Raw genomic sequence first — 113679 nt, 5'->3', positions numbered from 1 at the left:
TTTCAATTATAAGAGCTATAGAGATAGCTTCTTCAACTGTAGGTAACGTTCTTATAGAAGAATCTTTGCAAAAAACAAAAACAGATGTAGAAAAAGGTAAACCTTTTAGTCAGTCGTTAGATAAAAATTACTTCCCACTTATGTTTACAGCTATGGCAGCTGTTGGAGAAAATACAGGTAGATTAGATGAGATGCTTGATACAATAGCATCTTTTTACGAAGATGAAGTAGACAGAGAAGTAGACGCATTAATATCTACTTTAGAACCTTTAATGATGGTTGTGATAGGTGGAATTGTAGGATTTATACTTATAGCTCTCTACCTACCAATATTCAAAATTGGAGAACTTGTTAAGTAGTTTATTTAAAGGAATTTTAGCATATATTATCATCATAAAAATATCTAAACTGGTGGTTTCTTGAAAAAGGTTGTAGTAGGACTAAGTGGTGGAGTAGACAGCTCCACTGCTGCATTTATTTTAAAACAACAAGGATACCAAGTAATAGGTATAACATTAAAACTGTCAGAAGTTGACCAATGTAGTCTTGATAAACAAGTATGTTGTTCTACAAAAGATATTTTAGATGCAAAAAAAGTAGCTTCTTTTCTTGGTATCCCTCATTATGTAATAGACTGGCAGGATATATTTAAAGAAAAAGTTATAGATTACTTCATAAGAGAGTATCAATCTGGATATACACCCAATCCATGTAGTATATGTAATAGAGAAGTAAAAACCGGACTTTTAGCAAAGTATGCAAAAAAAGTATTGAAAGCCGACTTTTTTGCAACAGGACATTATATAAAAACTGACTTTTTAGACGGTGAAAAAGTTATAAAAAGAGGTGTAGATACATCTAAAGACCAGTCTTACTTCATGGCACTTGTAGAAAAAGAAGTGATAGATATGCTTATTTTTCCACTTGGAGACTTTACTAAAGAAGAAGTTAGAAAAATTGCATATGAAAATAAAATTCCTGTAAGTCAAAAGTCAGAAAGTTTTGAGATATGTTTTACAGCTGGAAAAACACCAGAAGAGTACTTTAAAAGTTTAGGAATTCCGTTAAAGATTGGTGATATAGTTCATGTATCAGGTAAAGTACTTGGAAAACATAAAGGATTAGAAGCCTACACTATTGGACAAAGAAAAGGTTTAGGAATTAGATGGAAAGAACCTCTCTATGTTATAGATAAAGACCCTATCAAAAATACTATAATAGTTGGAGAAAAAGAGCATCTATTAACAGACACAGTTGTAGCAAAAAACTTTAACTTTTTAGTTCCTATAGAGAAGTGGAAAAACATTCAAGTACAAGGAAGATACAGACAAAAACCAATAGAAGTTAGAGATTTTCATTACGATGGAGAACTTTTAAAAATAACATTTAAAGAAAAACAACAAAAGATGGCTCCAGGTCAGATACTTGCTGTTTATCAAGATGATACTCTCTTAGGTGGTGGAGTTATTATTTAAAAACCCTCCCCTCTTTAAAGGAGAGGGAATTTTATCTTAACAATTTTCTTCCTTCTTATCAACTGGTACAGCTGGACATAGATGAAGTTTTCTTTCCTCTCCTACTATCATGTAGTAAAGAACTGGTACAACAACTAACGTTAAGAGAGTTGAAGCTACTGTTCCAAATATCAACGCTATTGCAAGACCGTTAAAGATAGGGTCAAATATGATAACAAACGCACCAACTACTATTGCAGCTGCTGTAAGTAGAATTGGTCTTGTTCTTACTATTCCTGCTTCTAAAAGAGCTTCTTCTAAAGAGTAGCCTTCTTTTAACTTTTGCTCTGTAAACTCAACAAGGAGTATAGAGTTTCTTAATATTATTCCGGCTAAAGCTATAAATCCTATCATTGATGTTGCCGTGAAGAAAGCTCCCATTAATAAATGGCCTGGTATTATACCTACCAATGTAAAAGGTATAGGAGACATTATTACAGCTGGCATTTTGAAAGATTTAAACCATCCAACAAGAAGGATGTATAGAACAACTATAGCGACTGCGAAAGCTATACCCATATCTCTAAATGTTTCGTAGGTAACCTGCCATTCTCCGTCCCATTTAACGTAGTATTTATCTGTAAGCTCTGGCTGGTGAGTAAGTAACTCTTCTACAGGTTTTCTGTCAGGAGTTTTTATGTTTTTAATTTTATCCCATAGGTCTAGTATTGGATAAACAGGGCTACCTAACGTATCATTAACGTTTGCTATAACATAGACAACAGGTTGTAAATTCTTCCTATAGATATCACTTTCTGTAGAAGAAGGTTTAACAGTTACTAAAGACCCTATTGGAATACCACCCATTGGTGAAGGTATCTTCATAGATAAGATATCATCAAGACTTTGTCTGTACCTTTCATCAAGTCTTACAACGATATGAACTTGGTTTAAATCGTCTGAGGAGTGAACTAACCCTACTTTATGTCCTGCTAAAGCCACTCTTAAAGTCTTTACAATAACATCCTCAGATAGGCCGTATCTTTTAACTTTTTCTCTATCTACATCAATTTGGTACTCTCTTTGTAGATAGTTTGTATATATTCCAACGTCTATAACACCTTTGGTATTTTCAAAAATCTTCTTAATTTCATTTGCAACTTGAAGTTGTCCTTTATAATCTGGACCATAGACTTCAGCAACTATTGGAGATAAAACAGGCGGTCCTGGTGGAGGTTCTACTACAGCTACATACTTAGCTCCGTTTTCTTTGGCTATTTGGGCTACTTTATCTCTTATTCTTTCTGCTATTTCGTGGGATTGCTCTTTTCTATCGTATTTTCCTATAAGGTTAATATGAATCTGAGCTAAGTTAGGAGCTTCTCTTAAGTAATAGTGTCTTACCAATCCGTTAAAGTCAAAAGGAGCTGGTTGTCCTACGTATATTACATAGTTTTTAACTTCGTTTGTATTTTTAATATAGTCTGCAATCTGTTTTGCCACTCTATATGTCTCTTGAAGTGGAGTTCCTTCTGGCATATCTAAAACAACTTGTAATTCGCTTTTGTTATCATAAGGAAGCATTTTAACTAAAACAGCACGACTTACTATAAGCATTGCCGATATAACTAAAAGCATACCTGCAAAGCCTAAAAATAGCCATCTTTTTGCTCTACTTTGGAATAAAGGCATATATACAGCATTAAAGAATCGTACCAAAAATCCAGCTCTTGCTTCATCTTCTTTTCCAAGGGACTCTGGAGACTCATGGTGCTCGTCATGTTTAAGCCATCTTATAGCTAAGTAAGGTGTAAGGATAAATGCAAGAAGCATAGAGAAGAACATAGCAACGGAAGAGTTTATAGGTATTGGTCTCATATACGGACCCATAAGACCAGTAACAAAAGCCATAGGAAGTAATGCTACTATAACAGCAAATGTTGCAAGTATGGTAGGGTTTCCAACTTCATCAGTTGCAATAACAGCAGCTTCTTCCTGTGGTACTTTTCTCATAGAGAACCATCTATGGATATTTTCTAAAACAACGATAGAGTTGTCTACAAGTATACCTATTGAGAATATTAAAGCAAACAGTGTAACCCTGTTTAGAGAATAACCGTACATCTCACTAAGGAATAATGCTATAGCTAATGTAACAGGTATTGTTACCGCAACAATTAAAGATTCTCTGAATCCAAGGGTAACAGCTATAAGTAGTACAATTGAGAAAGTAGCTATAAGTAAGTGTTCTATAAGTTCGTTTGCTTTTTCAGAAGCTGTTTCACCGTAGTTTCTTGTTATTGTAAAGTTTATATCAGATGGGATTACTTTACCTTTCATTTCGTTTAGTTTTTCTATTATGTTTTCTGCAACTACTACTGCGTTACTACCTGTTTTTTTAGCAACAGCTATAGTTACAGCATTTTCCAGAGGTTTATCTTTGTTTCCAGAAGCCTGTCCATATCCAAACTGGACGTAGTTTTCTATTTCTCCTTCACCTTCTTCAACTTTTGCTATGTCCTTTATCTTAATAGGAGCGTTGTTGTAAACAGTTACTACTACATTTTCAACATCTTCTTTTGTCTTTAAAAACTGCCCTGTTCTTACTTTGTACCTGTAATTATCTTTGTCAAATTCTCCAGAAGGTAAAGAGAAGTTTGCATTTTCTAAAGCTTGAACGACTTGTGGAAGCATAATGTTGTAAGCATTTAATTTAACTGGGTCAAATAAAACATCTATCTCTTTTGGCTTTGAACCTATGATGGTAGTTTCTGATACGTTATGGAGCTGTTTTATCTCATCTTCTACTACTTCTGCTATTCTTCTTAAGTCGTATGAAGAGTATTTATCACTGTGTAGTGTTATAGAGAGTATAGGAACATCATCAATAGATTTTGGTTTTATGATAGGGTCCATAGCCCCTTTTGGCATTTTATAGTAGTTTGACATAACTTTACTGTAAAGTTTTACAAGGGAGTCCTCTGGATTTGCACCAACTTTAAATCTAACTGTAACTATTCCAAAACCATCTCCAGCGTAAGAGTATACATATTCTACGTCTGGAATTTCCCACATTAATTTTTCAAGAGGCTTTACAGCTAGACTGTTTACCTCTTGAGATTTTGCTCCCGGATATGGAATCATAATATCTATCATAGGAACAACAATTTGAGGTTCTTCATCTCTTGAGGTAGTAAATACAGCAAAAAATCCAAGTAACAAAGATGCAACAACTAAAAGAGGTGTAAGTTTAGAGTTAAGAAAGTACTTTGCTATCCTTCCTGCCAGTCCGAGGTTCTCCATTTTAACCTCCTAACCTGCATCCATCACAAGCTTTTTCTGTTTGTGATGCAATAATCTTATCTCCCGGTTTTATTCCTGATAACACCTCTACACTGTCTCCATAATCTTCACCTAACTTTACATAAGTTAAACGAATTACGTTATCCTGTCCTACCACGTATACAGCTGTAAGCTGTCCCCACTTAAATACGGCAGATTTAGGTATTACAATCTTTTTAGATGTTGAGATTGGTATCAAAATTTTTCCGTACATTCCGGAAGTTATAGATTCAGAGTAAGGTATATCAAGTTTAATCTTAAAAGTCCTATTCATTGGGTCTATATTTGGATTTTTCTCTACAATCTTTCCTTCTACTTCCCTATCTCCAAGTTTAACTTTCAAAGTGTCTCCAACTTTTACCTTATCTAATAAAGACTCGTCTAAATTAGCAACAAATTGGAGTTTTTTCTCCCCTATTATAAATATAGGCATTCCCGGAGCTGCCATATCTCCTTCGTCATTCATTTTCTTTATGACATATCCATCAAAAGGAGCTTTTATAACGGCGTATCCTGCCATTATATCTACTTGGTTAATTTTAGCCTTTACTTGGGATTCTTTTGCTTTTAGTTGAGCTAATTTTGCATCTACCTGTTCAACCATGGATTTAGCAGCGACCATTTTAGTTTCTATTTCTTCAAGTTGTTGTTTTGATACTGCATTTTCTTGGTAAAGGTTTTTAAATCTTTCATAGGTTCTTTTAGCAAACTCGTAATTTTCTAAAGCTGCTTTCCTTGCTGCCAATGCTTCATCTCTTGCCTTTGAAAGTTCCTCCAAACCTGCCAAAGCTTCATTCTTTTGTTGTCTTATCTCGGAGTCATCAAGAACAGCGAGAGTTTGACCTGCTTTTACATAATCTCCTTCGTTTACATAAATCTTTAGTATTCTACCCATCCATTTTGTTGATACTTTTGCGTTATTTTCTGCTGTAATCATACCGTCAGCTTTGTAGACGTTAGGTACTTCCTTTTCCTCAACAGTTAAAACCGGCAACCCACTTACAACTTTACCCTTGTCTTTTGCTTCTCCGGGTTCTACCCTATGGGATAAAAATCCACCAAGCCAAAGTATAAAAATGGCAATAGGTAATACAAAAAAGAGTATAAACTTAACTGTTTTGTTCATAGCTACTCTCCTCTCTTTTGATTTTCTTGAATTAGTAATCCTGATTGATATTTAAGTTCTAAAACTAATAATTGACAGTTATACTCTGCCTGAGCCTTATCAAACTTTATTTTATCATACATAGTTTGTGTATCTAAAAGGTCTATCATAGAAGCAAGTTGGTTTTTATACCTTGTCTCTGTAACCTTTAAAATCTCTTCAGCATACCTTACGTTGTCCATCTCTGTTTTAAGTTTGTCTTTACTTGTTAGATAATCTTTGTAAGCTTTGTACACGTTAAACTTTATAAATTCTTCAAATCCTTTCTCTTGTTGTTTATAGTGGTCGTACATCTCTTTTGCGCTTTTATACTTGTTAAAAGATTGAAAACCATCAAATACTTTCCAGTTTAAAGCAACTCCAGCCATCCACCACTTTCCTTCATTACCTAACATCCATTTTCCGTCATTAAGTTCGTAAGATGCAAAAGCTCCTACAGTAGGCAGTAAGTCTGATTTGTTAAAATCTACATACTTTTGAGCCATTTTTATTTTCTCCCTTACAGCTAAAAGGTCTGACCTGTGGGATAAAGCGTAATCTTGATACTCTCCAACAGGTTTTTCTACATTTTCACAAACAAGGTTTCCTACAACATCTATCTCTGTAGGGTCTACTTTATCCAGTCCCATAGCTAAAAGTAATCCTCTTTTTGCTACTAAGTAGTTGTTTTCAGCTTCTTTTATCTTTGCTGACATTTCTGACATATAAACTTTAGCTCTAAGTTCATCTGCAGGAATAGCAAGACCGTTTTTTACCATTGACTGAGCTGTTTGGTAGTGTTTTTCAGCATCTTTGTAAGCTTGATTTGCAAGCTTTATAGCTTCTTTGGCAAGGAGAGCTCCATAGTAAGCTTTTGATATATCGTATATAGCTTTTTCTTTAGATCTTGTGTATTCGTGTTTAGAAGATTCGTAATCTCTTTTAGCCATCTCTATACCAGAAGATATCTTCCCACCTGTGTAGATTGGAAGCTGTAGTTCAATTTTTGTTCTCCAGCTGTTTACCTCTGGATAGGAAGGTTTAGCAAACATGTTACCAAACATAGGGTTTAAAGCTGTCATATCTACAAACTTTGAAGAAGTCATAAAGTCAAGTTTTTTCTGGCTCATAGTGTTCCACATTGCATAGCCCGGCTCGTTTGTCCTCATAAACATCTCACTAAAGTTTAAAGAAGGATACATATAACCCTTTGCTGATTGGTAAGCGTACTCTTTTGATTTTAACATCTTCTCTGATGCCTTTACTTCGTAGTTGTTTTGTAATCCTGTTTGGATAGCCTCTTCAAGGGATACCTCTTTAGCAAAAGATGAGGCAGTTAAAAAAGATACAATCAATAAACTTAAACTTTTATTTTTCTTCATTCTCTTAACCTCTTTATTAGAATATTAGAATATTAGAATATTATTATACCACTACGAAATAGAACTTTTCTGATTTTTGACATATTTTCAGCTGACTAAATCTTGCAGGTAATCTATGTCAAATATCTCTATTTTTCCTCTTTCCGTGTCTAATATACCCTCCTTTTTCCATCGGCTTATAACCCTTATGGCTGTTTCTACAGTTGTCCCAGCCATTTCTGCTATATCTTGTCTTGTTATAGGAGCGTTTATTACAACATTATCTCCTTCTTTTTTTCCTATTTTTTCTACCAACTCTAAAAGTAATGTAGCTATTCTTCCTTCTACTTTCTCTACAGCAAGACTTTTTAGTCTGTCGTAAGCTTCAAGGGTTTTCTTTGTAGAATCACAAGTTATCCTTATAGCTAAAGCAGGATACATTAAAAGTAATTTTAAAAAGTCTTGGTTTGATATGTATAAAACTTTTGAATCTATCAATGTTTGAGCTGAGTAAGTACTTGTAGGTGTAGAGTCTTTCATAACAAGCCAACCAAAACTTTCCCCTTTCGTTGCTAATCTTAAAATAACAGTTTTACCATCAGACGTCTCTTTGATAAGTTTTATTATTCCATCAACAACAAAGTATATCCCGGGCTCCCTATCTCCCTCGTAAAAGATGTACTCGCCTTTTTTATATTCTTTATAGATGAAAAACTTTTCTATACTTTTAAGCTCTTCTTCTTTTAAACCAGAAAAAAGTGGAATCTCTTTTAAAACACTTAATTTATCTATATTTTTAATCTCTCTCATTTTCTCACCTCTTTTATCTTACTTTAGGTAAAGAACCTAAAAGATACTTTAAGTAGTTGTCTGTAAATACAAATCCTCCACCTATATAAAAGCCTCTAACAGAGCTGTTTAAAAGGTCTGAGCCACCTAACTTTACAAAGACAGGATATTTAGAAAATCTATACTCTAAACCAAAATCAAACTGTGGATTGTTAGGCTGGTTTACTAAATCTTTTCTGTTGAATCTATAAACATCAGCTACAAATTTTAAATTAGGACTTAAAACAAAATCTCCACCTAAGTCAGCTGATGAGTCTTTTATACCAAACCTTGCCCAAAGTTGGGACTCTCCAAGGTTTAAAATCTTCCTTGCATACTGTAAATCAAAGAGTATTCCATATTTTTTAGTAACGTATGTTGTGGTAGTTCCGTTTGCTGTTATCTCCTCTTTTTTATCTACATATCCTTGAGAGTTAGACAAAATACCAACATAGTAGTATCTATCATCACTTGGTGGTACAAACCTAAATGCAGCTCCTGCTTTAGAGTCTTTGTTCCCTGTATGTTTTTCCCCTTGCATTATGACTTCAAGGTTAGACTCTTTAACAACTTTAAATGGCTCTGCAAAGGATTTTACTCCTTCATTAACATTGTTATAAAAACTGTCTTCATTTACAAGTTTTCCTAAAGTTCCTTTTCCTTCGTTAACTTTTGCAAGGATTTGGTTTAGGTTGTCTGAAGCTTTCTTTATGTTTTCTATACTTAATCTTAAATCCTGTCTGTTTTCACTTACGGCTTTCTCTATTTCTGTTGCTGCTTTATCAACAGAATCTAAAGTCTTTGGTGCTTTTTCTTTTAACGCTACAGATAAATCTTTTAGGTTTGCTATTAACTTCCTTATGTCTTCTCTGTTTTCATCTGTTATATTTTTCGTGTTTTCCAATGTTTTATCAAGATTTTCAGTTATACTTGGCAGTTTCTGTCTTAACTCTGCAGTTATAGCCCTTATATTTGCTATAGCTTGTCTAACATCTTCTTTGTTTTGTACTACAACTTCGTTAGTATTGTATGCAAATTTATCAAAGTCTTCTATTAGTTTTTTTAGTCTTTCATCTCCTAATGCTTTGTTTAGATTATCCATCAACTCTCCAAATTTCTTAGCCGACAACCGAACTTGGTCTATCATTTCTTCTGTAGATGCTATCTTGGTAGTATTCTCAATAACTCCTCCTGATACCAACTCTCCAGAAGATGGGTTACCAGGTTCTACATACAGATATTTATCTCCCATTAAACCGTATGTCCTTATTACAACCTTCGCATCTTTATAGATAGGTATTTCTTGCCTTACTTTAAACTTTACCTTTACTTTCCCCTGCTCAAATTTTATCTCTTCTACTTTTCCAGATTTTACACCTTGAACTTGAACGTCAGCTCCTTGAGACAGTCCTTGAGCATCTGTAAAGTAAACAAAATATTCTTTGTAGTTTTGACCAAACTCTTTACCACTGAATTTTATTATTAAAAATCCTAACAAACCAGATATTACTAATACAAATATTCCTACTTTTACAGAATTATTCATCTTACTTCTCCATAATTGTTTCTTCTACTTTCATTCCAAAGTGTCTTCCAGCTTCTTCTACGTACCCTACTATTTCATCACCAACTTTTAAGTCTACTACTGATACAGGTGTTCCATCTGGTTTTACAACTCTTATAGTTTCTGCATTCTGTAGAATAGCAGAGAGTTTTTTCCCTTCGTACTCAGCTTCTATTAAGAGCATAGGTCTTCTTTCTACTTTTGCCCTTCCTACGTACACAACTCTTCCGTTTCCATTAAAGTCATATACCATAACTTCTTTTCCAGATGAAAGCTCACTTAGATATGTAGTTTTACCGTTTGGTACACGGGTATACATATGGACAGCTCCAGCATTTACTCTAAAAGGTCGTGATGCTACATACTCTGACTCTTCTGTCTCAGCATGTACTAAAATCATGCCAGCTGAAGAGTTACCTACAAGCATCCCTTCTCCTTTTTTAAGTAAGGACGTTGTATCCACAGCTACTCTATCCCCCATACCTACGGGTTTTATACTTGTCACCTTTGCTTTTACCATGTTTAACTTTTCTGTATCCTCTTTTATAATTTTCGCTACTTTTTTTATTTCGTTCAAGTTGTCTGTTTTAAGAACTACTCCTCTTACACCTTTTTCAAGGATTCCTATAGATGTTTTTGCTTCCTCTGCATCCTTTACTATAGAGTATATGTTAGGTGATTGGGCTATAAGGTTTTCTAAAGGAATTATAGTCCAGTCTGTAGTTTGAACTATAACTTTTTTACCGCTTTTTGCCAAGTTTGCTGCTTTTTCTTCATCTTGTTTATTTTCTATCTTTACTATAACGAAGTCTTCTGTAAGATTTCCTTCTTTGTCTTGAAGTATGAGTTTTACTCTACCTAACTTTTTTATTTCGTTTGCCTTTTCTTCTTCAATAAGTATGTAATCTACTCCGGACTCTATAGCAGTAGTTATTGCAGTTTTTGGTAGTCCTCTTGCATCAAGAATAAACTCTTTCATATACTCTCCTCATTGAGATTGTTTTTCTCTAATTTTACCATAAATTTAGATGTATTAAATGATTTTTTAAGGTTATTAAAATGGACGATTTAAACATTGATAAAGTTTTTGAAATAAAACCGGTTTCAGAAGACCAATCAAAGAGAGAGTTTTTAAAAAAGAAAAAAAGTAAAGTTAAAAAAGAAACTCTAAAAGAGGAAAGTAAAGAAGAGAAAGAAAATAAAATAAAAGAAGGTCATGTAGATTTGTTTGCTTGATTTTACAATACTGTTGCTAATTTTTTTAACTTTTCTAACTTATCCCTCACTTGGGCTGCCTTTTCAAACTCCCAGTTTTTAGCATACTCCCACATCTGTTTTTCTAACTTTTCTATCTCTTTAAGTAAATCTTCTTCTGTTGATATGTCCTCCGGTATCTCTTGGTAAAGTTCTAATATTCCAAGTTCTTCTAAAGATATTAAATCTTTTATTTCTTTTTTTACTGTTTTTGGTGTAATACCGTGTTTTTCGTTATACTCTTGTTGTAGTTTTCTTCTTCTGTTTGTCTCTTCTATAGTTTCTACCATAGCAGGTGTTAGTTTATCTGCGTAGAGTATTGCTTTTCCGTTTTCGTTCCTTGCAGCTCTTCCTATCGTTTGGATTAGTGCTGTCTTTGACCTTAAAAATCCTTGTTTATCTGCATCTAAAACTGCCACTAAAGAGACTTCTGGCATATCAAGACCTTCTCTAAGTAAGTTTACACCTACTATTACGTCGTACTTTCCTTCTCTAAACTCTTTTATTATCTTTGCTCTTTCTATAGTGTCTATCTCTGAGTGAAGGTACACAGCCTTTATATCTCTTTCTTGTAAGTAGTCTGCCAAATTTTCTGCCATCTTTTTGGTAAGAGTTATTACTAACGCTCTTTCATTTCTCTCTTTTACTTTCCATATTTCGTTTATTAGGTCATCTATCTGTCCTTCTGTTTTCTTTACTTCTATAACAGGGTCTAAAAGTCCTGTTGGTCTTATTATCTGTTCTACTATTACACCTTTTGACCTTTCTATCTCCCACTGGGCAGGTGTTGCAGATACGTAGATAGCCTTTTGGATTTTACTGACAAACTCTTCAAACTTTAAAGGTCTGTTATCGTAAGCCGACTTCATTCTCCAACCGTACTTTACAAGATTTTCTTTTCTTGCTAAATCTCCGTTGTACATAGCTTTTATTTGTGGAATTGTAACGTGGGATTCATCTATAATAAGTAAAAAGTCTTCTGGAAAGTAATCTATAAGTGTGTAAGGAGGTTCTCCCGGTTTTCTACCATCAAAGTATCTTGAGTAGTTTTCTATTCCTTTACATGTTCCAAGTTCTAACATCATCTCTATATCGTAGTTTGTCCTTTGCCAGAGCCTATTTGCTTCTATCTCTTTTCCTTGCTTTCTAAACTCTTCTACTTCTATTTCTAAATCTTTCTGTATTTGTTTTATAGCTTCTATCATATCAGGTCTTGGTATTACATAGTGGCTTGCAGGGAATATTACCGTTCTTTCTAACTTTCTTTTTACATCTCTGTTGAATATATCTATCTCAGTTATGTTTTCTATCTCATCTCCAAAAAACTCAATTCGGATAATAACATCTTCTGTGTAAGCTGGAAGTATCTCTACCGTATCGCCTTTCACTTTAAATGTTCCTCTTTTTAGAGAAAAGTCATCTCTCTGGTATTGAAGTTCTACAAGTTTTCTAAGAAGGGTTTGACGGTCTATTTCCATTCCTACGTAAAGTTGAAGTCTTAACTTTTCATAAAATTCAGGAGTCCCAAGTCCGTATATACAAGATACAGATGCAACGACTATTGTGTCTGGTCTTTCTATCAAACTTCTTGTTGCTGAGTGTCTCAATCTGTCTATGGAGTCGTTAATAGCACTGTCTTTTTCTATGTAAAGGTCTTTTTGGGGAATATAGGCCTCAGGTTGGTAGTAGTCATAGTAAGAGACAAAGTATTCTACAGCGTTATCAGGAAAGAGTTCTTTTATCTCTCTGTACAACTGAGCTGCCAGAGTTTTGTTGTGGGACAGGATAAGTGTAGGTCTTCCGTACTTTTCTATAAGGTTTGCTATGGTAAATGTTTTTCCTGTTCCTGTAGCTCCCAGTAAGACCTGCTCATTAATACCTGACTTTAAGTTTTCATACAGCTGCTTTATAGCCTTTGGCTGGTCTCCTGTTGGCTCAAAAGGTGCTTTTAGTTTAAAGATAGACTTACTCATAGTTTTAACTTCTCTAAAAAGTTCTCAAAAAATGGAATTTCATCGTAAATTTTGTTAAGAGTTTTTGAAACTTTATCTTTTTCATCTTCGTACTCATGGACAAGAATATTTCTTAACTCTCTCAACTCAAACCATTTTTCTTTAGTTATAGTTCCCCATTTTATAGACGTTTATTCTCTACTACTGCAGGGTTTAGGAAATCGTCAAGGTAATCTTTAAAATATGGATTACTCCTGACAATATCCAAGGGAGCACTATTACACCCTTTCAGTCTCTCCAGATACCTTTTTATCAGTATCTGAAGGATTTGCTTTTTCGAGTAGTAGATTTTTACATCCTTACAAGAACGTCTTGCAAGGATATTTCTTGCACCATTAACTTGAGCGTTAATTTTCTTCCCACAAGCTTTACATTCAAACTCTTGAGTATTTTTCCTGTTTTTAATATCAACATATCCACAGGAAGAACAGGTTTGAGATGTGTAAGCAGGGTTTATTTCTACTATCTGTATCCCATATATTTCTTTCAATCTATTTAGTTTTTCGTTTATAAATCTTTTTCCAAAATTGCTTAATAACCTGTTCATTCTTTTAGATAAATCTGGACTTCTAAAGTCTAATTTTTCTATTACAATCTCTCTTGGTTTGTAGAGTTCTACTATCCTATTTATATATCTGTTTATTTCATTCTGTAAAAAATTACTCAATCTTTTAACCAGTTTTACATATTTCATATCTTGAGATGGTTTTATGCCTTTCTTTTGAAGCGAAGATATTCTTTTTGTTATTTTCTCATCAAGTTTCTTAAGATAATCAATAAAATTTCTGCCAAAAAGGTCTCCAGTATTTACAGCAAACAACGGGTTTAATCCTACATCCAAAGCTATTTTCTCGGTTTTGGGAATATATTCTTTCTTTTTATCCTTTAGTTTTTTAATTAGCTTTACTATAAGGGTATCTTTTTCTACCGATATTTGACAAAAATTCAAAAGTTCACCTTCAAGTTGTTCGGCATATGTATTATTTTGCAAAGGTAAGAATATAGGTTTTCCTTTTTCAAGAGTGGATAATTTAATCCATCTGTCAAAAGCTCTGCTTTTTTCGTTTTCTTCTACTACTGCAACTTTGCTATCAAGATGTAAATTTATGTGTTTAAAGGATGGAAGGTTCCATCTTGAAAGAATATGCTTGAAAATTTTCCTTGCAAGTTTTTTAATTTCATTATCATACTTAATATCAGAGTTAAACCAGTCTTTGTTTTTGTTTATAGCTAAAAGATATTGTTTTGTTTCCTCGTTTAAATTTGAGTTTAACACGATTTCTTTAAATTTGTTCTGAATATTACCGATAAACGATTCTAACACAGATACAACTTGCCATTGACAGGTTTGTTTCCATCTTTCTGAAAGATTTGAATGGATTGATTTAAGCTTTAAATATTTATTAAATTTTCCAGTTTTGAAAAAGGCTTCCCATTGAAGATTAGATATGATTTTAGCAAGTTTTCTATACTCTTTTAAAACTTCAATAACTCTCAAGATTTTTCCTTTATTTGCAAAACAACGATATTCGTAAGCGCCTACTATCATGTCTTTACTCATCTGAAGTTATTTCTATCACATTTGCTCAATTTCATAGTCATAGATATAACACAATAGTTTTTATTCGTCAAGGTTTATCTATATATTCAGTAACTAGTTCCTATACCAAGGTCTAACTTTTCTAATTTATGTAAGATATCTATCATTGTCAAATTTTCAACATTTTCTCCTTTCATGTATAAATAACTTTTAATAAGTTTTGATAGAGAGTCTTGTAGTTTTGAAAATCTGTAAACTATCTGATCTAAAATGGCTAATGTAAAATCATCTTCTAAAATGCTATTAATCTTTTCTTCATCTAAGGGTAAGAAACCTCTAGTTTTTAAAGCGTTAAATCCACTTTTTAACCTGTTTAGATGCTTCTGACTTTCTTGGTAAGTTTGCTTGTATATTAACTCTGGCTTCATATTAATCTAACTCCCGTATTTTTTGCTTCTACACATATAATTTCTTTACAATCGTATGGTTTAACAATCAAATCTATTTTTTGATCTCCTATCTTTAGTTTTAATCTTGAAAGGTATTTTAGTTGTTTTTCAAGTATGTTTTCTACGTCTTGAACTTCTATATAAATATCTATATCTCCACCTCTCCTCCTTGGGTCAGCTCTACTTCCAAAAATCCACAGCCTTACATCGCTACCAAAAACATCTAATGCAGTATCTTTTATTGCTTGAATCTCTTCCTTTGAAAGTCTTAGTTTATACTCCATTTTGAATAATTTCTTCAATTTTGTTGATTATAGTTTTAAAAGCTTTTAGAAATTTATCTTGTTCTATTTTTGAATAAATCTCTTTTGCCATTTCTTCATCGTAAACGTGAACGAGATTATTTCTAAGAACTATCATATCAAAAATCACTTCTTCATACTCTGTAGTAATTAAGCCTTCTTTAAAAGCTTCTTTAAAGCAAGATTTTGGTGAATTACACTCTAATCCTCTTAATCTTAGAAATTCCTTGATAGTTTTCCAGAGAGCTTCGTAGGTATATTCAAATCTTTTTGTAGTAATTTCTATTAAAAACTCGTCTTTAAATATATCAGGTAAAAATGGGTTGTTGACTACTTCTTCAAATTTTCTATATGCTTTTTTAAATCTTTCAAAAGATCTGGCGAACTTTTCCATACTTTACCTTTCATTATGTTGTTTAAAAATTCTAAATTTTTAACCGACCTTATATCTACTAAATTTATATCTCTTAAAACTGGTATATCTTCTAATCTTTCTTGTAAGTTAATCAAATCTTTTGAACTTAACTCTTGATTACAAAAGATAGCAACATCTATATCTGATGTTTTGTTAAACCTCTCATCTAAAATAGAACCAAAAAAAATTATTACACAATCTCGGTTTAAAGCTTTCTCTATAGCTTGACCTATCAAGTCAATGTACTTTTCCTTTATCATAACTGTTGTAGATAAGATAAAAGTAGTCCGTGTCTGACGCCCCATTCACTTATTCTTATGGTGTCCTTCTGGAATATCTCCATTGCAACTTTAAATATAGCTATCCCGGATATTATACTCTCAGCCCTTTTATCTTCTATCATAGGTATTGATTTTCTTTGAGCTAAAGTCATTGATGAGAGTTTCTCAAACCATTTTTTCACGCTATCATAGGTTAAGGTTGAGCCGTGAACCTTTTTTGAGTCGTAAGGGTAAAGATTTTTTTCAAGAGCTACAACTGTTGTTATAGTCCCTCCAAGACCTACCAGTTGATTTGCGTCTTTCATCTCTTTGTAAGCAGTCTCTATCTGAGGTTTTAAAAATTCTTGTAGTGATTCTAACTCTTGTTTAGTTGGTGGGTCTGATTTTATAAACCTCTCTGTAAGGTTAACTATTCCAAAAGGGAAAGATATTGCTTTTATTAATTTATCTTTTTCTCCGTAAGAAAACTCTGTACTTCCTCCACCTTGGTCTATCACTACAAATTTATCTTGAATGTTTAACGCTTTTGATGTTGCCAAAAAGGAGAGGGAAGCTTCTTCTTCCCCTGTTATCACTCTTACATCTATTCCAAGCTGTTTTACTTTTTCTAAAAATTCTTGTGCGTTTTTTGCTTCTCTACAGGCTTGAGTTGCAACTGCCACTATCTTATCCGGATGGTACTCTTTTGCTATTAAAACATACTCTCTTAAAACTGCTAACGTTTCTTCCATTGCTTCTTTTTGTAGGTAGCCAGTCTCTTTTAATTTTCTACCCAGAGCTGTAATTCTCCCCACAGAAAAGATTTCATTAAAACTACCATCATTATGGACAGCTATTATCAGCATACGAGTTGAGTATGTGCCAATGTCAATGAGTACTAATATCTTTGGCTTCATTTTTTCTCAATAACTTTCTTTTGAAAATACATTTTCATTACTCTATAAATACTTGACCTTCTATAGGTAGTACTTCTACATTGTTATCCACTAAAAATTGGATAGCTTTTTCTATCTCTTCTTCACTCCCTATAAATTCAAGTTCAAGCCATCCTATTTTTTCTTGTACATTTGCCTTTCTTATATTTATGTCAACATTAAAATTTTTACAAACTTTACTGAGTAAAGGTTCTTTAATTTTTTCTTCTGGATATATTAACTTCAGCTTCATAGAAGTCATGATTTTTTACCTCTTTATTTATTTCCACCTGCTATAGCTGGAATAATTGCAACGACATCTCCATCTTTTAAAGGTGTATCTTTACCTTGTAGAAATCTTATATCTTCATCATTAACAAAAAAGTTTACAAACTTTCTAATTTCTCCGTTTTCGTCAACTAACCTCTCTTTTATTCCAGGAAACTCTTTTTCTAAAGCATCTATAAGCTCGGCTATGTTAGATGCTTCTACTGAAACTTCTCCTTGTCCTTGGGTAATTCTTCTTAAAGCTGTTGGTATTCTTACAGTTATTGCCATACTAACCTCCTTACTGATTTTTATTTATAACTTTCTCTTTAAACTCTACTAATGATGGTTTTATGTGAATAGGTTTTTCTAACTTTCCTTCTAAAACTTCCATAGTTTTATAACCGTTTCCTGTAATGTAAGCAACTACAACCTCATCTTTATCAAAAACTCCTGCCTCAGCAAACTTTTTAAGAACTGCTATCGTTGTTCCTCCTGCTGTTTCTGTGAATATTCCTTCTGTTTTTGCAAGTAATTTGATTCCTTCTATAATCTCTTGGTCTGTAGCTATCTGTATGTCACCTCCACTTTCTTTTGCAACTTTGACAGCGTAAGGACCGTCAGCTGGGTTTCCTATAGCTATAGATTTTGCTATTGTGTTTGGTTTTACTGGCTTTATAAAGTCTCTTCCTTCTTTTAGTGCTTGGTATATTGGACTACAACCTTCCGCTTGAGCTCCAAGCATCCTTGGTGGTTTTCCTTCTACTAAGCCAACTTCTATAAGTTCATTAAATCCTTTCCATATTTTAGTGTATAAAGAACCAGATGCTAAAGGTGCTACTACAGTATCAGGTATCTTCCAACCAAGCTGCTCTGCAACTTCAAAGGCAAGAGTTTTTGAACCTTCAGAGTAAAAAGGTCTTACGTTTATATTGACAAATGCCCAACCAAACTCGTTGGCAATCTCAGAAGAAAGTCTGTTTACATCGTCATAGTTACCATCAACTGCAACAACAACAGGATTAAAAACAAGACTTCCTATTATTTTATTTGTTTCAAGGTTAGAAGGAATGAAGACATAACATTTCATTCCAGCAGAAGCTGCATGGGCTGCAACAGAGTTTGCAAGGTTTCCTGTAGATGCACAAGCTGCAGTATCAAAACCAAATTCTTTTGCTTTAGACAAAGCAACTGCCACAACTCTATCTTTAAAAGATAAAGTAGGATGGTTTACAGAGTCATCCTTTATATAAAGATTGTTTAAACCTAAGGCTTTTCCGAGGTTCTCTGCTTTTATTAAAGGTGTAAATCCAGCAGATAGACCTACTGTAGGATTGTCTACAGGAAGAAGGTCTACATACCTCCATAAACTTTTTGGACCTTTTTCTATTTTCTCTTTTGATATATTTTTCTTTATTTCTTGATAGTCGTAAACTATCTCTAAAGGACCAAAACAAAACTCACAAACGTGAATAGGCTCAACTGGGTATTCTGTTCCACACTCTTTACATTTAAGCCCCTTTACTTTTGCCAATTACATTGCCTCCATCTTGAAATATAGATTAAAAATTTTAGCATAAATATGTTAAAATATAAATAATTTTTATCAACAGGAGGTTAAAAACAGTCAACAGAAACTATTAAAAACTGTATAATAGTAATTATTATGAAACCAAAACTCTTAACTATAAAAAACTTAAAAGGTGTTTATGAGAAAGTAAAATGATAACACTACACTGCAAACTAACTTTTGAAAACGAAAAAGACAAACAAACGTTGATAAACCTAATGAGAAAATTCTCTTCCTGCTTTAAATACTCATACAACAGACTACTTGAAGGACACTCAAGAAAAGACCTTAAAAAAGATTTACAAAAAATGTTTAACATAAACTCAAGATACGTAGACGATGCAATATTCAAAGCAAAGTGGCTAATAAACAACTGTATAGAAAGAGAACAAAATCCTAAAAAAGTTATATTTGGAGGTAAAAGACTATTTCAACTCCTTAAAAACAAACACATAAACGGAAAATACAGAGAAAAACTAAAACAAAAATGGCAAGATAGAAGAAAGCACTGCCTATACTCAAGAGGAGATAAATCTAAAAAAGGAAACCTAAATACAAGAATAGAATTTGAGAAAGATAAAATAATATTAAGAATAAACACAGGAGAAAGAAACTGGATAAAAGCAAACATAAAAAGAGCAGTAAACAGACAAAACGATAAATGGACTAACTTCATAGCAGACCTAATACAAGCAAACCAAACAAACCAGTATTTCCCATACTCAGTAGAGATAAGAAAGATAAACAACGATTTCTACGCATTTATAAACTACGAAGAAATAAAGACAGAAGAACCAATAATAACAAAAGACAACGGAGTAATAGGGATAGACATAAACGCAAATCCATTTCACATAGCAATGGCTTTTGTAAAGAAAGATGGCAATTTAGAAAATATAGAGAAATTATATTTACACAATCTTTTAAACAAGACAAAAAACCAAAGAGAATACATATCTTGGCAAATAGCACACCAAATAACAGACATTGCTAAAGAAAGAAATAAGGCAATAGCAATAGAAAACTTAAAAGACATACCAAAAGGCAGTAAAGGAGATGGGAGTAAGAAACTGAGAAAAATAAAACAACAATGGATATACAAAGGCTTGTTAGACAAGATAAAAATACTTGCCAAAAGAAAGAGAATACAAGTAATACAAGTAAATCCAGCATACACATCTATTGTAGGGTCATTAAAGTATGCACCACAGTATAATTTAGACAAAGACATAGCAGGAGCATTTGTAATAGGAAGAAAAGCATTAGGATTTAAAGAAAAACTACCTAAGAATTACGAAAAACTAATAACAGACAGAGAGTATTTAAACTTTGCACAAGATAGACTACAAGAAGAAAAACAAAAAACACAAGAGAAGTTAAAAACAGAAAACAATCAGTATAAAAGAAAACCAATAATAAAAAATATAAACGATTTAAGTAAACAGATAAGGATAATCCAAAGCCTTTACAGTGAGCCACAGACCCAAGAGGCTGTAAACCAGAGGAAGGAACAGATGAGGGGCTTGTATTGGACAAGCTATAAACTGTGGCAAGTTGTAAAGGTAGCCCTTACTATCCCTATTCTGGGTAAGTCTTTAAGTAGAGACTTATCACCCTTAAAGCCAATACTGGTAGAAGGGGATTGGGATAGGGTAGTAAATAAATCGTGTTTCAAAACCAAAGAGGCAATAGAAGATTTGAAACACGATTTAGGGATAGTTCCTACTTCTTGGGGTAGGGGCTATGATGCAAGCAAAATACCGCCAGCTGGGGGTTGCTTGCATCTGAATAAGGCGGAATACAAATACCCCAGCCCAGAGTGTATGAATCTATAATACACTTTGGTTTACCAGGTTTTTAGTCTTGCTTACATTCCCAGTAGAAGAAGCACTAACTTTTGACGATGTTTTACTATTACCGCAAAAATCAGATGTATTGCCCCATGAAACAGATGTTAGCTCATACTTAACTCCAAATATAAAAGTAAACATTCCCCTTGTATCAGCTGCAATGGACACAGTTACAGAACACAGACTTGCAATAGCTCTTGCAAGGGAAGGTGGTATAGGTATAATCCACAGGAATATGTCTATTGAAGACCAAATGTACGAGGTTGAAAAGGTAAAGAAAGCAGAAAGTGGTATGATAACAGACCCAGTAACTATAAAACCAAATCAAACTGTTCAAGAAGCTCTAAACATCATGTCTATCTATAAAATATCGGGTGTTCCTGTAGTAGACGATGAAAACAAGCTTGTAGGAATACTTACTAACAGAGACTTAAGATTTATACACAAAAAAGACTACAACAAACCAGTTTACGAGTTTATGACAAAAGCTCCTCTTATAACTGCAAAAGAAGGAATATCCCTTGATGATGCAATAGAGATACTTCAAAAACACAAAGTAGAAAAACTACCTGTAGTAGATGATAACGGTGTTTTAAAAGGTTTAATTACTATAAAAGACATAGTAAAAAGAAAGAAGTATCCTAACGCTTGTAAAGACGCAGCTGGAAGGTTGAGAGTAGGAGCTGCAGTAGGAGTTGGTCCTGATGTTATGGAAAGGGTTAAAGCCTTAGTTTCTGTAAAGGTTGACGTCATAGTTGTAGATACAGCCCATGGTCATTCAGTAAGGGTTTTAGAGACAGTAGAAAGAATAAAGTCTGAGTTTCCTAACCTCGATGTCATAGGTGGAAATATAGCTACAGCAGAAGCTGCAGAAGATTTAATAAAAGCAGGAGCTGACGGTGTAAAAGTAGGAATAGGACCTGGTTCTATCTGTACAACAAGGGTTGTAGCTGGAATAGGTGTTCCTCAGATTACAGCCATTGCAAAATGTGCCCAAGTAACTAAAAAATACGGTAAAACTTTAATTGCTGACGGTGGTATTAGATACTCTGGAGATATAGTAAAAGCTATAGCAGCAGGAGCTGATACAGTAATGCTTGGAAGTCTTTTTGCTGGAACAGAAGAAGCTCCGGGAGACAGAATATTTTACCAAGGAAGGTCTTACAAAGTTTATAGAGGAATGGGATCTCTTGGTGCAATGAAAGCAAGATTTAGTAGTGATAGATACTCTCAAGAGAATGTTGAAAAGTTTGTTCCAGAAGGAATAGAAGGGAGAATACCTTTCAAAGGACCACTGTCTGACGTTGTTTACCAACTTGTTGGCGGATTGAGAGCAGGTATGGGATACACAGGATGTAGAAATATAAAAGAACTTCAAGAAAAAACTAAATTTATCAAGATAACAAACGCTGGATTAAGAGAGTCCCATGCCCACGACATATACATAACACAAGAAGCACCTAACTATTGGATAGATTAGGAGGATTTATAAATGAAAAAAGTTAAAAATTTCAATGATTTTGATTTACTTTTAGCTCAAGAGATAACAAACTTAGACAGATTTATAGTAAAAAGTCCTCTTGGAACGAACGAGTTTTGGAGTGAGTGGCAAAAAAAAGCTGGAGAAATAGTTATAACAAAAGCTGCTATAAAAAAAGCTATAAGAGTTTATGAAAAAAAATTACCACCTAGCCAGATAGTTAAACTTTCTGCAATGCTTGAGTCTTTTAAAGAAATAGCTTCTTACTTAGAACTTCTCAGAGAAACTGCTTTAAAGCTAAAAGGTATAGATTCAGATGGATTTAACCTTTTTGACACAATAGAAGGAGAAAATGAAGAAGAAAGCTAAAAAGGGGGTGCGCATCTATGTTTGATGGTTATCTAACATTAAAGGACGTAGATGTATCTGGAAAGAGAGTTTTTGTAAGGGTTGATTACAACGTACCATTAGATGAATATGGTAATATTGTTGATGATGTAAGAATAAGAGAAACTATACCTACTATAAACTACCTTTTAGATAGAAATGCAAAAATAATTCTCGCTTCCCATCTTGGAAGACCAAAAGGAAAACCTGACCCTAAATACTCCTTATATCCCGTTGCAAAAAGGTTAGAAAGGTTGTTAGGTAAAGAGGTTAAATTTTTACCAGACTGTATAGGTAAAGAAGTTGAAGAAGTAGTTTTTAATATGAAAGAAGGAGATATAATCCTATTAGAAAACTTAAGATTTCACAAAGAGGAAGAAACTAACGACCCAGATTTTGCTAAAAAACTCGCTTCTTTAGCAGAAATCTATGTAATAGATGCATTTGGGACTTGTCATAGAAAACATTCTTCTGTTTACGGAATAAAAGACTTTATTCAACCTGTTGTTATGGGATTTTTACTTGAAAGAGAGCTTGAGTACTTTAGAAAAGCTCTTTTAAACCCACAAAGACCCGTAGTAGCTTTCTTAGGAGGGTCTAAAGTATCATCTAAGTTAGGTGTGATAGAGTTTTTAATAGATAAAGTTGACAAGATTTTTATTGGTGGAGCTATGGCTTTTACTTTTATAAAAGCTATGGGATACAACGTAGGTTCGTCATTAGTTGAAGATGATATGCTTGAAAAAGCATTAGAAATTATAGAAAAAGCAAAACAAAAAGATGTAAAGTTTTACCTTCCAGTAGACTTTGTCTGTGGTCAAGCAGTTTCAGACCAAACACCTGTTATAGAAGTACCATGGCAAGAAATACCAAAAGGCTGGCTTGGTCTTGATATAGGCCATGCTTCTATAGTCCTTATAAAAGAGATATTAAAAGATGTTCAAACGATAGTATGGAACGGACCTATGGGAGTATTTGAGATAGAAAAGTTTAAAATGGGTACATTTGAACTTGCCCATGCAATAGCAGAATCTCCTGCTTTATCTATAGCAGGTGGTGGAGATACAGACTACGCTATTCATAAGGCAGGAGTAGTAGACAAAATCAGTTATCTTTCTACAGGAGGAGGAGCTTTCTTAGAACTTCTTGAAGGTAAACAGCTACCTTGTTTACAAGCTATAACAAAAAAGGAGACGTAGTTGAACGATTTTGTACAGGTAGCAAAAGAGGCAGCTTTAATAGGAGGAGGAATCCTTAAAGAAAACTTTAGAAAAGTTAAAAAATCTGATGTAGAAAGTAAAGGAATAAAAGATTTTGTTACCTACGTAGACAAGCTTTCTGAAGAGAGGATAAGAAGTTACATACTTTCAAAGTATCCCGACCACTCTTTTTTAGGAGAAGAAGACGGAAAGTTTGGAAATAGTGATTATGTATGGGTAGTAGACCCTTTAGATGGCACAAAGAATTATATCTGTGGATTTGAGATTTTTGCTGTATCTGTTGCCTTAATTCACAAGGGCGACATTATAGCAGGAAGTATCTACGTACCTATTTTAGACAAACTTTACTGGGCAGGAAAAGGAGAAGGTGCTTACCTAAACGGAGAAAAGATTAAAGTATCAGATAGACCTGTAGAGGCAGCTGTCGTATCAACAGGTTTTCCTTTTAGAGAGATAAAAGAGTTAGATAGTTATCTTTCTATGTTAAAGGATGCAATGATTACCTTCTCAGGTGTTAGAAGACCGGGAGCTGCTGCCGTAGATTTGGCGTTAGTAGCAGAGGGGGTTTTTGACGGATTTTTCGAGATGAAGTTATCAATATGGGATATAGCAGCAGGAATACTCCTAATAAAAGAAGCAGGAGGAATGTGTACTAACTTTGAAGGAGGAGAGGACTTTTCATCGGGAGACATAATAGCAGGAGGAGAAAAGATTTATAAGATTCTTTTTGATATTGTTAATAAAAGAGGATAACAATGGAGTATCAAGAAGAGTTAAAAAATCTTCGAAAAGAGATAGACGATATAGACCAAACCATACTGCAACTTTTAAACAAAAGGGCTTTACTTGCAAAACAAGTAGGAGAAATAAAGAAAAAAAACAATCTTCCGATATTTGTTCCAAGTAGAGAAAAAGAAATTTTTGAAAGATTAGAAAAATTAAACACAGGACCCCTTTCAAACGATGTAATAAAACATATTTTTAGAGAAATAATATCCGCATGTAGAAGTGTTGAAGAGAATATAAAAGTTGCCTACCTTGGACCAAAGGCTACATTTACCCATCAGGCAAGTTTAAAATACTTTGGAAGTGCAGTTGACCACATTCCTGTCTCAACTATCAAAGATGTGTTTGAAGAGATTGCCAAAAAGAAAGTAAACTACGGCGTTGTTCCCGTTGAAAACACTATAGAAGGCGTTGTTAACTACACTCTTGATATGTTTTTGGATTACGATTTAAAAATTATTGGAGAAGTTATACTAGAGATATCCCTTCATCTAATGAGTATAAACCCAAATATAAACGAAATCCAAAGGATATACAGTCATAAGTTTGCAATAGCTGAGTGTAGAGATTGGCTTCAAAAAAATATGCCAAATGCCCAGATAATAGAAGTAGAAAGTACAGCAAAAGCAGCAGAGATGGCAAGGGACGATTACGAAGCTGCAGCTATAGCAAGTGAATCAGCTGCAATAGTCTATGGGCTTCATATACTAGAAAGGAAAATTGATAAACACCTTTATAACTACACAAGATTTTTGATAATAGGAAATGAGATACCACAGCCCACAGGAAAAGACAAAACAACGTTTATCTTTTCAGTAAAAAATGAAGTAGGAGCTCTCTACAAAGCTTTAGAGCCTTTCTACAAAAACCAGATAAATATGACAAAAATTGAGTCAAGACCTTCTAAAAAAGAAGCTTGGGACTACATATTTTTCACAGACATAGAAGGACACATCCATGAAGAAAAAGTATCTAAAACATTAGAAGAGCTAAAAAGCAGTGTACCTTTTTTTAAAATTTTAGGGTCTTACCCTAAAGCTCAGGATGTTTAGTTTTAAACATTAGATAAAATCCTATACTTAAGAACAAAACATCAAAAGAAAATATAAAGTAGTAAGGGATATTTCCAACTGAAGCTATAGCAGAGACTATCGAAGTCCCATACCAGTAAAGCACAGTAGACAAAAAGCCAGCTAACGTTATAAACTTGTTTTTTCTCCATATAAAACCAACTGCAAAAACAGTTAAAATAAAAGGAGATATCACAGTTGCTAACTTTTGATAAAATTTACTCCAAAAGTAAGATGCATCGTATCCGTAGTTTTGAGCTATTTTTGCAACTTTGTAAAGTTGAGTAATAGATACTGGCTTTTTCTCTTTAATAAGTTTTTTTATCTTTTCCGGGTCAACACTTACATACACTTTTTTTTCATCAAATTTACTTACTTTTACATCTTCTATAGACTTTACAGTAATCTCTTTCCCTCTCAAAAGGGTTAAACTGTTTGACTCTACTTTAAAACTTTCAGCTTCCCACCTGTTTGTAGGTAAAAAGTTTTCATCCATACTTATAAGAACTATCTCTTTACCAACTTTCTTCTCTAAATCAAAAAAATCAAAGTATATAAAATTTTTTTCATCTAACCTAAGCCAGAGGTTGTAAGCTATGGCTTTTTCATCTTCCAGAGGCTGATTTTTTAGTTTCTGGTAAGTCTCTACATACACTTTGTTAGACTTTGGCATTAAAACCTCAAGATTTAGAACCTGTAAAAAAGAAATAAAAATAGAAAAAATTACTATTCTTGTAGATATGTAGTTGATAGATATACCATTTAACAGTATAGGGTAAATCTCTCTTGATTTTACAATCTCATTTGCTACAACAAAAGCAGATATAATCAAAGAGATTGGAACAATGTAGTAAAAATTTTCTGGAAGTTTTGCCAGAATGTAAATCAATATTAAATTAAAGTCCTGAACCTTTGATTTTCTAAGAATCTCTATAAGCTCAACAAAAACCGACACTAAAGAAAAAGCAGGAAATACTATTAAAAAGTAAACTGTTAGTTTTTCGTATATGTATCTATCTAGTATTTTCATCAGTAAATGAGAGCTGTTAAGAAGTAGTCAAGTATGAGTATTAAAACGGAAGCCACTACCACAGCTGTTGTTGTAGACCTTCCAACTCCTTCTGCTCCTCCTTTTGTGATATAACCAAAGTATGATGTTACAATAGTCAAAACAGCTCCAAAAACAGCTGCTTTATAAAGTCCACCAAAGATGTCTTTTAACTCTGTAAAATCCTTTAACTTTTCCCAGTACATATACTCGTTTATTCCGTATATGTAAACAGAGGTAAAATAACCACCTATAACACCACTTACATAAGACAAAACAGTTAATGCAGGAACCATTACTACAGCTGCAATCAGTCTTGGAGAAACAAGATAACTGTATGGATTTACAGCCATAACTTCAAGGGCATCTATTTGTTCTGTTATTCTCATTGTACCGATGTTTGCAGCAATTGCAGAACCGGACCTTGCAGTTACAAGAAGAGCGACTAAAACCGGAGAAAGCTCCCTTGCCAAAGAGAGAGATACTAAAGCACCCATCAAATACTCTGCGTTAAACTTATGGAAAGTTGGATAGGTCTCAACAACCAAAACACCACCGGTAAAAAATCCTGTTAAAATTATAAGTAAGGCGGCATTTACACCAATATCTTCCATATACTTTAAAATATGCTTTAATTTTGGGAATCTCTTAAAAGTGGCAATCAATGTTTTTATAAAGAATAAAGTTATCTCTCCTGTGTGTTCCACAAACTTTGTAAAAAACATTAGAAATCTACCCCATCTTCTTCGTATTGATTTATTTCTTCAAACTCTTCTTCTACTATATTATCACTTGTTTTTGCTAAATTTTCAAATTTTGTTATTTCTTTTATAAAGGCTAAGTTTATAACGCCTGTAGGACCGTTTCTCTGTTTAGCAATTATTATCTCTGCAAGACCTTCCTCTTGAGGAGACGGATTTTTCTTGTAATACTCAGGTCTATGTATGAACAAAACAAGATCTGCATCTTGCTCTATAGAACCACTTTCTCTTAAATCTGCAAGCTGGGGTCTTTTATCTGCTCTCATCTCAGCCTGACGAGAAAGTTGAGCTAAAGCTACAACAGGTATTCCAAGCTCCTTTGCTAAACCTTTTAATCCCCTTGATATTTCTGCTACCTCTTGTTGTCTATTTTCTACTCTCCTATGGGACCTTAAAAGCTGGAGATAGTCTACAACTATTATCTTTATATCTTTCTCTTTTTTCAGTCTTCTTGCTTTTGCTTTTAAATCTAAAATAGACAAAGATGCCGTATCATCTATGTACAACGGAGTTTTCATCATTTTTAGTGCTGCATTCGTAATTGCTTCTATCTCTTTATCATTCAAAAATCCAGACCTAATTTTTTTTAAAGGTATCTTTGTCTCTTCTCCTAGTAATCTCATAGCAATCTGTTCTTTAGACATCTCCAGTGAGAAAAAAGCAGAGGGTACATTTTCTACAATAGAAAGATGATGAAGTATTGATAATGCAAAACTTGTTTTACCCATTCCCGGTCTTGCAGCTATTATTACCAAATCTCCGGGATGAAAGCCGGTTGTAAGCCTATCTAATTCGTAAAATCCTGTCGGAATACCGGTTACTACAGTTTCTTTTTTTGCAAGCTCATTTATTATTCTTAGAGTTTCTTTTAACACTTCTCCAAGACTGTAGTAGTAGATAGTCTCTTTAGATTCAGTTACTTGAAATATAATACTTTCAGCTTCTTCTAAGAGAGTATTTATGTCCGTACTTGGAGATTTTGCTTTTGTTATTATTTTTTGAGCTGATTCTATTAAAGATCTTAAAGTAGATTTTTCTTTTAAAATATCAATAAGTTGATAAACTGTCTCTGGAGGGACTGCTTCTAAAGCAAGCTCAGTAAGAAAATGTAATCCACCTACTAAATCTAAAGTACCTTTTTTTTCTAAGTACTCTTTTACTAGTATAGGTTCTATAGGTTTACTATCGTTAAATAAAGCTACTATAGCGTTAAATACTTCTCTGTGTCTTTGATTAAAAAAATCGTAAGGTTTTAACTTTGTTACAACTATATCTACAATTTCTGGATAGACAAGTAAACTACCAAGGACAGCCCTTTCTGTAACCTCATCGTAAGGCAAGACAGGGCTGTCATTATTGGTAGCCATAATTATTCAGGCTGAACGTGAACTCTTATAGTGGCGGAAACTTCAGGATGAAGTTTAATTTGAACATTATAACTTCCAAGATTTCTTATTGGGCTTCTAAGCATTATCTTTTTCCTGTCTATCTCTATACCCTTTTCTGCTAACTTTTCAGCTATATCGTTTGTTCCAACTGACCCGTACATCTTTCCAGTAACACCGATAGGTCTTTTTATCTCTATCTCTACTCCATCTAACTTCTTAGCAAGTTCCAAAGCTTTTTCTTTTTCTCTTTGGAGCTTCCTTGCTTTATGATTTAGTATTTCTTGAACATATTTTACATACTGGTCATTTGCAGGATAAGCTAACCCTCTTGGTATAAGGTAGTTTCTTGCAAATCCATCTTTTACTTCTATAATATCTCCAAGAGTTCCCCAACCTTCTACATCTTTAGTTAAGATAACTTTCATCTTCTAACCTCCTTACACTATTACATAAGGTATTAAAGCAAGTTGTCTTGCTTTTTTGATTTCCACAGATAACTTTCTTTGGTGTTTTGCACATGTTCCTGATATTCTTCTTGGAATTATCCTACCTCTTTCTGATATAAACTCTTTCAACATTTCAACATCTTTATAGTTGGGTTCTTTTTTCTCTGCACAGAACTTACAGTACTTTTTTCTCTTTTGGAAAAATGGTTTGTTTTGTTGCATATCTAAATACCTCCTTTTTCAAAAATTAAAATGGTACATCTTCATCAGAGTTTAAATCTGTAGGCTCTACAAACTCACTACCTTCGTAAGAAGGTTTTTGATTTGAATCAGGTTGGGTAGGTTTTGAAAGTAATGCCACCCTTTCAGCAACTATCTTAACTCTAGACCTTTTTTCTCCTGCTTGATTTTCCCACTTGTCTTGTCTTAAAGATCCTTCAAGTAGGATTTGGTTTCCCTTTGATAGCTGTCTTCCGAGTCTTTCAGCTAATCCTCCAAAACTTTCAATATCAAAAAAGTAAGTCTCCTCTTGCCAATTGCCCCCTTTATCTTTAAATCTTCTATTAACGGCTAGTGAAAAGGTAGTTACTTGCATTCCACTTGGAAGGTATCTGACCTCGGGATCTCTCGTAAGTCTACCAATAAGTAAAACTTTATTAAGCATAATTATGCTACCTCTTTTTTGTCCTCTTTAACATGGATCTTCATGTTTAAGAATCTTATAACATCTTCTGTTATCCTGAGGTTGTACTCTAAAATACCTGCAAGTTTGTTGTTATCTGTTTTGTAGTTGATTAGATAGTAATAGCCTGAGTTGAACTTTTGAATAGGGTAAGCAAGATTTCTTCTTCCCCACTTTTCTAAGTTGTAAATCTCTCCTTGATTCTCTTTAATCAGGTTTTGGATTGCTTCTACCCTACTGTTTAACTCTTCTTCAGAAAGAGTTGGTTTCAAAACGAACACAAGCTCGTAATGTCTCATACATATACCTCCTTTTGGATGATTTTTATAAAATCAGCCTTCCTGCATTTACAGGAAAGCAAGGCTTAAATTACACTTTTATTACAACTACCCATAGACTTTTCTATCCCATATTTTAACACATTTAATATACACTCAGTAGAAGCAGCTATAACTTTATCTAATACAAACTTTTCTTCTTTCGTAAAAGGAGAAAGTACATAATCCGATACTTCTTCTTTTCTCGCAGGTCTTCCTATTCCTATCTTTAATCTTGGAAACTCTTCCGTTTTTATCATACCTATTATAGATTTTAAACCATTATGCCCACCACTTGAACCTTTTGTCCTAAGTCTTATGGTACCTAAGTTCAGGTCTAAGTCATCATGTACCACAAGTATCTCACTAGGCTTTAAATTGTAATCTTCCAGTAGATTTAAAACTGCATTCCCACTTAAATTCATATATGTTTGAGGCTTTGCAATTATAACATCATAATCTGGACATTCGTATATGTGAGAAAAGTCTTTTTCTTTATATTTATTATCACATTTTATAGCTTTTGCCACAGCGTCGGCAACCATAAAACCGACGTTATGGCGTGTATCTTTATACTTTTGACCTGGATTTCCAAGTCCTATTATAGCTTTAATCAATTAAGCAGAAGCTCCTTCTGTAGTTTCTTCAGCTACCTCTTCTTCAGGTTCAGCTACTACAGCTAAAACTTCATCTCCGTGGGTCATTATCTTAACACCTTCTGGAGGAGTAATATCTCTAACGTGTAAAACATCTCCTATATCAAGGTTAGATACATCTACAACTATCTTTTCTGGAATGTTCTTAGGCTCTGTTCTAACAATAATTGAGTGTAAATGGGCTTCAAATATTCCACCTTTTTCTACACCTTTAGCTTTACCTACAAACTCTACAGGTACTTCTATATCAAACTCAACTCCTGAAGTAACTTCGTAAAGGTCAACATGGATAGGCTCATCTCCTAAGTAATTGTACTGAATATCTTTTAAAATACATAGTTTAGGCTCTGGGTCTCCCTCTACTAAAAGGTTAATAAGGAAGTTTCCGTGAGGTCTGCTTAAAAGAGCTTTTTTCTGTATATACACAGACACGTTAGGATGTCCTTTTCCGTAAACTTCTGCTGGTATTAATCCTTTCATTCTGTTTTGCTTAACTTCTGATTTTGTTCCTTTTTTTCTTGGTAATGCTTTCCACTCTATCGTTTGAATCATTTAAACATCCTCCTTCATTTAAATTTAAATGAAAAAACATTATAACATATTTTAATTTTTTTTGGAAAGTATGTTATAATTATCTCTTACAAATTTTTGAAGGAGGATAACAGTGGCAAAAGTTAAAATGAAAACAAATAGAACTGCTGCAAAAAGATTAAAAATTACAGCAAAAGGAAAAGTAAAGTACACAAAAGGTGGTGTTTCTCACTACAACACTAAAAAATCATCTAAAAGGAAAAGACAAGGAAGAAGACCACAGTATGCTCCAAAATGTATAGAGCACAAACTTAAAGCACTTTTACCAAACGAATAAAAGGAGGTAATAAAAATGAGAGTAAAAGGACCGTCTTCAAAGAAACATAAAAAGAGAATCTTAAAGTTAGCGAAAGGTTATTACGGACAAAAACATAGGTCTTACAGAAGAGCAAAAGAACAGGTAATGCACTCTCTGGCTTACGCTTACAGAGATAGAAGACAGAAGAAAAGACAGTTTAGATCTCTATGGATAACAAGAATAAACGCAGCTGCAAGATTAAACGGTATTAATTATAGCCAGTTTATCAACGGTTTAAAGAAAGCAGGGATAGAACTTGACAGAAAAATCCTTGCAGATATGGCTGTAAACGATATGCAAGCTTTTGCAAAATTGGTAGAAACTGCAAAATCTGCTTTAGCGGCTTAAATTTATGGATGTAAAAGCTCAGCTTCTTAATCTTAAGGAAGAAGTTTTAAAGGAGATAGAAGGGGTTAAAGACCCCTCATCTTTAAATGAAATTAGAGTAAAGTACCTAGGAAAAAAAGGAGTAATAACATCTATCCTAAAAACCTTAGGTACCTTGCCACCTGAAGAAAGAAAAGAAATTGGACAACTTGCAAACTCTATAAAAGAGTTTTTAGAAGAAAAGATAAGAGAGTATGAAGAAAACTTTAAAAAGAAAGAGTTAGAAGATGCCTTAAAAAGAGAAAAGATAGACGTATCCTTACCTCCAAACTGGTTTGATGTTGGAAGTCCTCACCCTGTTTTACAGACATTAAAAGAGATTACAGATATATTCCTGTATATGGGATTTTCTGTTGAATCGGGACCAGAGGTTGAGTATGAGGACTATAACTTTACGATGTTAAACATCCCAGAAAACCATCCTGCAAGGGATATGCAGGACACTTTTTATTTAAACAACGGTATGCTTCTTAGAACCCACACATCTCCAGTTCAAATAAGAACTATGCTAAAAAAGAAACCACCAATTGCTATAGTAGCTCCAGGTAGAGTTTATAGAAAAGACTTAGACCCTACCCACTCTCCCATGTTTCACCAGATAGAAGGGCTTGTAGTTGACCAAGATATAACATTTAGACACTTAAAAGGTATTTTAAAGATATTTTTAGAGTCAGTGTTTGGTAAAAACATTCCTATAAGGTTTAGACCAAGCTACTTCCCATTTACAGAGCCTTCAGCTGAGGTTGATATTGGTTGTACCGTTTGTGGCGGAAAGGGATGTAAAGTTTGTAAAAACACTGGATGGCTTGAGATACTTGGTTGTGGTATGGTAGATCCAAACGTATTTACTGCTTGTGGTATAGATCCTACAGTTTACTCGGGTTTTGCATTTGGACTTGGAATAGAGAGAATCACTATGTTAAAGTACCAGATAACAGATATTAGACTACTTTTTACTAACGATATGAGGTTTAACTCTCAGTTTAAGGGGATAGTATGAAAGTTCCTTACTCGTGGGTTAAAGAGTTTGTTGATATTGATATCCCTGCTAGTGAAGTTGCAGAGAAATTAAACCTTATAGGTATAGAAACAACCGTTTACAAATTTGGTAATTACATTCCTAATATAACTACAGTAAAAATCTTATCTGTAGAAAAGCATCCAGAAAAAGATAAACTTTTCGTTTGTAAGGTAAGTGATGGAGAAAGAGAGTATCAAGTTATCACCGGAGCTGACAATGTAAAGGCAGGAAGTGTTGTAATACTTGCACAGCCTGGAGCTGTTATATTAGGAAAAGAGATTAAACCTGTTAAGTTTGGATCTATTTCTTCTGAAGGTATGCTTTTATCCCTACAAGAACTTGGTTTAGAAGAAAAGTCTGATGGTATTTTCTTGTTAGACGAAGACACACCCATTGGAGTAGACGCAAACAAAGTTTTAGACATAGGCAGTGATGATATTTTTGAAATAGAGATAACTCCAAATAGAGGAGATGTTTTAAGTGTTAAAGGTCTAAGTAGAGAGATAGCAGCTGCCTTTGGTTTAAAGAGAAAAGATTACTATCCTCAGCTTCCTAGCGTAGAAAATTCTATAGAGATAAACATTCAAACGGATAAAGTATTAAGGTATAAAGCTACAGTTATAAAAGGTATAAAAGTAAAACAGTCTCCTCTATCTGTAAGGTTAAAACTTATAAAATCTGGATTGTCTGTTATAAACAACATTGTAGATATAACAAACTACATACTCCTTCAGGAAGGTCAACCACTTCACGCTTTTGATTTAGATAAGATTGAAGGTAAAATTACAGTTAGAAACGCCTTTGAAGGAGAAAAGATCTTAACCTTAGACGGTCAGGAGAGGGTTTTAACCAACCAAGATATAGTTATTGCTGACGATAAAAAGCCTTTAGCCATCGCCGGAGTAATAGGTGGAGAAAACAGTAAGATAGACCAAAATACACAGAATATTCTTTTAGAATCTGCTGTCTTTGACCCTACCAGTGTAAGAAAAACTGCTAAAAGGCTCTCTATCCTTACAGATTCATCCTACAGGTTTGAAAGGGGTGTAGATATAGAAAACTGTTCTACAGCTTCTGACAAGGCAGTTTCTTTAATACTTTCCTTAGCAGGAGGAGAGGTTAAAACCGTAAAAGACCTATACCTAAAACCATACCAGCCTAAAACTGTAGTACTTAGACCTTCTTTTATAGAAAAAATCTTAGGTAGTAAGATAGAAGATGAAACTACTATAAAAATACTTACAGGACTGGAAATTCCAGTAGAAAAAGAGGGAGAAGAGTTTAAGGTCCACATTCCTTCATTTAGGTCTTACGATTTAGAAAGGGAGATAGACTTAGTTGAAGAGGTTGCAAGAGTTTACGGGTATGATAAATTTGAAGAAGACTACCCTAAAATACCTACAAAAATTTTTAGCAAACCTAAAGATTACGAGTTTGACACTAAGGTACGCCAGTTTTTCTTAAATAGTGGTTTTACAGAAGTTTTAAACTACACCTTTACATCACCTGATTTTTATAACACCTTATCTTTACCACTTCCTAAAATCCATATACAAAACTACATTTTAAAATCTCAAAGTGTTATGAGAGACACTGTTGTAGTAAGTCTTATTCAAAATCAAGTTGAAAACTTAAGGTTTGGTAGAAAAGACTTATCTATTTTTGAACTTTCATCAACTTTTTTTGATGACCACGAGTCAATAAACGTAGCAGGACTTGTAAGTGGTAAACTGGTAGATGGGTACAACTACACCTCACCTATAAGAAGCTTCAGTACAAACAGGGATTGGGATTTCTTGTCATTAAAAGGTGTTATAGACAACTTTCTAACCTTCCTTGGTTTAGATTACTTGGTTTCAGATGAAAATTTACCTGTATTCTTACATCCTTACGAATCAGCTAATATAATAGTAATGGGCTATACAGTAGGTTATGTTGGAAAGATTCATCCTAAAGTTGCAGCAGAGTTTGAAATTCCTAAAAATACTTTTGTTTTTGAGTTAAAGTTAAAGTACGTTCCAAGGGATATTAATGAAAATCCGTTAAAAGAAGGATACATTTACACATACTACCTAAATAAAAGGCCTATTATTTACAAAGAGATTCCAAAGTATCCACCAGTAAAAAGAGACCTTGCCTTTGTTATCGATGTAAACTTGAAAGTTGGTAATTTAATAGAGGATTTAAAGAAAGCTTCAAACCTTGTTAAAAATATCAAACTTTTTGATGTTTACTTCTTATCTAACAGTCGTAAAAGTGTAGCAGTCTCAGTTGAGTTTTTACACCCTGATAAAAACTTATCAGATGAAGAGGTAAATTTAGAAGTTGAAGAAATTTTAAACAAACTTAAATTAATTTATCCTGATATTGAATTAAGGAAGTAGTCAGGAGCTGAAAAAGTGATAAATAGATTTTATATAGATTTAGAAAAGATTAAGGCTAACCTGCGGGGTTCGATAGGGATGGTATAAGCTATTTCTGGGCTATATACATCAGAAAGGGAGCTCGACATCCTGTAGATCCCGTGGGACTACAGTGGGAGCACCCACCTATTGGGTAAGCGCCCAAGAACAAGGCTACCAATCCCGTCGGCCTTCGTGGGGGCCTTGACCACTTTTTTAGCCCTGACCTTCCAACTTTTGGGAGGTCATGTTGAAAGAAGAACTTAGGAAGAAGATTTTAGCAAAAAGAGAAATTTATCCCAACTGGCAGGAAGACTCTCATAAGATAATAAACAATTTTCTACTTAAACTTGACCTCTCAAATTTTAAAACATTTATGCTTTACTATCCCCATAAAAAAGAAGTAGATACTACAGTATTGATAAAAAAATTACTTCAAGAAAGAAAAACAGTAGTATTACCAAAAGTATCAGGGCAAGACATTAAACCAACTATTATTAAGGAATTAGACAATCTAATCGTAGGTTATGCTGGCATTAAGGAGCCTGTAGGATTCCAAATAAACCCTAAAGAAATAGATTTAATAGTTGTCCCTGCAGTTGCTTACGATAAAGAAGGATACAGAATTGGTTATGGGAAAGGCTACTATGATAGATTTTTACCAAAACTAAGAAAAGATTCGTTAAAAATAGGATTTTGCTACGATTTTCAACTTTTAGAAAAAGTACCCCACGAACCCCACGATTTTAGAGTTGATTTAATTATTACACCAACACAAATTTTAAAAACAAAAAAGGAGGAAGTAAAATGAACGAAGTAATAGTAGGATTATTATCTGCAGTTTTTGCTGGTGGAGCAGGATTTACTGCTTGTAAAGTAATGGTAGAAAAGAAACTGAAAGAAAAAGAAGAAGAGTATAACAAAGTATTAAGTAGAAAAGAAGAGATAGAAAAACTTGCAAAAGAGGAAGCAGAAAGGATAAAAAAGGAAGCCGAGAAAGAAGTAGAAAGGATATTAAAAGAAGCTGAAAGAGAAGCTAAGATAAGGGCATCAGAGATAGAGAAAGAAGCACTAAAATTGAAAGAACAGCAAGAGTTTATTATAGAGAAAGAACTATTGAAAAGAAAACAAGAACTTGAAAATGAAATAAGACAAAAAAGAGAGGAACTTCAAAACTTAGAAAAACAACTTTTAATGAGAGAGTCCCAGTTAGAGAAAAGACTTGCAAGGTTAGAACACAGAGAAGAAGAGATAGAGAAAAGAGCTGCTGAAATTGCTAAGTTAGAATCAGAAATAAAAGCTTTAGAGAAACAGTTAAAAGAAAAAGAAGAAAAACTAAAATCTGCTGAAGAACATTACATACTAGAGCTTCAAAGGATTGCAAGTATGACAAAAGAAGAAGCAAAAGCAGAACTTATGAGAAAAGTAGAGGAAGAAGCAAAATTAGAAGCTGCTAAGCTTATGAGAGAGATTGAAGAGGAAGCAAAGAAAAACGCAGAAAAAGAGGCTAAATGGACCCTTGTTACAGCGATTCAAAGACTTGCACCAGAAGCAACTACTACCTACACAGTTTCAGTTGTTGACCTTCCAAGTAACGATATAAAAGGTAGAATAATAGGAAGGGAAGGAAGAAATATAAGAGCCTTTGAGATGGCAACAGGAGTAGATTTAATAATAGACGATACACCAGATATAGTTACAATATCTTCTTTTGACCCTTTAAGGAGAGAGATTGCAAAAATAGCTTTAGAAAGACTTATAGCTGATGGTAGAATACATCCGGGAAGGATAGAAGAGGTTGTTGAAAAAGTAAAAGAAGAAATGGACCAGCACATTAGGAAGTTAGGAGAAGAAACATGCCTTGAACTTGGTTTCACAGACGTCCATCCTGAACTTTACTACTACATAGGAAAGTTAAACTACAGAACATCTTATACCCAAAACGTTTTACTACACACTAAAGAAGTAGCATACCTTGCAGGAATGATGGCTGCAATGCTTGGTTTAGATGAAAAGATGGCAAGAAGGGGAGGACTTATGCACGATATAGGTAAAGCAATCTCCCACGAAGTTGGAGGAGCTCACTCCAAAGTTGGAGCTGAGATTGCAAAGAGATACGGAGAACCTGACTACGTCATAAACGCAATCCTCTACCACCATGGAGATGAACCTGCAAGGTACCCTGAAGCTGTTTTAGTTGCAGCAGCTGACGCACTATCGGCGGCAAGACCCGGAGCAAGAAGAGAAGTACTCCAATCTTATATAAATAGACTTGAAAAGATAGAAGCAATTGTTAACTCTTTTGAAAATGTAGAAAAGTCCTTTGCAATACAGGCAGGTAGAGAAGTAAGGGTAATTGTAAACGCAGAAAAACTCTCTGACGAAGAAGCTTACCTCTTAACAAAAGAGATAGCAAAAAGAATAGAAAAAGAAGTAGAGTTCCCAGGACAGATAAAAGTTGTTACAATAAGAGAGTCAAGATTTGTAGAAGTAGCCAAGTAGGTTAAAGATGAGATTTTTAGTTATTGGAGATGTAATCGGAAGAACGGGAAGGAGAGCTGTTAAAGAGGTTCTTCCTTCCCTTAAAGAAAAGTTAAGTATAGACTTTGTAGTTTTAAACGGAGAAAATTTAGCCCACGGAAACGGTATTACAAAACCTACTTTTGAAGAAGTGATTACTGCAGGAGTAGACGTTATAACCTCTGGAAACCATACATTTGATAAAAAAGAAGTGTATACAATCATAGACGATGAAAGACTACTTAGACCTGCAAACCTTCCTCCCCTTGCAAAAGGTAAAGGATTTAACACTTATGAAAAAAACAATAAAAGAATAACAGTTATAAATCTTATGGGAAGAGTCTTTATTGGAATTCCCTTAGACTGCCCCTTTAGAACCTTTGACGAAATCTACAACAAAGTAAAAGATACATCAGACTATATAATAGTAGATTTTCACGGAGAAGCTACATCAGAAAAACAAGCCTTTGGCTATTACGTAGATTCACGGGCAACCTTAGTCTTTGGAACTCACACCCATGTACAAACTTCAGATGAAAGATTTTTACCAAAAGGTACAGCTTACATATCAGATGTAGGATTGACAGGTGCTTACGACTCGGTGATAGGAATTAAAGCTCCACAGATTATAGAAAAATTCATAACAGGAATGCCTGTAAAATACGAACCAGAAGAAGGAAGATACATATTTCAAGCTTTATTTTTAGACACAGAAGAAAAAAAATTAAAAAGAATACAAATAAAAGAAGGTGAAAGTTATGAACTATAAAAACTTTTTAGATTTAAAATTATCCGAGATAGGTATTGGAACTTACTTAGGCAGTCCCGATGAAAACACAAATAAAAACTACGAAGAGACTATAAAAAAAGCAGTGGAGTTAGGTATTAACGTAGTAGATACAGCTATAAACTACAGGGATATGGAAAGTGAAAGGGTTATAGGTAGAGTATTAAAAAATATAGATAGGAAAAGTTTAATAATCTCCACAAAAGGAGGATACTTTCCAAGGGACAGTAGACTTAAAGTAGAAAACATAACACAATATTTGAAGGAAAACTTTATAGATAAGGGTATCGTAAGTAAAGAAGATATTACACCTTACGGAAACATGCTAACTCCAAAATACATAGACTGGTCTTTTGAAAAAAGTTTAGAAAACTTAGATACAGATTACATTGATATATACTTTCTACACAACCCAGAAGACCAACTTCAAATAGTAGATAAACAGACATTTTACAAAAAACTATGGACCGTTTTTAGACTCTTAGAAGGAAAAGTAAATCAAGGAAAGTTAAGATACTATGGACTTGCAACATGGAACGGCTTTAGAGTCCCCCCTGACCACATTCAACACCTAAACTTGTTTGAGATTTTTGATATTGCTAAGGATGTAGGAGGGGAAAACCATCACTTTAGATTTATTCAACTACCTTATAATTTAGCGATGACAGAAAGCTACACACTTAAAAATCAATATTATAATGGTAAGCTCTACTCCACTTTAGAAGCAACTCAAATTCTTGGTATATATACATACATAAGCGCACCATTATTCCAAGGAAGAATAGTTAGAAGATTTGATGAAAATGCTAAAAAATTATTCAAAGTAGAAAAAGATGTCCATATCCCTATACAGTTTGTAAGAAGTACTCCGGGAGTAGGAACAGTGCTTATAGGTATGAGTAAAGTAAACCATCTTTTAGAAAACATAGAGATAGAGAACTATCCCAAACTTGAAAAAGAAGAAATTGATTTTATATTTTCAAGCAGTAGATAGAAAATAAGTTTATGATATACTAAATTTTAGATAAAAACTTATTAAGGAGATAAGATGAAAAGCAGAATCTCAATGGTTGTAGGTGTGATTTTAATATTTGTTGCCGGAATGAGCTTTGGACTTAACGCAAAAACTCCAAAAACAGATTACAGTGAAGATATTCAAATAATTAGAACCTATACAGATGTTTTAAAACTAGTAGAGGATAACTACGTTGAACCAACAGACCCTAAAAAATTACTTTATGGCTCACTAAGAGGTTTACTATCATCTCTTGACCCTTACTCAACTTTCTTTACACCCGAAGAGTTTAAAGAGTTTACATCAGAAACACAGGGAGAGTTTGGTGGACTTGGAATGGAAGTAACTATGGAAAACAACAAACTTTTAGTCGTATCACCAATAGAAGATACTCCTGCATTTAAAGCAGGAATAAAACCTGGAGACTGGATAGTAGAGATAGACGGAGAACCTACAGACAAAATGACCCTTTTCCAAGCAGTTAAAAAGATGAGAGGAAAACCCGGAACAAAAGTTACATTAACTATATTTAGAAAAGGTGTAGAAAAACCATTTAAAGTAGAGTTAGTAAGAGACTTAATAAAAGTAAAAAGTGTTAAAACAAAAGAATTAGAAAATGGAAAAATTGGGTATATAAGGTTAACCCAGTTTCAAGAAAACTCAGCTGAAGAGTTTGAAAAAGCTTTAAAATCATTCAAAAACAAAGAAGGTATTATCATAGACCTTAGAAACAATCCGGGAGGATTACTTACCTCTGCAGTTTCAATAGCTGATATGCTACTACCAAAAGGTAAATTAATCGTTTACACACAAGGTAGAGACCCAAAAAACAAAGAAGAGTTCTACTCCCAATCAGAACCAGTAGTGGATAAAAAAATTCCAATAGCGGTTATCGTTAATAAAGGCTCTGCATCAGCTTCTGAGATTTTAACAGGAGCTTTAAAAGATAATAACAGAGCGATTATAGTCGGTGATACAACCTTTGGTAAAGCTTCTGTACAAACTCTCATACCTTTACCTGATGGTTCTGGTGTAAAATTAACAGTGGCACACTATTACACTCCAAATGGAAATCTTATAATGAATAAAGGCATAACTCCGGATATAATCGTAAAAGTAAGTGAAGAAGAAGAAGCAGAAAGAGCAAAAGCAGAAAGAGAAGCAAAAATGAACGGAAAAGAAGTTGAGATAAAAGACCCTCAACTTGAAGCTGCCATAAATGCAATAAAAATTTTAAACTTTGCAAAGAAGTTGAATTAGGATGATAGTCTTAGGGATAGAAAGTTCTTGTGATGATACCTCTGTAGCTGTTTATGACAGTGAAAGGGGTATTCTTTCCAATGTAGTATCGTCTCAGTTTATACATTTAGAGTTTGGAGGAGTTTACCCAGAACTTGCTGCCAGAGAACACACAAAAAACTTTTTACCTGTTTTAGACAAAGCATTAAAAGATGCAAAAATCAGCTTAAACGATGTTGACGTAGTAACTGCAACATTTATGCCGGGATTAATTATATCGTTAGTAGTAGGTGTATCAGCTGCAAAATCTTTATCATTTTCCATAAACAAACCAATTGTACCTGTACATCATATAGAAGCACACATCTTTGCCAACTTTTTAGTTAAAGAAATTGAGTATCCATTTATAGCTCTTGTAGTATCCGGAGGACATACAGAACTAATCTTGGTTAAAGACTTTGAAGATTACCTATACATAGGAGGAACTTTAGACGATGCAGTGGGAGAAGTTTTCGATAAAGTAGCAAGGGCTATGGACTTGGGTTTCCCGGGAGGTCCTGTGATAGACAGACTAGCTCAAAACGGAAAAGAAGTGATAAAATTTCCAAGACCAATGATAAACGAAAAAGGAGAAAACAGGTTTAACTTTTCATTCAGTGGTTTAAAAACAGCTGTGATAAAAGAAATCAGAAAAGGCATACATACAAAAGAAGATATAGCAGCTTCTTTCCAAGGAGCCATCATAGAAACACTTTTAAAAAAGACGTTAGATGCTTGTAATGAGTTTAACGTAAAAAGAGTTGTAATAGCAGGTGGTGTATCAGCTAACTCAAAGCTAAGAGAAGAGGTTTCAAAAATAAAAGGTATAGAGTTTTACTACCCTCCTCTAAATCTTTGTACAGACAATGGAGCTATGGTTGCTTTTACAGGATTTAAAAGATTTTCAAAATACAAGAAAGGATTTAAATTAGATTTTGAAGCTAAAGCCAAGTGTAGAATAGATAGATTCCCTCAACTACTTAGAGATTTTCATACCTAATATTCCAGCAAACAAAACCACTAAGAAAAACAAGCCCATAACGATTAAAACTAGCTCCATATTCAAATCCTCTTAAAAATAAAAAGGGAGGGATTAACCTCCCGTTAATGTTAAACTTTAACGCCTAACTTTTCTGCTTTTTCTTTAGCTTCTTCTATTCCACCAACCATGTAGAATGCTTGCTCTGGTAAATGATCCCATTTACCTTCAACAACTTCTTTGAAAGACTGTATAGTTTCTTCTTTCTTAACGTAAGAACCCGGTTGACCTGTAAACTGTTCAGCAACGTGGAATCTTTGAGCAAGGAATCTCTGTAATCTTCTTGCTCTTCCAACTATAGCCTTATCTTCATCAGAAAGCTCTTCCATACCTAAGATAGCTATAATCTCTTGAAGCTCTTTGTATCTTTGTAATATTCTTTGTGTTTCCCTTGCTACGTAGTAATGCTCTTCACCTACATACTCTGGTGCTAAAGCCCTTGAAGTTGACTCTAATGGGTCAATAGCTGGGTATATACCTAACTCTGTTAATCTTCTTTGGAGAACGATAGTTGCATCAAGGTGTGCGAATATAGAAGCTGGAGCTGGGTCTGTAATATCGTCTGCAGGAACATAAACAGCCTGAATAGATGTAATAGAACCATTCTTAGTAGATGCAATTCTCTCTTGAACTTCACCAACGTCAGTTCCAAGTGTTGGCTGATAACCAACTGCAGAAGGAAGTCTTCCAAGAAGTGTGGAAACTTCAGCACCTGCCTGAACAAATCTAAATATGTTATCTATAAAGATAAGAACGTCTTGTTTTTCCACATCTCTAAAGTATTCTGCTATAGTAAGTCCAGTATGAGCAACCCTAAATCTAACTCCCGGAGGCTCGTTCATCTGACCGTAAACCATTGCTGTGTAAGGTAAAACTCCAGACTCCTTCATCTCCATCCAAAGGTCGTTTCCTTCCCTTGTTCTTTCACCAACACCAACAACAACTGAGTATCCAGAATGGAACTTAGCTATGTTGTGGATAAGCTCCTGCATCAAAACAGTTTTACCAACTCCAGCACCACCAAACAGTCCTACTTTACCACCTTTTATCAAGGGCACTAATAAGTCAATAACTTTGATACCTGTCTCAAACTGCTCTACTTTTGTAGACTGTTCTTCAAAAGAAGGAGCTTCTCTAAAGATTGGCCAGTACTCTTCTGCGTTTACAGGTCCTGCTTCATCTATTGGTTGTCCTACAACGTTGAATATTCTACCAAGAGCTGCCTTCCCTACAGGAACTTTTACTGGAGAACCTAAGTCCTCAGCTTCAACTCCTCTAACAAGTCCATCAGTAGGACCATAAGCTACCGTCCTAACTCTTGAATCTCCAAGATGTTGAGCAACTTCAAGGTAAAGGTCTTCAACGTACTCTTTCCCAGTATCATCAATAGCCGTTCTTTGCACTTTTATAGCGTTTCTTATTGCCGGTAGTTGTCCCTCTGGAAACTCAACATCCACTACCGGACCTATAATCTGAACTACTTTTCCTTTTGCCATCTATAATCCTCCTTGATTTTTACTTAATTGCTTCAGCAGCGTTAATAATGTCTATAAGCTCTGTTGTAATAGCTTCTTGTCTTGCTTTATTAAATATGATAGTCCATTTTCTAATTGCTTCTCCTGCGTTTTTAGTTGCGTTATCCATTGCTATCATTCTTGCAGAATGTTCTGCAGCTGAAGATTCAACTAAAGCTCTATAAAGCTGAAAGTTAATGTACCTTTGGAGTAGAGAATCCAAAACCTCTTCTTTAGAAGGTTCAATGTTATATATACTCATTTCATCGTACTTTTTAGGAGAACTTGCTTTAGGCTCTAACGGTAGAAGTTCTCTAATTTTTGTTTCATAAGTAGAAGATGTTATAAGCTCGTTGTTAATTAAGTAAATAGCATCTGTTTTTTCTTCTATAAATCTTGAAGATACGATACCTCCAAGCATAGAGGTAAATGAAAGGTTCATTTGGTTTCTATATATATCTTCGTAAGATGCAACAATATTTAAACCTTTGTTTTTAAAGAAGTTTACTCCTTTTCTACCTATTAAAATCAAATTTACAGTTTTTCCTTGTGATTGAAGGTTTTGTATCTCTCTCCAAGCCGTTTTTAAAACGTTTGAGTTAAAAGCTCCTGCAAGTCCTCTATCAGCTGTTATAACGATGAGGTCTACATTTTTAACTTCTCTTTTTGCTAATAGTGGATGGGATTCCCTGTCTATATAGATAGATAAATCTGATATAAGTTCATACAACTTTTCTGAATAAGGTCTTGTAGCATAAAGAAGGTTCTGGGCCTTTCTTAACTTGGCCGCAGAAACCATCTTCATAGCCGAAGTTATTCTTCTTGTGTTCTTTATACCGTTTATTTTTCTTTTTATATCCCTTGGAGATAACTTAGCCATTTTTCATCTCCTAAAATGCGACTTTTTTCTTAAACTCTTTAACAGCCGCATCAAGTTTTGCTTTTATATCGTCTGTTAAAGCTTTTTCCCTTCTTATAGCTTCAAGGATATCTGGTTTTTCTGTATCTAAGAATGTGTAAAACTCTTTTTCAAATTTTTGAATAGCGTTTACAGGTACATCGTCTAAGTACCCTTGTCCTGCTATGTATATAATTGCAACTTGTTTTTCTACTGGAACAGGCTGGTTAGGTGGTTGCTTTAAAAGTTCAACCATTCTTTGACCTCTTGCAATCTGAGCCTGAGTTGCTTTATCAAGGTCTGATGCAAACTGAACGAATGCCTCAAGCTCTCTAAACTGAGCTAGGTCAAGTCTTAAAGTACCTGCAACTTGTTTCATAGCTTTTATTTGAGCAGCACCACCTACCCTTGAAACAGAGATACCAACGTTAATAGCAGGTCTTATACCTTTATAGAACAAGTCTGCCTCAAGGAATATCTGACCGTCAGTAATAGATATAACGTTAGTTGGAATGTATGCAGCAACGTCACCTGCTTGAGTTTCTATAATAGGTAAAGCAGTTAAAGAACCTGCTCCAAGTTCATCGTTTAACTTAGCAGCTCTCTCTAACAATCTTGAGTGAAGGTAGAAAACGTCTCCAGGGTATGCTTCCCTTCCTGGTGGTCTTCTCAAGAGAAGTGATAACTGTCTGTAAGCGTAAGCGTGTTTTGTAAGGTCATCGTATATAACTAAAGCGTGCATTCCGTTGTCTCTAAAGTACTCACCTATTGTACATCCAACAAATGGAGCTATATATTGCATAGTTGCAGGGTCTGAAGCTGTAGCAGCAACGACAGTTGTATACTCCATTGCACCATGTTTCTGCAACGTTTCAACTATGTGAACAACGTTTGCTCTCTTTTGTCCTATTGCTACATAGATACAGTAAACACCTTGACCTTTTTGGTTAAGTATAGTATCTATAGCAATTGTAGTTTTACCTGTTGCCCTATCTCCGATTATTAACTCTCTTTGTCCTCTACCTATTGGAATCATTGCATCAATTGCTTTTATACCTGTTTGAAGTGGTTCGTGTACTGATTTTCTCTTGACTACACCCGGAGCAATTTTTTCAACTGGAGAGTAGTAAGCTATATCTGTTATAGGACCTTTTCCGTCTATCGGATTTCCAAGTCCATCAACTACTCTTCCAAGAAGTCCTTTTCCTACTGGAATAGACAAAATTTTCCCAGTTCTTTTTACTACACTACCTTCTCTTACGTTTACGTCAGATCCAAGTAAAACTGCACCTACATTATCTTCTTCAAGGTTAAATACAACACCAACTACACCATTTTCAAACTCAAGCATCTCACCCATCATTGCCTTTTCAAGACCGTAAATACGAGCAACACCATCTCCCACCTGAATAACAGTTCCAATCTCCTCAAGGTTTGCAGAAACTTCAAACTCTTGAATTTGCTTGTTTAACTGCTCTAAAACTTCATCAGCTCTTATAACAGACATCTATTCAACCTCCTGGTATATTAAAATCTTGTTAATGACCTTTCTAACTGTTTTAAGTAATTTCTTACAGACGTATCAAGTATATAACTTCCAGCTTTTATAACAGCTCCACCAATTAAACTTTTATCTTCTTTAACTGTAAACTCAATCTTTTTACCTATTTTAGACTCAAGTACAGTTTTTATTTGGTTTAAAAGGTCTTCATCAATAGGATGAGCTGTAATAACTTCTCCTTGAACTGTTGCAAAGAACTTTTCTACTTCAAATCTAAAAGCTTTGTTTAATTCTTTAATAATGTTTCCTTTGTTTTCTTTTACAGCCAAAAAAATAAAAGGTTTTACTTCTTGAGGTAGATTTAAAACATCTAAAATTTTTGAAACAGCTTTCTCTTTTTCTTCTAAAGAAACTGTTGGACTTAAAATTATATTTCTAAAGTTTGAGTTAGATTTGTAAAGTAAAGAAAGAATATCTAAAGCTTTTGATGTGTTAGAAAGCTTTTCCTCATCATTTCCAAGAACTTTTATCATCCCTTTAACAACTTTCTTCAAAAACTTTTTATCTACTTTCAACTTAAGCCTCCAGTTGTTTTATTGTTTTATTTACTATAGCTTTTGTTGTTTCTGGATCTACTTTTTGATTTAAAAGGTTTTGAGCTAACTCTAAGGCTTTTGATGTGGCATACTTTTTAATTTTTAACTCTGCTCTTTTAATTTCTATATTTATAGTTTCTTTTGCTTGAGCCTTTATTCTTTCTGCTATCTCGTTGGCTTGGGCAATTGCGTGTTTCCTCTCGTTTTCAGCTGTCTCTTTAGCAAGTTTTATACCTTCCTCAAGTTTATAGTTTGCTTCCTCTAACTTTTTCTTTGCTTCTTCTAAAGCTTTAATACTATCTTCTTTAGCTTTTTGGGCTTGCAAAACCATATCTGCAACCGACTGTCTTCTATTTTCTAGAAATCTTTTAATATGTTTTCCACCAAAGTAGGCTATCACAGCCAAAAGAATAACCGTGTTAACAGCTTTCCAGATTAAAACACCTGACTCCTCAGAACCTTCAGATGCAAAAGAGATTCCTACTATAAACAAACCCATTAAAATAGCTTTTTTCATGCCGCTTTCTCCTTAAGAGTTAGTTTATCTACTATCTTCTCTGCTATTTTTTCTATAGTTGTATCTAACGCTTTTATCTCTATTTCAGCTACTCTGTCTATATCCTTTTTAGCTTCTTCTATCTCTTTTTCAGCTTCTTCTTGAGCCTTTCTTATAATATCTGCAACAATTTGGTTTGTCTCCTTTGAAGATTCATCTAAGATTTTTTTACTCTCTTCTTTGACTTTTGATAAAATTGCATCAACTTCTTTTAAAATCTCTTGAGCTTGTCTGTTGTTTACTTCAGCTTCTTCCAGTAGTTTCTTAACTGTCGTTTCTCTTTCCTCAAATGCCTGTAAGTATGGATCAAAGTAGACTTTTTTCATTACGAACATAAAAACTAAAAATAAACCTAATTGGATAAAAAGGGTGTAATCAAGACTTATCCCTACGTGCATAAACTCCTCCTTGTTGTAAATATCATACATTATAATATCAGAAAATTAGAATAAATTCAAAATTTTTGTTATAATGCTTTTAAAGTCTAAGAGATGGAGTTAAAACCTATGGAAAAAGTAAACATAAAAATAGATGGTATAGAGATACAAGTTGACAAGGGTACAACTGTTTTAGAAGCTGCAAAAAAATTAAATAAACTAATACCTACCTTCTGTTATCACGAAAAACTACCTATCTTTGGTGGTTGTAGAATGTGTCTTGTTTACGATGTAAAAGCAAGAAGAAGTATAATTGCCTGTGGTAGTTATGTTTACGATGGAATGGAAATAGAAACAGAAAACGAAAAGGTAAAAGAAGACAGAAAGTTTATTTTAGAGATGCTTTTTACAAGGCATCCACTTGACTGTCCTATATGTGATAAAGCTGGAGAGTGTGACCTTCAAAACTGGGGAACCTACTGGGGACCTCAAAATCCAGTCCTGCCCATAACACCCTTTGAAAAAATAAGGGAAGAAGTTGACTGGGAAAGTGATTACCTTGAGTATGTATCAAATAGATGTGTTTTATGTATGAAATGTGTAAGTGTTTGTGATAACATAAATCAGTCTCATTCTCTTTACCCACTTGAAAGAGCCTTTGAAACTTTAATAGACCCGGTTAAAAAACCTATGGATACAAGTAGCTGTGAGATGTGTGGGCTGTGTGTTGATATATGTCCTGTTGGTGCAATACTATTTAAACCTTTTAAGTACAATGCACGTCCTTGGCTTTTAAATGAGACTTTTACCCACTGTAGCATATGTAGTTTAGGCTGTCCAGTTGTAATAGACCACGATGGAAAAAAGATTTACAGAATAAGAAGCACAGCAGAACTTGAAGTATGTGCAAAACCTTACTTAGGTTATGATTCATTTAATACAAACAGATTAAAAACTCCAAAGATTAACGGAGAAAATACATCTTTAGATAACGCTTTAAAACAAATAGCTGAGACAGTAAACAAAAACCCTTCAAAAACAGCTGTTATTGTATCTCCTTACCTATCAAACGAAGTTTTAGAAAGTATAAACAGTTTTGGACTACTTACAACCTCAATTATAACGTTAGACGTTGTTCCACTACTTGAAGGTTTTGGGGATTATAAACCTCCTACCCAAGAGGAGATTAAAAACGCAAGCCACTATATAGTTATAGGAGATGATATTACCTTAACTAACCCTGTTTTAACTTACTATATGAAGAAAAAAGTTGTGTACATAGGAGAAAGTTTAGGAAGAATAAAGAAGCTGTATCCTTACTTTATACAGGCTAAAGGCAGAGAGATAATAGAAAAACTAAAGGAAGTGGCACAAGAAGGAAGTGTAATAGTATACTCATCTTATTTTTATGGAGAAGATGCAAGGTACTTAGGAGAGGTTCTTAAAAACCTTGAAGTTGAAAAAGGCTGTAAAATTATAATATCTCCTCCATACTCAAACGCTTTTGGAGTTGTAAATTACATTAAAAATATCTATCCAATAACACAAATCTTTGAAAAAGTTATATCAGGTGAGATAGAAAACATTGTAATGTTTGGAGAGGAGATATCTTTAGTAGTAGAAGAAGAAAAGCTTAAAGAGATATTAAACAAACTAAAAACAAAAATTTTATTTACACCTTTTGAAGATGGACTGGCTTTAATAAGTGATGTAGTAATTCCCTTAAATACTTGGATAGAAGAGGATGGACATTACGACTTTTTAACAGGCCAAAGAAAGTCAAAGGCTTCAATAAAACCTATTTATAAAAACAGTGATGTTTTAAATAAATTAAAATCAATGCTACAGTTAAATAACCTTAAGATAGACATAAAACCTTTCGATTACTCAATTCCAGATTGGATATTAAAATATCAACAAGATATATGGGACTGTTCTTACTTTTCTTTAAGGTCTGAAAATCTTACAAACTGGAAATTAAAAAACTTAGGGGTGTTAGATGAATATTAAAATGGGTGTTGCAAAAGCTGGAATAAAACCATCAGGGGATTACGATATCCTTGTTGTTAAATTTCCCCTTTCTGTTTACAGCGCAGTGTTTACTCAAAACTCACTGGCAGCAGCTCCAGTTTTATACGATAGATTGGTTTGTGAGATTCAAGATAGAATATTAGCTTTGGTTATAAACAGTGGAAATGCAAACGCAGCTACAGGTCAAAAAGGTTTTGAGAATGCAGAAAAGATGGTGGAAATTACTGCAGAGTGTTTAGGTTTAGATAAATCAGAGGTTATGGTGTTTTCAACAGGTGTGATAGGCGTTCAGCTTCCTATGGATAAAGTAGAAAATGGTATAAAACAAGCCTGTCAAAACCTTCAAGATTTAGATTTAGAATTGGCAGCAAGAGCTATATCTACAACAGATACTTTTTATAAGTACTATGAAACAACTGGAATGATAGATGGAGAAGTATTTACTGTAAAAGGTATAGCAAAAGGTGCTGGAATGATACATCCAAACATGGCAACTATGCTTGCTTATATATTTACAGACGTTAAAATAGACAAAGACCTTTTAGACAAAGCTACAAAACTTGTTGTAGATAGGACTTTTAACTCAATATCAGTAGATGGATGTGAAAGTACAAATGATAGTTTTGTAGTAGTCGCAACAGGAGAGTCAAAGGTTGAAATAAATGACTCAAACAGGGTGTACTTTACAAAAAAACTTTACGAAGTGGCTTTAGAACTTGCAAAGATGATTGTTAAAGATGGAGAAGGTGCAACGAAACTGATAGAGATAAATGTATTTCAAGCATCATCTAAAGAAGAAGCCAAAAAAGTTGGAGAAGCTATAGCAACATCAAACCTCTTTAAAACAGCAATGTTTGGAAACGACCCAAACTGGGGAAGAATACTTTCAGCAGTAGGACAACTTCATTTAGATATAGACTTTTCAAAAGTTAAACTTTACTTAGGAGATTTTCTACTCTATAACGGAGAACCAATAGAATTTGATAGGTCAGCTGCTATAGAGTATTTAAAAAATAATAAAGAAATTGTTATAAACCTTTACCTTAGTAGAGGAGAGCAAGAGTGGACTTTCTACACCTGTGATTTAGGCTACAAGTACGTAGAGATAAATGCAGAGTATACAACCTAAATCTTTCTAAACTCCTTTTTTGAGTAATTACAAACAGGACACCTCCACTTATCAGGAAGGTCTACAAATTCTACACCAGGAGATATTAGATTTATCTCATCTCCTTTTTCTGGGTCGTACACGTATCCACATACTCTACATCTGTACTTTACATTACTTTCTTTCTTCACTAACACTTTCATCTTCTAACCTCTCTGCCAAGTACTCCGCAAGGTGCATAACTTTTACATTTTTATAGTCTCCATGTTTGTACATTCCATCAGCAAGGTTTAAAACACATCCGGGACAATCACTTAAAACATACGTTGCCTGAGTTTTTTTCAGGTCCTCTATCTTCCTTTTTTGGAGTTCAGATGCTACTTCGTAGTTTGCAACAGAGAAGTACCCTGCAAAACCGCAACACATCATTGCCTCTTCACCTTCTACATAATTTGCATCTTTAACGTTTTTTAAAACATTTCTAAAGACATTAGGGTCTGTCTTCATAGCAGTGTAAGAGTGGCATGGGAAATGGAAGGTTACTTTTTCACCTTTACCTCTAAATGTAAAGAATCCTTCTTCTTCTAATATTTCCGCAAAGTCTTTAACAGGGTACTTATACTCTTCTTTTAGAGCTCCACCACACGTTGGACATGCAACCACTATGTAATCAAACTGGTACTTATCTATCTCCTGTTTGTTGTGTTTCATAAGTTTATTAAAAGAGTCTATCTCTCCGCTGTAAAGGTGAGGAGCTCCACAGCATCTTATATCTTTTGGAACAACTACGTCGTATCCGGCCTTTTCCATAAGTTTTAAAACACTCTCTCCAACCTTTCCTTGAAATGCATCTATCATACATCCAGTAAAAAATAAAAGTCTACCTTTTGATTTTTCTGATTTTACCTCTTTACCTCTAAGGCCAAAAGGTTTTGCAGAAGGCTTTGGCATAAGTTTAGCATACTTAGGGATACCTACATCTATATAAACTGCGTTATATTCAGGTACCTCTTTTCCAAGCATTTTTCCGTAAGCTTCCATTAAAGCAGGAGCAAATTTCATACCTATTTTTGTAAGAGGATTACCCATCATAGCAAGACCTTTAAAAACAACATTTTTAAAGTAATCCTTTTTACTTTTTTCTTTTGCCATATTTCTGGCTCTAAACATTATCTCTTTGTACTCTACTTCGTTAGGACATATCCACTCACATCTTCTACACATAGCACACTGGTTCCACTGAGCTGCTATATCTTCCGTTAAAGGAAGTATTCCGTCAACTACTGCTTCAGCCAAAGCTAACCTTCCTCGTGGAGAAGACCTTTCCTCTTTTACAACAGAGTAAGTTGGACAAACCTGACGACAAGCTGAACATTTAACACACTGATGGGCAAGCTCTATAGTAAGTTTAGGTTCTATATAATGGCTCATTAAACGCTCTCCTAAAAACAATTTGTACTAAAAATCTATATTAGTTAATAAATATTCACAATAACTTATATCATGTTTCTACCTTGAAAAATCCAAGGCAAAAATTTTAATTTGCACAAAAAATATGCAAAAGTATATTTACTTTTAAAAATTTTTAATATATCTTTTATACCACAAATTTAATTTTAAAGGAGGATAACCAGAGTTGATAGGATTTGGACCCCATTTAATGGTTGATGGTTATGAAGGGTCGTTTGAGGCGTTAGCAAGTGTGGAAGCTGTAACGAACTTCTTAGACACCCTTCCAGCAGAGATAGGCATGACAAAGATAATGCCACCATACGTATTTAAGTATGATGGTGGAGAGAAACCAGAAGACTGGGGAGTATCTGGGTTTGTTATTATAGCTGAGAGCCATATAAGTATCCACACTTTTCCGGAGAAAGGATACTTTTCAATAGATATCTTCTCATGTAAAGAATTTAATATTCCAGCTGCATTGGAAATCATTAAGTCTTTCTTTGGAACGGATAAACTTGAAATTCAAACAACTTCAAGAGGAACTGAGTTTCCAAGGGATATATCTTTAGCAACAACTATAACATCTTCACAAAGAAATAGATTAATGTAACAAACAAGCCGGCTTTCAGCCGGCTTCACAGTTTATAAAAAGGCTACTCTATTTTTCCCATTTCTTTTAGCAATATAAAGTGCTTCATCTACTCTCTTATATATTGATTCTTTTGTATCTTCTTTTTTACTTTCTGTTACGCCAAAACTGGCAGTAAATTTTATTATTCTATCTTCAAATTTTACTTCTCTATTTTCAATAATACTTCTTATTCTTTCAGCTACTTTTATTCCATTTTCTAAAGACACTCCAGGTAAGATTATTCCAAACTCTTCTCCTCCTATCCTTCCAATTATTGTATTAGCCCTTAAAAAGATTCTTAAAACAGTAGAAATCTCTTTCAAAACTAAATCACCAGCCAAATGTCCATAAGTATCGTTAACAGATTTAAAATTATCAATATCTAATAAGATTAACGTAAAGATATAATCCTTTTCCCTTACTTCTTTTAACAAATTCCCCAATGTTCTGTCAAAACTTCTACGATTTACAACACCTGTTAAGAAATCAATAGTTGCGTCTTGTTTTGCAATTTTTAGTTCCATGTTCAGATTTTGAATTTCTTTATGGTAATTTTCTAACTTCTTTGTTAAACTTTCATTCTGATTTTTTATAAATTCAAGTTCTTGTAGAATCTTAGAAAATTTTTCGTCATCTGACTTTTTGGTAATCTCCTCATGCTTCTGTATGTTTTCCTTATGTAAGTAAGCAACGTTTAATATATCAAGGAGTTTTTCTTCTATGCTGTCTGCTATTTTTTCCAATTTATCTGATGTTTCTCTTATGTTTATTTCAAAAAATTTTTCTTCTTTGCCAATATTAAAATTTTTTTTCATACAATCGCCCATAGAGATTAAATATTTCTTTATCCGTTAAGGACTCTTTACTTTCTACTAAATGACAAAAAACTAAAAACCATCTTTCATAATTTTTAGGCGTCATTAGAATGTTATACTTTAACATAAATTTTATTTGACGACGAATTATTTCAAGAAGTGTTTCTAATTCCTCCTCTTTTAGATGACCCCCTAAAGATTCTATTTTGTTTAAAATTTCACATCCCTTCATAATATAAAACCTGATTCTTTATTCTTATTTCTTTTTCGCAGTTTCTTGAGCAAACTTTAATATATCTTCTTCAGGTATATCAAGCCCGTGTTCTTTTATATATTCTTTGAGGTTTTCTACTATGTTTTCTACTTTAGATAGAGACCTTCCTTTATCTGGAGTTGGGTCTTTAACTAAGCCATATATCTGTCTTCCTTCATGCCATTCTGGTAAGTATTCAGTTATAGGTAAACCTTCTGGTGTTGTAAACAGTAAACAATGACAGTATTTAAATATTTGCATCTCATCACAAGCACATATCCATCTTCTTTTTTTAACTTCTTCTTTTTTATCAGGATAAAAGTTGCATGGGCATAGAGGTTTTCCTAATTCTTGGACATGAGCTGCAAGTCCTTGTATGACAGCCATCCTTACTTCTTCATTAGGATTTGGTACAGTGCCAGATTTTTCCGCAAATGTATTTACAAAGTTTTTCATCTTTTCTAGTATTTCTGGTTTTATATTTTCCATCTAAATCCTCCAAATTTAATATTCAAAAAATTGTCCAATTTTAATCAAAAAATAGATATGACAAATCTCATTTGCTTTGCAAAATCCAAAAAATACGATTATTATTATTATAACAAATCAAAGATTGGGAGGTTTATTATGAAAAAGTATCTAACTGCTATAGCCTTATGTGTATCTATTTCTTACGCTGGAGATTTAACGTTAAAAGAACCACCAAAGACTCTTTCAAAGTACTATCCTCCAAACTCAAATAAAATGGAGTTTTTAAACAGTATGTACGCAATGTCAACAGCTTTTACAGGAATGTTTACAAACATACAGGAAAATGATTGGAAAAATGCAGAAAAATGGGCAAACATTTTAAGAGAGAACTATTTAAACATAGGTAAAATGGTTCCTGAGTTTGATAAAGGGTTAAAGAAGAATGAAGTAAATGCCCTTGTTGAAGCTGTAAAGTCAAAAGATATGGAAAAAGTAAAATTTAACGCTGACGCTGTAGGTAAATCCTGTATGCAGTGCCACCAAAACTACAAAGTATCAACAAAAATCCTTTACCATTACCCATCTTTTGAAGTTATAAATATAGAAGACCCTGTAAGCAGGTCTAATGTAGAGTTTCACGATTATATGAAAAAAGTTTCTGACTCTATGAAAAAAATGAGAGTTTACTTAGAAGATGGAAAGTTTGATAAAGCAGTAGCAGAAGGAAACAACTTCATAAAAAGAGTTAAGGGTATATCTCAAAGTTGTAATGAGTGTCATAACAACAAACTATCCATTGAAATATATCAAGGCAAAGAGTTAGAAGAAAAGTTAAACCTTTTATCAAAGGCTTTACAATCCAAAAACAAGGAAGAGATTTACAAATCTGTAGGATGGATATCTATGAATAACTGTTCAAAGTGTCATAATACTCACCAAACAGTAGCAGAGTTAAAAGAAAAGTTTAATAAATAATATTTTATGTTATAATCAATTTTATGAACATTTTAGAGTTTTTTAATAAAAGAAAAAATGAAGAAGAAAAATACATAGATAAAACAACAGGTGCATACAATAGGGATTATATTGACATTATAGAAAAAGATTTCTTAAAGAAAAGGTATGCTTTCTTATTGATAGATGTGGACAACTTATCAAATTTATTAAATATCTACGGTAAAGAATTCTTAGAACTAATCCTTAGAGACCTTGTAAGTCTTATAAAAAGAAATATTAGGGAAAACGACAAAATTATCAGAGTAGGTCATGATGAATTCTTAATACTTTTAGAAAAAGATGGGAACGATACTAACTATTTAGGCATAGCTGAAAAGATTGTAAGTAAAGTTGCAATCAACCCATTCTTTATAATAAAAGACAAAGTTAAAATAACCGTTTCTGCAGGTTTATACATCAATGCTGATAAAGAAAAGAGTTTTGAGGATGCATTTAAAAAGGCAGACAAAGCTCTACTACTGGCTAAAGAAAAAGGTAAAAACAGAGTTGAACTTTACAGCGATAGAAGTATTAACCTTATTGATAGAAGACTTTCCGATATAAAAGAGGCTATATTAGAAAATAGAGTGATATGCTTTTACCAACCAATATTTAATGTACAGACGTTTAAAACATTTAAATATGAAAGTTTAGTAAGGATATTAACGAAAGAAAGAAAAATTATCTTACCGGGAATGTTTCTAAATTCTATTAAAGGGAGTCATGTTTATAAAGAGTTAACAAGAAAGATGTTAGAGTTTAATTTTTCAATTTTAAATAGAAAAAACAGTTAAACCTTTTATCAAAGGCTTTACAATCCAAAAACAAGGAAGAGATTTACAAATCTGTAGGATGGATATCTATGAATAACTGTTCAAAGTGTCATAATACTCACCAAACAGTAGCAGAGTTAAAAGAAAAGTTTAATAAATAATATTTTATGTTATAATCAATTTTATGAACATTTTAGAGTTTTTTAATAAAAGAAAAAATGAAGAAGAAAAATACATAGATAAAACAACAGGTGCATACAATAGGGATTATATTGACATTATAGAAAAAGATTTCTTAAAGAAAAGGTATGCTTTCTTATTGATAGATGTGGACAACTTATCAAATTTATTAAATATCTACGGTAAAGAATTCTTAGAACTAATCCTTAGAGACCTTGTAAGTCTTATAAAAAGAAATATTAGGGAAAACGACAAAATTATCAGAGTAGGTCATGATGAATTCTTAATACTTTTAGAAAAAGATGGGAACGATACTAACTATTTAGGCATAGCTGAAAAGATTGTAAGTAAAGTTGCAATCAACCCATTCTTTATAATAAAAGACAAAGTTAAAATAACCGTTTCTGCAGGTTTATACATCAATGCTGATAAAGAAAAGAGTTTTGAGGATGCATTTAAAAAGGCAGACAAAGCTCTACTACTGGCTAAAGAAAAAGGTAAAAACAGAGTTGAACTTTACAGCGATAGAAGTATTAACCTTATTGATAGAAGACTTTCCGATATAAAAGAGGCTATATTAGAAAATAGAGTGATATGCTTTTACCAACCAATATTTAATGTACAGACGTTTAAAACATTTAAATATGAAAGTTTAGTAAGGATATTAACGAAAGAAAGAAAAATTATCTTACCGGGAATGTTTCTAAATTCTATTAAAGGGAGTCATGTTTATAAAGAGTTAACAAGAAAGATGTTAGAGTTTAATTTTTCAATTTTAAATAGAAAAAACATAAATATAAGCGTAAATCTGCTACCTTCAGATATACTGGATGAAGATATATTGAAAATTTTACTATCATTAGGAAAAAACCTTAGAGAAAAAGTCACTATTGAACTTTTAGAATCTGAAAGTGTAAGTGAGTATTCAAAACTGAGAGATAAGATAAATACACTAAAAGATGCTGGATACAAGATTGCCTTAGATGATTTTGGTAGTGGTTATTCTAATATATTGCATATAGTAGAACTTAGTTTTGATTACATTAAAATAGACGGTCAAATCATTAGGAAAATAGACAAAGACTCAATTTCCTATAGTGCAGTAAAAGCTATTAGAGGACTTACAAAAGAGCTTAACATACCTACAGTTGCTGAATTTATATCTTCACAAGAAATATTTGATAAAGTGAAAGAGTTAGGAATAGACTATGGTCAAGGTTACTTCTTTAAAGAACCTATCAATCTCTCTGAGATTCAATAGTTTCAAGTAGTATTTTTCTATTTACTGTAGCAGTTCCAATCTCCCCTACCACATAGCCAGCTGCATAATTGGATATAGTAGCACTCTCTTCCCATGATCCACTTGCTAACCTTGATAAAGCTAAAACAGAAATTACCGTATCGCCAGCTCCTGTAACATCAAAAACTTTCCTTGCTTTAGCCGGAATTTTTAAAACTTTACCTCTCTCAAAGAGAACCATCCCTTCACTGCCAAGGGTTATAAGAAGTTGGTTTATCCTTAGACTTTCCATTATCCTTTTTCCTACTTCTTCTATACTTTCTGATTTATCAGCTTTTATACTTTCGTAGGCCTCTTTTTTATTTGGAGTCATTATTGTAATTTCTTCGTATAAGTGAAAGTTAGAAGGTTTTGGGTCTACAAAAACAGGTTTGTTAGTGGATTTTATATAACTCATTATTTTTTCAGTGACAACTCCTTTACCATAATCAGATACAATAAAGCCATCTACTTTACTTTCAATACTTTTTAGAGATTCTAATAACTTTTCTTCTATTTCTCTATCTAATGGCTTTCTTTCTTCTCTATCTATTCTTAAAAGTTGTTGACTGACTGCTATAACCCTTGTTTTTTCTATTGTTGGTCTTGAACTGTCTTTGATTAAAACAGAGTGTATACCTTTTTCTTTAATAAGTTTTTCTATAAGTCTACCGTTTTCATCATCTCCTACAATTCCAACCATATAGGCAGTTGCATCTAAAGCTACTATGTTGTTAGCGACGTTTGAAGCTCCACCTAAAGATAACGTTTCTCTTTTTACATCAACTATTGGAACCGGAGCTTCAGGAGATATTCTCTCTACTTCTCCCCATAGATACTTATCAAGGATAACATCACCTACAACAGCTATCTTTATATTACTAAATTTTGAGATAAGCTCTTCTGCTCGTTGTACACTTATCATGGGAATAAAGGTAAATTCTCTAAACAGTAGTTTTCTGGTTTATTTAAGATTATATTTAAATTTTGAACAGCCTGAGAAGAAGCGCCTTTTGATAGGTTATCTATGGCAGAAGTAATGACTGCGATTTTATTTTTTTCATCGTAATCTACATAAATATCACAAAAGTTTGTGCCGATTACTTCTTTTACCCTTGATGGTCTATCTTGAAGTCTTATAAAGTATTCATTTTTATAAGTATCGTAGTAAAGCTCTTTTAAATCTTTCTTAGATATCTCTATAAAAACATTTATAGTAGATAGCATCCCTCTTGATATAGGAATAATGTGTGGAGTAAATCTTATTGAAATCTTTTTCTTAGATACATTTTCTATAACATCTTCCATTTCTGGAGTGTGTCTGTGTTTTGTAATATTATAGGCGTAAACATTTGAATAACTTTCTGGGTACATAAAGTCTTCTTTTAAATGTCTTCCAGCTCCAGATATTCCTGATAGAGCGTTTACAATAACAGAGTTGTTTTGATTGAGTAAATTATTCTTTATAAGAGGATACAAACCCAGTAAGGTAGCTGTAGGATAACACCCCGGATTTGCTACAATTTTTGCAGTTTTTATTTTATCTCTATAAATCTCTGGAAGTCCATAAACAGCTTCTTCTAACAAATGAGGATAGTTATGTTCAAAACCGTAATATTCTTTATAAACTTCAGATTTTTTTATCCTATAGGCAGCTGACAGATCTATTATGATTTTACCGTTATCGTAAAGCTGTTTTACTAATTCTAAAGATGCTTCATGAGGCAGACAGAGAAAGTAAATATCTGATATACTTAAATCTAAATTTTCTTTAAATGTAAGATTTTCATACTTTGATTTTGTAAAAACAGGGAAAACATCTTTTAGCGTTTTCCCTGTATACTGTCTTGAAGTTATCTGATTTATTTCTATATCTTTGTATCTTGACAGTATTCTTAAAAGCTCAGCACCAGTGTATCCTGATGCTCCTGCTATAGCAACATACATTTATATTAACGTTTAGACCATCTGTATTTCGCTCTTGCACCCATTTGGTTGTACTTCTTACGTTCTTTAACTCTAGCATCTCTTGTCATCAATCCTGCAGACTTTAGAGCTGGTCTTAGAGATGGATTGTAAGACTCTAAAGCTTTTGCTATTCCATACATAACAGCTTCTGCTTGAGCTGGTTTTCCACTTCCTTTAACAGTTGCATAAACATCAAATTTACCAAGTGTTTCTGTAACTACAAATGGATGGTTTATTTTAGCCATTAAGATATCTCTTTCAAAGTAATCTTTCGCGTCCCATTCTTTTCCAGAAGAGCTTCTAACCTTTATTTTACCTTCACCTGGAAATATCCAAACTCTTGCAATTGCTTCTTTTCTTCTTCCTGTTCCATAGAATGAGTTTTTAGGGTCTATTTTTACTGTTTTTTCCATAATACCTCCTTAAAATACTTTCCAGAGTTTTGCTAACTCTTCTAAAGATTTTGGATTTTGAGCTGTATGATTATGCTCTTCTCCTGTGTAAAGTTTTAACCTTTTCATGTATCTTTTTTGGAGTTTGTTTTTAGGAAGCATTCTTTCTACAGCCAATTCTAAAGCTCTTGTTGGTCTGTTTTCTATCATCCATTGGAGGCTTCTAACTTTTAATCCACCGGGAGTGTTTGTGTGGAATTTGTACTCTTTATCAGTTAACTTTTTACCAGTTACGGTAAATTTGTCTGCGTTTAACACAATTACGTAATCTCCACAGTCTACATCTGGTTGAAAGTAAGGCTTATGTTTTCCTCTTAAAACGTTTGCTATCAAAGACGCAAGTCTTCCTAAATTTTTTCCTTTAGCGTCTATTATGTACCAGTCTCTTTTAACATCTTCTTTACGAAGATAGAATGTCTTCATTCTTCCACTCCTCTCTTTAAAAAATTCAAAACAGTATTATATCAAAAATTTATATCTGTGTAAAGTTAAACGTTAGGAGCAATTAAACCGTAATTCCCTGCTTTTTTTCTGTATATAACATTAACCTGTCCTGTCTCAGAGTTTATAAACGGTAAGAAAAACGCCCCTGTCTCTTCCAACAATAACCTTGCATCTTCTACACTCATAGGCTTTTCGGATGGTAAAGGCTCAAGGGTTATTAACGGTCTTTCTATTGAAGGAGTGGTTACTGAATGTTCTTTTAAAGATTCTAACTTTGCCTGTCTTCTTTTTTCTTCTATCCTTCTACTTTTTAACCTAATAAGTTGTCTCTCAACTTCATCTATAACAAAGTCAATAGCAGAGTAAAGGTCGTTACTTTCTTCCCAAGCGTGTATTACACCACCACCTGGAGTGTTAAAGTAAATGTCAATATCTACTCTGTTTCTATGTCTGCGTTTTTCAAAATCGTAAACAACCCTAACTCTAACAGAGTCTTCTGAAGTGTCTAAATCTTTTAAATAGTTTTTTAACCTCTCAAGCTTATGTTCTGTATAAGCTTTAATAAAATCTGTTAGCTCAATGTTTTTTCCCACGTGTTCTACTTGCATGTTTTCCTCCTTAATTTTTTTTTCTTTTTCTTGAGTCAGGTATATTCATCTCTTCTCTATACTTTGTTACAGTCCTTCTTGCAACTCTATCTGTGTTTGTAAAATGTCGTATAAAGAAGGTTTATAGGTTAGTTTATAAAAAGGGTCTTTCTCCTCATCTTCTTCGTAGTAGGAGCCGAATTCTACCTTTTCTAAATTTAAATCAGGTTGGATGTGAGATATCTCTTCCAAAAAAGGGTTTTCCTCTAACTCTCTATTTATCTCTTGGATTAACTCACTTTTTGGTAGGGTTATAATATTCAGCTGCTGTTTTAAAGATAGAGTTAACTTTAACTTATTTTGAAGCTTAAGACTAAGCCCTTGCTTCATCTATCATTTCCTTGATTTTTTTTATTGTTTGATTTTTATCTTGAGACTGTAAGATAGGTCTTCCTATTACTAAAATGTCAGCTCCATTTAAGACAGCTTCTTTTGGAGTGGCTATCCTTGTTTGATCATCAGTTTTCTCCGTTGTTAATCTTATACCAGGGACTACTGCTAAAAACGGTTTATCTATGTTTAATTTTAAGTATTTTACTTCATGGGAAGAGCAAACTATACCATCTAAGCCGTTTAAAATCCCTTCCTTTGCAAGGTTTAAAGCTAAATCTTGTAGTGAGTACTGACTTTTTATGTAGTTTACATAATCTTGAGAATGGCTTGTTAGAATAGTTACTCCTAAGAGTTTTAGATTTGAACCATCTTTTCCCTCTACAGCTTTTTCAATCATATCTCTACCACCTAAGGTATGGATGGTTAGATAGTCAGCTCCTACTTCTACAGCTGCTTTTACACCGTTGTAAACTGTGTTTGGTATATCATGGAGCTTTAGGTCTAAAAAAAGCTCAAAACCTCTATATTTTATGTTTTTAACTAACTCTTTACCGTACCTTATAAAAAGTGCATAACCTACTTTTACTATTATCTTCTCTTGAATTTCGTCAAGTATTTTGTAAGCTTGCTTATCGTGTTCTACGTCTAAGGCTAAAGCTATATTCACTTTCTACCTACCGCTTTTTTTATTTCATCTATAGATATTTTATAATAAATCGGTCTTCCGTGGGGGCAAACATTTGGATTTTCTGTCTTTATCCAGTTTTTTATAAGTTCCTGAGCTTTTTCTAATGTAAGTCTATCTCCAGCTGTAATTGACATTCTACAGGACAGTGAAGAGGCTACTTTTTCATGGGTAATATCAGGATAACTTTCTACTATTTCATACAGTGTTTCTACTGCTTTTGAAATCTGCATATTGTAAGGTATTGATATTAAGTAGTTATTTTCCACTTTAAAGCCTAAGGTCTCTAATGTATCATTAATCTCTTTTAGTATAAACTCCTGTTTAGGAGATAAATCTAACTTAAAAGGAGATAGTAATCTTTGAGATGGGATTTTCTTACTTTCTTTAAGCTGTGAAAGTATAATTTCATACATAACTCTCTCGTTTGCTACATGCTGGTCAATAAAGTAAACGTAAGAATCACTGTAAGCCACTATAAATGTGTCTTCAATCTGGCCGATTATCTCAAACTTTCCTTCTTTTGTTTGGTATGTTGACTTTGGCTGTTTTAACTCTTGGTATGAAACGGTAAAAGCTTTAAACTCATTTAGGTTATCTTTTAGTAAAGACTCAATCATATCAACTATCACTTTCTCTTTTTGGAACTTAACTTCTATCTTTGCAGGATGAACATTTACATCTACAAAGTAAGGTGGTAGGTCAAAAAATAAGATAAAAAAGTTATCTCCAATTTTCTTCTTCATTATAGAACTAATAAAAGGACTTTTGACAGGTCTTTTGTTGATAAATATATGGCTTTTTTTATTTTTAACTGAATCTAAACTGACAAATCCATAAACTTTACCTAAATAGTTTTCATACTCTACATACTTTAAATTTTCAACAAAATCTTTACCGTAGATAAGCGTTAACCTTTCTTTTAAAGAGGAAGGATAGAGATTGTAAACCTGTTTTGAGTCTATAGATAGTTTAAAGTGTTTATCAGGGTTTGCAATGGCGTAGTTTAAAAAGACAGAGACATTATGGATGTTTTCTGTGTTTTCAGATTTTAAAAATTTTTCCCTTGCAAGAACGTTAAAGAAAAGGTCTTTAACTTCTACTTTTGTCCCTACAGGACAACCAACTTCTGAGAAAGACAGAATTTTACCACCTTCTAAAGATAATTGACTGCCGTGTAAGTCGTTTTTAGTCCTTGAAGTTATTGTAAGCCTACTTACAGAAGATATACTTGATAGAGCCTCTCCCCTAAAACCGTAAGTGATAATACTGTATAAGTCTTCTAAAGCTTTTATCTTACTTGTGTAATGTCTTTTTACTGCGTTGATAAGGTCTTGTTTTTCAATACCTTCCCCGTTGTCAAACACAGATATAAGTCTTTTACCAGCTTTTTCTATAGAAACTTCTATCAAAGATGCAGATGTATCAAGGGAGTTTTCTATAAGTTCTTTTAATACGGAAGACGGTCTTTCTACAACTTCACCAGCTGCTATTTTATTTACAACTTCATCAGGTAGTGGTCTTATCTTCACTCTTTAACTTCCTCTACTTTTAACTTTAATCCATTAACTTCAACTATCTTAACTTTACTACCTGCTGGTATAAACTTATCCGAGTAAGCGTTCCAAAGTTCTCCGTGATACATCACTTTACCACCTTTCTTATCAATATCACTTACAACTTCAGCTATATCTCCTACCATGGCTTCTATACCTGTTTTAGGCTTTTCTTTGTGAACTTTTAAGGATAGATAACTAACAATAAAGAAGAATACAGCACTAAATAAAACAACAGGTATTATAACAGATAAAGAAAGGTCACCGTAAGGCGAATCAGAAGGAAGTAAGATTATGGACCCAAGAAGTATTGAGATAGTTCCGGCTAAAGCAAGTCCACCAAACAACGGTGTTATAGCCTCTAAAATAAAGAATAGTATACCTAAACCTATAAGCACAACTCCAAGCCAGTTTACAGACAAGATGTTTAAGGAGTACAAAGCCAAAGCCAGAGATATTAAACCAACCGTTCAACGTTAAAGAAAAGGTCTTTAACTTCTACTTTTGTCCCTACAGGACAACCAACTTCTGAGAAAGACAGAATTTTACCACCTTCTAAAGATAATTGACTGCCGTGTAAGTCGTTTTTAGTCCTTGAAGTTATTGTAAGCCTACTTACAGAAGATATACTTGATAGAGCCTCTCCCCTAAAACCGTAAGTGATAATACTGTATAAGTCTTCTAAAGCTTTTATCTTACTTGTGTAATGTCTTTTTACTGCGTTGATAAGGTCTTGTTTTTCAATACCTTCCCCGTTGTCAAACACAGATATAAGTCTTTTACCAGCTTTTTCTATAGAAACTTCTATCAAAGATGCAGATGTATCAAGGGAGTTTTCTATAAGTTCTTTTAATACGGAAGACGGTCTTTCTACAACTTCACCAGCTGCTATTTTATTTACAACTTCATCAGGTAGTGGTCTTATCTTCACTCTTTAACTTCCTCTACTTTTAACTTTAATCCATTAACTTCAACTATCTTAACTTTACTACCTGCTGGTATAAACTTATCCGAGTAAGCGTTCCAAAGTTCTCCGTGATACATCACTTTACCACCTTTCTTATCAATATCACTTACAACTTCAGCTATATCTCCTACCATGGCTTCTATACCTGTTTTAGGCTTTTCTTTGTGAACTTTTAAGGATAGATAACTAACAATAAAGAAGAATACAGCACTAAATAAAACAACAGGTATTATAACAGATAAAGAAAGGTCACCGTAAGGCGAATCAGAAGGAAGTAAGATTATGGACCCAAGAAGTATTGAGATAGTTCCGGCTAAAGCAAGTCCACCAAACAACGGTGTTATAGCCTCTAAAATAAAGAATAGTATACCTAAACCTATAAGCACAACTCCAAGCCAGTTTACAGACAAGATGTTTAAGGAGTACAAAGCCAAAGCCAGAGATATTAAACCAACCGTTCCGGGGATTATACTTCCCGGATTGTAAAGTTCAAAAAATATTCCGTAAAATCCAATCATCAAAAGAAAGTAAGCAACCGTTGGGTTAGATAGAAAAGATAAAAGCTCTTCTTTAAAACTTTTTTCTACAAATACAATCTTATCACCTTTTAGGTTTAAAATTATCTCTCTATTGTTTTTAACAATCTTTTTACCATTTATCTTATCTATCAAATCGTTTAAATCTTTTGCCACTAAATCAACAACCTTTTTATTAACAGCTTCGTCGGATGGAAGGTTTACACTTTCTGTTATCATCTTTTGTATTATTTCACTGTTTCTACCTTTTTCCTTTGCAATGGCACTCACAAACGCAACCATATCGTTTACTACTTTTTTCTTCATCGTCTCTTCAATATCTCTACCTTCCATAGAAACAGGAGAAGCAGAGCCTATGTTAGTAGAAGGAGCCATAGCTGCAATATCAGCTGATACTGTGATTATAGCACCTGCTGACGCAGCTCTTGACCCTGGTGGATATACAAAAACAACAAAAGGTATTGACGTGTTTTGTATTATCTTTATTATCTCTCTCATTGAAGTGTCTAAACCACCCGGTGTATCAAGCATAAGTATAACTGCTTTTCCATTTTCTCTTTCTGCCTTCTCCACTAACCTTTTTACATAATCAACTGTGGTAGGAGTTATAGCATCGTTCCACTTACCAACAAAGACTTCAGCAAATGAGAATTTAAAAATAAATAGTAAAAGTAAAACTAAAAATTTTTTCATTTCAACTACCTATCGGTATTATCTTTGAATTATTATATTCTAAAACTGATTTTTTGAAAGATTTTAATAAAGCACATATGATAAAAGAAAATTTACCTCAATTGAAGCCAAAGCTTCAAATGATTTACAAGATACTGCTGAAAGAAGAAAATTGAAAAAACTACAAGGAAAAAAATTAAGGGAGCTTTGGAAGCTCCCTTGTATATTCTTTACAACTTAACTACGTTAGCAGCTCTTGGACCTTTTTCTTCTTGAACTATTTCAAACTCTACTTTTTGACCTTCTTCAAGGTTTTTAAACCCTCTACCTTGAATAGCTGAGAAGTGAACGAATATATCCTGCCCGTTATCATCTCTTGTGATAAAACCAAATCCTTTTTTAGAATCAAACCATTTCACTGTTCCTGTAACTTTCATACCTTCTTCCTCCTAAACTCTAACTACGTTTGCTGCTTTAGGACCTTTCTCGTCCTGAGCGATTTCAAACTCTACTTTTTGACCTTCTTCAAGAGTTTTGAAACCTCTTGACTGAATTGCTGAAAAATGAACAAAAACATCTCCTTGGCCATCATCTCTTGTGATGAAGCCAAATCCTTTCTTTGAGTTGAACCACTTAACTGTACCTGTGATACGCACGACAAAAAACCTCCAAAAATTAATTTAAAATTACCTCTAACAGAAGAGGTTTAAAGAAATACTTTTGATTTTGGGACTTTTGAAGACTTTTTGATTGTGTGTCTTACTCCCCTTGGTACTTCTTTAAACATCTTCTATTATCTATGTACACATATTATGAGATAGATAAATTAAAAAGTCAACTATATACTGCACTTTTTTTATGCAATATTTTCGTTATTCCATACTTGTCAAATCGCCAAAAAAGGTATATCCTTTATATCTAGGAATTACACTTGAGGGTAGAAATATGGAAATCTCATATTTAAGAATATCTGTAACAGATAAATGTAATTTAAAATGTTTTTACTGCAGACCAGATAATATGGAGTTTATTCCTCACGATGAGATATTAAGATATGAAGAAATTGCAAAGTTAGTCAAAGCGATGACAAAGTATGGACTAAAAAAAGTCAGAATAACAGGCGGAGAACCTTTAGTCAGACCACAAATAGAAAATTTAGTATCACTACTTAAAAGCATTCCTCAGATAGAAGATATAGGAATGACAACAAATGGAATAACACTATCTTATCATGCGGAAAAATTAAGAAAAGCTGGGTTAAATAGATTAAACATAAGTATAGATAGCCTAAAACCAGATTTATTCTACAAAATAACCAAAGGAAGATTAGAAGATGTTTTAGAAGGTATAAGAGTAAGTAAAAAGTTAGGGTTTGACCCTATAAAGATAAATGCGGTGGTAATAAAAGGTTTAAATGAAGATGAAGCTCTTGATTTTGTAGAGTTTGCCATAGATTACGGCGTAGAGGTTAGATTTATAGAAATGATGCCACTTGGACAAGGGTCTATAAAATGGGAAAAAGATATGGTTCAACCTCTTGAAGAGATAAAAAGAAAAATAGAGGAAAAATATGGGACACTAATTCCGTCGTTTTCAATCGGTAGTGGTGCTGCTAGAGTCTATGAGATACCAAAGTATAAGGCAAAAATTGGATTTATTACCCCTATATCAAATCCATTCTGCGATGGTTGTTCTAAATTAAGACTCACTGCTGAAGGTAGTATTAAATTATGTCTTAGAACAGATGAAGAGATTCCTGTAAAAGAAGTTTTGAGATACGGAAGTGAGGAAGATTTAGACAGATTTTTACAGCAAGTATTAGTAGCAAAAGAAATATCAAATCTAAAGATTAAAAATAGTAGCTATGCTTTTTCAGACTGTGTCAGGGTAATGACAAGTATAGGTGGGTAAATTAATTTAATTTGAATTTTTTAGTGTATAATTTTTCTAAAAAATTTTAGGTGATTTGCCATGGCAGAGATTAAAGGTCAGATTGACAAAGAAGTTATTGATACACTTGTATCTTTAACAAGGAATATCTTGGGGGATAAAGCGGTTGACGAAATACTAAGAGTTTTACCTGAAAAACTAAAAGGCTCTCCTACAGGGAAAGATATAGTTTTTGCATTTGCTGATGAAGTGCAAAATATTTACGGTAAAAAAGGTGGTTATGCTATTATAAGACAGCTTGGTAGAGAAGTTGCTAAAGTTTTGATGGATAACCATCCAAAAGAAGAATGGGAAGAATTACTTGAAAAAAGTTTGAACACGTTTGGTTTTGCATACAAGATAGAAAGAAACAAAAACGAAGCGTATATATGTAACTGTGTATTTTACGAAGGCGTTTTAAAACCAAGAAACTTAGCACCTATTGAACACTGTGTTTGTTGGTGTGGATGGGGATTTATAGAGGCTTTTGTAAGGAAGTTAGAAGAGGGTGTAAAGGGCATTCAATGGGTTGAAAGGGATTACGAAAATCAAAAATGTAAATTTATATTTTTGAGGTAAGAAAATGGATAAAGCTTTAATAGGAGTACTAACCATATCAGACAGGGCAAGTAGAGGAATATACGAAGATATAAGTGGAAAAGCAATTATAGATTATTTAAACGATGTTTTAATCACACCTTTTGAAGTAGACTACAGAGTTATACCTGACGAGTTTGAAGTTATAAAAGAAACTATGATAGATATGGTAGATAATAAAGGCTGTTGTCTTATTCTTACTACTGGAGGAACTGGACCAGCTAAAAGAGATGTTACACCTGAGGCAACGGAATCAGTCTGTGAAAAGATGATGCCCGGATTTGGAGAACTGATGAGACAAGTTTCTCTGCAGCAGGTACCTACTGCTATTTTATCAAGACAAACAGCTGGAATAAGAGGTAGCTGTCTAATAGTAAACCTTCCAGGTAAGCCTCAGTCTATAAAACTGTGTCTTGATGCAGTTTTTCCAGCTATACCTTACTGTATTGAGCTTATAGATGGACCGTTTATTGACACAGACCCATCTAAAGTAAAAGCTTTTCGTCCTAAGAAATAACGTTATTTTTATAAGCCTGAAAAGTGTTATAAAGTAGCATAGCAACAGTCATAGGACCAACACCACCGGGAACAGGTGTTATGGCTGATACTTTTTTACTTACATTTTCAAAGTCTACGTCTCCAACTATTTTACCATCAACCCTGTTTATACCTACATCTATGACAACTGCTCCTTCTTTAACCATATCTGCAGTTATAAGTTTAGGTTTACCTACAGCAACCACAAGAATATCTGCTTTTAATGTGTGGGATTTTAAATCTTTCGTATTTTTATGACATATAGTAACAGTAGATTTTTCATCTTTTAAAAACAGCAAGGACATAGGCTTTCCTACTATATTACTTGCCCCTACTACTACAACATCCTTTCCAAAAGTGTCTATATTGTAGTACTCAAGGAGTTTCATTATACCGTAAGGAGTGCAAGGGATTATACCATCATTTCTTCCAGTTGCAAGTTTTCCTACATTAAGAGGATGAAAACCATCAACGTCTTTTTTTGGATTTATAGCTTCTATTATCTCTAAAGTGTTTATATGAGAAGGAAGAGGGAGCTGAACTAAAATTCCGTCAACTTCCTCATCTCCGTTAAGCTGTCCTATAAGGTCTAAAAGTTCTATCTGAGTTATGTTCTCTGGCAAGAAGAAGGGTTTAGAGTTTATTCCAACAGACTGACAGTCTTTAATCTTTTTATTAACGTATATCTGACTTGCAGGATTTTCTCCCACAAGTATAACAGCTAAAGTAGGTCTTCTGTAGCCTTTATTTAAAAACTCTTGTAATTCTTGCTTTATCTGGTTTTTAATCTTTTCAGCTAACTCCTTTCCATTTAAAAGAATCATCAAAACTCCCTTAGTGTTTAAAGTGTCTCATTTTTGTAAAAATCATAGCAATTGAGTACTCATTACAAGCTTGAATAACTTCGTTGTCCCTTATAGAACCTCCGGGCTGAATTACAGCCTTTATCCCATACTTAGCGGCAAAATCTATACTATCTCTAAACGGGAAGAATGCTTCCGATGCAAGAACACTTCCTTCTAACTCAAGTCCAAACTCTTGAGCTTTCTTAACAGCTGTTTCTAAACTGTCAACCCTTGAAGTTTGACCTACCCCTATACCTATAGACCTTTTGTCTTTAGCTATTACAACTGCGTTTGATTTAACATGTTTTACTACTTTTAATGCAAATATTAAGTCTTCTAACTCTTTTTCTGTTGGTTTTCTTTCTGTTACCACTTCTAAAGTCTCATAAACCTTCCGTCCAATATTTCGGGAAAGCCTGTGACTTGAGATACTTCTATTACATTTATACCATTTTCTTTTAAGTATTTAGCAGTCCCTGAAGAAGACACTATCTCATAACCAAGGTTTACAAGTTCTCTTGCAAAATCTATAACTCCTGTTTTGTTTGATACAGATATTAAAGCTCTTTTCAACTACTCCTCCTTACTTTCACTTTTTTGTTCTTCTTGGAGAGATTGTTTTATTATATCTTCCATTATGTTTGCAAGCATTTCTCCTCTTTGGTAAATAGTGTGTTCCCTTAAAACTTTATCTCTTCCAGCTTTTGATATTTCAGCCATCTCGTCAGCAGCTTCTTCAAGGTAGTAAGCAACTTTTCCTTCTATCTCAATGAAATCTATAGGATGGTATGTAATTATCTCTTTTTCTGGAGTAAAGAATGATTTTGATAAAAGTCTTTCTTCTACAAAGGTTAAACTTCCAGTAGCAACACTGTCAAAAACTGTAAATCCAAGTCCTGTAGGTATAAAAGGTGGTTGACTTAGAAGGGATATTTTTGTTCTTGATAGAAAGTCTATAACATCTTTTTGAGTAACAATATCTTCATGAACTACAACGTTTTCTTTTGGCTCTCCTATAACAGGTCCTAAAACGTTCACCTCATAGTTTTCTATAGCATCTAATATAGACCATCTTCTTAAGTACATTGCATACAAACCTATCTCTGTCAGTAGTGCCATGAAATCTGCTTCGTTTTCTTGCTGGAACTGGTATAGAGCTGCTTGAAAATCAGGATTTAACTGGGATATTAAGTATCCAGATGCAAATCTAATAGGCATATCAGGGTTTCTGTATATAAGCCTTCCAAGTTCTACTGCAAATCCAAACAAGTTAGGGTCAAACCTTTCTTGCCACTGACTTTCTATCATATTCGGGTCTGTAATTGGACCTACAAATGCAACTTCAAACTCTTTTTCTCTAAGTGGTGGTATTTTTGAAGGGTTTACTCCGGGTGGAATAAATGCAACGTTTTTACCTGCAGACCTTAACCACTGGGCGTGTTCTATATCTATATTTACGTAAAGTATCTGGTTTGATTGTAAAACAGGCTTGAGTTTTGTAAAATGTATCATAGGGTCATCTATAAACCATGTTATATGAATGTTCCCAAGCAAATCACAGAAAGGTTGCTGCTGACCTTCCCTTTCTGCGTATATCATTCCATCAAGGTTTAAATCAACAGTAAAAAGAGGTTTATACTCTATTATTTCATTTATAACATCTTGAACGTTTTCAGCTGTAAGGTCTATCACCTTAACTTCAAAGTTTCTTGCAGAAATTGATTTAGCCAATCCATCTATTATAGACTCTGACATCTGTTTTGGGTCAGGTGTCTTTAAAAAAACTACCCTCGGTTTTAAAACTTTGTTTTCTTCCATTGGAAAACTCCTTTTAAATACTTTTATTTTTCAAAAATTTCTACTGTTGCACCTTGGGTATCAACTTCTAACACTTTATACTCAGCATTTATTGAAACTTCTTTAAAGGCTTCTACCATAGAAAGTCCTATTTTGTCAAAGTTTTCTGTAGCTAAAGCCAATATTGTACTTCCAGCTCCACTTAAACAAGCACCAAGAGCTCCATTTTCATAGGCACTTTGGATGACTTTATCAAAGTTTGGAATAAGATTTTTTCTATAGGGTTGATGTAGTCTGTCTTCCATAACTACCTTAAGAAGGTCATACCTTCTTTCTTCCAATGCCCTAATAAACAAAGCAGACCTTTGAAGGTTAAATATAGCATCTTTTAAAGGTACTTGAGATGGTAAAACTAACCTTGCTTTTTCTGTAGAGAGTTCAAAGTCTGGGATAACTACAACAGCTTTTATCTCCTTTGGAAAGTCCATTTTACTGTAGTAAGTTTTATCTTCTGTTTTTAAAGCAGTTATAAAGCCACCTTTCCAAGCTGGAAGAAGGTTATCCGGATGAGGTTCAAACAAGTAAGCCACTTTGAAAAACTCTTCATCTGTTAAAGGTTTTTTGTGAACTGCAAAACCTGTAAGTATTCCTGCCACTATAGCAGTAGCACTACTTCCTAGTCCCCTTGCAACAGGAATGTTTACAGTCTGTTTTAACCTTGCACCATGGAAAGTCTTTCCTTCAGCTTCACAAAGGTACTTAATTACCTTTATAAAAAGGTTATTTTCAGGGTTTTCTATAAACTCATTTTTAGGGTAGGACTCTATATATACCCCGTCTTCTTCTTCTACTTCAAACTCGTTATACAAAGTTAAAGCAAGTCCAAATGTATCAAAGCCAGGACCTAAGTTGGCAGTAGTTGCTGGAACTCTTACCTTTACGACCTTTTTACTCATTTATTCTACCTTCTAATATATCAACATACTCTTTAATTCCTCTTTGAATTGAGTATCTTGGAACAAATCCAAGCTCTTCTTTTATCTTTGTCATATCTGCTTGGGTGTACTCTTGGTAAAAGTCGTACGGACAGTCAAAGTACTCAGGCTCAAAATCTGTTCCAAGAGCTTGATTTAGGTATTTAATAACATCGTTAAACGATGTAGCCTCTCCACTACCTACATTGTAAACAGTTGACCTTGGAGCTTTTGCTGCAAGTATAGTAGCATCTACTGCATCTTTAACATAAACAAAGTCTCTTTTTTGCTCTCCCCATTTAAATATCCTTGGTCTTTGTCCTGATTTCATCTGTAAGTAAAGCTGGTAAATCATACTTGCAAACTTTCCTTTATGGGCTTCTCTTGGACCGTAAACGTTAAAGTACCTAACTCCAACTATCTTAAGACTTGTTTTTTCTGCAAACTCTTGAGCAAGGTTATCCATTATATACTTAGAAAAAGCGTAAACATTCTCTGGAGATTTCTCCCTATCTTCTTTTAAAGGGACTTTTTCTCTAACATTTCCATAAACAGAAGCTGAAGAAGCATACACTACTATACTTTCATTATCGTAGGCAAGTTCAAGAACGTTTTTAAATCCATCTACGTTTCTTCTCATCATATACTCTTGGTCTGTTACAGTCGTGTCTGTTATTGAGGCAAGGTGAAAGATAACGTCAGGTTTAAAATCTTCTATCTTGAAGAAAACTTCGTCTGTTGAAACATCACATGAGTAAACTATACCTTTAAAACCTTTTAAGTTTTTAAAGTTTGCACTTGAAAAGTCATCTAATATAAGTATTTTACTATTAGGGTACTCTTTTTGTAGTTTCAGCGCAAGGTTAGACCCTATAAATCCAGCTCCACCAGTAATCAGTATGTTATGAAACATTCATTACACCTCTATGTAAAATAGTTCTTGGCCGTACTCTACAGGCTGTCCGTTTTCAACTAAGATTTTAGCAACTCTACCATCAACATCGGACTCTATCTCGTTCATAACTTTTAGAGCTTCTATAATACAAAGCACCTGCCCTTTTGAAACCATATCTCCTTCTTCTACAAAGGGTGGAGCTCCGGGAGATGGAGCTCTGTAAAACGTTCCTACTAAAGGTGATTTTATAACATGATACTTTTTGTTAGACTCTTCCTTTACTAAAGGCTCTGAAGATGTTTTTATCTCTTCTTTTATCTCTACAACTGGCTGAGGAATATACTGAATTTGTGGAGCTGTAGGTTGGGACATAACTACTTCCTTTGGTCCCAAATACTGTTTTATATGTATCTTCCCTTCTTCTGTTGATATTTCTATCTCTTCTATTTTTGTGTCTTTTATCTTTTCAATAAGTTCAAACACAAAACTCTTATCCATAACTCCTCCAACTTTCCCTGTATCAGGAAAGATTTACTTGTTAACTCTCTCTATGTAAGTTCCCTTTTCCGTGTCTACTTTTATCTTATCTCCTACGTTAATAAAAAGAGGTACCTGTATAACAGCACCTGTTTCTATTTTTGCAGGTTTTGTAGTTCCTGTTGCTGTATCTCCTTTAAATCCCGGTTCTGTTTCAATAACTTCGTAGACTTCATGTTTTGGAAGTTCTATACCTATAGGGTTTCCTCTATCTAAGAAAACAACCACCTGCATACCTTCTTTTAAAAACTGAGCTTCATACTCCATATTTTCAGCAGGAACAGCAAATGTTTCATAAGTGTTTGTATCTAAAAAGTAATAGTAAGACCCATCAGTGTAGGAGTAGTTCATAAACCTCTGTTCAAAGTCCGCAAGTTCAATAGAGTCAGATGATTTAAATGTAAATTCTGTTACGTTTCCTGTTCTCATATTTTTTGCTCTAACTCTAACAAATGCCTGTCCCTTTCCGGGTTTTACGTGCTCATAACTTACAACTTTATAAGGTTGGTTGTCAACAAGGATAAACTGGTCTCTTGCTATCCTATTGATATCAATTTTAACGCCCATAAACTCCTCCAAGAATTTTTTTTAAAGTAAAATTATACCAAAAATTTAAGTATCACTTGTGTTAAAATTTTTATACATTCTTTGAACCTACTCTTGAGAGGTGGAATAATGAAAAAGTTGATTACTTCCATTTTACTACTATTTTCTATTACTTTTGCTACAGAGTGTCAACCTAAAATCTCTATGTCTGATGTTGAAAAAACTGCATCATCTTATGTAGGAAATATAACCTCTGTAAAACTCTCAAAAAATAGGTCTGGAGAGTGTTATTACAAAGTCTACGGTGAGAAAGGTTACGTAACAATAGATGCCTTAAATGGTGAGCTTTTAAAATTTACAAAAAAGAGGGAAAAGTAGTTGGATATAGGATTAAGTGGTTATCAGTGGGTTTTGCTAAGTCAAACTAATCCAGCTCCACAACATTTAAAAGAAAGGTTTGGAGAAGTCTTTGCACAAGTTCTTTACAACAGAAAAGATTTATTCGATAAAGATTTTTCCGATGATTACATAATCCCTCAACTTAGAAACCTGATAAATCCGTCTTACTTTTACTCGTTAGAAGAAGTAGCGATAAAGTTAGTAGATGCAATAAAAAAACAAAAAAGAATAGTTATATACGGAGATTACGATGCAGATGGTATAACAAGCACAGCTTTACTTGTAAACTTTTTTAGAGATATTAAAGTTCCTGTTAAGTATTACATACCAAGTAGATTTACAGAAGGCTACGGCTTAAACAAAGAAGCAATAAAAAGCATATCTACTGAAGCAGATATTTTAATAGTAGTTGATAGTGGTACAAACGCTATCGAAGAACTTCTTTACGCAAAAAGCTTAGGGTTAGAAGTCTTTGTTTTAGACCATCATGAACCATCAGATTTTTGGACAGATAAAAATCCATTGAGTTTTGACTCAAGTATAAACATTGTAAATCCAAAATTTTACGATGATGAAAAAATAAGCCCTATGTTTAAACACTTAGCAACAGTAGGTATTGCCTTTTACCTTATTTCTCTAATAAAGAGACTACTAAATATAGAGATAAAGTTAAGAAGCTATTTAGATATAGTAGCCATAGGAACTGTAGCTGATGTAGTACCTATGTCTTTTATAAACAGAGTGATGGTAAAAACAGGAATAGAAGAGATAAACAAAAAACACAGAGTAGGTATCACAAAACTAACAGAAGCTGCATCAATCCAAAGAGATATAAACACACAAGATATAGGCTTTATGATAGGACCAAGAATAAACGCAGCTGGAAGGTTAGCAGACGCAAGGAAGTCTGTAAAACTTTTAATTACAAAAGATGAAACTCGGGCAACTATTTTAGCAAATGAACTTGAAAATCTAAACAGAAAAAGACAGAAAATAACAGATAATGTAATAAAAGAAGCTGAATCAGAATTAAACAAGTATCCTTTTGAAAACGCAATAGTCTTAGGTAGAGAGAACTGGCATAGTGGAGTAATAGGAATTGTAGCTGGAAAGTTAGCAGAAAAGTACAAAATACCCACTGTTATTCTATCTATAGAAAATGGTAAAGCTGTTGGGTCTGCAAGAAGTGTAGCAAAAGTAAACATATACAAAGCTTTAGATAAATGTAAAGACTTATTTGAAAAGTTTGGTGGCCACTCTGCAGCTGCGGGATTTTCAACAAAGTCTGACAAAATCCATGACCTTAGATATAGACTTAACAGGTCGGTAGAGGAGGTTGCCGAAGAAAAACCATGGGCTGTAAAAGAGGTTGATATGGAAGTCCCACTGTCTTACTGGGATAAAGGAAAAATATTACAGATCTATCAGTTGGCTCCATTTGGAGAAAAAAATCCTTATCCAAAGTTTATAGATAGGCACTTGAGAGTAGATTACTTTTCTGTTTATGGAAAAAATTTAGTCATCCTTGATTTAAGGGATAGAAATAAAAAAGTCTTTACGGTAAAGTGGTGGAAGGGTCAAGATATTATCAATCAAATATCTGTAGGTTCTATAATTGACATAGTGTACATTCCTGAAATAAGCAACTACAAAGGTATAGAAAGTGTAGAGTTTATAGTAGATGATATAAGGATGGTTAAGTAAGTTTATAGTTTGAAAAATTTCTTTTCAGGCGTATTACCTAAGATCTATAATTTCGATGATTTGATCCGTTGTTAATATTCTCTTAAATCCCTTTTCTATCAGCTTTTCAGCTAACTTTTTATCATTTGTCCATAAGTATGCATCTAATTCTATCGCTAAAGCAACATAAGGTGTATCTTTCTCATCTATTTCCCTGCAAAGCTTATAAGCGCTTTCAATACTTGATTTTTTAAGTACTATTTTAGGAATAACGTGGATATTTTTTTAAAATTTCATAAGTTATTTTCCTCATTTTTTCTTTAGAAGAAGTTTTGTTTAAAATTCTATCTTCATACTTCTCTAATTCTAGAAATATAAAATCTGGTGCATAAACTTCCAAGTTCTTTACCAAAGATAAATAAATAGAACTCCCTTTGATCAACGCAGAAAATATAATGTTAGCATCAATTATAACCTTCACTTCAGATCAAAGCCTTTTTTATACTCTTGCCAAGCTTCTTCTCTAATTTTTTCTACTTTTTCCCAGTAGTTTTCTTCTGAAAAAGCATCCTTAATTTCCTTTGAGATTTCATCTAATACTTTTTCTAATTTTAATATTTCTAAATACTCCTGAATTTTCTCTTGAACTACTTTTCTACCTATTTCATAAACTTCTTGATCTGGCATCTCTATTAATATCTTCATAACAAATCCCAAAAATTTTTCATACTTTTAAATTTAATAGATTTGAAAAGATTTTTCAACCTTGAGTAATATTTAATTTAAAGTAGGACTAAATATATGGTGGGAAAGGAGGGAATCGAACCCTCACGGCCTTTCGGCCAAGGGATTTTAAGTCCCTCGCGTCTGCCAGTTCCGCCACTTTCCCTTTAGATGATAAATATTATATTACAAAATCCAAACAGATGCAAGTGGTATTCAATTAAAAATCACTTAGAAGGTAATAAATTCCATTTAATAAAAACTAAGGCTTTTGTTTTCCTTTTTAGCATTTTACATCCATATTTACCTATTTTTCTATTATCACAATCCTGCTATAACTTCTATTTCAACTAAAGCATTTTTTGGAAGGCGGCTTACTTCTACTGTTGACCTTGCAGGTTTGTGGTCTTTAAAATATTGTCCATAAATCTCATTTACAACTTGAAAATCTTCTAAATTTTTTAAAAAAATAGTAGTTTTTATAACATGATTCAGGTTAATTCCTGCCTCTTCTAAGATGGCTTTTATGTTTTCCATTATTATCTTTGTTTGAGTTGCTACATCTGAATTTACAAACTCGTTGGTAGATGGGTCTATTGCTATCTGTCCTGATATGAAAATTAGATTTTCATACTTTACAGCCTGAGAGTAAGGACCTATCGGTTTTGGGGCTTTTTCTGTATAAATTACTTGCATTTTTAACCTCTAAAATTTTCATTATGTTAAAATTATACCAAAATAACAACTGGAGGCTGTCTTTTGAAACAGGTAAATGTTGCTATAGTAGGATACGGTGTAGTCGGAAACGGTGTTGGAAAGATATTAGACACCCAAAAGGAACTTTTAAAACAAAAATCAGGAGTAGAGATAAATCTAAAAAAAGTCTACACAAGAAACTGGAACAAAACCTTTCCCCATCCCATAGAAGAAGAAAGAAGAGCTAAAAACTTAGACGAAATACTAAACGACGAAAACATAGACATAGTAGTAGAACTAACAGGAGGTATAGACTTTCCTTACAACTTGATTATACAAGCACTTGACAAAGGTAAACATATAGTTACTGCAAACAAAGCTCTCTTAGCAGAAAAAGGAAAAGATGTATTCACAAAAGCAGAAGAGAAAAACCTAAGAATAGGTTTTGAAGCAGCTGTAGCAGGAGGAATACCTATAATAAAAGCCTTAAGGGAGGGACTTGTAGCCAACGAGATTAAAAAGATATACGGCATACTAAACGGAACAACTAACTACATACTAACATCTATGTATAAAGAGGGAAAAAGCTTTTCCCAAGCATTAAAAGAAGCTCAAGAAAAAGGCTATGCAGAAGCAGACCCTACCCTTGACATAAACGGAACAGACGCAGCTCACAAAATATCAATACTATCATCTTTATCCTTTGGAGGTTTTGTAGAATTTTCCCAAGTGTATGTAGAAGGTATAGAAAAGATAGACACTTTAGATATAGACCTTGGAAGGGAGCTTGGCTACACTCTTAAACTTTTAGCCATTGCAAAATCTCACAACGATGAAGTTGAGATAAGAGTCCATCCTACCTTTTTACCTTCAGATAACCCTTTATCTAAGGTTGACGGTGTCTTTAACGCTGTGATGGTAGAGGGAGACAACGTAGGAGAGACAATGTTTTATGGAAGGGGAGCAGGGAGCTTCCCTACTGCCAGTGCAGTAGTAAGTGATATTGTAAGTATTGCAAAGTCCATACAGTTAAACATAGGAAAAGAAATAGAAATAACCTCTATGAACTGGAAGCATAAAGACCTTAACCTTACAAAAGTAAAAGATTTTTACACAAGATACTACATAAGATTTACTGTTCCAGATATAACAGGTATACTTGCAAAAATAGCCTCTGTGTTTGCTAAATACAACATAAGCATTGCAGCTGTCATACAAAAAGAAAAAGTTTTAAAACTTCAAAAAATGATTAACGAAAAGGTTGTCCCCCTTGTTATACTTACCCATACAGCTTCAGAAAACAACATCCAACAAGCTATAAAAGAAATTGTAGAAAACCATTACAGTATAGAAGACCCTACAATAATTAGGGTAGAAGATGAAGAGTAAGATATTAGGATTACTACTTGGAATAATAGGTTTTATAACTGGGGTCCATACACAGTTGGTAAATATTCCTTTTGAGCCCAAGGTTGTTTTAGGAATATTAATTTTGTGTATATTTTGGTGGCTCTTTGAAGTTGTTCCACTGGGTATAACTGGACTTTTTGGACTGCTTTTAGCGGTTTTTTACGGTATTGCAGATGTAGATAAAGTATTTATAGGATTTTCTAATCCAGTTATTTTGCTTATGATAGGTAGTTTTCTTATTGCTCACAGTGTCAACAAATACGGTTTAGATAAAAGAATATCTTTAAACATTCTTTCTAAAGATTTTTTCATCAAAAGTCCTATAAGACTCATAATTGGTTTTTCTTCAATAACATTCTTACTTTCTATGTGGCTCAGTAATACTGCTACAACTGCCATGATGCTTCCTATCGTTTTAGGAGTTGTCTATCTTTTAAAAGATGAAAAAATATACGGTTATAAAACTTTTGCATCATTTATGCTTTTAAGTATTGCTTACTCAGCTTCTATAGGAGGTATTGGCACAATAGTAGGTTCACCTACAAACCTTGTGGGACTTGGATTTTTAAAAGAAGAAGGAATAAAAATAGACTTTTTCCAATGGATGTTGTTAATGCTTCCTATAGCTTTATCTATGTATGTAATAATGATACTTTACATTGGATTCTTTCTAAGGAAAGTAAAATTTAACCCCCAAGAGATAAAAACAGTTCTTCAAAAAGAGAAAGAAAAACTTCCAAAAATATCAAGAGAAGAAAAAATTGTTGCAGCTGTGTTTTTACTAGCAGTATTTTTATGGATTCTTCCATCTTTTATAGAAGTTTTAGGTTTTGAAGATATAGGAAAACAGATAAGTAAAAAAATTCCTGAAAGTATCGTAGCAGTCTTATGTGCAGGACTTTTATTTTTAATACCAAAAGATTTAAAAAATTACCAAACTGTTTTGACAGTAGAGGATTTAAAAGAAGTTGACTGGAATACGGTTATACTCTTTGCATCAGGTATATCTATAGGAAAGTTAATATCGTCTTCAGGTCTTGGAGAGATTATAGCAAAAAGTTTAAGTGGTTATATAACATACATTCCACTACTACTATTTATTTTAATTATAGCGATTATACTGCTAACAGAGATAAACTCAAACACTGCAACTGTAATAATCTTTGCACCTATAATCATTGCCCTTTTAAAAAATAATCAAATAGACTTTGTTTATCCTACTTTAGCTATTATTGTCGCTGCCAGCTTTGCGTTTATGTTTCCAATAGCAACACCACCAAACGCCATCGTTTACTCAACTGGCTTTATAAAATTACAAGACATGGTTAAATTTGGACTTTTCTTAAACGCAGTAGGAAGTATTGTAATTTACCTTTTCCTGATTTTGCTTCGTTGAGTACATACAAAAAGTTGCAGAAAATTTATATTTGGTATATAATATTTATCCCTGATGGCCAGGTAGCTCAGTCGGTAGAGCATGCGGCTGAAAACCGCAGTGTCGGCGGTTCGATTCCGCCCTTGGCCACTTCTCATTTTAATTCTTCATACAACTCTCTTATACTCTTTTTAAAAACAGGATGAATAAAATCTGGGTCTAAATCCATCAAAGGTTTTAAAACAAAATCTCTTTCATGTAGTCTTGGATGAGGTATTTCTAAAGCTTTAGACTTATAGATTAAATCATTATAAAAAAGTATGTCTATATCTATCTCCCGTGGACCCCATCTGTATCTGTAAACTCTTCCTACCTGTTTTTCAACATTTTTAACAAATTCAAATAAAGATAAATGGTCTAACTCTGTTTGTCCCATTACAGCCATATTTAAAAAGTCTGGCTGATTCTCTACTCCTATTGGTTTAGTTTCATAGATTTTTGATACTTTTAAAATTTGTATCTTGTCTGATAGGATTTTTATAGCTCTATTTAAGTTTGTAAGTCTATCTCCAACATTACTACCAAGCCCTAAAAAAATCTTATTCAAATTTTTCCCCTTCTTTTATCCTGTATCCTCTTACAGCTTCTTGAGATGATATTGGTTTTGAGTTCGGGAACTGGATAGTTCTTATAAGTAAACATCCGTCTTTAGTTTTTACGACTATTCCTTCTTTATCGCTCGCTTTTAATATTTCTCCCGGTTTTCCTTCTTTACATTCCTTTAAAACTTCTACATTCAATATCTTTACCTGAAAGTCCCTAAAGTTTGCAAAAGCTTTAGGCCATACTTTTAAGGCTCTTACTTGATTAAAAATATCTTTTGCAGGTTTATTCCAGTCTATTTTACCTTCTTCTTTCTCTATTGGTTTTGCGTAAGTAGCTTTTGAGTGGTCTTGAGGAACTTTTTCTATTTGACCTTTTTCTATTTTATCTAAAACTTCTATTAGGAGCTTTGCACCTTCTTTTGCAAGTTTGTCGTGAAGGGTTATGATATCGTCTTCAGGGAGTATTTTTACCTTCGTGCAAGCGTAAACATCTCCTGCATCTAACTCTTTAACTATCTCCATTATACAAACGCCTGTCTCTTCTTCTCCATCCATGATTGCCCTTTGAATAGGAGCTGCCCCTCTGTATTTAGGTAGCAGTGATGCATGGACGTTTATAGTTTTATACTTTGGAATGTTTATAATCTCTTCTGGAAGGATTTTCCCATAGGCAACAACTACAGAGATATCGGGATTTAGCTGTTTTATAGTTTCTACAAATTCTTGATTATTTTTTATTTTTTCAGGTTGAAGTACTGGTATGTTGTGTTTTAGAGCTTCTTCTTTTACAGGTGGAGGTTGAACTTTTTGACCTCTACCTTTTGGTTTGTCTGGCTGGGTTATTACTGCTACAACTTGATGGTTTGATTGAATAAGTGCTTTTAAACTCTCTACTGCAAACTCAGGTGTTCCCCAAAACAGTACTTTCATCTTTTTTCTCCAAGTTTGATATCCATTCTTTCTTCTTTTCTCTTAGTATGTTTATAAGTTTATCTACTCCTTCTTTCGTTATTAGGGATACAGCTACAAATGGATAACCTTTTTCTGCAAAGTACTTTTCAAGTTTATCTATTAAAGATTTATCACTTAAAGCGTCTATCTTATTTGCAACTACTATCTGAGGCTTTTTTAAAAGGTCTGGTGAGTAGTTTTCCAACTCCTTGTTGATTATGTTGAACGCATCTATTGGGTCTCTCTCTCTAAAGTCTGAGACATCTATCAGATGTATTAAAAATTTGGTTCTTTCTATATGTCTTAAAAATTCATGTCCAAGTCCATGTCCCTCAGAAGCTCCCTCTATAAGTCCGGGAATGTCTGCCAACACCAAAAAGTCATCTACATCAAGTTGTAAAACACCTAAGACTGGTGTTAAGGTTGTAAATGGATAGTCTGCTATTTTTGGTTTTGCTTTTGATAGTACTGATATTAATGTAGATTTTCCAGCGTTTGGAAAACCTATTATTCCTACATCTGCGAGCAATTTTAACTCAAGTTCTATCCATTTTTCTTCTCCTTTTTCTCCAGGCTCTGCAGTTAAAGGAGCTTGATTTGTAGGACTTTTAAAAGCTGCGTTTCCTTTACCACCTCTCCCACCTTTGGCAACTATAACAGACTGTCCTTCCTCTACAAGGTCTGCCAGTATTTCTCCTGTTTGAGCATCTTTTACAACGGTTCCAACGGGAACTTTTATGATTAAATCTTCTCCATCTTTCCCCTTTTTATTTCCACCTTGACCGTGCTGTCCTTTTTCTGCTTTGTAGTGTCTCTTATATTTAAAATCCATAAGAGTTTGGAGATGGCTGTCTGCCACTAAAATAACATCTCCACCTTTTCCTCCATCTCCTCCTGATGGTCCTCCCATAGGGACAAACTTCTCCCTATGAAAAGCAACACAACCGTTTCCACCATCTCCTGCTTTAACAAATATCTTAGCTTTGTCTATAAACATACTTAACTACACCTATTGTTATTAAGCTTACTATTGAAATGCCGTTTGCTTAAAGTATATCATTTAAACTATTTGCAAAAATAACTTTTCTAAGTAGTTCTCTCAAATAGTTAATATCAGATATTTGATTTATCTTCTCTATAACATCATCTTCTACATGACCAAATTTCTGCTCTATAGCATCAATCACACTCTGTCTTAATCCTTCTATTAAACCTTGCTGTAGTCCTTCTTGTAGTCCTTGTTGTAATCCTTCCTTAAAACCTTCATCTCTCCCAATCTTTAAAACATCTCTTAACACCGGATAACTTTCTATCTCTTCCCTCGTCCACTCTATTGTAATTGGCATCTCAAAATCCTCCTGCTTTATGTACCTCTTTATCTCTTCCTCTATATTATTCCTTATTTTACTTATTTCAAGAATTGGTTTATACTTGTCAGTGATAAGATAAAAATACTCAAACATTCTATATGGCATAGAAGGGTCGTTTGTGCTTTGTATCTCTATGTGTAAAATGGTATTGTCTTCTAACTTAACAACCAAGTCAGCTTCTCTATTTTTAACTATTTTAAGGTCAGTATCTTGAAGGAGCTGCCAGTTTACTTTTTTGCCGAGTATTATCTCTATGAGTTTTGTGGCTGGGTTTTTGAATAGATGTTTTAGTAATAAATCGGTTTTTATTTTTTTTATATTCAAGTTCACTTAATTAGAATAAGCAGGGGTTTACCCTGCTTTATATAGATTTAAACTGCTTTTTTAACTTTTCCGGCTTTTAAGCATTTAGCACAGACGTAAATTCTTTTTGTAGACCCATCTTCTAAAATAACTCTAACTCTTCTTAGGTTTGGTTTCCATGTTCTTCTTTCTGTAGTTGCTGAGTGAGCTACAGTATTACCAAACACTGTCTTTTTTCCGCATACTTGACAAACAGCCATATCTCAAATCCTCCTCGATCAAATTTTAGAAAGAAATATTATACCATAAATTAATCTAAATCCATTTTACCCGGGTTTATAAGGTTCTTTGGATCCCAGACTCTTTTTATCTTTCTCATTATCTCCATCTCTTGTGGTGAAAACTGTTTTCTCATAAACTCTGCTTTTGTTATTCCTACACCGTGTTCCCCTGTTATAGATCCTCTGTAAGACAACGCAAGTTCAAAAACCTCTTCAACAGCTTTCTCTGCCCTTGCTACCTCATCAGGGTCTAAACCGTTTATCATAAAGTTTGCATGGACGTTTCCATCTCCTATATGTCCAAAGTTAACCATCTTTAGATTATACTTTTTACCTATCTCTCTAAGTCTTGGTAGAGCTTCGGGAAGGTAGCTTCTTGGGAATACTATATCTTCGTTTATCTTTGTTCTACCTAGTTTTGCAACTGCAGGAGATAAAGATCTTCTTGCTTCCCAAAGTTTTTCAGCTTCCCTGTCTGTTTTAGCTATCTCAACTTTTGCACCGTTTTGCTCACAGATTCTTGCTACTTCTGTTATCTCATCTTCTAACGCTTTAGGATGACCATCAACTTCTATCAGTAGTATTACTTCTGCATCCCTTGGAAGTCCAAAATGTCCAAAATCTTCAACTGCATTTATTGCAAGTTTGTCCATAAACTCCAGTGCAGATGGAGATATTCCTGCTTTAAATATATCTTTGACTGTTTTACCAACGGACTCTAAATCCATATACACAGCTTTTACCGTTTTTTTAGCCTTTGGCTTTGGAATAAGTTTTACAGTTATTCCTGTAAATATTCCTAAAGTTCCCTCACTTCCTATTAAAAGTCTTGTAATGTCATACCCTGCAACATCTTTTAAAGTTATTCTTCCAGTGTGTATTATATCTCCTGTGTATATAACAGTATCAAGCTCCATTATATACTCTCTAGTGACTCCATACTTAACACACCTTGGACCACCTGCGTTTTCTGCAACATTTCCCCCTAAGGTACAGAACTTATAACTTGCAGGGTCTGGCGGATAAAAAAGGCCTCTTTTTTCCACAGCTTGCTGGAGTTTATAGGTTATTACTCCGGGTTGAACTTTGGCAACTGCGTTATCTTCATCAATCCAAAGGATTTTATCCATCTTCTCAAAAGATATTAAAACACCACCTTTAACAGGAATAGAACCTCCCGTGTATCCAGAACCAGCTCCCCGTGGTGTTATAGGAATATCATTTTCATAACATATCTTTACAACTTTCTGAACATCTTCTTCACTTTCCGGAATAACTACCACATCTGGAGGAACGCTAAGTCTTGTTGCATCGTAGGAGTAAAGCATCCTATCCATCTCATCGTCTAATACTTTATGCTCTCCAATAGCTTCTTTTAAGTATCTTTTAACATTTTCTGGTACAGGTATTTTTTCAACTGGTTTTATTTTAAACATTCTTTTACCTCTTGATTAAAATTACTAAGATATATTAAAACTCCTTTTTTTAAAAATTACAATAAAAAAAATCATCTTTGCAATTTTGCAAAAATGCAAAAGAATATATTTACAAAGATTAAGATAGTACAATCTTTTAAACTGGCATAGATTTTGCTATAAAAATTTTAACAAAAGATTAAGAAAATTTAAATTGACAAGACTGCATTTTAAGTCTATACTTAAAATTGATAAATAACTTTATATAGGAGGTATCATCATGAAAAAAGTAGTAGCTTTAACAGTAGCAGCAGGATCTTTATTCCTTGCAAGCTGTGCAAACTATGCAACAAAGGATTACGTAGATCAGCAGGTAGCATCAGTTTCTGAAAAAGTAAACAGTGTAGACGCTAAACTATCTGCATTAGAAAAAGAAGTTGCAGCATTGAAAGCAGCTCCTAAAACAGATGCTGGTTTAGCTTCAAAAGTATCTGCTTTAGAAACTGAAGTAAACAACCTCAAAAACACTTGCCCAACAGCTTGCACTGACAGAATTAACAAACTTGAAAAAGATGTTGACGAGTTAAAAGAAAAAGTAAGCAAGCAAACTACTCATATGGAGAAAGAAGTAGAAAAATCTATGAGAAAATAGTTCTTAAAAGGCAGCTCCCCGCTGCCTTATTTTATTTAAAATAAACCCTAATTTCCAATTCAAAAACAAGAACATAAAACAAACAAGCCTAAATTCTCTTTTATTTTGGCTTTAATTTTTACTACCTGTCTTGGTTTGTCTTAAAATTATTAAAATTAAAATACTTGATACCTTGAGTGAGAAATTCATTTTTTCAATTTTATTTCTAATAAAAAGCCAAAAGTAGCTCGGGTTATAATATACCCAAACTACTTTTGGGAGGTCAAAAAATGCAACTGGAAAAGTTTTATAACATACTTCTCAAAAATTTTCAATCATTTAAAGTTTCTTTTTATAAGAATACAGCTAAATCTAATGCTGGTAGAAAACCAAAAATTACCGATGAAGAAATAGCAGCAGTTTTCATCTTATCATACATAACTGGAATGCCTGTTTTGAAAATAGCAAGACAATTTATTGATGACTCTATAAAGTCTTATCACATATTCAGAAAATCAAGAATTAAAAGAATATACGAACTGCTTAGAATATATCTACAAATGAGAATACTGTCTGTAATTATAGAAGTTTTGGTATCTAATAAAAAACCAAGGCTTATAGTAGATGGTACAATACTTCCAGTAGCTAATGTAAACAGAGCAAAAACCCAGAGAATAAAGAGATTTAATGGAAAGAAGTTTTGGGTAAGAAGAAAAAGAAATCTATACAGTCAACACTACAAAAAAAGAGTAAAATTTGAAGAGATATACTATGGAGTGCTTGTTATGATAATTTGTGATACAAAGGGAAGAGTTTATGACATTTGGTTTCATCCAGCAAGTTATCATGAAGTTAAATCTTTTAGGTTAAGAGCAAAAACTAGTATTTGGTTTAAAAGACTTATAAGCCTTTTTGAAGTAATAGGAGACAAAGGCTATAGAGGATGTGAGAATGTTATCGTATGTGAGACAAAAGAAGATAAAGCTCAAAGGCAGATTATTGAGAGCGTATTTTCAAGGTTAAAACAATTTAACGCTCTTAGCAGATGGAGAAAAGGTATAACGCTTCTTTCATATTTGTATGCTTATGCAATAGGTTATAGCTTTTTCAGGTACTGTGAGGTTTAATTATGGCATTAATTTCTCACTCAACGTATTATTAAAATTAAAATACTTGATTACACCCCCCCCCACTTGTATAATAATATTGTGAAAATTTAGGGGGAAAATAAATGAACTTTTCTGTATGTCCTCATGATACTGAAAAGGGACTTAAATTTTGGGAAGATTTTATTAAAAAGGTTGAAGAAAAAATTAATGAAAAGATAGATTTTAAACCTTTTAAATCCTTTGAGGAAGAAAAGGAATTACTTGATACTAAATTACATCACATTTACTATGCTAATTCTGAAATAGCTATACAACTCTACCAAAAAGGCTATAAACCCGTAGCAAGATTTAAAGGACAAAAAGATACCTTCTTTGTAATAGGAAGAGATGAATCAGTTTTTAATAAAAGTTATGTAAAGATTGCAACAGCTGTATCAAACCCTCCTGCATATGGCTTGTTAAACCATAATTTTGAAGAGGTAGAGGTAATTCTTACAAAAACTTGGCAGGAAGTTTTTGAACTTGTTAAGGAGGGTAAAGTTGATTTAGGAGTAATATATAATCAAACTTGGGAACAGATAGAAAATAAAGAAGGTGTTAAAATAATTAGTTCTACGATGCTTGAAACTTCTCACTTTTTTATGTCCCATCCTTCTGTTTACGATAAGGTAAAGCCTGTTTTATTGTCCTTTGATTTTTTAGAAGAAGCTACAGACGAAGATATTATAAGAACAATAGAAGTTTTCATTAGATTTAACATACTGGTAAAAAGATGGGAAGAACACGACATAGCAAAAGCTATATTAAACATAAATGATGTAGGAGTTGTTATTTATCAAGAAAAGATTGTTTACATTAACGATTATGTAACTAAGATTTCAGGATATTCAAAAGAGGAAATACTATCAAAATCTATTTTAGACTTTATCTGTGACAAAGATAGAGAAAAAGTAATTCCTATTGTAGAGAAAAGATTAAAAGGAGAAAGGTTTCAAACTTCACACAATGAAGTTAGGGTTGTAACTAAAAGTGGAAAAATTTTAATCTTGACTGTTTTCAGTAATACCATCCTGTACAAAGGGAAATACTCAGGATTTTTGATATTTTTTGATATTACAAAACAAAAAAAATACGAAAGACTTTATCATCTATTGAGAGAAGTTAACCAAGCTATTACACTTTCACTAACAGAAGAAGATATGTTTGAAAAAGTAAGTAAGGCTTTAGTTGAAAAAATAGGACTTAAATTTGTTTGGGTTGGCACCAAAGAAAGTGAAGATAATCCATACTTTAAAGTTTTGTATAAGTACGGAGAAGATAAAGGATACCTTGAGGAAGTCAAAATATCTTGGAGAGAAGATCTGCCAACCGGAAGAGGTCCTACTGGAACTGCATTTAGAACAGATAATATTTTTATAATATCAAACACCCAAACAGACCCAAGATTTATACCTTGGAGAGAGTACACAAAGGAAAGGAACTTTTTGTCTACAGCTGCTATTCCTTTAAAAGATGAAAGTGGAAAAGTTAAATACGTAATTAATATGTATTCTCCTGAGCCTGAGTTTTTTGACGAAGAACTTGTATCTGTTTTACAAGAGTTAAAACAAGATTTAGAGTTTGTAGTAAAAAGACTAAATGAAATCAGAAAAAATATAATAATATCAAAGGCTATTGAAAACTCTGATTCTTGGGTGTTGGTTACAGACGAAAACTTTAACATAACTTATGTTAACGATACAGTATGTAAATTAACTGGCTACTCAAGAGAAGAGCTTATAGGTAAAAATCAAAGAATTTTCAAATCAGAAATACAACCACGAGAGTTTTATGAAGAGTTGTACAAAACAATACTATCTGGAAAAACTTTTTCAGCTATATTTGTAAATAAGAAAAAGAACGGAGAGCTTTTCTATTTAAAAACAACAATATATCCAGTGGAAATACCACCAAATATAAAAAGGTATTTAGAAATAGGTACAGACATTACAAAAGAGGTTGAATTACAGCATCAAATATCAAAACTTGAAAACCACGATACTTTAACGAACTTAATGAACCTAAAAGGATTTTTCTTAATAGTATCAGAGAGGTTAAAAAGTTTAAAACTCGATGGAATTTTAGCTTTAATAGACATTAAAGATTTTACTTTTTTAAATAAAACTTACGGATTTGAAGTTGGAAATTTTGTGTTAAAACAAATAGCAAGTAGACTTAACCTTTCTTTTCCTGATGGGTTAATAGCAAGGGTTGCAGCTGATGAATTTGGAATTTTTATAGAGATAAACAAAGAAAGTGAGGCTATCCAGCTAAACCAATTTATTAATAAATTAAATCACATTTTCTCAGAGCCAATACTTTATGATGATAAAATAATTAACGTATCTTTTAATGCTGGTATAGCTTTAGCACCAAGAGACGGAGATAGTTTAGAATTACTGTATGAAAATGCTTCTACAGCTTTAGCTCATTCAAAATTACAAGGAGAAAACGTTGTAGTAATATTTAACAAAGAGATAGATGACAAAATTAAAAATATTTCTTTTGCAAAGCAGCTTATAGAAAGAGCATTAAACGAGAATTTATTTACCCTCTACTATCAACCATTTTTTAATACCAAGACTTTAAAGTTAGAAGGGTTTGAAGGGTTAGTTAGAATAAAGGACAAAGATGGAAAGATATACACTCCAAATATTTTTATAGATGTTCTTGAAAACAGTAAATACCTAATGGATTATGAAAAATGGCTTTTACAAGAGATAACTCAGAAAGCAAGAAAGTGGCATGTACCTATATCTTTTAATGCTTCAGCTAACAGTTTTAAAAACAAAGATTATATAAACTACCTTTCTTCTATAAACCCTAACCTTAATCTAATAATGGAAATTACAGAAAGAGTTTTGATGATAAATCCAGAAGACACAAAAGAATTACTCAGTAAAATTAAAAAAGAGACTGCCTTAAAAATAGCTGTTGATGATTTTGGAATAGAGTACTCCTCGTTAAAGTATATAAAAGATCTTCCTATAGATGAGATAAAGATAGATATATCCTTTACAAAAGAGATTGTAGACGATTTAAAGACGAGGTCTATAGTAAAAGCAATTATAACCCTTGCAAAAGAGTTAGGAGTTAAAACACTGGCAGAAGGGGTAGAGACAGAAGAACAGTTAAAGATACTAAGGGATTTAGGTTGTGATTATCTTCAAGGTTATCTTCTTGGTAAACCTATGCCTGAAGAAGAAGCTGAAAAACTTATAAGTAATCAAGGGTAAAAGCGTTTTCTATGTGAGTTATACTATCTTGAAAAATTGCAACAACGTCAAACCTAACGTTTTTACCAGTTAGATTGTATTTGTATAAAAACTGCTGAGCTGCTTTTACAATCTTTTTTATCTTTGTTTTATTTATACTTTCCTGTGGCAGTCCGAAATAACATTTAGATAAACTTCTGACTTCAACAAATACAACTGTATCATCTTTTAGAGCAACTATATCTATCTCACCAGACCTTGTGTAAAAGTTCCTCTGTAAAATGTTATAACCTTTACTCTTTAAAAACTCTACAGCTAAATCTTCGTTTTTCTTACCTTTTTCTCTTTTATTCAAACCTTTGGATTACCGCTTTTTCTCTGAGTTTTTTAAGGTACATATCGTATTCTCTTTTTAGCTTTTCCATATCCTTTTCTGTTAGATTTTCTTTTGGAATGAGTTTCTTTTCTTCTTTTTCAATGTATATAAAATAAGTCCCTTCTTTTGTATCTACTTGGAATATATCTCCTTCTTTCCTGCTAAACACTTCTTTATCCAACTCTTCTGCAAGATCTCCTTTTTTTACTTCTCCAAGTAGTCCTGCGTTTTCAGCTGTAAATTTATCGTCTGAGTATTTAGCTGCATACTCTGAAAAGTTATTTTTATTTAGTTTTTCTTTAAGTAGTTTTACCACACTTTCGTAATCAGGCCTGTCTTTTGAGATGTATATCATTCTAATTTTTTTAACATCTTCAACGCTTCCTTCTACAATTCCTTTTGTTATGTAGTCTCTTAGGTAAAAGTGTAGAAATTTATTACTTACTAAATCTCTTGTTATAAACTCTTTGAGTTTTGTATAGGATATACCATTTTTTTCAAGTTCTTTTTTAAATGTCTCTAAATCTTGGATGTTATTTGCTTTTGCTATTGATAAAAGTGCGTTGTCTACCTCCTTAGGAGAGACTGATATCCCTAACTTTCTTGCCTGCTGGGATAGTAGTATAGAGTCTATTATCTTCTCTTGAGCTTGTTTATCGTCTTTTATTTTATACCACTCTTTGGCAAACTCTACGTCTGATTTTAAGACTGGCTCTCCGTTAACTACTAAAACTATTTTGTCAAAAAGCTGATATCCTTCTAAATTTTCTGCTTTTACAAATCCTAAAACCGTTAAAACAAAGATAAAGATAAAACTAACTTTTTTCATACTTTTTCTTCCTTTTTTCTGCATAGTTTTCAATTATTTTTTGCTGGTTTCTTTCAATTGCAAGGGCTTTGTCTGGAACGTCTTTTGTGATAACAGACCCAGATCCTGTAATAGCCTCTTCTCCTATAACAACAGGAGCCACTAACATTGTATCACTACCTATAAATGCTCTGTCTTTTATCACTGTTTTATGCTTTTTAAATCCATCAAAGTTGCAGGTTATAGTGCCAGCTCCTATGTTTACCTCTTCTCCTATCTCTGCATCTCCTAAGTAGGATAGATGTCTTGCGTTTGTTTTTCTTCCTATTACAGAGTTTTTAACCTCAACAAAGTTTCCTATTACAGCTTCTTCTTTTATTACACTACCTCCTCTTATTCTGGCAAATGGTCCAATAACTGCGTTGTCCTGTATCTCAGAGTCTTCTATATAAGAGTTTGCAAGTATCTTTACATTTTTACCTATTTTAGAGTTTCTTATAATACAGTTTGGTTCTATAACAGTTCCTTCATCTATAAAAGTTTTTCCTTGAAGCACAACGTTTTGGTGTATCTCAACGTCTCTTGATAAATCTACGTCAAACTCTATCCATACAGACTGTGGGTTATGGAAGGTTGTACCATTTAAAGCCCAAAAAGTAATATACCTTTCTTTTAGTATATTTTCTACTCCTGCAAGCTGTAGCCTGTCATTTACTCCTAAAATCTCTGTGTAATCTGGAATTTCTAAAGCATATACATACTTTTCTTCTTGACGAAGTATCTCTATAACATCTGTAAGATAGTACTCCTGCTGTGCGTTTTTATTTTCAAGTTTTTCTAAAGCCTGTATCAAGTAAGGTGCGTAGAAAAAGTATATTCCTGAGTTTACTTCATTAATCTGTTTTTCTTGGTTATTTGCATCTTTTTCTTCAACTATCTTTATTACTCTGTGGTCTTTGTCTTTTATAATTCTTCCATAGCCGTAAGGACTGGGAACTCTGGCAGTTAAAACAACTCCGGCTATAGACTTGTTTCTATAACCTCTATAATTTGTAAGATCAGCTCCTTCGTATCTAATGAGGGCTTTAAGGTACTCTCCTGCGTTGTGAAGGGTTTCTCCTCTTATAAGTGGCGTATCTCCGTTTATTATTAATACGTATCCATCAAAGTCTTTAAAGTACTCTTTTGCAGTGTAAACAGCATGTCCTGTACCAAGCTGTTCTTCTTGGTACACAAACTCACAACCATCACAGTTTACAGCATTTATAACTTCATCTTTTTTATATCCTACAACGATAACAGTCTTTTGAGGCTTTATCCATCTAACTCCAAATAGAGTGTACCATAACATCGGTTTTCCTAATATATGGTGAATTACTTTAGGTTTTTCAGATTTAAATCGTGTACCTTTTCCAGCTGCCAGTACAACTGCAACCAACGGAAAATCTATCATAACTCACCTCCTAAAAACTTTTCTACACTGTCAAGTATTTTAAAGATTTTATCAGATTTTAACTTATAACTTCCTCTGTTTATAATAAGTTTTGCAGTAGATGGTCTTATCGTATCAATAACTACAAGTCCATTTTCTCTGAGAGTTGTTCCAGTTTCAACTATGTCTACTATAAACTTTGCAAGACCAACTAAAGGTGCAAGCTCAACAGAGCCATAAAGTTCAAATATTCTTACGTTTATTCCTTTGTCTGAAAAAAACTGAGCTGTTATTTTAGGATACTTTGTAGCAACATCTAAAGATACAGGGTTTGAAAAGTAAAAATCTCTGTCTTCTGGTTTTCCTGCAACTACTATGTTACAGTAGCCTATTTTTAGGTCTAACGGCTTGTACACGTCTGGCTGGGATTCTAACAAAACATCGTCCCCAGCTACACCTATGTCGGCTATACCATTTTCTACGTAGACTGGAACGTCCTTTGCTCTGACAACTAAAAATCTATACTCTTTAGACTCTAAAATAAGTTTTCTTGTGTTTTGATTTATATCTTCTGAGAGTATACCTGACTTTTTAAGGATATCTATAGTTTGGTCAAAAAGCCTTCCTTTAGGTAGTGCAAATGTTATTTTATCCAATATCTCACCTTCCGTTAGCAAATGGTATACTTATCCAAAGCTCGTCCCTATCGTTTTCTGACTTTATCTCAACTTCTATATTCCTTGAATCAAACTGAGGATACTTTGAAAATACAGCTACTAAATCGTCCTTTAGTATATCTGCAAAGTTAGGTGGCAGTCCTTTTCTCTCGTATGATAAAACCATCATTAATCTTTCTTTTGCTTTGTTTGCCGATGAGTTTCTCTTAAAAAAACTAAACATTGACATGATTTCCCCCTGAATTATCTTCCAAACAGTTTTGCAAAAAATCCCTTTTTCTCTTCAAGCTCTGTAAACGGAATATCTTGTCCTTCTATCCTTTTTGCTATGTTTATAATGGCTCTGGCAGCTGGGAGTTCTTCGTGTAGTACAATCGGCTCACCTTTATTTGTAAAGTCTACTAACTTCTCTTCATCTGGGACTATACCTATCTTTGGTATCTGGAGTATCTCTTCTATATCTTCAACAGACAACATCTCACCTTTTTTAACTTGATGAAGCCTTATCCTATTAATAACTAATCTTGGCTGATTTTTTTCCATAGATTCAAGTAAGCCTATTATTCTGTCAGCATCTCTTACAGAAGAAACCTCAGGGTTAACAACAACTATAGCCTCTTCAGCTGGAGCTGATGCTGTTTTAAAACCTCCTTCTATCCCTGCTGGAGAGTCTATAAAGATGTAATCAAACTCATCTTTCACAGATTCAACAATTTCCACCATCTGGTGAGGTTTTACTGCGTCTTTATCCTTTGTTTGAGCAGCTGGCAGAAGGTATAAGGGAAGACCTCTTTTATCCTTTACAAATGCTTTTTGTGGCGGAACTCTTCCTTCTACAACGTCAACTATATCGTAAACTATCCTATTTTCAAGTCCAAGTATCATATCAAGGTTTCTAAGTCCTATATCTGCATCAATGCAAAGGACTTTTTTACCCATTTTAGCCAGAGCTGTAGATACGTTAGCTGTTATTGTGGTTTTTCCAACCCCACCTTTTCCTGATGTAACAACGTAAACTTTTGCCATAGAACGCACCTCTACTTAATTTTTTCTATTACAATTTGATTGTTTTCAATGTATGCTTTTTCTGGCTGATTTACTTCTTCGTAGGAATCTGGAGACCTTGCTATATAACTTGCTATTCTAAGTTGCTGTGGCATTAGTTTTAATGCCATTATGATTGCCGTTTCATCACCGTTTGCCCCTGCGTGAACAACACCTCTTAAAGCTCCCATCACAATAATACTTCCAGAAGCAACGACGTAAGCATCTGGATTTACATCACCTAATATAAGAACATCTCCATCATACTCAACACTTTGACCACTTCTCAGGGTTTTATTTATGATTTTTAAAGATTTTTTCTCACTTACAGGTTTTGGAATGTTTTTACTGTCAGACTTTGTATTCTGGTATCCCAAAACTTTTGTGTTATGGCTTTTTAATATCTCTTCTATTTTTTTAGACTGGTCTTCGTTTAACTCTAACCCCATATAATCTAGAACGGCGTAAGAACCTTTAAAAACAGCAGAAGAAAGCTTTTTTTCAAGCTGGTTTATATTCTCTTCTATCGATAAACTCGGGTCTAACTTTATAAGTAGTGCTGGAACTGTTAAGCCTTTAATCTCAATTCCCATATGTTTTACCTTCTTGAAAATTTTATAAAATTATGCTTATCTATTCTACTGCAAAATTCATTTGGAGGTCAAAAATTATTAATGGGTGATAATTTTAATGATTATTTCGTCTACAAAGACGGAAAACTTTACTGTGAAGATGTAAATATCCAAAATCTTGCATCAAAGATAGGAACTCCTTTTTATATCTATAGTAAAAAAGCTATTATAGACAAAATTAATGAGTATAAAGAGGCCTTTAAAGACTATCCTACTTTAATATGCTACGCTTTAAAAGCAAACTCTAACCTCTCTATTTTAAAAATCTTTGAAGAACACGGTCTTGGAGCTGACATAGTATCAGGAGGAGAGTTATACAAAGCAAGAAAGGTTGGAATACCATCTAATAAAATCGTTTATGCAGGTGTAGGCAAAACAGATGTAGAGATTATATACGCTATAAATGAGAATATACTCTCTTTTAACGTAGAAAGTCAGATGGAGTTAGAGGTTATAAATGAGATAGCCAAAAGGCAAAACAAAAAGGCAAACATAAGTATAAGAATAAACCCAGATGTAGACCCTAAAACTCATCCTTACATATCAACAGGACTAAAGAAAAGCAAGTTTGGAATAGATATAGGCCAAGCTCTGGATGTGTACAAACAGGCAGTAAAGATGGAAAACTTAAATGTCGTTGGAATTCATTGTCATATTGGCTCTCAAATTATGGACGTTTCTGTTTATAAAGAAGCTGTAGAAAAAACGGTAGACCTTGTGTTTAAACTTAAAAAAGAAGGTATAGAGCTTCAATTTATTGATATTGGTGGTGGTTTAGGTGTAAAATATTATCCAGAGGATAATCCTCCTACTGCCTTTGATTTAGCAAATACGGTTTTACCAATTGTAAAACAAACAGGATTAAAACTGATAATAGAGCCGGGAAGGTCTTTAATAGCCCAAGCCGGAGCTCTGATTACAAAGGTTATCTTTACAAAAGATAAAAAAGATAAACACTTTGTGATAGTTGACTCTGGAATGAATGACCTTATAAGACCTTCCATATACAACGCATACCATCACATAATTACTGTAGAGGAAAAGCAAGAGAAAATGGTAGCTGATATAGTAGGACCTATATGTGAAACAGGAGATTTCTTTGGATTAGATAGAGAGATAGGAAAAGTAAATAGAGGAGACCTTTTAGCTATCCTTACAGCTGGAGCTTATGGAAGTAGTATGGCATCTAACTACAACGTAAGACCAAAAGCTATAGAAATCCTTGTAGACGGTGATAAGTTTAAGATAATAAAAGAAAGAGAAGATTACAGCTTTATAACAAAGTTAGAAGAGGAAGTTTTATGAGAGTATTAGTTGTAGGAAACGGTGGAAGAGAACATGCGTTAGTCTGGAAAGTAAAACAAAGTCCGTTAGTGAAAGAAGTATACTGTGCTTCTGGAAACGCTGGTATAGGTAAGATAGCTACAAGAGTGAACATATCTCCAACTGATATCTACAACCTTGTAAGGTTTGCAAAAGAAAAAAATATAGACCTTACAATAGTAGGACCAGAGCAACCTTTGTCAGAAGGTATTACAGATAGATTTGAAGCAGAAGGTCTTAAAATATTTGGACATAAAAAGGCAGCAGCTGTATTAGAAGCAAGTAAAGTATTTGCAAAAAACTTTATGAAAAAATACTCAGTCCCAACTGCAAAGTTTGAAAGTTTTGACAATGAAAAAGAAGCCATAGAGTTTATCAAATCTGTTGGAGCTCCAATAGTAATAAAAGCAGATGGTCTTGCAGCAGGAAAAGGTGTTGTAGTAGCAAAAACTGAAGAAGAAGCATTTCAAGCAGTAAAAGATATGTTTGCAGGAAAGTTTGGTCCTGCAAGTAAAAGAGTTGTAATAGAAGAATTTTTAGAAGGTGAGGAAGCTTCTTACATATGTTTTGTTAAAGATGATAAATTCCTGCCTATGCCTACTTCCCAAGACCACAAAAGAGCCTTTGACAACGATGAAGGACCAAACACTGGAGGAATGGGTGCTTACAGCCCTACTTCATTAATAACCCCACAGATAGAAAAAGAGATACAAGAAAGAATAATTCTGCCGACTTTAAAGGGTATGATAAATGAAGGAAGACCTATGTCTGGGTTTTTGTATGCCGGACTTATGATAGGTCCAAAAGGAATAAACGTTTTAGAGTTTAACGTAAGAATGGGAGACCCTGAAACTCAACCAATAATGAGAAGATTAAAATCAGACTTAGTAGAGCATATTCTACAGATTTTAGAAGGTGATATAGATAATGTAAAACCACAGTGGATAGAGGACTATGCAATAGGCGTAGTAATGGCATCAAAAGGATATCCGGACAGCTATCAAAAAGGATTTGAGATAACAGGTATAGATGAAGCTGAAAAAGACCCTGATGTAGTAGTATTTCACGCAGGAACAGAAGAAAAAGATGGGAAGGTAATTACAAACGGCGGAAGAGTCTTAACAGTTACAGCAACTGGAAAAGATATAAACCAAGCAAGAGAAAAAGTGTATGCAGCTGTAGAAAAAATACACTTTGAAGGTGCTTTCTATAGAAAAGATATAGGTTTTAGGGAAGTAAACAGATTTAAAAATAAAGCTTGACAGTTTACTAAGAGAAACCTATTAATTATTCATATAATACTAAACTTAAGGGGGTAGTTATTAATGAAGATAGGTGTTTTGTTGGCAGGTTGTGGAGTGTTTGACGGAGCTGAGATACACGAAGCAACACTTACACTCTACTTTTTAGATAAAGCAGGAGTAGAAACTTTAATAATGGCTCCAAACATAAAACAGAAGGACGTTATAAACCACCTTACTGGCGAGCCTATGAACGAGGAGAGAAATGTTTTAGTAGAAGCTGCAAGGATTGCAAGAGGAAATATAGTCGATATAGATCAAGTAAAAGCTGAAGATATAGACGGTCTTATAATGCCCGGTGGATACGGAGTAGCAAAAAACTTTTCTAACTTCTTAGAAAAAGGTGCAGAAGCTGACGTTATCCCACAGGTAAAAAGATTGTTAGTAGAACTATTCAAAGCAGGAAAACCAATCGGTGCCATATGTATATCTCCTGTAATAGTAGCTGCTGCACTAAGAGAAGCTAAGCCTACTGTAACAATAGGAACAGATGTAGATGTTGCAAAAACCATTGAAGCTATGGGAGCAAGACATTTAAGCTGTCCCGTAAATGAGATGGTTGTAGATGAAGAGAACAAGATAGTTACAACCCCTGCTTATATGCTTGGAAAAACAATTAAAGATGTTGCAGAAGGTATAGAAAAGCTGGTAAATGAAGTTATCAGACTTGCTAAAAAGTAATGAAAATCCTTACAAGTAAAGAAATATCACAGGTAGATAAAAGCACAATAGAAAAAACCGGCATTCCTTCCTTGGTACTTATGGAGAATGCCGGTAGGTCTTGTGTAGATATTATCTTAAAAGACTACCCCTTTGTTAAAAATGTATCGGTAGTTGCTGGAAAAGGAAATAACGGTGGAGATGGTATAGTTATTGCAAGGTATTTGCAAAAACTTGGGAAAAATGTAAAACTTTTTATTCTTGCCCAAAACGAAGAAAAGTTATCTCCTGACAATAAAAGTAATCTTAACATCTTTAAAAAATTTTCAAACCACTTTTACTTTATAACCCAGTCTGATTTAGGCTTTTTAGAAGAAAACTTAGTAACTACTGACTTAATTGTGGATGCAATATTTGGAACTGGATTTAAACCTCCAGTTGAAGGATACCTAAAAGATGTTATCCAGATAATAAACTCAACTGGAAAACCTGTCGTATCGGTAGATATACCATCTGGGATAAATGCAGACAGTCCTTTTTGTGATGTATCAGTAAAAGCAAATCTAACTATTACATTTGGATATCTAAAACCTTGTCATATACTTTATCCTGCAGCTGAAAACTGTGGAAAAGTCTATGTAGCCGATATAAGCCTTGATGATAGCTACGCTCCATCTTACAGACAACTCATAACCCCTTACAACGTCTTACTACCAAAAAGAGAAAAAACTGGGAATAAGTACACATTTGGACATGTTGCCCTAATAGGTGGAAGTGTAGGAAAGTCTGGAGCTGTTATTATGGCAAGTAAAGCTGCAACTGTATCAGGAAGTGGACTTACAACGGCGATTGTTCCACAGGATATAAACCCAGTATTAGAAACAAACCTGATAGAAGAAATGAGTATTCCTGTTAGTAGTCAAAATGGAACATTTTCAAAAGAATCAAAAGAAGAGATACTTGACATATTAAATAAAGGGAAGTTTTCTTCAGTAGTAGTTGGAATGGGAATGTCAGTTAATGAAAACACTATAGAACTAATAAAAGGATTACTGGCAATTGAAAAGCCTTTAGTGATAGATGCAGATGGTTTAAACAACCTTTCAAGAATTGAAAATTTTAAACAGCTATTAAAACAAAGAACATTTCCTACAGTGTTAACACCCCATACTGGTGAATTTTCAAGGTTAACAGGTTTAGATACTAAAACAATACTTCAAAACTTTGAAAGTATAGGACTAGATTTTTCAAAAGAAACAGGTAGCTACGTTATATTAAAGTTTTCCAGAATGGTTATTTTCACTCCTGAAGGAAAAATTTATTACTGTAATAAAGGAAATCCCGGAATGGCAACAGCCGGAACAGGTGATGTTTTGGCAGGAATAGTAGGAGCTCTTGTAAACAGGCTACCAGTAGAAGAGGCCTTAAAACTTTCTGTATTACTTCACTCAACAGCAGGAGACTTAGCAGCTGCAGAAAAAGGAGAAGAATCACTAAAAGCAACAGACTTAATAGAAAATATCCCCCACGCTTACAAAGAGATAGAACTCCAAAAGAAAGTAAAGAGAGACAGTTTGATAAGAAAGGTTGATTAAGAAGATTTTGAGGTAATCCAATGGAGTTTAAATTTGATAACATAGACCAAGAATTATACAATCTGATAAAACTTAAGGATAATGTTATAAATATCTCTAATTATCAGTTTATAGAACCTGTGGGTATGGCTATTCTAAAAGCCTTAGTTTTGAGTGAAAATGTAAACGTTGAAAATTATGGAAATACAAAAAGTTATATGGATACTTTATTCAATAAAGAATACGACTCTTCTAAAAGTTATATTCCAATAGAAAACGTAAGATATGGGAGCATAGATAAGAGTACAAAACATGTTACGAATTTACTATTAAAACATAAAGATTTTCAAAATTTATCAGCAGAAGATAGAAAGGACTTATATGACTATCTATATTACATGATATCAGAATTACTTAACAATGCTTTAAATCATTCCTTAAGCCATATAGGAGCTATTGTTGCAGGTCAGTATTTCCCAAATCTAAAGAAAATACAGTTATGTGTAGTAGATAAAGGAGTTGGATTTTTACATAACATTAAAAGAAAGTATAATGTTAGTTCTGAAAGTGAGGCTATATTAAAAGCTATTGAAAAAGGGGTATCTTGTCCTCCTCCTAAACTATATTCAAGCTCGGTTAATAATGCTGGTTATGGTCTTTTCGTTCTTACAGAAATAATAAAGCATACAAGAGGAAGATTAAAGATAATCTCTAATGATGGGATTGTTTATATTGATGAAAATAATGAAATACACTTAAAAGATAATATTTCCAGTGATTGGAAAGGAAGTATAGTTGTATTTGAACTATATGAGAAAAATATAAATTTTTCAAAAGACGAGTTCTTTAGGATATATATATATCAAGATAATGAAGATACGGAAGATATATTTATCTAAGCTGCTTTTTTACTGTAGGATATAACGAGTTGGATTATTAACTTCACAAAATCTGATGCATTTTTAATTTTTATATGTTCTCTAACAAAATCAAGACCTTTTTCCCTAATAAGAACACCTATAAATTCATCTACGAAACCTTGTGTAGTTAAATCAATCCCTTCAAAATCTATAACGACTATACTGCTTCTTGATAACTCTTCTTCAACTTTTTGCCTTAGTATTAAGCCATTTTCTCTTGAACCTAACATATCCTGATTAAAAATTTCTTTTACTTTTATAACTACCATTTTTCTCTCCAAATCTTAACATATTATTTAATATACAGAAGTTTGGATAAGTTTTCAATAAAAAATTACACTCAAGCTAGTATTAGTTCTAACAAGACAGTGGAGCCTATCTTATCTAAGTATTCATTTGCATTTCCACATTTTGGTGATAATATACAAGAAGGACATCCGGATATACATTTACAATTTTTTATATTTTTATAAGTAGCTTTGAGTATATCCTCTAGTCTTTCAAACCCAACCTCTCCGTATCCAATTCCTCCTTCAAAACCATCGTAAATGAATATAGTTGCTTTTTCTGTTTGGTTATGAAAGTTAGTTGACATACCACCTATATCCCATCTGTCATTCATAGCAAATATAGAGTATATACCTATCATTCCATGCTCTATTCCGTGTAGACTTCCAATAAAAATATCCCTTCCACCCTTTAAAGTATTTTCAAGGTCTTCTATAACATGTAAATCTTCTTTTTTTACTCCTTTTTTACTTTTTAAAAATTCTAAAGAGAGAGCTTCTTTTAAAGTTTTTATTGGTTCTTTAGACTCTTTTACAACTCCCTCAATTAGTTTATAAGAAACTTCATCTAATATCTTTTTTAATCTGTTTAAAATGAAACTTTCTTTCTCTTTTTTAGTCCTTTCAATTACTAGATTCTCATAGTAATCTTCTACTGTAAACCACATCCCTTTTGTTATAAAATTTCTCTCTATATACTCTTCAAACAGTATATCTTTTATTCTTTTATTTTCTTCAATATCTACTTTTGTGTAGCCTACTATACTTGACTTTACATTCAGCTCTCCATAGTAGATTTTAATATCTTTGAAAGTTCTTCCTTTTTCTATATTGAGAATGTCTATCTCTGTCTGTAATATAGGTGTTGTGTAGTAGTTTAAATACTGCTCTTCTACATAAATAACTTTTTCTGTATCATCTTTCTGTAAAACTTTGTAGGTTGACCCTCCGTGTAGGTAAACTGCATCTTGATACATCTCGTAAAATGCATACTCTTGATTTATATCTCCTATCTTTTTGTTTTGATTAACTTCAACAATATCGTAAGACTCTCCCGTTGAGCGAATGTTAAAATCTGTATTTACAGATTTATTTACGTAAAATTTACCGTTTTTAAAGATTAATTTTCTCTCTTCTAAGAGATCTCTAACAACTTCTTTTTCTTTATCTGTTAAATCTTTTAACTCTAATGGAATTTCCTTTGCTGCAACAAGGATATGTTTTTTTAAGATATACTTGTTATCAGGGTTTATAACTGGTTCTTCTACAGACCTGTTAAACAGTTCCTTTGGGTTTTTTACGTAATACTGGTCCAAGGCATCGTTTTTTGCAATGTAGTAGTTTATAGACTCTTTTTCCCTTCTTCCTGACCTTCCAAACCTTTGCCAGAGAGAAGCTAACGTTCCGGGAAATCCCTTTACGATTACACTGTCTATATTACCTATATCTATTCCCATCTCTAATGCACTTGTAGATATTAAAACTTTTAACTTTCCTGTAGCCATTTTATTTTCAATTTCTTGCCTTTCTTTTGAGTTATATCCAGACCTATAGGGACTTATTTTAGATACTAATTCTTCATGTCCTTCTTTTTCTAAGAATATTTTCATGTTTTTGTAAAAAAGTTCCACATCTTTTCTACTGTCTATAAAAACGATAGTAGATATATCGTTAATTAGATGTTCTTTTAAAAGGTGCATCAACTTTTCGTTAGAGGTTGGTTTTGAGATGTTTATAATTTTTTTAGGTGATGGAGCTCCAGACTTGTTTATCTCTATCACCTCTTTGTTTACAAACTTTTTAGCAAAATCTACAGGGTTTTTTATAGTAGCAGAGTTGCATATATATATAGGTAATTCCCCTGTGTAGTGCTTTACAATTCTGTTTAACCTTTTTATAACGTTGCTAACATGAGACCCTAAAACACCTTTGTAAGAGTGAAGCTCATCTATGACAACAAACTTTAAATCTTCAAAAAACTTTTCCCATGTGTAATGAAAAGGAAGTATCCCTTTACTTAACATGTCTGGTGTTGTTATTAGGAAGTTTGGAGGACTACTTTTTATTCTGTATCTTTCATCTTTATCTGTAGAGCCTGAGTAGTTTGCTACAGAAGTCTTTATTCCAGACCTTTGTATAAAACTTCTTATCTTACTCTCTTGGTCTCTTGCCAGTGCAACTAAAGGAAAAATAAGCAGAGCTTTTGTACTTGGATTTTTACATACTTGGTCTAATATAGATAAAGTGTATATCATAGATTTTCCTGAAGCTGTAGGAGTAGTTATAACTACATCCTTTCCTTCTAAAACTGCCTTTATACCTTCAACTTGATGGCTGTAAAGTTTTATAGAGTTATTTTTTAAAAACTCGTTTAACTTCTTACAATCAAACTTATAATCTCTATATACAGCTTCTTTTGGCTCTAAAACCTTTTTATAAACTATTTCCATAACTATATTTTATCATCATTGAAAATTTTGAAAACTTTAGTATATTAATATCAAATCAATTAATATCGGAGGTAATAAATATGATAGAGGTAGTAGTAAAATCAATAGCTATAGATTCTATAACAGGAAGTCCTATACTTCTTTTAGCTGATGTTAATAACCCTGAAGATATATACCCTATATGGATAGGTGTTGCAGAGGCAGAAGGAATAGTGGTTAATCAAAGCGGATTTGTCCCACCAAGACCATTAACCTACGACCTATTTAAAAATACAATAGAGTCTTTAGGTGGAACAGTAAAGTATGTATCTATAGTAAATATGGTAAACAATGCCTACATAGCAGAGTTAGTAATAGACCAAAATGGTAAAGAGATAGTTATAGATGCAAGACCAAGTGATGCTATTAATTTGGCATTAAGATTTAACGCACCAATATACCTTAACGAAGAAGTAGTTAAAAAAGTAAACGTTTCCCAATTTACACAACAGCAAAAAAAGGATGAAGAAAAAGAGGAAGACGAAATAAAGACAGTAGAAGAGTTAGCTCAGCAAACAGAAGTAAATAATTTAAATCTCCCAGATACAAAAGAAGTAGGTATAAAAGAAGAAGATTTAGAAAAATTTAGAGAGATGCTTGATAACATAAAACCAGAGGACTTTTTGATAAAATAATTTATGTGAAAGTTAAGATAGGTAGTACAACCTTAAGCTTAGTAGTAGGAGATATTACAGAGGCAGATACACAAGCTATTGTTAATGCTGCAAACTCTTCCTTAATGGGTGGCTTAGGAGTAGATGGAGCAATACACTCAAAAGGTGGTCCATCTATTTTAGAAGAGTGTAAAGAGATAAGAAAAACTTTATATCCCGATGGGCTTCCCACTGGGGAAGCTATTATAACCTCTGGCGGCAATCTAAAGGCAAAGTACGTAATCCATACTGTAGGACCGATATGTAGTGGTGTTATGACAGAAAAAGAAAAAAAACTACTATCAAATGCGTATAGAAACAGTTTGTCCATTGCAAAGAAGTATAACATTAAATCAATTTCCTTTCCATCTATAAGTACAGGTGCTTATAGATGCAATAAAAAAGAAGCTTCAAAAGTTGCTTTAAACACAGTAATAAATTTTATAAAAGAAAATCCAGACTGGTTTGAAGAAATACGTTTTGTTTTATTCACAGAAGATATTTACCAGATATACAAACAATCTCTTGAGGAAATTTTAAATGTCTCTAATTGATATAGCTATTGTATCAGTAATGCTATTCATAGTATCACTTTACGCATACGTAAGGTATAGAGAAGAAAAGCATAAAGAAGAAAAAATGTTAATACCTACTTTACAAAATTACAAACAAAAGTTTATAGAAGAAAAACAGCAATTTTTGGAAAAAAGCCAAAACTTAAAACAACAACTTGATGATTTAAGACAGCAGCTCCAAGACCTAAAAAAGAACCTATCTCTCTACCCTTGGACCCAGTCTCAGGTAGATTACTTAAAAACTATGAAAGGATCAGAATTTGAGTACTTTCTAACCCAAAGTTTTGAGATGCTCGGTTTTACAGTTATAGACCCTCCAATTTACAAAGACCATAACATAGATGTAATACTAAAGTACCAAGATGATACTAAAACAGAGTACTTTGCAGTAGATTTTATAGATTACACTCAAATAAAAAAGTTAGATGATAAATACATTGAAAACCTTTTAAAAGGAAAAGATAAGTACAGCTGCCATAAAGTACTCATAATAACTAACGGACAGCTTTTAGAAACTCAAAAAAAACTTCTTATAGATAAGGATGTAAACTTTTTTGAGACTGACCAGATAGTGAGTTTTATGCCATCTATAAACTTCTTTTTCAGGTACGACGAACTTAGGTCAAAGTATCACGCCTGTGAGATACTTCACAAAGAAACGTTTGATGAAGTGATAAGAAGAGAACACTGGCTAAATGAAGTAGAAGAAAAACTCTTACAAGCTATGGAAAAAACAAAGGCTTAAATATTAGAAATAATTTCTAAAAGTCTGTCAATCTCTTTATAACTGTTTTTATGACTTACAGTTATTCTAAGTCTTGAAGTACCTTTAGGAACTGTAGGTGGTCTGATGGCTTGAATAAATATGTTATTTTCTAACAGCTTATCTCTTATCTTTAAAGCCTTTTCTTCACTGCCTACTACATAAGATAAAATAGGTGTGTTATGAAAGTTAATCTCTATACCAACACTTTTTAAGCCATTGTATAGGTACTTAGCTTTCTCTAAAACATCTACTCTTCTGTAGTCTTCTTTTGATAACAGTTTAAAGTTTTCAAGGGATATAAAGTTTTGAATTGGAGATAAGCCAGTTGTGAAGATTATAGACCTCATTTTGTTAACTAAAAAATCAACAAGTAATTTACTTCCACAGATAAATGCACCGTAGCTCCCTACTGCCTTTGAAAGGGTTCCTACCTGAATTATGTTATCTTTAGGAGTAATACCAAAATGATTAAGTGTTCCCCTACCTTCTCCTGTTATTCCTGTTCCGTGTGCATCGTCTACGATTAAAACAGCATCGTATTTATCAGCTATCTCTACAATCTTATCAAGGGGTGCTATATCTCCCTCCATACTAAAAACACCATCTGTAATGATAAACTTTTTACCTTTCACATTTACAGCTTTTATCTTGTCTTCTAAGTCTTCTAAATCTAAATGTCTGTAAATCACCTTTTTTGCTTTTGATAATCTAATCCCATCTATAATGGAAGCATGGTTTAACTCATCGCTAAATATTACATCATCTTCGTTTGTAATTGCCTGTAGTAGTCCTACGTTTGCCATATAACCGCTTCCTACTACTACACAACTTTCTGTCTGTTTAAAGTTTGCTATAAAATCTTCTAATTCTTGCTGGACAGGATGATAACCAGACACTAAAACAGAAGCTCCACTTCCAAGGTCTAAATTGTCTATATTCTTTAATAACTTTTCTTTTGTTTTTTGATTATCCCTTAAACCTAAATAATCGTTTGAAGAGAAGTTTACTGTATCTTTTGATAAAACAATTCTTTGACGGTAAAGATTTTTTGATTTAATATCCTCTAAACTTTTTTTAAGAAAATCCTTAAATTCCATAAACAAACTTTCTAAAGTTATCTAAAAGTTTTAAGCCAGCTGTTTGACTTTTTTCAGGATGAAACTGAACTGCCCATATGTTATCTACTTCGACAGAAGAACAAAAATCAATTGCGTAATCTGTTGTAGTGGCAACAATACTTTTATCCTCGGGGTTTGCATAGTAAGAGTGAACAAAGTAGAAAAATTCACCTTCTTTTATCCCTTCAAACATTTTAGAGTTTTTTTTCTTGTGAATTTGGTTCCATCCCATATGGGGAATCTTTATAGGGAGTTTTTCATCAAATCTTACAACACTACCTTTTAAAATGCCAAGTCCTTCATGCTGTCCAAATTCGTATCCGTACTCAAACAGAATCTGTAGTCCTAAACATATGCCAAGGTAAGGTTTTCCTTGATTTATCAGATGAATTACTTTGTTTTTTAACCCCAATCTCTCAAGGTTATGGATAGCATCTCCAAAAGCTCCAACACCCGGAACTACAATAGCGTCAGCTTTATCTAAATCTTCTGGATTAGATGTTCTAAGTACATTAAAACCAACTTTTTCTAAGGCTTTTTCAACACTCCTTAAATTTCCCATACCGTAGTCAACAAGTGCTATCATCTACGCCTCTATGTTTGACTTTAACTCTTTTACCAAATTTTTAAGTCCTTCAAAATCTCTTTTACCTTGAAGTTTTACGACACTACTACCAACTATAACTCCATCTGCTATCTGAGATATAATCTTTGCATGTTCTCCCTTAGAGACTCCAAAACCAACAGCAATTTTTTTATCTGTTATTTTTCTTATTAAAGTTATTTTTTCTTTAAGTTCGTCCCAAGGAAGAGTATCCCTTTCTCCTGTTATTCCTGTTAATGAAACATAGTATATAAAATCATCACTCATTTTTGACACAAGTTTTATCCTTTCTTCGTTAGAAGTAGGTGCAAGTAAGAATATTAAAGATAATCCTTTACGGTTTGCTACTTTTTTTAAATTTCCTCCTTCTTCTGGTGGCAGGTCTGGAACTATAAAACCATCTATTCCACTTTCTTTTGCTCTATTGCAAAAGTTTTCTTCTCCAAATCTAAATATTGGGTTGTAGTAAGTCATTCCTATTAAAGGTACGTTTGGGTACTTTTCTTTAATGGTTTTAGTGATTTGAAATACTTTTTCAGGTGTGATACCGTCTTTTACGGCTTTTTCATGGGCTACTTGAATTGTTACGCCATCTGCAACAGGGTCAGAGAATGGAAATCCTACTTCAAGTATATCAGCTCCATTTTCTATTAAAGTAAATGCTGTTTTAATACTGTCTTCTACAGATGGGTATCCTGCCATAAAGTAGCAGATAAGAGGTTTTCTACTTTGAAAAATCTCTTTTATCACCTTTTACTCCTTAACAGCTTTAAAGATTTCTGATACAAGGTTGTCTATTCCCGTTCCTTCTTTTGCTGATACTAAGAATATTGGTGTGTTATCATCTAAATCTAACGTTTCTTTTATAACTTTCTTTGCCTTTGCCTTTTCACTTTGATTTAATTTATCTATTTTAGTCCCTACAACAAAGTATTGTTTTTCAAAAGTATCAAGCCACTGTTTCATAAGTATGTCTAAATTTGTAGGTGGATACCGTGTATCTACAAGCATTATAATGAGTTTTAAGTTTTCTCTGTTTAACAGGTAGTTTTCAATCATCTTTTGCCAGCTTAGTCTCTCTTTCTGAGACACAGAAGCAAAACCGTACCCTGGTAGGTCAACAAAGTAAATATCGTTATTTAAAGTAAAAAAGTTTATAAGTCTTGTTTTTCCGGGGGTTGAACTTACCTTTGCAACAGACCTTTTAAAGATTGCGTTGATTAAAGATGATTTTCCAACGTTTGACCTTCCGACTACTGCCACCTCCGGTTTATCAGGAGGTGGATAATCTTCAGGCTTTACTGCACTTTTTATAAACTCTACACTTTTAATACTCATTTTTTAACTTGCTTTTTCGTATACGAAAATCGGTGGTTTGTTCTTTAGAACAACATCTTTATCTATAACAACCTTCTTTAAAGTCTTTTGATTTGGAGCTTCGTACATAATGTCAAGCATTATATCTTCTATTATAGCCCTTAAACCTCTTGCTCCAGTTTTTCTCTTTATCGCTTCCCTTGCAATTTCCCTTAAAGCATCTTCTGTAAATTCAAGGTCTATTCCATCAACAGCTAAAAGAGCTTGATACTGTTTTATTAAAGCGTTTTTAGGCTCTGTTAAAACTCTTACAAGCATGTCTTCATCAAGTTCTTTTAACGTTGCTATAACAGGTATTCTACCTAAAAACTCGGGAATAAGTCCAAATTTTATTAAATCTTCTGGTTGGACTTGCTCTAGTAGGTCTCCTTCCTCTTTTTTACTTTTTATCTCAGCTCCAAAGCCTATAGCCTTTTTACCCAATCTCTGTCTAATTATATCTTCAAGTCCTACAAAAGCTCCACCTAGTATAAACAGTATGTTTGTTGTATCTATCTGGATGAATTCTTGGTGGGGATGTTTTCTTCCACCTTGTGGTGGAACATTTGCTATAGTTCCTTCAAGGATTTTTAAAAGTGCCTGTTGAACACCTTCTCCTGAAACATCCCTTGTTATAGATGGATTATCTCCCGATTTTTTTGCTATCTTATCAACTTCGTCTATGTAGACTATCCCTTTTTCTGCAGCTTCTACGTCGTAATCGGCGTTTTGTAGTAGTCTTGCCAGTATACTTTCAACATCTTCTCCAACGTATCCAGCTTCTGTGATGTTGGTAGCATCGGCTATTGCAAAAGGAACGTTTAGTATTCTTGCCAAAGTCCTTGCAAGTAATGTTTTTCCTGAACCTGTTGGACCTATAAGTAAAATGTTGCTTTTTTCTACTTCTACACCTGTATTTTTAAAAAGGTCTTTTTGGTATATTCTTTTGTAATGGTTGTAAACTGCAACAGAAAGTATTTTTTTAGCTTTTTCTTGACCAATAACGTATTCATCAAGCTTAGCCTTTATTTCAGCAGGAGTTGGCAGCTGAGATAAACCTTCAAACTTCTTATTCTCTAACTCTTCTTTTATAATACTTGCAAGTCTATCTACACAAGAATCACATACGTATATACCATTTGGTCCTTCTACTAAGACCTCAGCCTGAGACTCAGGTTTTCCACAAAATGAACATTTTCTCATTTATACGTTTTCACCTCTTTTGTAAATTACCTTATCTATAAGACCATACTCTTTTGCTTCTTCAGCAGACATAAAGTAGTCTCTTTCTGTATCTGCCTCTATCTTTTCTATAGGTTGGCCTGTATGTTTTGCAAGGTATTCATTTAACATTCTTTTTAATCTAAGAATTTCTCTTGCATGAATCTCTATGTCTGTAGCTTGTCCTTGGAATCCACCAAGTGGTTGGTGAATCATTATTCTTGCGTTAGGAAGTGAGTATCTTTTTCCTTTAGCTCCTGCAGAGAGTAAAAATGCTCCCATAGATGCAGCTTGACCTATGCATATAGTCACTACATCCGGCTTTATATAGTTCATAGTATCGTAAATTGCAAATCCTGCTGTCACTACACCACCGGGTGAGTTTATGTACATGTATATGTCTTTTTCAGGGTCTTCAGCTTCTAAAAATAGAAGCTGTGCAACTATAAGGTTAGCAACGTGGTCATCTATTGGAGTTCCAAGAAGTATAATCCTGTCTTTTAATAGTCTTGAGTATATATCGTAAGCCCTTTCACCTCTTGGTGTTTGTTCAATTACTATAGGTACTAGTTGGTTTAGTATTTTATCCATCATTCTCCTCTTGCTTTTCTTCTTGTTTTTCAACTTCTTTAATATTTGCCTTTTGGACTAACATGTCAAGAGCTTTTTGTCTTAAGATATCACTTTTAATTCCTTCTATCATGTTTCTTTCTGTTAGATACTGTTTTAAATCCTCAGCCTCAGTATTATAACGTTTAGCTAATCTTTCTATCTCTTTGTTCAACTCATCTTCGGAAACTGTTAAACCTTCTTTTTCAGCTATCTTTGTGAGGACAAACATAACTCTAATGTTGTTAATAGCTGTTTTTGTTAACCCTTCTCTGGCAGCTTCTAACATTTCCCTGTTTGGATTTATTCCGTAAGCCTGAAGCTGCTGAGCGTACCTTTGAGCTAAATTTTGAATCTCTAACTCTAAAAGTGAGTTTGGAACCGGGAAGTCATACTCAGAAGCTATTTTGTCTAATATTTTTTGCTGGGCTTCTTGCTTTTTAATTTCTTCGACTTGTTTCTGGAGATTTTCTTTTATTTTGTTTTTAGCTTCTTCTACGTTTTCTCCTAAACCTACCTTCTTAACAAACTCATCGTTAAACTCTGGAATAACTTTTCTACTTACTTCCAAAACTTCTATTTCAACTTTTGCTTTACCTATCTCTTCTCCTTTTTCGTTATAGAGAGGAACGTTTTCTAACTCTACTTTATCTCCAACCTTTTTACCTTTTATAGCATCTTCTATCTCCTTTCTTAAAGTTCCTGAACCTACTATAGTTTCAAACTCATCTTCCTCTTCTTCACCTTTTTCAGATACTATATGATACTTAATTTTAACTTTATCTCCCTCTTCTACTTCTTTATCTTCAGGTATATACTGAGCATTTCTTTCTAAAAGGTTTTGTATATACTTTTCTACATCTTCATCTTTTACTTCTAACTTTGTAATTTCTACTTCCATTCCTTCGTAAGGTTTTAATTCAAACTCTGGAGCAACTTCAAAACTTACTTTAAAAGTTATCTCTTGGTCGTTTACAATTTCAACTTCCCCAAAGTAAACCTCTTGGGTGACAGGTTTGAGATTGTACTGCTCTAAAATCTCTTGTAAATATCTACTTACGTAGTTTCTTGCAACCTCTTCTTTAATTTCGTTTTTATATTTTGCTTTTACTATATTTTTAGGGACATTTCCTTTTCTAAATCCGGGCACATTTGCTACCTTAGATATTTCTTTTACAACTTCTTCTACAAGATTTTTTACTTTTTCTCCTTCGTCTTTAATAGTTAAAGTTCTAACTAGCTCGTTTGACTCTACTACTACGTTCATTTATGCTCTCCTTAACTGTTTTAAATTTTGAGAAAAAATTATATCATATCTACAAAAATTTTAATTTGCATATTTTTTGTGCACTTATATTTAAAATGTGAAAAATTTATCATATAATATTATTTTCATTTTAAGAATAAAATTCTACAAAGGAGGTTTTTTACCATGGGCAGTATTAGCCCGACGAAAATTTTAACTAAAAAAACTTTTAAGGAGGAAAGAAAATGGAAAAAACCCTCGGACTGCATATCATAGCAGACCTTTACGGAGTAGATTTTGAAAAATTAGACCATGTTGAAGACATTAAAGCTCTTCTTGAAGGAGCTGTTAAGTACGCGAATTTAAGTAAATTATCTTCTCACTTCCATCAATTTAATCCTCACGGAGCAACAGGAGTAATTCTCTTAGAAGAGTCTCACATATCAATCCACACGTGGCCTGAACACGGTTATGCTGCTATAGATGTTTACACCTGCGGTGGTAAAGAGAAAACCTTTAAGGCTATGGAATACATTATTAAAATGTTAAAGCCAAAAAGAGTTGATGAAAAGATAGCAGAAAGAGGCGTTGTACCGGTTAATCCGGAAGGTGTAAACATAGAAAAGTGGGAGTTAACCGCTACGGCTTAATCTGATAAAAAACATAGATACCCTTACTGTTGAGATGTAGTATTATATTTAAAAATCTTTAGGGGGGTATTCTATGTTAAACAAAAACTTGATGAAACTTTTAAACGACCTTACTCCGGCTGTTTTTGCCACTGTAGATGGTGATAAACCATACCTTGCTTTCGTAAGCTGGCTTATAGCAAAAGACCAAAATACATTGAGAGTTGCTTTAAGTAAAAATTCTAAATCTGTAGAGAATGTAAAAAATAATCCAAATGTGGCAATCTCTGTATTTGGTCCGGAGATTGCAGCTACTATCTACGGTAAAGCAGAAATTATAAAGAACAGTATTGAGGATATTCCTTTTGGTGTGTCTGTTTTAGAGGTTAAAGTTGAAAATGTTGTTGATAACCTATTCCCAGGAGCTACTGTAAAAGGTACTATACCTTTTGAACATACAGGAAATGTCCAAAAAGCTTTAGAGTTAGATGATAAGGTGTTAAAAGCTTTAAGAAGTTAAAAATTATCGGGACATTGTCCCGTTTTTTACTTTAATAAACTTTCTATTAATTCTTCTATAGAAAACCACTTGTTATTTCTTTTAACTGCTATTACTTTACCTCTTTTTATTAACTGTCTTGCACTTGATGGGCTGTAGCCTACTTGGGATAGTAAATCTGATACAAGTTGTAATTTTTTT

128 protein-coding genes, 2 tRNA genes, 1 other RNA gene and 1 pseudogene (2 of these 132 only partly in view) are annotated in these 113679 nt (G+C 33.4%); 47 read left to right on the top strand and 85 right to left on the bottom strand.

Going from position 1 to position 113679, the window contains the following annotated elements; translation table 11 throughout:
* On the top strand, positions 1-359 hold the end of the coding sequence (locus tag SULAZ_RS02455; protein ID WP_012674863.1) for a type II secretion system F family protein. 868 nt of this gene lie to the left of the window's left edge; only the last 359 of its 1227 coding nucleotides appear in the window; its start codon lies off the left edge, out of view; its stop codon occupies positions 357-359.
* A 60-nt stretch (positions 360-419) separates the two neighbouring features.
* The gene (mnmA, locus tag SULAZ_RS02450; protein ID WP_012674937.1) at positions 420-1475 is read left to right on the top strand and encodes a tRNA 2-thiouridine(34) synthase MnmA; all 1056 of its coding nucleotides are present in this window, start codon (positions 420-422) and stop codon (positions 1473-1475) included.
* Positions 1476-1511: 36 nt separating this feature from the next.
* On the opposite strand, the gene SULAZ_RS02445 is transcribed toward mnmA, so the two are convergent.
* The 6 genes from SULAZ_RS02445 to SULAZ_RS02420 form a co-directional block, all read right to left on the bottom strand.
* Positions 1512-4757, bottom strand: a complete 3246-nt coding sequence (locus SULAZ_RS02445) for an efflux RND transporter permease subunit (protein WP_012674625.1) — start codon at positions 4755-4757, stop codon at positions 1512-1514.
* 1 nt (position 4758) lies between these two features.
* The gene (locus SULAZ_RS02440; protein WP_012673860.1) at positions 4759-5922 is read right to left on the bottom strand and encodes an efflux RND transporter periplasmic adaptor subunit; all 1164 of its coding nucleotides are present in this window, start codon (positions 5920-5922) and stop codon (positions 4759-4761) included.
* 2 nt (positions 5923-5924) lie between these two features.
* Positions 5925-7322 carry a TolC family protein gene (locus SULAZ_RS02435; RefSeq protein WP_012674338.1) on the bottom strand — a complete coding sequence of 466 codons (1398 nt, stop codon included), beginning with the start codon at positions 7320-7322 and terminating at the stop codon, positions 5925-5927.
* Positions 7323-7409: 87 nt separating this feature from the next.
* On the bottom strand, positions 7410-8111 hold the full coding sequence (locus tag SULAZ_RS02430; protein ID WP_012673643.1) for a Crp/Fnr family transcriptional regulator: 702 nt from the start codon (positions 8109-8111) through the stop codon (positions 7410-7412).
* A gap of 13 nt (positions 8112-8124) precedes the next feature.
* Positions 8125-9675 carry an MlaD family protein gene (locus SULAZ_RS02425; protein ID WP_012675089.1) on the bottom strand — a complete coding sequence of 517 codons (1551 nt, stop codon included), beginning with the start codon at positions 9673-9675 and terminating at the stop codon, positions 8125-8127.
* A 1-nt stretch (position 9676) separates the two neighbouring features.
* A complete protein-coding gene (locus SULAZ_RS02420) occupies positions 9677-10672 on the bottom strand; it encodes a 3-dehydroquinate synthase II (protein WP_012674159.1) in 996 nt (331 codons plus the stop codon).
* 80 nt (positions 10673-10752) lie between these two features.
* On the opposite strand from SULAZ_RS02420, the gene SULAZ_RS08995 reads away from it, so the two are divergent.
* A complete protein-coding gene (locus SULAZ_RS08995) occupies positions 10753-10929 on the top strand; it encodes a hypothetical protein (protein ID WP_012674325.1) in 177 nt (58 codons plus the stop codon).
* Between the two features lie 2 nt (positions 10930-10931).
* On the opposite strand, the gene uvrB is transcribed toward SULAZ_RS08995, so the two are convergent.
* The 11 genes from uvrB to thrC form a co-directional block, all read right to left on the bottom strand.
* Complete coding sequence (gene uvrB, locus SULAZ_RS02415) at positions 10932-12920, bottom strand: excinuclease ABC subunit UvrB (RefSeq protein WP_012673620.1); 1989 nt, start codon at positions 12918-12920, stop codon at positions 10932-10934.
* Entirely contained in the window at positions 12917-13045 is a 129-nt protein-coding gene (locus SULAZ_RS08890; protein ID WP_012674536.1) for a hypothetical protein, read from the bottom strand. The genes uvrB and SULAZ_RS08890 overlap by 4 nt, the downstream gene beginning before the upstream one ends.
* 35 nt (positions 13046-13080) lie before the next feature.
* Positions 13081-14520, bottom strand: coding sequence for an RNA-guided endonuclease TnpB family protein (locus SULAZ_RS02410; protein ID WP_041675782.1), 1440 nt, complete (start codon positions 14518-14520; stop codon positions 13081-13083).
* Between the two features lie 86 nt (positions 14521-14606).
* Positions 14607-14927: a hypothetical protein gene (locus SULAZ_RS02405; RefSeq protein WP_012674462.1), complete on the bottom strand. Its 321-nt coding sequence runs from the start codon at positions 14925-14927 to the stop codon at positions 14607-14609.
* The gene (locus SULAZ_RS02400; protein ID WP_012673496.1) at positions 14924-15232 is read right to left on the bottom strand and encodes a nucleotidyltransferase domain-containing protein; all 309 of its coding nucleotides are present in this window, start codon (positions 15230-15232) and stop codon (positions 14924-14926) included. Before SULAZ_RS02400 ends, SULAZ_RS02405 begins: the two co-directional genes overlap by 4 nt.
* A complete protein-coding gene (locus SULAZ_RS02395) occupies positions 15222-15644 on the bottom strand; it encodes an HI0074 family nucleotidyltransferase substrate-binding subunit (protein WP_012675004.1) in 423 nt (140 codons plus the stop codon). Before SULAZ_RS02395 ends, SULAZ_RS02400 begins: the two co-directional genes overlap by 11 nt.
* Positions 15581-15925 (bottom strand): nucleotidyltransferase family protein, encoded by a 345-nt coding sequence (locus SULAZ_RS02390; protein WP_041675780.1) that lies wholly within the window; start codon positions 15923-15925, stop codon positions 15581-15583. Before SULAZ_RS02390 ends, SULAZ_RS02395 begins: the two co-directional genes overlap by 64 nt.
* Positions 15922-16842 (bottom strand): Ppx/GppA phosphatase family protein, encoded by a 921-nt coding sequence (locus tag SULAZ_RS02385; protein ID WP_012674100.1) that lies wholly within the window; start codon positions 16840-16842, stop codon positions 15922-15924. The genes SULAZ_RS02390 and SULAZ_RS02385 overlap by 4 nt, the downstream gene beginning before the upstream one ends.
* Positions 16843-16879: 37 nt before the next feature.
* Positions 16880-17122 (bottom strand): NIL domain-containing protein, encoded by a 243-nt coding sequence (locus SULAZ_RS02380; protein ID WP_012674824.1) that lies wholly within the window; start codon positions 17120-17122, stop codon positions 16880-16882.
* A 14-nt stretch (positions 17123-17136) separates the two neighbouring features.
* Positions 17137-17418 (bottom strand): MoaD/ThiS family protein, encoded by a 282-nt coding sequence (locus SULAZ_RS02375; protein ID WP_012674189.1) that lies wholly within the window; start codon positions 17416-17418, stop codon positions 17137-17139.
* Positions 17419-17428: 10 nt separating this feature from the next.
* Entirely contained in the window at positions 17429-18661 is a 1233-nt protein-coding gene (thrC, locus tag SULAZ_RS02370; RefSeq protein WP_012674666.1) for a threonine synthase, read from the bottom strand.
* A 188-nt stretch (positions 18662-18849) separates the two neighbouring features.
* Here thrC and SULAZ_RS02365 point away from each other — a divergent pair, with 188 nt between their 5' ends.
* From SULAZ_RS02365 to pheA, 6 genes are read left to right on the top strand one after another with little or no spacing between them, the layout of a single operon-like run.
* Entirely contained in the window at positions 18850-20532 is a 1683-nt protein-coding gene (locus SULAZ_RS02365) for an IS200/IS605 family accessory protein TnpB-related protein (RefSeq protein ID WP_012673703.1), read from the top strand.
* Positions 20533-20560: 28 nt separating this feature from the next.
* Complete coding sequence (guaB, locus tag SULAZ_RS02360; RefSeq protein ID WP_012674178.1) at positions 20561-22027, top strand: IMP dehydrogenase; 1467 nt, start codon at positions 20561-20563, stop codon at positions 22025-22027.
* Between the two features lie 12 nt (positions 22028-22039).
* On the top strand, positions 22040-22396 hold the full coding sequence (locus SULAZ_RS02355) for a hypothetical protein (protein WP_012673563.1): 357 nt from the start codon (positions 22040-22042) through the stop codon (positions 22394-22396).
* Between the two features lie 17 nt (positions 22397-22413).
* Entirely contained in the window at positions 22414-23613 is a 1200-nt protein-coding gene (locus tag SULAZ_RS02350; protein WP_012674107.1) for a phosphoglycerate kinase, read from the top strand.
* Entirely contained in the window at positions 23614-24387 is a 774-nt protein-coding gene (locus SULAZ_RS02345; RefSeq protein ID WP_012675083.1) for an inositol monophosphatase family protein, read from the top strand.
* Between the two features lie 2 nt (positions 24388-24389).
* Positions 24390-25472 (top strand): prephenate dehydratase, encoded by a 1083-nt coding sequence (gene pheA / locus SULAZ_RS02340; RefSeq protein WP_012674923.1) that lies wholly within the window; start codon positions 24390-24392, stop codon positions 25470-25472.
* Here pheA and SULAZ_RS02335 read toward each other — a convergent pair.
* From SULAZ_RS02335 to SULAZ_RS02295, 9 genes are all read right to left on the bottom strand, one after another.
* A complete protein-coding gene (locus SULAZ_RS02335) occupies positions 25453-26520 on the bottom strand; it encodes an LptF/LptG family permease (protein ID WP_012673949.1) in 1068 nt (355 codons plus the stop codon). The genes pheA and SULAZ_RS02335 overlap by 20 nt on opposite strands.
* On the bottom strand, positions 26520-27263 hold the full coding sequence (locus SULAZ_RS02330) for an MlaE family ABC transporter permease (RefSeq protein ID WP_012673770.1): 744 nt from the start codon (positions 27261-27263) through the stop codon (positions 26520-26522). The genes SULAZ_RS02335 and SULAZ_RS02330 overlap by 1 nt, the downstream gene beginning before the upstream one ends.
* A complete protein-coding gene (dnaB, locus tag SULAZ_RS02325; protein WP_012674764.1) occupies positions 27263-28666 on the bottom strand; it encodes a replicative DNA helicase in 1404 nt (467 codons plus the stop codon). The genes SULAZ_RS02330 and dnaB overlap by 1 nt, the downstream gene beginning before the upstream one ends.
* Positions 28667-28668: 2 nt before the next feature.
* Complete coding sequence (rplI, locus tag SULAZ_RS02320; protein WP_012674027.1) at positions 28669-29112, bottom strand: 50S ribosomal protein L9; 444 nt, start codon at positions 29110-29112, stop codon at positions 28669-28671.
* 12 nt (positions 29113-29124) lie between these two features.
* Positions 29125-29355: a 30S ribosomal protein S18 gene (gene rpsR, locus SULAZ_RS02315; protein ID WP_012674509.1), complete on the bottom strand. Its 231-nt coding sequence runs from the start codon at positions 29353-29355 to the stop codon at positions 29125-29127.
* Between the two features lie 25 nt (positions 29356-29380).
* Positions 29381-29797 (bottom strand): single-stranded DNA-binding protein, encoded by a 417-nt coding sequence (locus SULAZ_RS02310; protein WP_012673791.1) that lies wholly within the window; start codon positions 29795-29797, stop codon positions 29381-29383.
* Between the two features lie 2 nt (positions 29798-29799).
* Complete coding sequence (gene rpsF / locus SULAZ_RS02305) at positions 29800-30114, bottom strand: 30S ribosomal protein S6 (protein ID WP_012674899.1); 315 nt, start codon at positions 30112-30114, stop codon at positions 29800-29802.
* Between the two features lie 65 nt (positions 30115-30179).
* Positions 30180-30749, bottom strand: a complete 570-nt coding sequence (gene pth, locus SULAZ_RS02300; RefSeq protein ID WP_012673691.1) for an aminoacyl-tRNA hydrolase — start codon at positions 30747-30749, stop codon at positions 30180-30182.
* The gene (locus SULAZ_RS02295) at positions 30750-31340 is read right to left on the bottom strand and encodes a 50S ribosomal protein L25/general stress protein Ctc (protein ID WP_012674655.1); all 591 of its coding nucleotides are present in this window, start codon (positions 31338-31340) and stop codon (positions 30750-30752) included.
* Between the two features lie 112 nt (positions 31341-31452).
* Between SULAZ_RS02295 and rpmI the strand changes: the two genes are divergently transcribed.
* From rpmI to tsaD, 11 genes are all read left to right on the top strand, one after another.
* Complete coding sequence (gene rpmI, locus SULAZ_RS02290) at positions 31453-31656, top strand: 50S ribosomal protein L35 (protein WP_012673426.1); 204 nt, start codon at positions 31453-31455, stop codon at positions 31654-31656.
* A 15-nt stretch (positions 31657-31671) separates the two neighbouring features.
* Positions 31672-32025, top strand: coding sequence for a 50S ribosomal protein L20 (gene rplT, locus SULAZ_RS02285; protein WP_012673446.1), 354 nt, complete (start codon positions 31672-31674; stop codon positions 32023-32025).
* Between the two features lie 4 nt (positions 32026-32029).
* Positions 32030-33064, top strand: a complete 1035-nt coding sequence (pheS, locus tag SULAZ_RS02280; protein WP_012674418.1) for a phenylalanine--tRNA ligase subunit alpha — start codon at positions 32030-32032, stop codon at positions 33062-33064.
* Positions 33061-35469, top strand: a complete 2409-nt coding sequence (gene pheT / locus SULAZ_RS02275; RefSeq protein WP_012674965.1) for a phenylalanine--tRNA ligase subunit beta — start codon at positions 33061-33063, stop codon at positions 35467-35469. Before pheS ends, pheT begins: the two co-directional genes overlap by 4 nt.
* A 54-nt stretch (positions 35470-35523) precedes the next feature.
* Positions 35524-35693: non-coding RNA, 6S RNA (gene ssrS, locus SULAZ_RS09300), on the top strand.
* Positions 35694-35737: 44 nt separating this feature from the next.
* Positions 35738-36298, top strand: coding sequence for a 5-formyltetrahydrofolate cyclo-ligase (locus tag SULAZ_RS02270; RefSeq protein WP_012674152.1), 561 nt, complete (start codon positions 35738-35740; stop codon positions 36296-36298).
* Positions 36295-37989, top strand: coding sequence for a ribonuclease Y (gene rny / locus SULAZ_RS02265; protein WP_012674171.1), 1695 nt, complete (start codon positions 36295-36297; stop codon positions 37987-37989). The genes SULAZ_RS02270 and rny overlap by 4 nt, the downstream gene beginning before the upstream one ends.
* A 7-nt stretch (positions 37990-37996) precedes the next feature.
* Positions 37997-38776 (top strand): TIGR00282 family metallophosphoesterase, encoded by a 780-nt coding sequence (locus SULAZ_RS02260; protein ID WP_012674731.1) that lies wholly within the window; start codon positions 37997-37999, stop codon positions 38774-38776.
* Complete coding sequence (locus SULAZ_RS02255) at positions 38766-39788, top strand: aldo/keto reductase (protein WP_012674654.1); 1023 nt, start codon at positions 38766-38768, stop codon at positions 39786-39788. Before SULAZ_RS02260 ends, SULAZ_RS02255 begins: the two co-directional genes overlap by 11 nt.
* 54 nt (positions 39789-39842) lie before the next feature.
* Complete coding sequence (locus tag SULAZ_RS02250; RefSeq protein WP_012673544.1) at positions 39843-41069, top strand: S41 family peptidase; 1227 nt, start codon at positions 39843-39845, stop codon at positions 41067-41069.
* A gap of 1 nt (position 41070) precedes the next feature.
* Complete coding sequence (gene tsaD / locus SULAZ_RS02245) at positions 41071-42087, top strand: tRNA (adenosine(37)-N6)-threonylcarbamoyltransferase complex transferase subunit TsaD (RefSeq protein ID WP_012674848.1); 1017 nt, start codon at positions 41071-41073, stop codon at positions 42085-42087.
* Between the two features lie 110 nt (positions 42088-42197).
* Here tsaD and atpD read toward each other — a convergent pair whose 3' ends face one another.
* Genes atpD through SULAZ_RS02215 form a run of 6 tightly spaced genes read right to left on the bottom strand, consistent with a single transcriptional unit; the run spans position 42198 to position 47589 of the window.
* Entirely contained in the window at positions 42198-43622 is a 1425-nt protein-coding gene (gene atpD, locus SULAZ_RS02240) for a F0F1 ATP synthase subunit beta (protein WP_012673671.1), read from the bottom strand.
* Between the two features lie 19 nt (positions 43623-43641).
* Complete coding sequence (locus tag SULAZ_RS02235; RefSeq protein WP_012673918.1) at positions 43642-44520, bottom strand: F0F1 ATP synthase subunit gamma; 879 nt, start codon at positions 44518-44520, stop codon at positions 43642-43644.
* Between the two features lie 10 nt (positions 44521-44530).
* A complete protein-coding gene (gene atpA, locus SULAZ_RS02230) occupies positions 44531-46045 on the bottom strand; it encodes a F0F1 ATP synthase subunit alpha (protein WP_012674910.1) in 1515 nt (504 codons plus the stop codon).
* A 20-nt stretch (positions 46046-46065) separates the two neighbouring features.
* Positions 46066-46614 (bottom strand): ATP synthase F1 subunit delta, encoded by a 549-nt coding sequence (gene atpH / locus SULAZ_RS02225; RefSeq protein ID WP_012674426.1) that lies wholly within the window; start codon positions 46612-46614, stop codon positions 46066-46068.
* 1 nt (position 46615) lies between these two features.
* On the bottom strand, positions 46616-47152 hold the full coding sequence (locus SULAZ_RS02220) for a F0F1 ATP synthase subunit B (RefSeq protein ID WP_012675094.1): 537 nt from the start codon (positions 47150-47152) through the stop codon (positions 46616-46618).
* Complete coding sequence (locus tag SULAZ_RS02215; protein ID WP_012673504.1) at positions 47149-47589, bottom strand: F0F1 ATP synthase subunit B; 441 nt, start codon at positions 47587-47589, stop codon at positions 47149-47151. Before SULAZ_RS02215 ends, SULAZ_RS02220 begins: the two co-directional genes overlap by 4 nt.
* A gap of 93 nt (positions 47590-47682) precedes the next feature.
* On the opposite strand from SULAZ_RS02215, the gene SULAZ_RS02210 reads away from it, so the two are divergent.
* Entirely contained in the window at positions 47683-49578 is a 1896-nt protein-coding gene (locus SULAZ_RS02210) for a 2Fe-2S iron-sulfur cluster-binding protein (protein WP_228357457.1), read from the top strand.
* Positions 49568-50728, top strand: a complete 1161-nt coding sequence (argJ, locus tag SULAZ_RS02205) for a bifunctional glutamate N-acetyltransferase/amino-acid acetyltransferase ArgJ (RefSeq protein WP_012674118.1) — start codon at positions 49568-49570, stop codon at positions 50726-50728. The genes SULAZ_RS02210 and argJ overlap by 11 nt, the downstream gene beginning before the upstream one ends.
* On the opposite strand, the gene SULAZ_RS02200 is transcribed toward argJ, so the two are convergent.
* Both SULAZ_RS02200 and SULAZ_RS02195 read right to left on the bottom strand, forming a co-directional pair.
* Positions 50725-50910, bottom strand: coding sequence for a rubredoxin (locus SULAZ_RS02200; protein WP_012675074.1), 186 nt, complete (start codon positions 50908-50910; stop codon positions 50725-50727). The two genes, argJ and SULAZ_RS02200, sit on opposite strands and share 4 nt — an antisense overlap.
* Complete coding sequence (locus tag SULAZ_RS02195) at positions 50882-52138, bottom strand: (Fe-S)-binding protein (protein ID WP_012674394.1); 1257 nt, start codon at positions 52136-52138, stop codon at positions 50882-50884. Before SULAZ_RS02195 ends, SULAZ_RS02200 begins: the two co-directional genes overlap by 29 nt.
* A 205-nt stretch (positions 52139-52343) precedes the next feature.
* Here SULAZ_RS02195 and speD (SULAZ_RS02190) point away from each other — a divergent pair, with 205 nt between their 5' ends.
* Positions 52344-52769 (top strand): adenosylmethionine decarboxylase, encoded by a 426-nt coding sequence (gene speD, locus SULAZ_RS02190; RefSeq protein ID WP_012673438.1) that lies wholly within the window; start codon positions 52344-52346, stop codon positions 52767-52769.
* Positions 52770-52801: 32 nt separating this feature from the next.
* Here speD (SULAZ_RS02190) and SULAZ_RS02185 read toward each other — a convergent pair whose 3' ends face one another.
* Together SULAZ_RS02185 and SULAZ_RS02175 are read right to left on the bottom strand one after the other, a co-directional pair.
* Positions 52802-53605, bottom strand: coding sequence for a GGDEF domain-containing protein (locus tag SULAZ_RS02185; protein ID WP_187145714.1), 804 nt, complete (start codon positions 53603-53605; stop codon positions 52802-52804).
* Between the two features lie 256 nt (positions 53606-53861).
* The gene (locus tag SULAZ_RS02175) at positions 53862-54347 is read right to left on the bottom strand and encodes a ferredoxin-thioredoxin reductase catalytic domain-containing protein (protein WP_012674914.1); all 486 of its coding nucleotides are present in this window, start codon (positions 54345-54347) and stop codon (positions 53862-53864) included.
* 138 nt (positions 54348-54485) lie between these two features.
* Here SULAZ_RS02175 and SULAZ_RS02170 point away from each other — a divergent pair, with 138 nt between their 5' ends.
* From SULAZ_RS02170 to SULAZ_RS02160, 3 genes are all read left to right on the top strand, one after another.
* Positions 54486-55304: a cytochrome c gene (locus tag SULAZ_RS02170; RefSeq protein WP_012673960.1), complete on the top strand. Its 819-nt coding sequence runs from the start codon at positions 54486-54488 to the stop codon at positions 55302-55304.
* A gap of 23 nt (positions 55305-55327) precedes the next feature.
* Positions 55328-56119 carry a diguanylate cyclase gene (locus SULAZ_RS02165; RefSeq protein ID WP_012673483.1) on the top strand — a complete coding sequence of 264 codons (792 nt, stop codon included), beginning with the start codon at positions 55328-55330 and terminating at the stop codon, positions 56117-56119.
* Between the two features lie 163 nt (positions 56120-56282).
* Complete coding sequence (locus SULAZ_RS02160) at positions 56283-57539, top strand: EAL domain-containing protein (protein WP_012673519.1); 1257 nt, start codon at positions 56283-56285, stop codon at positions 57537-57539.
* Here the strand turns inward: SULAZ_RS02160 and rfaE1 are convergent.
* The 14 genes from rfaE1 to SULAZ_RS02095 all read right to left on the bottom strand — a co-directional run bounded on the left by rfaE1 (position 57517) and on the right by SULAZ_RS02095 (position 66473).
* Positions 57517-58482 (bottom strand): D-glycero-beta-D-manno-heptose-7-phosphate kinase, encoded by a 966-nt coding sequence (gene rfaE1 / locus SULAZ_RS02155; RefSeq protein ID WP_012675078.1) that lies wholly within the window; start codon positions 58480-58482, stop codon positions 57517-57519. The two genes, SULAZ_RS02160 and rfaE1, sit on opposite strands and share 23 nt — an antisense overlap.
* Positions 58479-59504, bottom strand: coding sequence for an N-acetyl-gamma-glutamyl-phosphate reductase (argC, locus tag SULAZ_RS02150; protein WP_012674691.1), 1026 nt, complete (start codon positions 59502-59504; stop codon positions 58479-58481). Before argC ends, rfaE1 begins: the two co-directional genes overlap by 4 nt.
* A gap of 5 nt (positions 59505-59509) precedes the next feature.
* Positions 59510-59938, bottom strand: a complete 429-nt coding sequence (gene rpsI, locus SULAZ_RS02145; RefSeq protein ID WP_012673907.1) for a 30S ribosomal protein S9 — start codon at positions 59936-59938, stop codon at positions 59510-59512.
* Positions 59939-59947: 9 nt separating this feature from the next.
* On the bottom strand, positions 59948-60400 hold the full coding sequence (gene rplM / locus SULAZ_RS02140) for a 50S ribosomal protein L13 (RefSeq protein ID WP_012674862.1): 453 nt from the start codon (positions 60398-60400) through the stop codon (positions 59948-59950).
* Between the two features lie 65 nt (positions 60401-60465).
* Entirely contained in the window at positions 60466-61029 is a 564-nt protein-coding gene (gene hpf, locus SULAZ_RS02135; protein WP_012674849.1) for a ribosome hibernation-promoting factor, HPF/YfiA family, read from the bottom strand.
* A gap of 10 nt (positions 61030-61039) precedes the next feature.
* Positions 61040-61141 carry an RNA polymerase factor sigma-54 gene (locus SULAZ_RS09295; RefSeq protein WP_083758904.1) on the bottom strand — a complete coding sequence of 34 codons (102 nt, stop codon included), beginning with the start codon at positions 61139-61141 and terminating at the stop codon, positions 61040-61042.
* A complete protein-coding gene (locus tag SULAZ_RS02130) occupies positions 61096-61398 on the bottom strand; it encodes an RNA polymerase sigma-54 factor (RefSeq protein ID WP_012674538.1) in 303 nt (100 codons plus the stop codon). Before SULAZ_RS02130 ends, SULAZ_RS09295 begins: the two co-directional genes overlap by 46 nt.
* Positions 61382-62068: an orotidine-5'-phosphate decarboxylase gene (gene pyrF, locus SULAZ_RS02125; protein WP_012673508.1), complete on the bottom strand. Its 687-nt coding sequence runs from the start codon at positions 62066-62068 to the stop codon at positions 61382-61384. The genes SULAZ_RS02130 and pyrF overlap by 17 nt, the downstream gene beginning before the upstream one ends.
* Entirely contained in the window at positions 62065-63618 is a 1554-nt protein-coding gene (gene mutL, locus SULAZ_RS02120) for a DNA mismatch repair endonuclease MutL (RefSeq protein ID WP_012674446.1), read from the bottom strand. Before mutL (SULAZ_RS02120) ends, pyrF begins: the two co-directional genes overlap by 4 nt.
* Complete coding sequence (locus SULAZ_RS02115; RefSeq protein ID WP_012674458.1) at positions 63615-64088, bottom strand: NfeD family protein; 474 nt, start codon at positions 64086-64088, stop codon at positions 63615-63617. Before SULAZ_RS02115 ends, mutL (SULAZ_RS02120) begins: the two co-directional genes overlap by 4 nt.
* A gap of 11 nt (positions 64089-64099) precedes the next feature.
* Positions 64100-64573 (bottom strand): DNA mismatch repair endonuclease MutL, encoded by a 474-nt coding sequence (gene mutL, locus SULAZ_RS02110; RefSeq protein ID WP_012674114.1) that lies wholly within the window; start codon positions 64571-64573, stop codon positions 64100-64102.
* The gene (locus tag SULAZ_RS02105) at positions 64570-65838 is read right to left on the bottom strand and encodes an NfeD family protein (RefSeq protein WP_012673623.1); all 1269 of its coding nucleotides are present in this window, start codon (positions 65836-65838) and stop codon (positions 64570-64572) included. The genes mutL (SULAZ_RS02110) and SULAZ_RS02105 overlap by 4 nt, the downstream gene beginning before the upstream one ends.
* 209 nt (positions 65839-66047) lie before the next feature.
* A complete protein-coding gene (locus SULAZ_RS02100; RefSeq protein ID WP_012674588.1) occupies positions 66048-66254 on the bottom strand; it encodes a cold-shock protein in 207 nt (68 codons plus the stop codon).
* Positions 66255-66266: 12 nt separating this feature from the next.
* Positions 66267-66473, bottom strand: coding sequence for a cold-shock protein (locus SULAZ_RS02095; protein WP_012459096.1), 207 nt, complete (start codon positions 66471-66473; stop codon positions 66267-66269).
* A 289-nt stretch (positions 66474-66762) separates the two neighbouring features.
* On the opposite strand from SULAZ_RS02095, the gene moaA reads away from it, so the two are divergent.
* Genes moaA through mog form a run of 3 tightly spaced genes read left to right on the top strand, consistent with a single transcriptional unit; the run spans position 66763 to position 68860 of the window.
* Positions 66763-67728 carry a GTP 3',8-cyclase MoaA gene (moaA, locus tag SULAZ_RS02090; protein ID WP_012673892.1) on the top strand — a complete coding sequence of 322 codons (966 nt, stop codon included), beginning with the start codon at positions 66763-66765 and terminating at the stop codon, positions 67726-67728.
* Positions 67729-67788: 60 nt separating this feature from the next.
* The gene (locus SULAZ_RS02085) at positions 67789-68325 is read left to right on the top strand and encodes a hypothetical protein (protein ID WP_012675114.1); all 537 of its coding nucleotides are present in this window, start codon (positions 67789-67791) and stop codon (positions 68323-68325) included.
* 4 nt (positions 68326-68329) lie between these two features.
* A complete protein-coding gene (gene mog / locus SULAZ_RS02080; protein ID WP_012674445.1) occupies positions 68330-68860 on the top strand; it encodes a molybdopterin adenylyltransferase in 531 nt (176 codons plus the stop codon).
* Here the strand turns inward: mog and folD are convergent.
* The 8 genes from folD to efp are packed head-to-tail and all read right to left on the bottom strand — an operon-like array spanning position 68850 to position 74495.
* The gene (gene folD, locus SULAZ_RS02075; protein ID WP_012674098.1) at positions 68850-69704 is read right to left on the bottom strand and encodes a bifunctional methylenetetrahydrofolate dehydrogenase/methenyltetrahydrofolate cyclohydrolase FolD; all 855 of its coding nucleotides are present in this window, start codon (positions 69702-69704) and stop codon (positions 68850-68852) included. The two genes, mog and folD, sit on opposite strands and share 11 nt — an antisense overlap.
* 10 nt (positions 69705-69714) lie before the next feature.
* Positions 69715-70098, bottom strand: a complete 384-nt coding sequence (locus SULAZ_RS02070; protein WP_012673442.1) for a phosphoribosylaminoimidazolecarboxamide formyltransferase — start codon at positions 70096-70098, stop codon at positions 69715-69717.
* Positions 70099-70100: 2 nt separating this feature from the next.
* The gene (locus SULAZ_RS09355) at positions 70101-70298 is read right to left on the bottom strand and encodes a bifunctional phosphoribosylaminoimidazolecarboxamide formyltransferase/IMP cyclohydrolase PurH (RefSeq protein WP_012674481.1); all 198 of its coding nucleotides are present in this window, start codon (positions 70296-70298) and stop codon (positions 70101-70103) included.
* The gene (locus SULAZ_RS02065) at positions 70299-71543 is read right to left on the bottom strand and encodes a glycosyltransferase family protein (RefSeq protein ID WP_012673533.1); all 1245 of its coding nucleotides are present in this window, start codon (positions 71541-71543) and stop codon (positions 70299-70301) included.
* Between the two features lie 23 nt (positions 71544-71566).
* Positions 71567-72478 carry a homoserine kinase gene (gene thrB / locus SULAZ_RS02060; protein WP_012674805.1) on the bottom strand — a complete coding sequence of 304 codons (912 nt, stop codon included), beginning with the start codon at positions 72476-72478 and terminating at the stop codon, positions 71567-71569.
* Positions 72471-73409 (bottom strand): ADP-glyceromanno-heptose 6-epimerase, encoded by a 939-nt coding sequence (rfaD, locus tag SULAZ_RS02055; RefSeq protein ID WP_012673837.1) that lies wholly within the window; start codon positions 73407-73409, stop codon positions 72471-72473. Before rfaD ends, thrB begins: the two co-directional genes overlap by 8 nt.
* Positions 73410-73412: 3 nt before the next feature.
* A complete protein-coding gene (gene accB, locus SULAZ_RS02050) occupies positions 73413-73889 on the bottom strand; it encodes an acetyl-CoA carboxylase biotin carboxyl carrier protein (protein WP_012674938.1) in 477 nt (158 codons plus the stop codon).
* Positions 73890-73922: 33 nt separating this feature from the next.
* Positions 73923-74495 carry an elongation factor P gene (gene efp, locus SULAZ_RS02045; RefSeq protein WP_012673980.1) on the bottom strand — a complete coding sequence of 191 codons (573 nt, stop codon included), beginning with the start codon at positions 74493-74495 and terminating at the stop codon, positions 73923-73925.
* An 81-nt stretch (positions 74496-74576) separates the two neighbouring features.
* Here efp and SULAZ_RS02040 point away from each other — a divergent pair, with 81 nt between their 5' ends.
* Together SULAZ_RS02040 and recJ are read left to right on the top strand one after the other, a co-directional pair.
* Positions 74577-74852 (top strand): curli assembly protein CsgG, encoded by a 276-nt coding sequence (locus SULAZ_RS02040; protein ID WP_228357454.1) that lies wholly within the window; start codon positions 74577-74579, stop codon positions 74850-74852.
* Positions 74853-76577 (top strand): single-stranded-DNA-specific exonuclease RecJ, encoded by a 1725-nt coding sequence (recJ, locus tag SULAZ_RS02035; RefSeq protein WP_012674685.1) that lies wholly within the window; start codon positions 74853-74855, stop codon positions 76575-76577.
* A gap of 33 nt (positions 76578-76610) precedes the next feature.
* Here recJ and SULAZ_RS09290 read toward each other — a convergent pair.
* The 4 genes and pseudogenes from SULAZ_RS09290 to SULAZ_RS02020 form a co-directional block, all read right to left on the bottom strand.
* Positions 76611-77037: pseudogene (locus tag SULAZ_RS09290) on the bottom strand (PIN domain-containing protein).
* On the bottom strand, positions 77034-77261 hold the full coding sequence (locus SULAZ_RS02030; RefSeq protein WP_041675776.1) for a hypothetical protein: 228 nt from the start codon (positions 77259-77261) through the stop codon (positions 77034-77036). Before SULAZ_RS02030 ends, SULAZ_RS09290 begins: the two are co-directional and overlap by 4 nt.
* A 97-nt stretch (positions 77262-77358) precedes the next feature.
* Positions 77359-77445: transfer RNA gene (locus SULAZ_RS02025), tRNA-Leu, on the bottom strand.
* 155 nt (positions 77446-77600) lie between these two features.
* Complete coding sequence (locus SULAZ_RS02020) at positions 77601-77975, bottom strand: RidA family protein (RefSeq protein ID WP_012673938.1); 375 nt, start codon at positions 77973-77975, stop codon at positions 77601-77603.
* A gap of 63 nt (positions 77976-78038) precedes the next feature.
* On the opposite strand from SULAZ_RS02020, the gene SULAZ_RS02015 reads away from it, so the two are divergent.
* From SULAZ_RS02015 to SULAZ_RS02005, 3 genes are all read left to right on the top strand, one after another.
* Positions 78039-79364 (top strand): homoserine dehydrogenase, encoded by a 1326-nt coding sequence (locus tag SULAZ_RS02015; RefSeq protein ID WP_012674970.1) that lies wholly within the window; start codon positions 78039-78041, stop codon positions 79362-79364.
* Positions 79354-80781: an SLC13 family permease gene (locus tag SULAZ_RS02010; RefSeq protein WP_041675775.1), complete on the top strand. Its 1428-nt coding sequence runs from the start codon at positions 79354-79356 to the stop codon at positions 80779-80781. Before SULAZ_RS02015 ends, SULAZ_RS02010 begins: the two co-directional genes overlap by 11 nt.
* Before the next feature lie 56 nt (positions 80782-80837).
* Positions 80838-80910: transfer RNA gene (locus SULAZ_RS02005), tRNA-Phe, on the top strand.
* Positions 80911-80914: 4 nt separating this feature from the next.
* Here SULAZ_RS02005 and folK read toward each other — a convergent pair.
* From folK to SULAZ_RS01975, 6 genes are read right to left on the bottom strand one after another with little or no spacing between them, the layout of a single operon-like run.
* The gene (folK, locus tag SULAZ_RS02000) at positions 80915-81367 is read right to left on the bottom strand and encodes a 2-amino-4-hydroxy-6-hydroxymethyldihydropteridine diphosphokinase (protein WP_012674813.1); all 453 of its coding nucleotides are present in this window, start codon (positions 81365-81367) and stop codon (positions 80915-80917) included.
* Complete coding sequence (gene fmt, locus SULAZ_RS01995; protein ID WP_012674256.1) at positions 81360-82295, bottom strand: methionyl-tRNA formyltransferase; 936 nt, start codon at positions 82293-82295, stop codon at positions 81360-81362. The genes folK and fmt overlap by 8 nt, the downstream gene beginning before the upstream one ends.
* Entirely contained in the window at positions 82267-83313 is a 1047-nt protein-coding gene (gene obgE / locus SULAZ_RS01990; RefSeq protein ID WP_012675029.1) for a GTPase ObgE, read from the bottom strand. Before obgE ends, fmt begins: the two co-directional genes overlap by 29 nt.
* Positions 83314-83362: 49 nt before the next feature.
* Positions 83363-84010 carry an RpnC/YadD family protein gene (locus SULAZ_RS01985; protein WP_012673598.1) on the bottom strand — a complete coding sequence of 216 codons (648 nt, stop codon included), beginning with the start codon at positions 84008-84010 and terminating at the stop codon, positions 83363-83365.
* 47 nt (positions 84011-84057) lie between these two features.
* Complete coding sequence (gene rpmB, locus SULAZ_RS01980; protein WP_012674298.1) at positions 84058-84249, bottom strand: 50S ribosomal protein L28; 192 nt, start codon at positions 84247-84249, stop codon at positions 84058-84060.
* Positions 84250-84299: 50 nt separating this feature from the next.
* On the bottom strand, positions 84300-85706 hold the full coding sequence (locus SULAZ_RS01975; RefSeq protein ID WP_012673750.1) for an FAD-binding oxidoreductase: 1407 nt from the start codon (positions 85704-85706) through the stop codon (positions 84300-84302).
* Positions 85707-85965: 259 nt separating this feature from the next.
* Here SULAZ_RS01975 and SULAZ_RS01970 point away from each other — a divergent pair, with 259 nt between their 5' ends.
* The 3 genes from SULAZ_RS01970 (at position 85966) to SULAZ_RS01960 (ending at position 90700) form a co-directional block, all read left to right on the top strand.
* Positions 85966-86337 carry a hypothetical protein gene (locus tag SULAZ_RS01970; protein WP_012674504.1) on the top strand — a complete coding sequence of 124 codons (372 nt, stop codon included), beginning with the start codon at positions 85966-85968 and terminating at the stop codon, positions 86335-86337.
* Between the two features lie 269 nt (positions 86338-86606).
* On the top strand, positions 86607-87443 hold the full coding sequence (locus SULAZ_RS01965) for a hypothetical protein (protein WP_012673773.1): 837 nt from the start codon (positions 86607-86609) through the stop codon (positions 87441-87443).
* Positions 87444-87547: 104 nt separating this feature from the next.
* Positions 87548-90700 carry an EAL domain-containing protein gene (locus tag SULAZ_RS01960; protein ID WP_012674172.1) on the top strand — a complete coding sequence of 1051 codons (3153 nt, stop codon included), beginning with the start codon at positions 87548-87550 and terminating at the stop codon, positions 90698-90700.
* Here SULAZ_RS01960 and SULAZ_RS01955 read toward each other — a convergent pair.
* Genes SULAZ_RS01955 through minC form a run of 7 tightly spaced genes read right to left on the bottom strand, consistent with a single transcriptional unit; the run spans position 90681 to position 95609 of the window.
* Positions 90681-91034 carry a YraN family protein gene (locus SULAZ_RS01955; protein WP_012674563.1) on the bottom strand — a complete coding sequence of 118 codons (354 nt, stop codon included), beginning with the start codon at positions 91032-91034 and terminating at the stop codon, positions 90681-90683. The two genes, SULAZ_RS01960 and SULAZ_RS01955, sit on opposite strands and share 20 nt — an antisense overlap.
* Complete coding sequence (locus SULAZ_RS01950) at positions 91027-91884, bottom strand: peptidylprolyl isomerase (protein ID WP_012675061.1); 858 nt, start codon at positions 91882-91884, stop codon at positions 91027-91029. The genes SULAZ_RS01955 and SULAZ_RS01950 overlap by 8 nt, the downstream gene beginning before the upstream one ends.
* Entirely contained in the window at positions 91871-93316 is a 1446-nt protein-coding gene (gene glmU / locus SULAZ_RS01945) for a bifunctional UDP-N-acetylglucosamine diphosphorylase/glucosamine-1-phosphate N-acetyltransferase GlmU (RefSeq protein WP_012673536.1), read from the bottom strand. The genes SULAZ_RS01950 and glmU overlap by 14 nt, the downstream gene beginning before the upstream one ends.
* Complete coding sequence (hisG, locus tag SULAZ_RS01940) at positions 93313-93951, bottom strand: ATP phosphoribosyltransferase (protein WP_012674398.1); 639 nt, start codon at positions 93949-93951, stop codon at positions 93313-93315. The genes glmU and hisG overlap by 4 nt, the downstream gene beginning before the upstream one ends.
* A 4-nt stretch (positions 93952-93955) precedes the next feature.
* Positions 93956-94201: a cell division topological specificity factor MinE gene (minE, locus tag SULAZ_RS01935; RefSeq protein ID WP_012674725.1), complete on the bottom strand. Its 246-nt coding sequence runs from the start codon at positions 94199-94201 to the stop codon at positions 93956-93958.
* A 14-nt stretch (positions 94202-94215) separates the two neighbouring features.
* The gene (minD, locus tag SULAZ_RS01930) at positions 94216-94998 is read right to left on the bottom strand and encodes a septum site-determining protein MinD (protein WP_012673510.1); all 783 of its coding nucleotides are present in this window, start codon (positions 94996-94998) and stop codon (positions 94216-94218) included.
* Between the two features lie 11 nt (positions 94999-95009).
* Positions 95010-95609, bottom strand: coding sequence for a septum site-determining protein MinC (minC, locus tag SULAZ_RS01925; RefSeq protein WP_012674018.1), 600 nt, complete (start codon positions 95607-95609; stop codon positions 95010-95012).
* An 81-nt stretch (positions 95610-95690) separates the two neighbouring features.
* Between minC and lysA the strand changes: the two genes are divergently transcribed.
* From lysA to SULAZ_RS01900, 5 genes are all read left to right on the top strand, one after another.
* A complete protein-coding gene (gene lysA / locus SULAZ_RS01920) occupies positions 95691-96953 on the top strand; it encodes a diaminopimelate decarboxylase (RefSeq protein ID WP_012673732.1) in 1263 nt (420 codons plus the stop codon).
* Positions 96950-98233 carry a phosphoribosylamine--glycine ligase gene (gene purD / locus SULAZ_RS01915; protein WP_012674931.1) on the top strand — a complete coding sequence of 428 codons (1284 nt, stop codon included), beginning with the start codon at positions 96950-96952 and terminating at the stop codon, positions 98231-98233. Before lysA ends, purD begins: the two co-directional genes overlap by 4 nt.
* Positions 98234-98296: 63 nt before the next feature.
* Complete coding sequence (gene elbB / locus SULAZ_RS01910; protein WP_012674382.1) at positions 98297-98953, top strand: isoprenoid biosynthesis glyoxalase ElbB; 657 nt, start codon at positions 98297-98299, stop codon at positions 98951-98953.
* Positions 98953-100527: a bifunctional ADP-dependent NAD(P)H-hydrate dehydratase/NAD(P)H-hydrate epimerase gene (locus tag SULAZ_RS01905; protein WP_012674280.1), complete on the top strand. Its 1575-nt coding sequence runs from the start codon at positions 98953-98955 to the stop codon at positions 100525-100527. Before elbB ends, SULAZ_RS01905 begins: the two co-directional genes overlap by 1 nt.
* A gap of 20 nt (positions 100528-100547) precedes the next feature.
* Positions 100548-101405, top strand: a complete 858-nt coding sequence (locus SULAZ_RS01900) for an ATP-binding protein (RefSeq protein WP_012674264.1) — start codon at positions 100548-100550, stop codon at positions 101403-101405.
* Here SULAZ_RS01900 and SULAZ_RS01895 read toward each other — a convergent pair.
* Positions 101402-101695, bottom strand: coding sequence for an STAS-like domain-containing protein (locus SULAZ_RS01895; RefSeq protein ID WP_012673543.1), 294 nt, complete (start codon positions 101693-101695; stop codon positions 101402-101404). The genes SULAZ_RS01900 and SULAZ_RS01895 overlap by 4 nt on opposite strands.
* 71 nt (positions 101696-101766) lie before the next feature.
* On the bottom strand, positions 101767-104163 hold the full coding sequence (locus SULAZ_RS01890) for a DEAD/DEAH box helicase (protein ID WP_012674826.1): 2397 nt from the start codon (positions 104161-104163) through the stop codon (positions 101767-101769).
* Positions 104164-104243: 80 nt separating this feature from the next.
* Between SULAZ_RS01890 and SULAZ_RS01885 the strand changes: the two genes are divergently transcribed.
* From SULAZ_RS01885 to SULAZ_RS01875, 3 genes are read left to right on the top strand one after another with little or no spacing between them, the layout of a single operon-like run.
* Entirely contained in the window at positions 104244-104837 is a 594-nt protein-coding gene (locus tag SULAZ_RS01885; protein WP_012674036.1) for a bifunctional nuclease family protein, read from the top strand.
* A 5-nt stretch (positions 104838-104842) separates the two neighbouring features.
* Positions 104843-105409, top strand: coding sequence for an O-acetyl-ADP-ribose deacetylase (locus SULAZ_RS01880; RefSeq protein ID WP_012674599.1), 567 nt, complete (start codon positions 104843-104845; stop codon positions 105407-105409).
* Entirely contained in the window at positions 105396-106175 is a 780-nt protein-coding gene (locus SULAZ_RS01875; protein WP_012674354.1) for a restriction endonuclease, read from the top strand. Before SULAZ_RS01880 ends, SULAZ_RS01875 begins: the two co-directional genes overlap by 14 nt.
* Here SULAZ_RS01875 and bioF read toward each other — a convergent pair.
* Genes bioF through tig form a run of 7 tightly spaced genes read right to left on the bottom strand, consistent with a single transcriptional unit; the run spans position 106172 to position 112371 of the window.
* The gene (gene bioF / locus SULAZ_RS01870) at positions 106172-107293 is read right to left on the bottom strand and encodes an 8-amino-7-oxononanoate synthase (protein ID WP_012673836.1); all 1122 of its coding nucleotides are present in this window, start codon (positions 107291-107293) and stop codon (positions 106172-106174) included. The genes SULAZ_RS01875 and bioF overlap by 4 nt on opposite strands.
* Positions 107283-107900 carry an imidazole glycerol phosphate synthase subunit HisH gene (gene hisH / locus SULAZ_RS01865; RefSeq protein WP_012673838.1) on the bottom strand — a complete coding sequence of 206 codons (618 nt, stop codon included), beginning with the start codon at positions 107898-107900 and terminating at the stop codon, positions 107283-107285. The genes bioF and hisH overlap by 11 nt, the downstream gene beginning before the upstream one ends.
* Positions 107901-108620 carry a tryptophan synthase subunit alpha gene (gene trpA, locus SULAZ_RS01860; RefSeq protein WP_425476467.1) on the bottom strand — a complete coding sequence of 240 codons (720 nt, stop codon included), beginning with the start codon at positions 108618-108620 and terminating at the stop codon, positions 107901-107903. It abuts the gene before it with no gap.
* Between the two features lie 51 nt (positions 108621-108671).
* Positions 108672-109256 (bottom strand): ribosome biogenesis GTP-binding protein YihA/YsxC, encoded by a 585-nt coding sequence (gene yihA, locus SULAZ_RS01855; protein ID WP_012675005.1) that lies wholly within the window; start codon positions 109254-109256, stop codon positions 108672-108674.
* A 3-nt stretch (positions 109257-109259) separates the two neighbouring features.
* On the bottom strand, positions 109260-110477 hold the full coding sequence (clpX, locus tag SULAZ_RS01850; RefSeq protein WP_012674255.1) for an ATP-dependent Clp protease ATP-binding subunit ClpX: 1218 nt from the start codon (positions 110475-110477) through the stop codon (positions 109260-109262).
* Entirely contained in the window at positions 110478-111086 is a 609-nt protein-coding gene (clpP, locus tag SULAZ_RS01845) for an ATP-dependent Clp endopeptidase proteolytic subunit ClpP (protein WP_012674787.1), read from the bottom strand.
* Positions 111079-112371, bottom strand: coding sequence for a trigger factor (gene tig / locus SULAZ_RS01840; protein WP_012674013.1), 1293 nt, complete (start codon positions 112369-112371; stop codon positions 111079-111081). The genes clpP and tig overlap by 8 nt, the downstream gene beginning before the upstream one ends.
* Positions 112372-112595: 224 nt before the next feature.
* On the opposite strand from tig, the gene speD (SULAZ_RS01835) reads away from it, so the two are divergent.
* On the top strand, positions 112596-113000 hold the full coding sequence (gene speD / locus SULAZ_RS01835) for an adenosylmethionine decarboxylase (RefSeq protein WP_012673698.1): 405 nt from the start codon (positions 112596-112598) through the stop codon (positions 112998-113000).
* Positions 113001-113073: 73 nt separating this feature from the next.
* The gene (locus SULAZ_RS01830) at positions 113074-113499 is read left to right on the top strand and encodes a pyridoxamine 5'-phosphate oxidase family protein (RefSeq protein WP_012674496.1); all 426 of its coding nucleotides are present in this window, start codon (positions 113074-113076) and stop codon (positions 113497-113499) included.
* A 96-nt stretch (positions 113500-113595) separates the two neighbouring features.
* Here the strand turns inward: SULAZ_RS01830 and SULAZ_RS01825 are convergent, their stop codons facing one another.
* On the bottom strand, positions 113596-113679 hold the end of the coding sequence (locus SULAZ_RS01825; RefSeq protein WP_012673948.1) for a Fic family protein. 807 nt of this gene lie beyond the right edge of the window; only the last 84 of its 891 coding nucleotides appear in the window; its start codon lies off the right edge, out of view; it ends in the stop codon at positions 113596-113598.

This window comes from Sulfurihydrogenibium azorense Az-Fu1, from assembly GCF_000021545.1.
Classification (GTDB): domain Bacteria; phylum Aquificota; class Aquificia; order Aquificales; family Hydrogenothermaceae; genus Sulfurihydrogenibium; species Sulfurihydrogenibium azorense.
Note: the sequence above shows the minus strand (reverse complement) of the source record. Positions and strands in the feature narration are given on the sequence as shown.

Bases quoted from the DNA above. Each gene is read 5' to 3' on its own strand.
- SULAZ_RS02420 (WP_012674159.1), bottom strand. From the start codon at position 10,672: ATGAAAGAGTTTATTCTTGATGCAAGAGGACTACCAAAAACTGCAATA.
- SULAZ_RS02410 (WP_041675782.1), bottom strand. From the start codon at position 14,520: ATGAGTAAAGACATGATAGTAGGCGCTTACGAATATCGTTGTTTTGCA.
- SULAZ_RS02355 (WP_012673563.1), top strand. From the start codon at position 22,040: ATGAAAAAAGTTAAAAATTTCAATGATTTTGATTTACTTTTAGCTCAA.
- pheT (WP_012674965.1), top strand. From the start codon at position 33,061: ATGAAAGTTCCTTACTCGTGGGTTAAAGAGTTTGTTGATATTGATATC.
- SULAZ_RS02390 (WP_041675780.1), bottom strand. From the start codon at position 15,925: ATGATAAAGGAAAAGTACATTGACTTGATAGGTCAAGCTATAGAGAAA.
- SULAZ_RS02260 (WP_012674731.1), top strand. From the start codon at position 37,997: ATGAGATTTTTAGTTATTGGAGATGTAATCGGAAGAACGGGAAGGAGA.
- SULAZ_RS02250 (WP_012673544.1), top strand. From the start codon at position 39,843: ATGAAAAGCAGAATCTCAATGGTTGTAGGTGTGATTTTAATATTTGTT.
- SULAZ_RS02210 (WP_228357457.1), top strand. From the start codon at position 47,683: ATGGAGTTAAAACCTATGGAAAAAGTAAACATAAAAATAGATGGTATA.
- obgE (WP_012675029.1), bottom strand. From the start codon at position 83,313: ATGTTTATAGACAAAGCTAAGATATTTGTTAAAGCAGGAGATGGTGGA.
- SULAZ_RS02160 (WP_012673519.1), top strand. From the start codon at position 56,283: ATGAACATTTTAGAGTTTTTTAATAAAAGAAAAAATGAAGAAGAAAAA.
- SULAZ_RS02105 (WP_012673623.1), bottom strand. From the start codon at position 65,838: ATGAAAAAATTTTTAGTTTTACTTTTACTATTTATTTTTAAATTCTCA.
- SULAZ_RS08995 (WP_012674325.1), top strand. From the start codon at position 10,753: ATGGACGATTTAAACATTGATAAAGTTTTTGAAATAAAACCGGTTTCA.
- clpX (WP_012674255.1), bottom strand. From the start codon at position 110,477: ATGAGAAAATGTTCATTTTGTGGAAAACCTGAGTCTCAGGCTGAGGTC.
- hpf (WP_012674849.1), bottom strand. From the start codon at position 61,029: ATGCAAGTAGAACACGTGGGAAAAAACATTGAGCTAACAGATTTTATT.
- trpA (WP_425476467.1), bottom strand. From the start codon at position 108,620: ATGGCAGGATACCCATCTGTAGAAGACAGTATTAAAACAGCATTTACT.
- rplT (WP_012673446.1), top strand. From the start codon at position 31,672: ATGAGAGTAAAAGGACCGTCTTCAAAGAAACATAAAAAGAGAATCTTA.
- thrB (WP_012674805.1), bottom strand. From the start codon at position 72,478: ATGAGTAAAAAGGTCGTAAAGGTAAGAGTTCCAGCAACTACTGCCAAC.
- SULAZ_RS01905 (WP_012674280.1), top strand. From the start codon at position 98,953: ATGAAAATCCTTACAAGTAAAGAAATATCACAGGTAGATAAAAGCACA.
- SULAZ_RS02350 (WP_012674107.1), top strand. From the start codon at position 22,414: ATGTTTGATGGTTATCTAACATTAAAGGACGTAGATGTATCTGGAAAG.
- minC (WP_012674018.1), bottom strand. From the start codon at position 95,609: ATGGGAATTGAGATTAAAGGCTTAACAGTTCCAGCACTACTTATAAAG.
- moaA (WP_012673892.1), top strand. From the start codon at position 66,763: ATGGAAATCTCATATTTAAGAATATCTGTAACAGATAAATGTAATTTA.
- SULAZ_RS01950 (WP_012675061.1), bottom strand. From the start codon at position 91,884: ATGAAAAAAGTTAGTTTTATCTTTATCTTTGTTTTAACGGTTTTAGGA.
- SULAZ_RS02365 (WP_012673703.1), top strand. From the start codon at position 18,850: ATGATAACACTACACTGCAAACTAACTTTTGAAAACGAAAAAGACAAA.
- atpA (WP_012674910.1), bottom strand. From the start codon at position 46,045: ATGTCTGTTATAAGAGCTGATGAAGTTTTAGAGCAGTTAAACAAGCAA.
- clpP (WP_012674787.1), bottom strand. From the start codon at position 111,086: ATGGATAAAATACTAAACCAACTAGTACCTATAGTAATTGAACAAACA.
- SULAZ_RS02175 (WP_012674914.1), bottom strand. From the start codon at position 54,347: ATGGAAAATATAAAACCAGAAATACTAGAAAAGATGAAAAACTTTGTA.
- SULAZ_RS01975 (WP_012673750.1), bottom strand. From the start codon at position 85,706: ATGTTTAAAATAAAACCAGTTGAAAAAATACCTGTACCAGAAAATGTT.
- speD (WP_012673698.1), top strand. From the start codon at position 112,596: ATGGAAAAAACCCTCGGACTGCATATCATAGCAGACCTTTACGGAGTA.
- efp (WP_012673980.1), bottom strand. From the start codon at position 74,495: ATGGGCGTTAAAATTGATATCAATAGGATAGCAAGAGACCAGTTTATC.
- rny (WP_012674171.1), top strand. From the start codon at position 36,295: ATGAACGAAGTAATAGTAGGATTATTATCTGCAGTTTTTGCTGGTGGA.
- SULAZ_RS02235 (WP_012673918.1), bottom strand. From the start codon at position 44,520: ATGGCTAAGTTATCTCCAAGGGATATAAAAAGAAAAATAAACGGTATA.
- SULAZ_RS02130 (WP_012674538.1), bottom strand. From the start codon at position 61,398: ATGAAGCAAGGGCTTAGTCTTAAGCTTCAAAATAAGTTAAAGTTAACT.
- dnaB (WP_012674764.1), bottom strand. From the start codon at position 28,666: ATGGCTACCAATAATGACAGCCCTGTCTTGCCTTACGATGAGGTTACA.
- rplM (WP_012674862.1), bottom strand. From the start codon at position 60,400: ATGAAGACATTCTATCTTCGTAAAGAAGATGTTAAAAGAGACTGGTAC.
- SULAZ_RS02430 (WP_012673643.1), bottom strand. From the start codon at position 8,111: ATGAGAGAGATTAAAAATATAGATAAATTAAGTGTTTTAAAAGAGATT.
- SULAZ_RS02030 (WP_041675776.1), bottom strand. From the start codon at position 77,261: ATGAAGATATTAATAGAGATGCCAGATCAAGAAGTTTATGAAATAGGT.
- SULAZ_RS02440 (WP_012673860.1), bottom strand. From the start codon at position 5,922: ATGAACAAAACAGTTAAGTTTATACTCTTTTTTGTATTACCTATTGCC.
- argC (WP_012674691.1), bottom strand. From the start codon at position 59,504: ATGTATGTTGCTATAGCAGGAGCATCAGGATACACTGGTGCTGAGCTT.
- lysA (WP_012673732.1), top strand. From the start codon at position 95,691: ATGGGTGATAATTTTAATGATTATTTCGTCTACAAAGACGGAAAACTT.
- SULAZ_RS01890 (WP_012674826.1), bottom strand. From the start codon at position 104,163: ATGGAAATAGTTTATAAAAAGGTTTTAGAGCCAAAAGAAGCTGTATAT.
- rplI (WP_012674027.1), bottom strand. From the start codon at position 29,112: ATGAAAGTTATCTTAACTAAAGATGTAGAAGGTTGGGGAACTCTTGGA.
- SULAZ_RS02220 (WP_012675094.1), bottom strand. From the start codon at position 47,152: ATGAAAAAAGCTATTTTAATGGGTTTGTTTATAGTAGGAATCTCTTTT.
- SULAZ_RS02020 (WP_012673938.1), bottom strand. From the start codon at position 77,975: ATGCAAGTAATTTATACAGAAAAAGCCCCAAAACCGATAGGTCCTTAC.
- SULAZ_RS02385 (WP_012674100.1), bottom strand. From the start codon at position 16,842: ATGAAGCCAAAGATATTAGTACTCATTGACATTGGCACATACTCAACT.
- hisH (WP_012673838.1), bottom strand. From the start codon at position 107,900: ATGATAGCACTTGTTGACTACGGTATGGGAAATTTAAGGAGTGTTGAA.
- elbB (WP_012674382.1), top strand. From the start codon at position 98,297: ATGAAGATAGGTGTTTTGTTGGCAGGTTGTGGAGTGTTTGACGGAGCT.
- SULAZ_RS02185 (WP_187145714.1), bottom strand. From the start codon at position 53,605: ATGAAAAAAAATTTTAATATTGGCAAAGAAGAAAAATTTTTTGAAATA.
- fmt (WP_012674256.1), bottom strand. From the start codon at position 82,295: ATGAAAGTACTGTTTTGGGGAACACCTGAGTTTGCAGTAGAGAGTTTA.
- SULAZ_RS02010 (WP_041675775.1), top strand. From the start codon at position 79,354: ATGAAGAGTAAGATATTAGGATTACTACTTGGAATAATAGGTTTTATA.
- yihA (WP_012675005.1), bottom strand. From the start codon at position 109,256: ATGAGTATTAAAAGTGTAGAGTTTATAAAAAGTGCAGTAAAGCCTGAA.
- SULAZ_RS02335 (WP_012673949.1), bottom strand. From the start codon at position 26,520: ATGAAAATACTAGATAGATACATATACGAAAAACTAACAGTTTACTTT.
- glmU (WP_012673536.1), bottom strand. From the start codon at position 93,316: ATGATAGATTTTCCGTTGGTTGCAGTTGTACTGGCAGCTGGAAAAGGT.
- SULAZ_RS02255 (WP_012674654.1), top strand. From the start codon at position 38,766: ATGAACTATAAAAACTTTTTAGATTTAAAATTATCCGAGATAGGTATT.
- tig (WP_012674013.1), bottom strand. From the start codon at position 112,371: ATGAACGTAGTAGTAGAGTCAAACGAGCTAGTTAGAACTTTAACTATT.
- SULAZ_RS02400 (WP_012673496.1), bottom strand. From the start codon at position 15,232: ATGGAGTATAAACTAAGACTTTCAAAGGAAGAGATTCAAGCAATAAAA.
- SULAZ_RS02170 (WP_012673960.1), top strand. From the start codon at position 54,486: ATGAAAAAGTATCTAACTGCTATAGCCTTATGTGTATCTATTTCTTAC.
- pheA (WP_012674923.1), top strand. From the start codon at position 24,390: ATGGAGTATCAAGAAGAGTTAAAAAATCTTCGAAAAGAGATAGACGAT.
- SULAZ_RS01970 (WP_012674504.1), top strand. From the start codon at position 85,966: ATGAAAAAAGTAGTAGCTTTAACAGTAGCAGCAGGATCTTTATTCCTT.
- SULAZ_RS02425 (WP_012675089.1), bottom strand. From the start codon at position 9,675: ATGAATAATTCTGTAAAAGTAGGAATATTTGTATTAGTAATATCTGGT.
- mog (WP_012674445.1), top strand. From the start codon at position 68,330: ATGGATAAAGCTTTAATAGGAGTACTAACCATATCAGACAGGGCAAGT.
- tsaD (WP_012674848.1), top strand. From the start codon at position 41,071: ATGATAGTCTTAGGGATAGAAAGTTCTTGTGATGATACCTCTGTAGCT.
- rfaE1 (WP_012675078.1), bottom strand. From the start codon at position 58,482: ATGATAAGTGTACAACGAGCAGAAGAGCTTATCTCAAAATTTAGTAAT.
- SULAZ_RS01895 (WP_012673543.1), bottom strand. From the start codon at position 101,695: ATGGTAGTTATAAAAGTAAAAGAAATTTTTAATCAGGATATGTTAGGT.
- SULAZ_RS02100 (WP_012674588.1), bottom strand. From the start codon at position 66,254: ATGAAAGTTACAGGAACAGTGAAATGGTTTGATTCTAAAAAAGGATTT.
- SULAZ_RS02295 (WP_012674655.1), bottom strand. From the start codon at position 31,340: ATGATTCAAACGATAGAGTGGAAAGCATTACCAAGAAAAAAAGGAACA.
- rpsR (WP_012674509.1), bottom strand. From the start codon at position 29,355: ATGCAACAAAACAAACCATTTTTCCAAAAGAGAAAAAAGTACTGTAAG.
- SULAZ_RS02405 (WP_012674462.1), bottom strand. From the start codon at position 14,927: ATGAAGCCAGAGTTAATATACAAGCAAACTTACCAAGAAAGTCAGAAG.
- bioF (WP_012673836.1), bottom strand. From the start codon at position 107,293: ATGGAATTTAAGGATTTTCTTAAAAAAAGTTTAGAGGATATTAAATCA.
- rpsI (WP_012673907.1), bottom strand. From the start codon at position 59,938: ATGGAAAAAACAGTAAAAATAGACCCTAAAAACTCATTCTATGGAACA.
- uvrB (WP_012673620.1), bottom strand. From the start codon at position 12,920: ATGAGTAAGTCTATCTTTAAACTAAAAGCACCTTTTGAGCCAACAGGA.
- SULAZ_RS02445 (WP_012674625.1), bottom strand. From the start codon at position 4,757: ATGGAGAACCTCGGACTGGCAGGAAGGATAGCAAAGTACTTTCTTAAC.
- SULAZ_RS01960 (WP_012674172.1), top strand. From the start codon at position 87,548: ATGAACTTTTCTGTATGTCCTCATGATACTGAAAAGGGACTTAAATTT.
- SULAZ_RS01885 (WP_012674036.1), top strand. From the start codon at position 104,244: ATGATAGAGGTAGTAGTAAAATCAATAGCTATAGATTCTATAACAGGA.
- SULAZ_RS02085 (WP_012675114.1), top strand. From the start codon at position 67,789: ATGGCAGAGATTAAAGGTCAGATTGACAAAGAAGTTATTGATACACTT.
- SULAZ_RS02310 (WP_012673791.1), bottom strand. From the start codon at position 29,797: ATGCTTAATAAAGTTTTACTTATTGGTAGACTTACGAGAGATCCCGAG.
- SULAZ_RS02395 (WP_012675004.1), bottom strand. From the start codon at position 15,644: ATGGAAAAGTTCGCCAGATCTTTTGAAAGATTTAAAAAAGCATATAGA.
- SULAZ_RS02435 (WP_012674338.1), bottom strand. From the start codon at position 7,322: ATGAAGAAAAATAAAAGTTTAAGTTTATTGATTGTATCTTTTTTAACT.
- SULAZ_RS02375 (WP_012674189.1), bottom strand. From the start codon at position 17,418: ATGGCAATAACTGTAAGAATACCAACAGCTTTAAGAAGAATTACCCAA.
- SULAZ_RS02380 (WP_012674824.1), bottom strand. From the start codon at position 17,122: ATGACTTCTATGAAGCTGAAGTTAATATATCCAGAAGAAAAAATTAAA.
- SULAZ_RS01875 (WP_012674354.1), top strand. From the start codon at position 105,396: ATGTCTCTAATTGATATAGCTATTGTATCAGTAATGCTATTCATAGTA.
- SULAZ_RS02215 (WP_012673504.1), bottom strand. From the start codon at position 47,589: ATGCACGTAGGGATAAGTCTTGATTACACCCTTTTTATCCAATTAGGT.
- atpD (WP_012673671.1), bottom strand. From the start codon at position 43,622: ATGGCAAAAGGAAAAGTAGTTCAGATTATAGGTCCGGTAGTGGATGTT.
- SULAZ_RS01965 (WP_012673773.1), top strand. From the start codon at position 86,607: ATGCAACTGGAAAAGTTTTATAACATACTTCTCAAAAATTTTCAATCA.
- minD (WP_012673510.1), bottom strand. From the start codon at position 94,998: ATGGCAAAAGTTTACGTTGTTACATCAGGAAAAGGTGGGGTTGGAAAA.
- SULAZ_RS02330 (WP_012673770.1), bottom strand. From the start codon at position 27,263: ATGTTTTTTACAAAGTTTGTGGAACACACAGGAGAGATAACTTTATTC.
- SULAZ_RS01830 (WP_012674496.1), top strand. From the start codon at position 113,074: ATGTTAAACAAAAACTTGATGAAACTTTTAAACGACCTTACTCCGGCT.
- rpmB (WP_012674298.1), bottom strand. From the start codon at position 84,249: ATGGCTGTTTGTCAAGTATGCGGAAAAAAGACAGTGTTTGGTAATACT.
- SULAZ_RS02200 (WP_012675074.1), bottom strand. From the start codon at position 50,910: ATGAAAGTGTTAGTGAAGAAAGAAAGTAATGTAAAGTACAGATGTAGA.
- minE (WP_012674725.1), bottom strand. From the start codon at position 94,201: ATGTCAATGTTTAGTTTTTTTAAGAGAAACTCATCGGCAAACAAAGCA.
- SULAZ_RS02195 (WP_012674394.1), bottom strand. From the start codon at position 52,138: ATGAGCCATTATATAGAACCTAAACTTACTATAGAGCTTGCCCATCAG.
- purD (WP_012674931.1), top strand. From the start codon at position 96,950: ATGAGAGTATTAGTTGTAGGAAACGGTGGAAGAGAACATGCGTTAGTC.
- SULAZ_RS02165 (WP_012673483.1), top strand. From the start codon at position 55,328: ATGAACATTTTAGAGTTTTTTAATAAAAGAAAAAATGAAGAAGAAAAA.
- SULAZ_RS02065 (WP_012673533.1), bottom strand. From the start codon at position 71,543: ATGGAAGAAAACAAAGTTTTAAAACCGAGGGTAGTTTTTTTAAAGACA.
- SULAZ_RS01900 (WP_012674264.1), top strand. From the start codon at position 100,548: ATGGAGTTTAAATTTGATAACATAGACCAAGAATTATACAATCTGATA.
- rpsF (WP_012674899.1), bottom strand. From the start codon at position 30,114: ATGAGACATTACGAGCTTGTGTTCGTTTTGAAACCAACTCTTTCTGAA.
- rfaD (WP_012673837.1), bottom strand. From the start codon at position 73,409: ATGTTTCATAACATACTGATTACTGGTGGAGCTGGATTTATAGGGTCT.
- pheS (WP_012674418.1), top strand. From the start codon at position 32,030: ATGGATGTAAAAGCTCAGCTTCTTAATCTTAAGGAAGAAGTTTTAAAG.
- accB (WP_012674938.1), bottom strand. From the start codon at position 73,889: ATGGATAAGAGTTTTGTGTTTGAACTTATTGAAAAGATAAAAGACACA.
- folD (WP_012674098.1), bottom strand. From the start codon at position 69,704: ATGATTCTTTTAAATGGAAAGGAGTTAGCTGAAAAGATTAAAAACCAG.
- argJ (WP_012674118.1), top strand. From the start codon at position 49,568: ATGAATATTAAAATGGGTGTTGCAAAAGCTGGAATAAAACCATCAGGG.